This is a genomic window from Streptomyces sp. NPDC028368 (assembly GCF_055565615.1).
The window spans coordinates 284,120-398,588 of record NZ_JBVHTY010000002.1 but is presented as its reverse complement, the minus strand read 5'-3'; the positions used below and the strand labels follow the sequence as shown (position 1 = coordinate 398,588).

91 protein-coding genes and 2 pseudogenes (2 of these 93 cut by a window edge) are annotated in these 114,469 nt (G+C 71.8%); 49 read left to right on the top strand and 44 right to left on the bottom strand.

What is annotated here, in order from left to right; translation table 11 throughout:
- Together ACZ4S3_RS05295 and erpA are read right to left on the bottom strand one after the other, a co-directional pair.
- Positions 1–560: the 5' portion of a MepB family protein gene (locus ACZ4S3_RS05295; RefSeq protein ID WP_467925986.1), read on the bottom strand. 28 nt of this gene lie to the left of the window's left edge; the window shows 560 of its 588 coding nt (coding positions 1–560); the start codon lies at positions 558–560; its stop codon lies beyond the left edge, outside the window.
- 123 nt (positions 561–683) lie between these two features.
- Complete coding sequence (erpA, locus tag ACZ4S3_RS05290) at positions 684–1,040, bottom strand: iron-sulfur cluster insertion protein ErpA (protein WP_467925981.1); 357 nt, start codon at positions 1,038–1,040, stop codon at positions 684–686.
- Positions 1,041–1,297: 257 nt separating this feature from the next.
- On the opposite strand from erpA, the gene nadA reads away from it, so the two are divergent.
- Positions 1,298–2,485 carry a quinolinate synthase NadA gene (gene nadA / locus ACZ4S3_RS05285; RefSeq protein WP_467925977.1) on the top strand — a complete coding sequence of 396 codons (1,188 nt, stop codon included), beginning with the start codon at positions 1,298–1,300 and terminating at the stop codon, positions 2,483–2,485.
- A gap of 72 nt (positions 2,486–2,557) precedes the next feature.
- On the opposite strand, the gene ACZ4S3_RS05280 is transcribed toward nadA, so the two are convergent.
- The 9 genes from ACZ4S3_RS05280 to ACZ4S3_RS05240 form a co-directional block, all read right to left on the bottom strand.
- Positions 2,558–3,043 carry a hypothetical protein gene (locus tag ACZ4S3_RS05280; protein ID WP_467925973.1) on the bottom strand — a complete coding sequence of 162 codons (486 nt, stop codon included), beginning with the start codon at positions 3,041–3,043 and terminating at the stop codon, positions 2,558–2,560.
- Positions 3,040–3,288, bottom strand: a complete 249-nt coding sequence (locus tag ACZ4S3_RS05275) for a hypothetical protein (RefSeq protein ID WP_467925970.1) — start codon at positions 3,286–3,288, stop codon at positions 3,040–3,042. Before ACZ4S3_RS05275 ends, ACZ4S3_RS05280 begins: the two co-directional genes overlap by 4 nt.
- The gene (locus ACZ4S3_RS05270; RefSeq protein WP_467925967.1) at positions 3,288–3,509 is read right to left on the bottom strand and encodes a hypothetical protein; all 222 of its coding nucleotides are present in this window, start codon (positions 3,507–3,509) and stop codon (positions 3,288–3,290) included. Before ACZ4S3_RS05270 ends, ACZ4S3_RS05275 begins: the two co-directional genes overlap by 1 nt.
- A gap of 70 nt (positions 3,510–3,579) precedes the next feature.
- The gene (locus ACZ4S3_RS05265; RefSeq protein WP_467925964.1) at positions 3,580–4,125 is read right to left on the bottom strand and encodes a hypothetical protein; all 546 of its coding nucleotides are present in this window, start codon (positions 4,123–4,125) and stop codon (positions 3,580–3,582) included.
- Positions 4,126–4,432: 307 nt separating this feature from the next.
- Positions 4,433–7,627: an efflux RND transporter permease subunit gene (locus ACZ4S3_RS05260; protein WP_467925962.1), complete on the bottom strand. Its 3,195-nt coding sequence runs from the start codon at positions 7,625–7,627 to the stop codon at positions 4,433–4,435.
- A gap of 158 nt (positions 7,628–7,785) precedes the next feature.
- The gene (locus ACZ4S3_RS05255) at positions 7,786–8,472 is read right to left on the bottom strand and encodes a response regulator (protein ID WP_467925958.1); all 687 of its coding nucleotides are present in this window, start codon (positions 8,470–8,472) and stop codon (positions 7,786–7,788) included.
- 149 nt (positions 8,473–8,621) lie between these two features.
- Positions 8,622–9,899: a sensor histidine kinase gene (locus ACZ4S3_RS05250; RefSeq protein WP_467925954.1), complete on the bottom strand. Its 1,278-nt coding sequence runs from the start codon at positions 9,897–9,899 to the stop codon at positions 8,622–8,624.
- Between the two features lie 97 nt (positions 9,900–9,996).
- Positions 9,997–10,275 carry a PspA-associated protein PspAA gene (pspAA, locus tag ACZ4S3_RS05245; protein ID WP_467925950.1) on the bottom strand — a complete coding sequence of 93 codons (279 nt, stop codon included), beginning with the start codon at positions 10,273–10,275 and terminating at the stop codon, positions 9,997–9,999.
- 92 nt (positions 10,276–10,367) lie between these two features.
- Positions 10,368–11,165, bottom strand: coding sequence for a PspA/IM30 family protein (locus tag ACZ4S3_RS05240; protein WP_467925946.1), 798 nt, complete (start codon positions 11,163–11,165; stop codon positions 10,368–10,370).
- Between the two features lie 257 nt (positions 11,166–11,422).
- Here ACZ4S3_RS05240 and ACZ4S3_RS05235 point away from each other — a divergent pair, with 257 nt between their 5' ends.
- The gene (locus ACZ4S3_RS05235) at positions 11,423–12,019 is read left to right on the top strand and encodes a DUF3043 domain-containing protein (protein ID WP_467925942.1); all 597 of its coding nucleotides are present in this window, start codon (positions 11,423–11,425) and stop codon (positions 12,017–12,019) included.
- Between the two features lie 56 nt (positions 12,020–12,075).
- Here ACZ4S3_RS05235 and ACZ4S3_RS05230 read toward each other — a convergent pair whose 3' ends face one another.
- Entirely contained in the window at positions 12,076–12,285 is a 210-nt protein-coding gene (locus tag ACZ4S3_RS05230) for a hypothetical protein (RefSeq protein ID WP_467925938.1), read from the bottom strand.
- A gap of 239 nt (positions 12,286–12,524) precedes the next feature.
- Between ACZ4S3_RS05230 and ACZ4S3_RS05225 the strand changes: the two genes are divergently transcribed.
- The 4 genes from ACZ4S3_RS05225 to ACZ4S3_RS05210 all read left to right on the top strand — a co-directional run bounded on the left by ACZ4S3_RS05225 (position 12,525) and on the right by ACZ4S3_RS05210 (position 16,699).
- The gene (locus tag ACZ4S3_RS05225) at positions 12,525–13,796 is read left to right on the top strand and encodes a bifunctional adenosylcobinamide kinase/adenosylcobinamide-phosphate guanylyltransferase (protein WP_467925933.1); all 1,272 of its coding nucleotides are present in this window, start codon (positions 12,525–12,527) and stop codon (positions 13,794–13,796) included.
- A gap of 77 nt (positions 13,797–13,873) precedes the next feature.
- The gene (locus ACZ4S3_RS05220; RefSeq protein WP_467925929.1) at positions 13,874–14,539 is read left to right on the top strand and encodes a class I SAM-dependent methyltransferase; all 666 of its coding nucleotides are present in this window, start codon (positions 13,874–13,876) and stop codon (positions 14,537–14,539) included.
- Positions 14,540–14,592: 53 nt separating this feature from the next.
- Positions 14,593–15,639, top strand: a complete 1,047-nt coding sequence (gene cobT, locus ACZ4S3_RS05215) for a nicotinate-nucleotide--dimethylbenzimidazole phosphoribosyltransferase (protein ID WP_467925925.1) — start codon at positions 14,593–14,595, stop codon at positions 15,637–15,639.
- A gap of 355 nt (positions 15,640–15,994) precedes the next feature.
- Positions 15,995–16,699, top strand: coding sequence for a hypothetical protein (locus ACZ4S3_RS05210; RefSeq protein WP_467925921.1), 705 nt, complete (start codon positions 15,995–15,997; stop codon positions 16,697–16,699).
- Here ACZ4S3_RS05210 and ACZ4S3_RS05205 read toward each other — a convergent pair.
- Positions 16,674–17,411, bottom strand: coding sequence for a hypothetical protein (locus ACZ4S3_RS05205; protein WP_467925917.1), 738 nt, complete (start codon positions 17,409–17,411; stop codon positions 16,674–16,676). The genes ACZ4S3_RS05210 and ACZ4S3_RS05205 overlap by 26 nt on opposite strands.
- Before the next feature lie 85 nt (positions 17,412–17,496).
- On the opposite strand from ACZ4S3_RS05205, the gene ACZ4S3_RS05200 reads away from it, so the two are divergent.
- From ACZ4S3_RS05200 to ACZ4S3_RS05170, 7 genes are all read left to right on the top strand, one after another.
- Entirely contained in the window at positions 17,497–18,291 is a 795-nt protein-coding gene (locus ACZ4S3_RS05200; protein WP_467925913.1) for an adenosylcobinamide-GDP ribazoletransferase, read from the top strand.
- Positions 18,292–18,485: 194 nt separating this feature from the next.
- Positions 18,486–20,021 carry a leucyl aminopeptidase gene (locus ACZ4S3_RS05195; protein ID WP_467925909.1) on the top strand — a complete coding sequence of 512 codons (1,536 nt, stop codon included), beginning with the start codon at positions 18,486–18,488 and terminating at the stop codon, positions 20,019–20,021.
- Positions 20,022–20,363: 342 nt separating this feature from the next.
- The gene (gene lpdA, locus ACZ4S3_RS05190) at positions 20,364–21,752 is read left to right on the top strand and encodes a dihydrolipoyl dehydrogenase (RefSeq protein ID WP_467925906.1); all 1,389 of its coding nucleotides are present in this window, start codon (positions 20,364–20,366) and stop codon (positions 21,750–21,752) included.
- 53 nt (positions 21,753–21,805) lie between these two features.
- The gene (gene sucB / locus ACZ4S3_RS05185; protein ID WP_467925902.1) at positions 21,806–23,542 is read left to right on the top strand and encodes a 2-oxoglutarate dehydrogenase, E2 component, dihydrolipoamide succinyltransferase; all 1,737 of its coding nucleotides are present in this window, start codon (positions 21,806–21,808) and stop codon (positions 23,540–23,542) included.
- A 162-nt stretch (positions 23,543–23,704) separates the two neighbouring features.
- Positions 23,705–24,328, top strand: a complete 624-nt coding sequence (locus tag ACZ4S3_RS05180; RefSeq protein WP_467925898.1) for a GntR family transcriptional regulator — start codon at positions 23,705–23,707, stop codon at positions 24,326–24,328.
- Positions 24,329–24,569: 241 nt separating this feature from the next.
- Entirely contained in the window at positions 24,570–27,248 is a 2,679-nt protein-coding gene (aceE, locus tag ACZ4S3_RS05175) for a pyruvate dehydrogenase (acetyl-transferring), homodimeric type (protein ID WP_467925894.1), read from the top strand.
- A gap of 375 nt (positions 27,249–27,623) precedes the next feature.
- Positions 27,624–28,598, top strand: coding sequence for a helix-turn-helix transcriptional regulator (locus ACZ4S3_RS05170; RefSeq protein ID WP_467925890.1), 975 nt, complete (start codon positions 27,624–27,626; stop codon positions 28,596–28,598).
- A 6-nt stretch (positions 28,599–28,604) separates the two neighbouring features.
- On the opposite strand, the gene ACZ4S3_RS05165 is transcribed toward ACZ4S3_RS05170, so the two are convergent.
- Positions 28,605–29,528, bottom strand: coding sequence for an SDR family oxidoreductase (locus ACZ4S3_RS05165; RefSeq protein ID WP_467927309.1), 924 nt, complete (start codon positions 29,526–29,528; stop codon positions 28,605–28,607).
- Between the two features lie 171 nt (positions 29,529–29,699).
- On the opposite strand from ACZ4S3_RS05165, the gene ACZ4S3_RS05160 reads away from it, so the two are divergent.
- Positions 29,700–29,882 carry a hypothetical protein gene (locus tag ACZ4S3_RS05160; RefSeq protein WP_467925886.1) on the top strand — a complete coding sequence of 61 codons (183 nt, stop codon included), beginning with the start codon at positions 29,700–29,702 and terminating at the stop codon, positions 29,880–29,882.
- A 12-nt stretch (positions 29,883–29,894) separates the two neighbouring features.
- On the opposite strand, the gene ACZ4S3_RS05155 is transcribed toward ACZ4S3_RS05160, so the two are convergent.
- A complete protein-coding gene (locus ACZ4S3_RS05155) occupies positions 29,895–31,790 on the bottom strand; it encodes a hypothetical protein (protein ID WP_467925883.1) in 1,896 nt (631 codons plus the stop codon).
- A gap of 240 nt (positions 31,791–32,030) precedes the next feature.
- Between ACZ4S3_RS05155 and ACZ4S3_RS05150 the strand changes: the two genes are divergently transcribed.
- From ACZ4S3_RS05150 to ACZ4S3_RS05140, 3 genes are all read left to right on the top strand, one after another.
- Entirely contained in the window at positions 32,031–32,549 is a 519-nt protein-coding gene (locus ACZ4S3_RS05150; protein WP_467925878.1) for a DUF4240 domain-containing protein, read from the top strand.
- Positions 32,550–32,631: 82 nt separating this feature from the next.
- The gene (locus ACZ4S3_RS05145) at positions 32,632–33,516 is read left to right on the top strand and encodes a TIGR01777 family oxidoreductase (protein ID WP_467925874.1); all 885 of its coding nucleotides are present in this window, start codon (positions 32,632–32,634) and stop codon (positions 33,514–33,516) included.
- Positions 33,517–33,779: 263 nt separating this feature from the next.
- Complete coding sequence (locus tag ACZ4S3_RS05140; RefSeq protein ID WP_467925870.1) at positions 33,780–35,093, top strand: FAD-dependent oxidoreductase; 1,314 nt, start codon at positions 33,780–33,782, stop codon at positions 35,091–35,093.
- 37 nt (positions 35,094–35,130) lie between these two features.
- Here the strand turns inward: ACZ4S3_RS05140 and ACZ4S3_RS05135 are convergent, their stop codons facing one another.
- Positions 35,131–36,588, bottom strand: a complete 1,458-nt coding sequence (locus tag ACZ4S3_RS05135; protein WP_467925868.1) for a regulator — start codon at positions 36,586–36,588, stop codon at positions 35,131–35,133.
- Between the two features lie 306 nt (positions 36,589–36,894).
- On the opposite strand from ACZ4S3_RS05135, the gene lipB reads away from it, so the two are divergent.
- The 4 genes from lipB (at position 36,895) to ACZ4S3_RS05115 (ending at position 39,963) form a co-directional block, all read left to right on the top strand.
- On the top strand, positions 36,895–37,710 hold the full coding sequence (lipB, locus tag ACZ4S3_RS05130; protein WP_467925866.1) for a lipoyl(octanoyl) transferase LipB: 816 nt from the start codon (positions 36,895–36,897) through the stop codon (positions 37,708–37,710).
- Between the two features lie 157 nt (positions 37,711–37,867).
- Positions 37,868–38,818 (top strand): lipoyl synthase, encoded by a 951-nt coding sequence (gene lipA, locus ACZ4S3_RS05125; RefSeq protein WP_467925862.1) that lies wholly within the window; start codon positions 37,868–37,870, stop codon positions 38,816–38,818.
- A gap of 208 nt (positions 38,819–39,026) precedes the next feature.
- Entirely contained in the window at positions 39,027–39,242 is a 216-nt protein-coding gene (locus ACZ4S3_RS05120) for an SCO2195 family GlnR-regulated protein (RefSeq protein WP_467925858.1), read from the top strand.
- 10 nt (positions 39,243–39,252) lie between these two features.
- Positions 39,253–39,963, top strand: a complete 711-nt coding sequence (locus ACZ4S3_RS05115; protein WP_467925855.1) for a DUF4191 domain-containing protein — start codon at positions 39,253–39,255, stop codon at positions 39,961–39,963.
- Positions 39,964–40,233: 270 nt separating this feature from the next.
- Here the strand turns inward: ACZ4S3_RS05115 and ACZ4S3_RS05110 are convergent, their stop codons facing one another.
- On the bottom strand, positions 40,234–40,701 hold the full coding sequence (locus ACZ4S3_RS05110) for an RDD family protein (RefSeq protein ID WP_467925851.1): 468 nt from the start codon (positions 40,699–40,701) through the stop codon (positions 40,234–40,236).
- A 291-nt stretch (positions 40,702–40,992) separates the two neighbouring features.
- On the opposite strand from ACZ4S3_RS05110, the gene glnA (ACZ4S3_RS05105) reads away from it, so the two are divergent.
- On the top strand, positions 40,993–42,402 hold the full coding sequence (gene glnA / locus ACZ4S3_RS05105) for a type I glutamate--ammonia ligase (RefSeq protein ID WP_467925848.1): 1,410 nt from the start codon (positions 40,993–40,995) through the stop codon (positions 42,400–42,402).
- A gap of 266 nt (positions 42,403–42,668) precedes the next feature.
- Here the strand turns inward: glnA (ACZ4S3_RS05105) and ACZ4S3_RS05100 are convergent, their stop codons facing one another.
- From ACZ4S3_RS05100 to ACZ4S3_RS05090, 3 genes are read right to left on the bottom strand one after another with little or no spacing between them, the layout of a single operon-like run.
- Positions 42,669–43,106 carry an NUDIX hydrolase gene (locus ACZ4S3_RS05100; protein ID WP_467925845.1) on the bottom strand — a complete coding sequence of 146 codons (438 nt, stop codon included), beginning with the start codon at positions 43,104–43,106 and terminating at the stop codon, positions 42,669–42,671.
- Complete coding sequence (locus ACZ4S3_RS05095; protein ID WP_467925843.1) at positions 43,103–44,356, bottom strand: DegT/DnrJ/EryC1/StrS family aminotransferase; 1,254 nt, start codon at positions 44,354–44,356, stop codon at positions 43,103–43,105. Before ACZ4S3_RS05095 ends, ACZ4S3_RS05100 begins: the two co-directional genes overlap by 4 nt.
- Positions 44,353–45,342 (bottom strand): Gfo/Idh/MocA family protein, encoded by a 990-nt coding sequence (locus ACZ4S3_RS05090; RefSeq protein WP_467925838.1) that lies wholly within the window; start codon positions 45,340–45,342, stop codon positions 44,353–44,355. Before ACZ4S3_RS05090 ends, ACZ4S3_RS05095 begins: the two co-directional genes overlap by 4 nt.
- A 155-nt stretch (positions 45,343–45,497) precedes the next feature.
- On the opposite strand from ACZ4S3_RS05090, the gene ACZ4S3_RS05085 reads away from it, so the two are divergent.
- Positions 45,498–46,823: a helix-turn-helix transcriptional regulator gene (locus tag ACZ4S3_RS05085; protein WP_467925836.1), complete on the top strand. Its 1,326-nt coding sequence runs from the start codon at positions 45,498–45,500 to the stop codon at positions 46,821–46,823.
- Positions 46,824–47,073: 250 nt separating this feature from the next.
- Positions 47,074–47,484, top strand: a complete 411-nt coding sequence (locus tag ACZ4S3_RS05080; protein ID WP_467925833.1) for a tyrosine-type recombinase/integrase — start codon at positions 47,074–47,076, stop codon at positions 47,482–47,484.
- A 98-nt stretch (positions 47,485–47,582) separates the two neighbouring features.
- Here the strand turns inward: ACZ4S3_RS05080 and ACZ4S3_RS05075 are convergent, their stop codons facing one another.
- From ACZ4S3_RS05075 to ACZ4S3_RS05065, 3 genes are all read right to left on the bottom strand, one after another.
- Positions 47,583–47,882 (bottom strand): hypothetical protein, encoded by a 300-nt coding sequence (locus ACZ4S3_RS05075; RefSeq protein ID WP_467925831.1) that lies wholly within the window; start codon positions 47,880–47,882, stop codon positions 47,583–47,585.
- A 164-nt stretch (positions 47,883–48,046) separates the two neighbouring features.
- On the bottom strand, positions 48,047–49,570 hold the full coding sequence (locus ACZ4S3_RS05070) for a serine/threonine-protein kinase (RefSeq protein ID WP_467925828.1): 1,524 nt from the start codon (positions 49,568–49,570) through the stop codon (positions 48,047–48,049).
- Positions 49,571–50,223: 653 nt separating this feature from the next.
- The gene (locus ACZ4S3_RS05065) at positions 50,224–50,640 is read right to left on the bottom strand and encodes a Fur family transcriptional regulator (RefSeq protein ID WP_467925823.1); all 417 of its coding nucleotides are present in this window, start codon (positions 50,638–50,640) and stop codon (positions 50,224–50,226) included.
- Between the two features lie 184 nt (positions 50,641–50,824).
- Between ACZ4S3_RS05065 and ACZ4S3_RS05060 the strand changes: the two are divergent.
- Positions 50,825–50,957, top strand: a pseudogene (locus ACZ4S3_RS05060) (transcriptional repressor); the annotation flags it as partial.
- A 33-nt stretch (positions 50,958–50,990) separates the two neighbouring features.
- The gene (katG, locus tag ACZ4S3_RS05055) at positions 50,991–53,219 is read left to right on the top strand and encodes a catalase/peroxidase HPI (RefSeq protein WP_467925818.1); all 2,229 of its coding nucleotides are present in this window, start codon (positions 50,991–50,993) and stop codon (positions 53,217–53,219) included.
- Between the two features lie 77 nt (positions 53,220–53,296).
- On the opposite strand, the gene ACZ4S3_RS05050 is transcribed toward katG, so the two are convergent.
- Positions 53,297–55,927: an MDR family MFS transporter gene (locus ACZ4S3_RS05050; protein WP_467925815.1), complete on the bottom strand. Its 2,631-nt coding sequence runs from the start codon at positions 55,925–55,927 to the stop codon at positions 53,297–53,299.
- Between the two features lie 155 nt (positions 55,928–56,082).
- Between ACZ4S3_RS05050 and ACZ4S3_RS05045 the strand changes: the two genes are divergently transcribed.
- A complete protein-coding gene (locus tag ACZ4S3_RS05045; RefSeq protein ID WP_467925811.1) occupies positions 56,083–58,098 on the top strand; it encodes an NADPH-dependent 2,4-dienoyl-CoA reductase in 2,016 nt (671 codons plus the stop codon).
- Between the two features lie 28 nt (positions 58,099–58,126).
- A complete protein-coding gene (locus ACZ4S3_RS05040) occupies positions 58,127–58,708 on the top strand; it encodes a PadR family transcriptional regulator (RefSeq protein WP_467925808.1) in 582 nt (193 codons plus the stop codon).
- A 56-nt stretch (positions 58,709–58,764) separates the two neighbouring features.
- Here the strand turns inward: ACZ4S3_RS05040 and ACZ4S3_RS05035 are convergent, their stop codons facing one another.
- From ACZ4S3_RS05035 to ACZ4S3_RS05025, 3 genes are all read right to left on the bottom strand, one after another.
- Positions 58,765–59,037: a hypothetical protein gene (locus ACZ4S3_RS05035; RefSeq protein ID WP_467925804.1), complete on the bottom strand. Its 273-nt coding sequence runs from the start codon at positions 59,035–59,037 to the stop codon at positions 58,765–58,767.
- A 137-nt stretch (positions 59,038–59,174) separates the two neighbouring features.
- On the bottom strand, positions 59,175–60,824 hold the full coding sequence (locus tag ACZ4S3_RS05030) for an AMP-binding protein (RefSeq protein ID WP_467925802.1): 1,650 nt from the start codon (positions 60,822–60,824) through the stop codon (positions 59,175–59,177).
- Positions 60,825–61,393: 569 nt separating this feature from the next.
- Positions 61,394–62,308: a Gfo/Idh/MocA family protein gene (locus ACZ4S3_RS05025; protein WP_467925798.1), complete on the bottom strand. Its 915-nt coding sequence runs from the start codon at positions 62,306–62,308 to the stop codon at positions 61,394–61,396.
- 194 nt (positions 62,309–62,502) lie between these two features.
- On the opposite strand from ACZ4S3_RS05025, the gene ACZ4S3_RS05020 reads away from it, so the two are divergent.
- From ACZ4S3_RS05020 to glnII, 3 genes are all read left to right on the top strand, one after another.
- On the top strand, positions 62,503–63,996 hold the full coding sequence (locus ACZ4S3_RS05020; RefSeq protein ID WP_467925794.1) for a hypothetical protein: 1,494 nt from the start codon (positions 62,503–62,505) through the stop codon (positions 63,994–63,996).
- Positions 63,993–65,135 (top strand): ARPP-2 domain-containing protein, encoded by a 1,143-nt coding sequence (locus ACZ4S3_RS05015; protein WP_467925791.1) that lies wholly within the window; start codon positions 63,993–63,995, stop codon positions 65,133–65,135. The genes ACZ4S3_RS05020 and ACZ4S3_RS05015 overlap by 4 nt, the downstream gene beginning before the upstream one ends.
- Positions 65,136–65,317: 182 nt before the next feature.
- The gene (glnII, locus tag ACZ4S3_RS05010; RefSeq protein WP_467925788.1) at positions 65,318–66,340 is read left to right on the top strand and encodes a glutamine synthetase; all 1,023 of its coding nucleotides are present in this window, start codon (positions 65,318–65,320) and stop codon (positions 66,338–66,340) included.
- A 165-nt stretch (positions 66,341–66,505) separates the two neighbouring features.
- Here the strand turns inward: glnII and ACZ4S3_RS05005 are convergent, their stop codons facing one another.
- Positions 66,506–66,712, bottom strand: coding sequence for a hypothetical protein (locus ACZ4S3_RS05005; RefSeq protein ID WP_467925786.1), 207 nt, complete (start codon positions 66,710–66,712; stop codon positions 66,506–66,508).
- Between the two features lie 300 nt (positions 66,713–67,012).
- On the opposite strand from ACZ4S3_RS05005, the gene ACZ4S3_RS05000 reads away from it, so the two are divergent.
- From ACZ4S3_RS05000 to ACZ4S3_RS04990, 3 genes are all read left to right on the top strand, one after another.
- Entirely contained in the window at positions 67,013–67,921 is a 909-nt protein-coding gene (locus ACZ4S3_RS05000) for a DUF6891 domain-containing protein (protein WP_467925784.1), read from the top strand.
- A 25-nt stretch (positions 67,922–67,946) separates the two neighbouring features.
- Positions 67,947–68,561: a rhomboid-like protein gene (locus ACZ4S3_RS04995; protein ID WP_467925782.1), complete on the top strand. Its 615-nt coding sequence runs from the start codon at positions 67,947–67,949 to the stop codon at positions 68,559–68,561.
- A 308-nt stretch (positions 68,562–68,869) separates the two neighbouring features.
- Positions 68,870–69,493: a winged helix-turn-helix domain-containing protein gene (locus ACZ4S3_RS04990; RefSeq protein WP_467925780.1), complete on the top strand. Its 624-nt coding sequence runs from the start codon at positions 68,870–68,872 to the stop codon at positions 69,491–69,493.
- Positions 69,494–69,530: 37 nt separating this feature from the next.
- On the opposite strand, the gene ACZ4S3_RS04985 is transcribed toward ACZ4S3_RS04990, so the two are convergent.
- From ACZ4S3_RS04985 to ACZ4S3_RS04975, 3 genes are read right to left on the bottom strand one after another with little or no spacing between them, the layout of a single operon-like run.
- Complete coding sequence (locus tag ACZ4S3_RS04985; protein ID WP_467925778.1) at positions 69,531–70,181, bottom strand: DedA family protein; 651 nt, start codon at positions 70,179–70,181, stop codon at positions 69,531–69,533.
- Positions 70,174–71,139, bottom strand: coding sequence for a lysophospholipid acyltransferase family protein (locus tag ACZ4S3_RS04980; protein ID WP_467925775.1), 966 nt, complete (start codon positions 71,137–71,139; stop codon positions 70,174–70,176). Before ACZ4S3_RS04980 ends, ACZ4S3_RS04985 begins: the two co-directional genes overlap by 8 nt.
- The gene (locus ACZ4S3_RS04975) at positions 71,136–71,948 is read right to left on the bottom strand and encodes a GNAT family N-acetyltransferase (protein WP_467925770.1); all 813 of its coding nucleotides are present in this window, start codon (positions 71,946–71,948) and stop codon (positions 71,136–71,138) included. The genes ACZ4S3_RS04980 and ACZ4S3_RS04975 overlap by 4 nt, the downstream gene beginning before the upstream one ends.
- A 133-nt stretch (positions 71,949–72,081) precedes the next feature.
- Here ACZ4S3_RS04975 and ACZ4S3_RS04970 point away from each other — a divergent pair, with 133 nt between their 5' ends.
- The 8 genes from ACZ4S3_RS04970 (at position 72,082) to ACZ4S3_RS04935 (ending at position 82,409) form a co-directional block, all read left to right on the top strand.
- Positions 72,082–73,347 (top strand): sensor histidine kinase, encoded by a 1,266-nt coding sequence (locus ACZ4S3_RS04970; RefSeq protein WP_467925767.1) that lies wholly within the window; start codon positions 72,082–72,084, stop codon positions 73,345–73,347.
- On the top strand, positions 73,338–73,985 hold the full coding sequence (locus tag ACZ4S3_RS04965; protein ID WP_467925765.1) for a LuxR C-terminal-related transcriptional regulator: 648 nt from the start codon (positions 73,338–73,340) through the stop codon (positions 73,983–73,985). The genes ACZ4S3_RS04970 and ACZ4S3_RS04965 overlap by 10 nt, the downstream gene beginning before the upstream one ends.
- A 60-nt stretch (positions 73,986–74,045) precedes the next feature.
- Positions 74,046–77,180 (top strand): alpha-N-acetylglucosaminidase, encoded by a 3,135-nt coding sequence (locus ACZ4S3_RS04960; RefSeq protein ID WP_467925762.1) that lies wholly within the window; start codon positions 74,046–74,048, stop codon positions 77,178–77,180.
- A 48-nt stretch (positions 77,181–77,228) separates the two neighbouring features.
- Positions 77,229–77,456 carry a DUF397 domain-containing protein gene (locus ACZ4S3_RS04955; RefSeq protein ID WP_467925761.1) on the top strand — a complete coding sequence of 76 codons (228 nt, stop codon included), beginning with the start codon at positions 77,229–77,231 and terminating at the stop codon, positions 77,454–77,456.
- A gap of 83 nt (positions 77,457–77,539) precedes the next feature.
- The gene (locus ACZ4S3_RS04950; RefSeq protein WP_467925759.1) at positions 77,540–79,501 is read left to right on the top strand and encodes a hypothetical protein; all 1,962 of its coding nucleotides are present in this window, start codon (positions 77,540–77,542) and stop codon (positions 79,499–79,501) included.
- Between the two features lie 81 nt (positions 79,502–79,582).
- The gene (locus tag ACZ4S3_RS04945) at positions 79,583–80,497 is read left to right on the top strand and encodes a metal-dependent hydrolase (RefSeq protein WP_467925756.1); all 915 of its coding nucleotides are present in this window, start codon (positions 79,583–79,585) and stop codon (positions 80,495–80,497) included.
- Between the two features lies 1 nt (position 80,498).
- Positions 80,499–81,599: a PDR/VanB family oxidoreductase gene (locus ACZ4S3_RS04940; protein WP_467925752.1), complete on the top strand. Its 1,101-nt coding sequence runs from the start codon at positions 80,499–80,501 to the stop codon at positions 81,597–81,599.
- 510 nt (positions 81,600–82,109) lie between these two features.
- Entirely contained in the window at positions 82,110–82,409 is a 300-nt protein-coding gene (locus tag ACZ4S3_RS04935) for a GNAT family N-acetyltransferase (RefSeq protein WP_467925748.1), read from the top strand.
- A gap of 167 nt (positions 82,410–82,576) precedes the next feature.
- Here the strand turns inward: ACZ4S3_RS04935 and pulA are convergent, their stop codons facing one another.
- Complete coding sequence (gene pulA / locus ACZ4S3_RS04930) at positions 82,577–85,324, bottom strand: pullulanase-type alpha-1,6-glucosidase (protein WP_467925745.1); 2,748 nt, start codon at positions 85,322–85,324, stop codon at positions 82,577–82,579.
- Between the two features lie 470 nt (positions 85,325–85,794).
- Here pulA and ACZ4S3_RS04925 point away from each other — a divergent pair, with 470 nt between their 5' ends.
- Entirely contained in the window at positions 85,795–88,026 is a 2,232-nt protein-coding gene (locus tag ACZ4S3_RS04925) for a protein kinase domain-containing protein (protein WP_467925742.1), read from the top strand.
- Between the two features lie 103 nt (positions 88,027–88,129).
- Here the strand turns inward: ACZ4S3_RS04925 and ACZ4S3_RS04920 are convergent, their stop codons facing one another.
- The 6 genes from ACZ4S3_RS04920 to ACZ4S3_RS04895 all read right to left on the bottom strand — a co-directional run bounded on the left by ACZ4S3_RS04920 (position 88,130) and on the right by ACZ4S3_RS04895 (position 96,764).
- The gene (locus ACZ4S3_RS04920) at positions 88,130–90,568 is read right to left on the bottom strand and encodes a hypothetical protein (protein WP_467925737.1); all 2,439 of its coding nucleotides are present in this window, start codon (positions 90,566–90,568) and stop codon (positions 88,130–88,132) included.
- Between the two features lie 410 nt (positions 90,569–90,978).
- The gene (locus tag ACZ4S3_RS04915; protein ID WP_467925734.1) at positions 90,979–92,022 is read right to left on the bottom strand and encodes a LacI family DNA-binding transcriptional regulator; all 1,044 of its coding nucleotides are present in this window, start codon (positions 92,020–92,022) and stop codon (positions 90,979–90,981) included.
- Positions 92,019–93,635, bottom strand: a complete 1,617-nt coding sequence (locus ACZ4S3_RS04910; RefSeq protein WP_467925730.1) for a glycoside hydrolase family 13 protein — start codon at positions 93,633–93,635, stop codon at positions 92,019–92,021. The genes ACZ4S3_RS04915 and ACZ4S3_RS04910 overlap by 4 nt, the downstream gene beginning before the upstream one ends.
- Positions 93,632–94,483: a sugar ABC transporter permease gene (locus ACZ4S3_RS04905; protein WP_467927307.1), complete on the bottom strand. Its 852-nt coding sequence runs from the start codon at positions 94,481–94,483 to the stop codon at positions 93,632–93,634. The genes ACZ4S3_RS04910 and ACZ4S3_RS04905 overlap by 4 nt, the downstream gene beginning before the upstream one ends.
- Positions 94,484–94,530: 47 nt before the next feature.
- Positions 94,531–95,409, bottom strand: a complete 879-nt coding sequence (locus ACZ4S3_RS04900; protein ID WP_467927303.1) for a carbohydrate ABC transporter permease — start codon at positions 95,407–95,409, stop codon at positions 94,531–94,533.
- Positions 95,410–95,486: 77 nt separating this feature from the next.
- Positions 95,487–96,764: an extracellular solute-binding protein gene (locus ACZ4S3_RS04895; RefSeq protein ID WP_467925728.1), complete on the bottom strand. Its 1,278-nt coding sequence runs from the start codon at positions 96,762–96,764 to the stop codon at positions 95,487–95,489.
- A 224-nt stretch (positions 96,765–96,988) separates the two neighbouring features.
- Here ACZ4S3_RS04895 and ACZ4S3_RS04890 point away from each other — a divergent pair, with 224 nt between their 5' ends.
- The 3 genes from ACZ4S3_RS04890 to ACZ4S3_RS04880 all read left to right on the top strand — a co-directional run bounded on the left by ACZ4S3_RS04890 (position 96,989) and on the right by ACZ4S3_RS04880 (position 100,666).
- Complete coding sequence (locus tag ACZ4S3_RS04890) at positions 96,989–98,593, top strand: glycoside hydrolase family 13 protein (RefSeq protein WP_467925726.1); 1,605 nt, start codon at positions 96,989–96,991, stop codon at positions 98,591–98,593.
- 25 nt (positions 98,594–98,618) lie between these two features.
- Entirely contained in the window at positions 98,619–99,668 is a 1,050-nt protein-coding gene (locus ACZ4S3_RS04885) for a LacI family DNA-binding transcriptional regulator (RefSeq protein WP_467925723.1), read from the top strand.
- Positions 99,669–99,805: 137 nt separating this feature from the next.
- Positions 99,806–100,666 carry a phosphatase PAP2 family protein gene (locus tag ACZ4S3_RS04880; RefSeq protein ID WP_467925721.1) on the top strand — a complete coding sequence of 287 codons (861 nt, stop codon included), beginning with the start codon at positions 99,806–99,808 and terminating at the stop codon, positions 100,664–100,666.
- A gap of 101 nt (positions 100,667–100,767) precedes the next feature.
- Here ACZ4S3_RS04880 and ACZ4S3_RS04875 read toward each other — a convergent pair whose 3' ends face one another.
- Positions 100,768–102,411 (bottom strand): amidohydrolase, encoded by a 1,644-nt coding sequence (locus tag ACZ4S3_RS04875; protein ID WP_467925719.1) that lies wholly within the window; start codon positions 102,409–102,411, stop codon positions 100,768–100,770.
- 63 nt (positions 102,412–102,474) lie between these two features.
- Positions 102,475–104,094 (bottom strand): APC family permease, encoded by a 1,620-nt coding sequence (locus tag ACZ4S3_RS04870; protein ID WP_467925716.1) that lies wholly within the window; start codon positions 104,092–104,094, stop codon positions 102,475–102,477.
- A gap of 180 nt (positions 104,095–104,274) precedes the next feature.
- Between ACZ4S3_RS04870 and ACZ4S3_RS04865 the strand changes: the two genes are divergently transcribed.
- Positions 104,275–104,913 carry a TetR/AcrR family transcriptional regulator gene (locus ACZ4S3_RS04865; RefSeq protein WP_467925714.1) on the top strand — a complete coding sequence of 213 codons (639 nt, stop codon included), beginning with the start codon at positions 104,275–104,277 and terminating at the stop codon, positions 104,911–104,913.
- A 181-nt stretch (positions 104,914–105,094) separates the two neighbouring features.
- On the opposite strand, the gene ACZ4S3_RS04860 is transcribed toward ACZ4S3_RS04865, so the two are convergent.
- From ACZ4S3_RS04860 to ACZ4S3_RS04845, 4 genes and pseudogenes are all read right to left on the bottom strand, one after another.
- A complete protein-coding gene (locus ACZ4S3_RS04860) occupies positions 105,095–108,118 on the bottom strand; it encodes a bifunctional [glutamine synthetase] adenylyltransferase/[glutamine synthetase]-adenylyl-L-tyrosine phosphorylase (RefSeq protein ID WP_467925711.1) in 3,024 nt (1,007 codons plus the stop codon).
- 26 nt (positions 108,119–108,144) lie between these two features.
- Positions 108,145–109,506 (bottom strand): type I glutamate--ammonia ligase, encoded by a 1,362-nt coding sequence (gene glnA, locus ACZ4S3_RS04855; protein WP_467925709.1) that lies wholly within the window; start codon positions 109,504–109,506, stop codon positions 108,145–108,147.
- Positions 109,507–109,896: 390 nt separating this feature from the next.
- Positions 109,897–110,787, bottom strand: coding sequence for an alpha/beta fold hydrolase (locus ACZ4S3_RS04850; RefSeq protein WP_467925706.1), 891 nt, complete (start codon positions 110,785–110,787; stop codon positions 109,897–109,899).
- Positions 110,788–110,861: 74 nt separating this feature from the next.
- Positions 110,862–111,287: pseudogene (locus tag ACZ4S3_RS04845) on the bottom strand (DUF998 domain-containing protein); the annotation flags it as partial.
- Positions 111,288–111,834: 547 nt separating this feature from the next.
- Here ACZ4S3_RS04845 and ACZ4S3_RS04840 point away from each other — a divergent pair.
- Positions 111,835–113,505, top strand: a complete 1,671-nt coding sequence (locus ACZ4S3_RS04840; protein ID WP_467925704.1) for a multicopper oxidase family protein — start codon at positions 111,835–111,837, stop codon at positions 113,503–113,505.
- Between the two features lie 114 nt (positions 113,506–113,619).
- Positions 113,620–114,469, top strand: partial view of an NAD+ synthase gene (locus ACZ4S3_RS04835; protein WP_467925701.1) — the 5' end (the start) only. 905 nt of this gene lie beyond the right edge of the window; only the first 850 of its 1,755 coding nucleotides appear in the window; it begins with the start codon at positions 113,620–113,622; its stop codon lies off the right edge, out of view.

The following is a 114,469-nucleotide window of genomic DNA, read 5'->3' as shown; positions in this document are numbered from 1 at the left end:
GCGGCGTCGACGGCCCCGTCCGCACCGGTCTCCTCGGCCGCACCGATCTCCAGGAAATGGTTCAGCTGCCACTTCTGCGTGCTGCGGGCCTGGCGGCTGACCGTGGTCGCCCAGGGCGGGTAGACGCGGAAGGCCCGTTTTCCGCCGGAGCCGTTCCTTGCGACGATGTCCCGTTCGCAGAGCACGTCCCGCGGAAAGACGAACTGTCCGAAGTGGCCGGCGTCCCGGGTGCTGATGACGAAGAGGTCGATGGGGTCGGTGGAGTCGAAGGGCTGAATCGGCCCGTCCGCCGACCTCTTCCACACCGTGACGAACTGGCCGGTCTTCGTCGGGGTGATCTTGGCGGCGCGGAACCGGACGGACAGGCCGTCCAGGGTGAAGGTGTACGCCGCGTATTCGGCGCTCTCGGCCTCGGGCACGGGGGCGGAGCAGGTGAACCCGCTCGGGTCGTACACCAGCTCCTTCGCCGCGAGAAGGTCACCGTGCACCGGTCCCCCGCCCGGCCAGGACCCGGCATCGGCGGCGTCGGCCGCCACGGCATTCTCGCGCTGCGTCGTCATGGCGCCATCCTGGCATTCCCCGGCGACCGGCCACCCGGCGGGCGGCGACCCAGGCACCACGAAAGGCGGCGCGCCCCCGGCCGGGGGCGCGCCGCCTTTCGTGCCCTTAGCTCCTCCTGCTGCTCAGCTGAAGGAGTCGCCGCAGGCGCAGGAGCCCGTGGCGTTCGGGTTGTCGATCGTGAAGCCCTGCTTCTCGATGGTGTCGACGAAGTCGATGGAGGCGCCGCCCAGGTAGGGGGCGCTCATCCGGTCGGTGACGACCTTGACGCCGTCGAAGTCCTTGACCACATCGCCGTCGAGCGAGCGCTCGTCGAAGAAGAGCTGGTACCGCAGTCCGGAGCAGCCGCCGGGCTGGACCGCCACCCGCAGCGCGAGATCTTCGCGGCCCTCCTGCTCCAGCAGGCTCTTGACCTTCGACGCGGCCGCGTCGGACAGGATGATGCCGTCGCTGACGGTGGTCTGCTCGTCCTGCACGCTCATCTACATCTCTCCCGGGTTGTACGGACCGCTTGCCGTCGGCTGCAACCGACGGGACCCCGGATTAATTCCGGCTGCCGCAATTCTCTCTTCATGCTCGCACACCGGCGGCCGGGAGCCGGTGGCCGAGCACACATCACGGAGTGCTGGTGCGTCACATCGACACTATGGCCATCGTCAAAGTGACGTGAACCGGTTATGATAGATAGCGTCAAATAGACGAAAAGGCTGCGTAAAGAGCCGTCTGCAGAAAAGAGAGGGTGCGTGTCGTGACCACCGCCCAGCCCCTGGACGTCCAGCCGAGCCCGCTGGCGCTGCTCCTCCTCGGCCGCGAGGCCGACCCGAAGAGCGAGCGCGGCGTGGAGTGCCCCGGCGACCTGCCGGCCCCGTCCGACCCCGACCTCGTCGAGCGCGCCCGCGCGGCCAAGGCGAAGCTCGGCGACAAGGTCTTCGTCCTCGGGCACCACTACCAGCGCGACGAGGTCATCGAGTTCGCCGATGTGACCGGCGACTCCTTCAAGCTCGCGCGGGACGCGGCCGCCCGGCCGGACGCGGAGTACATCGTCTTCTGCGGCGTCCACTTCATGGCCGAGTCGGCCGACATCCTCACCGGCGACGACCAGCGGGTGATCCTCCCCGACCTGGCCGCCGGCTGCTCGATGGCCGATATGGCGACGGCGGAGCAGGTCGCCGAGTGCTGGGACGTACTGACCGAGGCCGGCGTCGCCGACCAGGTGGTACCCGTCTCGTACATGAACTCCTCCGCCGACATCAAGGCCTTCACCGGCAAGCACGGCGGCACGATCTGCACCTCCTCCAACGCCAAGCGCGCGCTGGACTGGGCCTTCGAGCAGGGCGAGAAGGTTCTCTTCCTCCCCGACCAGCACCTGGGCCGCAACACCGCCGTACGCGACATGGGCATGTCCCTCGACGACTGCGTCCTCTACAACCCCCACAAGCCGAACGGCGGCCTGACCGCCGAGCAGCTGCGCGCCGCCAAGATGATCCTCTGGCGCGGCCACTGCTCCGTCCACGGCCGCTTCTCCCTCGACTCGGTCAATGACGTCCGCGCCCGCATCCCCGGCGTCAACGTCCTCGTCCACCCCGAGTGCAAGCACGAGGTCGTGGCCGCGGCGGACTACGTCGGCTCGACGGAATACATCATCAAGGCCCTGGAGGCCGCCCCCCGCGGCTCGAAGTGGGCCATCGGTACGGAGCTGAACCTCGTCCGCCGCCTGGCCAACCGCTTCGCCGCCGAGGACAAGGAGATCGTCTTCCTCGACAAGACGGTCTGCTTCTGCTCGACCATGAACCGCATCGACCTCCCCCACCTGGTGTGGACCCTGGAGTCGCTGGCGGCCGGCAAGGTCGTCAACCGGATTCAGGTCGACAAGGAGACCGAGAGCTTCGCGAAGCTGGCGCTGGAGCGGATGCTGGCGCTGCCGTAGACGGGCCGGCAGACGTTTTCGGGGCGCCCCTTCTCCGGGAGGGGCGCCCCGCTCCGCGTGTGCCGGGCCCGGTCAGGAGTCCGCCCGGTCGCCGTTGGTCCACGCGTACACCTGGTGCCCCTTGACCACCACCCGGAACTGGTAGTCGTCGGAGCAGTCCACCCGCCCGTCGCTCTCCCCCACGCCGTCCGGCCACCAGCTCGCGTCCAGGGCCGGCTCCCCGTTAAAGGCACCCCCCGCGCACCTCTTCGCCCCGCTCAGCTTCAGCGGGGCCGAGCCGAGGGTGAAGCGCATCAGCTTGGCGTTGCCGGTCGTCTGCACCTTCTCCGTGATGTGCGTGGCGTCCTCGGGAACCCAGCCGGGGAGGGCGAACAGCAGGTCACCCTCGCCCGGCTTCGGGACGTCGCTCGCGGTCGCGTAGGTCTTGATGCGCTCGTGGAGGAGGTGGTCGTTGACCACGTCCGGCAGGTTGTCGTCGTACTTCTTCAGCAACGGCGCCGCGGCGGCAACGCAGACGGCCACACAGACAGCGGCGATGAGCAGCACCTTTTTCTTCATGCGCTCATTGTCATGCTCAGAGATAGATCGGCTGACGGCAGGCCCGGCAAACAGGTCTTGCCGTCGCCCCGCTCCTCGGTCTCGCCGTGGTCACACGGATCGGGCAGCCGGGCGCCGCGGCTCAGGGCGATACGCAGGACGTCCCGCAGTGCCTTGTGCAGTGCGGCGATCATGCGACACAGCTCCCCCTCCGGCGTGGTCCAGGGGAGTAGGCGCAGCGGCGTGCCGTCACCGTCGTACGCCATCACGCCGCCGCCTTTGACGTCGCACGGAGGAAGCGGTGGCGCCCGCGCCCCGGTACGAGCGCTCCCAGCGCCAACTCGGCGATCCGCGCCGTATGTTGGAACATGTCGGCCTGCCCTTTCTCTCTTCGGGTGGAGTTCGGATCCTCACCGCACTTACGGTCCGTACCGAGCGAGTCGCCCTGCGGGACATGGCCCTGGACGGCGTTCGTCGCGTCCCTCAAGCCCCGGGCCTGACAGGCGAATCGGCTCGTCCCCGTCACCCTCCTGGGACGAGCCGGTCCTCAGCGGTCCTCAGTAATCCGCCACATAGCGCCGCATCCAGGCATCGAACGCCCCGCCCAGCTCGTCGTGGGCCGCGTCGATGACCGCGTCGGGATCGGCCACCGGGTCCAGGCCGAACTCCTCCTTCAGCCACGCCGCGTATTCCTCGCGCCGCTCGCTGGGCTCCTCCTCGTCATCGGGGTAGAAGTAGGCGCTCTCGATCGTGGCCCACATCCAGGCATCGCAGGTGAGCAGCTGGAACAGCTCACGCAGGTTCCGGGCGACGACGTGGACACCGCCTTCGTCCCCGAACACCACGACCGGCAGTGCGGCCGGATCGGCGCGGTCGTCGGCCCGCCAGAGGGCGTAGATCGACCCGGTCGCGTTGGCGGTGGCGAAGGCGATGAAGCCCCGGAGGAACTCCGGGTCGTCCGACCACGTATCGATTCCGGTGGTGCCGCCGTAAGCGGCGGGATGATGCAACTCAAAGCCGTTTGCGTACTCTCCCGGATGGCGCTCCTCGAACTTCCGGAGCAGCTCCAGCTCGGGTATGGGCAGGGGTGTGGGGTCGTTCAACGGTGTCTCCGCACAGGACCATGGCAGGGCAGGGCGAGGGGCGCCCTCGTCGCGCGCCAGGCTATCCACCGGCCTGCGGAGATGTGCTCACATCCCGCTTGTGCGAGGGATGTTGGCGGGGTCGACGTGAGCCCCGCCTGGACCGCCTTCCTCGACGCTCTCCAGGGAGAAAGCCAAAACCCCAGGTCAGTCCGTCCCGGCCGGCGCCGGGACGGGCCGTCTCCTGCCATGCCGCTGACGCAAAACCCCCCGCAGCCAGGGAAACGGCTGCGGGGGGCTCGCTTGAGGGTGGGTCACCGGACAGGGATCACACCCCTGCCGGCTCCGGGGTCCGCTCGGAACCGGTCTCCTCGGCCGGTGTGCCCGCCTTCTTGGCGCGCTTGGCCGCCTTCTTCTTCGTCCGGCGTTCCTTGCGGAGTTCGATGATCGCGTAGAGCGTCGGGACGAGGAGGAGGGTGAGGAGGGTGGAGGTGATCAGGCCGCCGATCACGACCACGGCGAGCGGCTGGGATATGAAGCCGCTGTTGCCGGTGAGGGACAGGGCCATCGGGAGCAGCGCCATGATCGTGGCCAGGGCCGTCATCAGGATGGGGCGGAGGCGGTGGCGGCCGCCCTCGATGACGGCTTCGACGACTCCGTAGCCCTGGGCGCGGTACTGGTTGATCAGGTCGATCAGCACGATGGCGTTGGTGACCACGATGCCGATCAGCATCAGCATGCCGATCATCGCCGGGACGCCCAGCGGGGTGCCGGTGGCGACCAGCAGGCCGATCGCGCCGGTTGCCGCGAAGGGGATGGAGATGAGGAGGATCAGGGGCTGGACGATGGACTTGAAGGTGCCCACCAGGAGCATGAAGACGATGGCGATCGCCGCCAGCATGGCCAGGCCGAGGGAGGAGAACGCGTCGGACTGGTCCGAGGAGACGCCGCCGATGGTCGCCGTGGCGCCGTCCGGCAGCTTCAGGTCGTTGATCTTGGCCTGGAGCTTGGTGCTGACCGCGCCGGTGTTGTCGCCGGTGGGCTTGGCGCTGACGGTCGCCGAGCGGGCGCCGTCGATACGGGTCATCTGGACCGGGCCCGGGACCGTCTTGACGGTGGCGAGGGTGGAGAGCTTGACCGGGCCCGACGGGGTCGGGATGGCCAGGTTCTTCAGCTGGGCCTCGGTGGTGGCCGGGTGGGCCGACTTGATCACGACATCGCGCTCGGTGTCGTCCAGGATGGCCTTGCTGTTGCTGGTGGTGCCCCGGACGGCCTGGGCGACCGCGCCGCCGAGGGCGGCCTGGTTGTAGCCGGCCGCCGCCGCCTTGGCGTTGGGCGTGACCGAGATCCGCGGCACGCTCTGGGCGAGGTCGCTCTGGACGTCGGTGACGTTGTCGAGGGAGGCCACGGCCTTACGGACCTGCTCCGAGGCCTTGTCGAGGACGTCGGCGTCGCCGGCCTTGACGACCACGCTCAGGTCCTGGTTGCCGAAGCCGCCGCCGCCCGCGGTGACGGTGGTGTCGCCGATGGACGTGCCGAGCTTGTCCAGGCCGGCCCGCAGCTCGTCGGTGACCTTGCCGGAGTCCTTGGAATTCTTCAGCTTGACCTGGTACGAGGCCTGGTTGGCGCCGCTGCCGCCGCCGAAGGCCGCCATGAAGCCGGAGGAGCCGACGGTGACCTGGTAGTCCGCGATGAGGTCGTTGCCGGCGAGGAGCTTTTCGACCTTCTTGGCCTGGGCGTCGGATGCGCCCAGGCTCGTACCGGGCTTGAGCTCCTGCTTGATGCTGAGGGTGTCCTGGTCGCCCTGGTCGAAGAAGTTGGTCTTCAGCAGCGGGCCCATGCCGAACGTGCCGATGAGGATGACGGCGGCGATGAGCAGGCTGGTCAGCCGGCGGCGGGTGGCGAAGCGGAGGACGGGGACGTAGAGGCGCTGGAGGGGGCTCTTGGTCTCCTTCTCCTCGGCCTGGCGGCGGAGTTCGTCGAGGGTGGTGCCGGCCGGGATCTTGGGGGCGCGCAGGAACCAGTAGGACAGGACCGGGACGACCGTGAGCGAGACGAGCAGGGACGAGAGCAGGGCGACGGTCACCGTGATCGAGAAGGAGCCGAAGAGGGCGCCGACCATGCCGCCGACCACGCCGATCGGGAGGAAGACCGCGACGGTGGTGAGGGTGGAGGAGGTGATCGCTCCGGAGACCTCCTTGACGGCGGTGAGGATGGCCTCGCGGCGCTCCTCGCCGTAGCCCAGGTGCCGCTTGATGTTCTCCAGAACCACGATCGAGTCGTCGACGACGCGGCCGATCGCGATGGTCAGCGCGCCGAGGGTGAGCATGTTCAGGGAGAGGTCGCCGGTCCACAGCACGATCAGGGTGATGACGACCGAGAGCGGGATGGAGACCGCGGTGACCAGGGTCGAGCGGAGGCTCAGGAGGAAGAGCAGGATGACGATGACCGCCATGATCAGGCCGAGCAGGCCCTCGGTGGTCAGCGAGTCGATGGACTTGGAGACGGCCGGGCCCTGGTCGGAGGCGACCGTGACCTCGGCGCCCTTGCCGAGGTCCTGACGGATATCCGGCAGCTTGTCCTTGACCGCGTCGGAGATGGCGACCGCGCTGCCGTCCTGGTCCATCGTCATGGTGATGGCGAGGCTGGGCTTGCCGTTGGTGCGGGTCAGGGAGGCCGGGGCGGCCGACTCCTCCTTGACGGTGGCGACGTCACCGAGGCGGACGGGCTTGGCGGACTGCCCGCCGGGGGCACCCGCCCCCGCACCGCCCGCGCCCGCGGCCGGCGCGATGCTCAGGTCCCGGATCTGCTGGACGGAGGTGTATCCGGCGCCGACCTGGACGGTCTTGCTCTTGCCGTTCTCCGGGAACGAGCCGGCCGGCACCGACGTGCCGCCCGCGTCCAGCGCCTGGCCGAGCGCGGAGGCGTTCAGTCCAGCGGCGGCGAGCTTCTTGTCGTCGGGGGTGACCGCGACGATCCGGTCCGTGACGCCGCTGACGGAGACCTGGCCGACGCCGTCGATGTTCTTCAGGCCCGGGACGACGCTGCGGTTCAGCTGGTCGGCGAGCGTCTGCTGGTCCTTGGTGGAGGAGGAGACCGCGAGGACGACGGTGGGCAGGTCGTCCGTACCGCCGGCCACCACCTGCGGGTCGACGTCCTTGGGCAGCTTCGCGCGGGCGCGGTTCACCGCCTGCTGGACGTCGGCGACCAGGGTCTTGGAGTCATTGCCGTAGTCGAACTGCGCCATGACGATGCCCGAGCCCTCGCTCGACGTCGACGTGACGCTCTTGATGCCGTCGACCGCCTGGATGCCGTTCTCGAGCGGCTCGATCACCTGCTTCTCGATGACATCGGGCGAGGCACCCTGATAGGGCGCCATCACGGACACCATCGGAAGGTCTATGGAGGGCAGGAGCTGCTGCTTGAGCTGCGGGATCGCGATGGCGCCGAAGGCGATCGCGACGATCGACATCAGCGCTATCAGGCCCCGTTGTACGAGGCTGAGTCGGGACAGCCAGGACATGGGTGGGGTCTCTCTTCTGTTCAGAAAAGTCGGGAAGGCCGGCGGGAGCCACTCGGGCCCACCTACACCTTCCGCCATGCCGTGGCCGGTTTTCCTCGCTCGCAGGTCGGTTTCGGGTCACCGGCCGTACCGCGTTCGGAGTACGGGGAACTACACCCTCACTGCACCCGTGGGCGTACGAGTCCCGATTCGTAGGCGATGACCACCAGCTGGGCCCGGTCGCGGGCGCCGAGCTTGGCCATCGCGCGGTTGACGTGCGTCTTGACGGTGAGCGGGCTGACCGCCAGCTGCTCGGCGATCTCGTCGTTGGAGAGGCCGCCGGCCACCAGGATCAGCACCTCGCGCTCACGGCCGGTGAGCGTGGCCAGCCGTTCGGCGCCCCGGGCGGCCGGCCCGTTGTCGTCCGAACTGCCGCCCTGCGCAAGGAACTTGGCGATCAGCCCCTTGGTCGCGACGGGTGAGAGCAGCGCCTCCCCGGCGGCCGCGATACGGATCGCATTGAGCATGTCGTCCGGTTCCGCGCCCTTGCCCAGGAAGCCGCTGGCGCCCGCCCGCAGCGACTGCACCACGTAGTCATCGACCTCGAACGTCGTCAGGATGACCACCTTGACGGCGGCCAGCTCCGGGTCCTGGCTGATCATGCGGGTGGCGGCGAGGCCGTCCACGCCGGGCATCCGGATGTCCATCAGGACGACATCGGCGCCGCTGGTGCGGGTCAGCTCGTAGGCCTGGGCGCCGTCGGAGGCCTCCGCGACCACCTGCATATCGGGCTCGGAGTCGACCAGGATCCGGAACGCGCTGCGCAGCAGCATCTGGTCGTCGGCGAGCAGCACCTTGATGGTCATGCGGTCTCCCCGGTCATGTCGTCTGTCTCGTCATGTCGTCTGTCGCGTCATGGTGTCTGTGGCGCCTTGGTGTCTGTGGCGTCACGGTGTCTGTGGCGTCACGGTGTCTGTGGCGTCACCGTGTCGCCCGCGTCGTGCCGGCTCCCGCGTCACGCCGTCTCTTCCGTACGGGCGGGGTGCAGCGGGAGGGTGACCCGCACCTGGAAGCCGCCGGTCGCGCGGGGGCCCGTCACGACCGTGCCGCGCAGCGCGAAGACCCGCTCGCGCATGCCGATCAGGCCGTGGCCGCCGCCGGTGTCCTCGTCCCGCTGCCGGGGCACCCCGTCCGCGCCGTCGTCCTGGACGGTCACCGTCAGCGCGGCCTCGGAGCGGATGATCCGTACCGTGGCGCGGGCCCCGTCGCCGGCGTGCTTGTGCACGTTGGTCAGCGCCTCCTGGACCACGCGGTAGGCCGTGAGGTCGATGGCGGCGGGCAGGGACTGAGGCGCGGGCGGCATCTCGAGGTCGATGGGCAGGCCGGCGCGGACGAAGCCGTCGACGAGCTGGTCCAGGACGCCGAGGCCGGGGGCCGGTTCGGTGGGCGCCTTGGGGTCGTCGGACTGACGCAGCAGGCCGACGGTGGCGCGGAGTTCGTCCAGCGCGGAACGGGACGCCTCGCGGACGTGGGCGAGGGCCTGCTTGGCCTGGTCGGGGCGGTTGTCCATGACGTGCGAGGCGACCCCGGCCTGGACGTTGACCAGCGCGATGTGGTGCGCGACGACATCGTGCAGCTCGCGGGCGATGCGCATGCGCTCCTCGGCGACGCGGCGCCGGGCCTCCTCCTCGCGGGTGCGCTCGGCGCGTTCGGCGCGCTCACGGATGGCGTCGATATAGGCCCGGCGGCTGCGTACGGCGTCACCCGCGGCCGCGGCCATGCCCGTCCAGGCGAAGATCGCCAGGTTCTGCTGGGCGTACCAGGGGTGTTCGCCGAAGAGCATCGCGGCGGCGGTGAGCACGACCACGGTCAGCGCGCCGACGCGCCAGGTGGTGGGCCGGTCCGTACGGGAGGCCACGGTGAACAGCGCGAGGACGGCGGAGAAGGCGACCGGGGCGCGGGGGTCGCCGGAGCGGGCGATCAGCTCGACGACGGTCAGCGAGCCGGTGGCGGCGAGAACCGTACGGGGGAACCGGCGGCGCGCGACGAGGGCGGTGCAGGCGAGCCCGGCCAGGACCACGGTGGTCACGGACAGCTCGCGGACGCCGAACCGGGGGCCGTGCGGGCCGTGCGGATCGGCGACCGCTCCGCACAGGGTCGCGACGAAAAAGACCGCGGCCAGGGCGGCGTCGAACGCGAGCGGATGCGCCCGGTGCCACTGGAAGCGGCCGGCCGGGCGGGCGTCCGGTACGGCATCCGGCGCTGCGTCGGGGCCGGCGTCGAGGGAGGTCACAAGAGCAAACGGTAACGCCCCGGTCCCACCGGGGACCGGGGCGCCATCCGTTGTGCGCTGGAGTGAAGGTGCCCGGCGAGGTGCCCGGCGCGGGCCGTCAGCCCGGGATCAGGCCGTCGTCGCTGAGCATTTCGCGGACGTCGTCGAGGGTCGCGTCCGGGGCCGGCAGGATCAGTTCGGACGGCTCCAGGGATTCGTCCGGAAGCGGCTCGCCGAGGCGGCGCACCGCGTCCAGCAGGGCCGAGAGGGTCCGCCGGAAGCCGTCGTTGTCGCCGCTCTCCATCTCGGCGAGCAGCTCGTCGTCCAGTTTGTTGAGCTCGGTGAAGTGGGCATCGTCCAGCTTCACCTGGCCCTCCCCCATGATCCGTACGATCACGACGGTCTCCCTTGGTCCGGTCCGGCTGTCCTGCGGCGGCGGCTGCCTGGACCCTGGCTGCGGGTCCCTGCGAGGCTAACCGCCGCCGGCCGTCACTGCTTGTCGAAACGCGGCTGGTCCTGCGGCGGGCCCTGCTGGGCCGCACCGCTCTGACCGCCCTCGATGGCCTGCTTGCCGGCCGACGGACCGCCCGCCAGCTCGGCCTTCATCCGCTGCAGCTCCAGCTCGACATCGGTGCCGCCGGACAGCCGGTCCAGCTCGGCGGTGATGTCGTCCTTGGCCATGCCGGACGGGTCGTCCAGCGCGCCGGACGCCATCAGCTCGTCGATGGCACCGGCCCTGGCCTGCAGCTGCGCGGTCTTGTCCTCCGCGCGCTGGATGGCCATGCCGACGTCGCCCATCTCCTCGGAGATGCCGGAGAAGGCCTCGCCGATCCGGGTCTGGGCCTGGGCGGCGGTGTAGGTGGCCTTGATGGTCTCCTTCTTCGTACGGAAGGCATCGACCTTGGCCTGCAGCCGCTGCGAGGCGAGGGTGAGCTTCTCCTCCTCACCCTGCAGCGTCTGGTGCTGCGTCTCCAGGTCGGTGACCTGCTGCTGCAGCGCGGCACGGCGGGAGAGCGCCTCGCGGGCGAGGTCCTCACGGCCGAGCGCGAGCGCCTTGCGGCCCTGGTCCTCCAGCTTGGAGGACTGGCCCTGGAGCTGGTTGAGCTGCAGCTCCAGGCGTTTGCGGGAGGTCGCCACGTCGGCGACACCGCGGCGCACCTTCTGCAGCAGTTCCAGCTGCTTCTGGTACGAGTAATCGAGGGTCTCGCGCGGATCCTCGGCCCGGTCCAGGGCCTTGTTGGCCTTCGCGCGGAAGATCATCCCCATCCGCTTCATGACACCGCTCATGGGCCTCGCGCGCCCCCTTCTGACCGAGTTACATCGGGCATTGGCTCCAGCACATCTACAGACCCCACAGTACGGGCCTTGGTTCCATTACCGCACTGTTCGGGCCCGGATACGCTCCTCCTGCAGGACGATCAGGGAGTCCGGCGTCTCCCGCCCAGGGAGTAGGGAGGGCCCGGACGGGCCGTCCGACGGTGCCGTTGCCGGATCGTTCCCCTTCCGGCCATGGCCCACACCCGGCCAGCACGTACCCTGGCACTGTGTTCCGAAGCCGTTCGAAGGATGAGCAGGCCGCGACCGCCAAGGTGACCGCGGACCAGCCCCAGCAGCCCCGCGACCCGCAGGCCCCCAAGGGCCGCCCGACACCCAAGCGCAGCGACGCCCAGTCGCAGCGCCGGTCCCGCGCGCATACGCCCACCAACCGCAAGGACGCGGCGAAGGCGCAGCGTGAGGCCCGGCGCGCGGACATGGCCCGCCAGCGCGAGGCCATGGCCGGCGGTGATGAGCGCTATCTGCCGGTGCGTGACAAGGGACCGGTGCGCCGGTTCGCCCGTGACTACATCGACTCGCGCTGGTGCGTCGCGGAGTTCTTCCTGCCGATGGCGGTGATCATCCTGGTGCTCACCATGATCCGGGTGCCGCAGATCCAGAACATCGCGCTGCTGCTCTGGCTCGTGATCATCGTGCTGATCGTGCTGGACTCGGTGTTCATCTGGTTCCGCCTGGGCAAGCAGCTGCAGGAGCGCTTCCCCGGCGAGAACCTCAAGGGCGTCAAGGCGTACGCAATCATGCGCACCCTGCAGATGCGGCGGCTGCGGCTGCCCAAGCCGCAGGTCAAGCGCGGCCGGCGGCCGTAACGGTCATCCGGACCGTGGTGCCCGCCGCCGGCGGGCACCACGGTGCCGCGTGCGGCTCAGCCCTCGGCGGCGGCCGCCAGGCTCATCTGATAGATCTCGGTGCCGTCCTCGAAGAGCGTGACCCGGTCCGCCCCGCCGTCGAGCAGTTCCTTCCACACCTCGCCGATCCAGGACTCCGCGTCCCCCTGCGTGGTGAACTCCTCCGGTTCCACGGCGGGCGCCGTCTCCGTACCGTCCGCCTTCTCGAACCGCCACGTCCACACCATGTGCGCCTCCTGGATCCCACCGGGTACGTGTCTGTGCCACGGCGGAACGCCCCTGGGCACGCCCCGCCGCACCGTGCTCGCGTGCTGCTCCGCAGCCTATAGCGGCGCCGGGAGCATGCCCCCGACAACCAGGGGAAACCACCAACGGCTCGTGCCCCGGCCCACCCCTCCGCACGGGAATGGCCGTGTCGAGAGGCCCCCCGCGCGCTGAGCGCGCCCGAACGCGAGAAAATCGCCGGGTGGAACTCACTCTCCTCGGTACCGGCGCCCCTCAGGGGCTGCCGCGCCCCGACTGCCCGTGTGCCGTGTGCGCGGCCTCCGTCGGCGACGCGACCCGGGCGGCCACCGCGCTGCTCATCGACGGCGCGCTGCTCATCGACCTGACGCCGGGCCCCGCCTTCGCGGCCGCCCGCGCGGGCACCTCCCTGGCCGGCGTGCGCCAGGTGCTGCTCTCGCATCCGCACGACGGGCCCACGCTGGAGGTGCCGGCCGGGCTGCCGACGCCGGGCCGGGTCGCGGACGGGCGGGAGCTGGCGCTGCTGGACGGCCACCGGGTGAAGGCCATCGCCGTGGACATCCCGGGTACGGGGTACGAGATCACCGGCACCGAGGGCGAGCGGCTGCTGTATCTGCCGCCGGGGGCGTCACCGGCCGGGCTGGACAACGGCAACGGTTCCGGCGGCGGCCCGTTCGACCTGGTGCTGCTCGACGTACTGCAGCGGCCGGACGCTCTGGCGCGGCTGCGGGCGAGCGGTGCGGTGGACGCAGCGACCGATGTGGTCGCCGTGCACATCGACCACGATGCGCCGCCGGGGCCCGAGCTGCACCGCAGGCTCGCGGCGGCGGGCGCGCGCACCGTGCCGGACGGTTCCTCGCTGGTGGTCGGCGAGTATCACGCGGTACCGGATCTGCCGCGCCGCACGCTGGTGCTGGGCGGGGCGCGGAGCGGGAAGTCGGCGGAGGCGGAGCGGCGGCTGGCCTCGTTCCCGGACGTGGTGTACGTGGCGACCGGGGGGACGCGGGAGGGCGATACGGAGTGGGCGGAGCGGATCTCGCTGCACCGTGAGCGGCGCCCGGCGGGCTGGCGGACCGTGGAGACCTGCGATCTGGTGCCGCTGCTCGAGGCGGGGAGGCCGGGCACGGCAGAGGGCGGGGCCGGTGCGGATCCCGGTGCCCGGCGGGGTGCCGAGGCCTCGCCGCTGCTCATCGACTGTCTGGCGCTGTGGCTGACGCATGCCATGGACGAGGTCGGGGCGTGGGACGACGAGGCGTGGGAGGCGAGCGGCCGGCGGAAGCTGCGGGAGCGGACCGATGCGCTGGTCGCGGCGGTGCGGGCGACGCGTCGGCCGGTGGTGGCGGTCAGCAACGAGGTCGGCTCCGGGGTCGTGCCGGCGAGTGCGGCGGGACGCCGGTTCCGCGATGAACTCGGGCGGCTGAACGCCGCGTTCGGGGCCGAGTGCGAGCAGGTGCTGCTGGTCGTCGCGGGGCAGGCGCTTGCGCTGCGCGGATGACGCGGGCGCCGCCCGGCCCGTGTCCGCTTGCCCGGGGGCGCGGCGGCGGGTGCTCTTGGGACGTGACCTCTTGGGGCGTGAACGGATCCGGGCCGGGCGAAGGCGGCGTGCGGGGCGCCTTCGACGCGGTCGTACGGGCCTATCTGCGCGAGCACCCGCAGGCGACGGTGGTCGCGCTGGGCGAGGGGCTGGGGACCGGGTTCTGGCGGCTGGACAACGGGCGGCTGAACTGGCTGACGGTGCAGCCCCCGGAGATCGCGGCGGTGCGCCGGATGCTGCTCCCGGACGGTCCCCGGCGGCGTACGGTCGCCCGCGCCGCCGCGGACCACGGCTGGCTGGACGCGGTACGGGATCCGGATCTGGGGGTCGTCGTCATGGCGCCCGGGGTGCTGATGCGGCTGTCGCCGGAGGCGGTGCGCGCCCTGCTGGGGGCCTGCGCGGAGCGGTTCCCCGACGGGGCGCTGGTCTTTGACGCGCTGTCGCGGCGGGTGACCGCGCTGGCCCGGTGGGGCGCCGCGCACGCGGCCGGCCGGCCGCCCGGTCCGCCGCGCTGGGGGCTGGACCGTACGCAGCTGCCCCAAGTGGCGAGCGCGCACCCGTCGATCGCGGCGGTACGGGAGGTCCCGGTGTGCCGGGCGCGGGTTCTGGGGCTGCGGGGGCTGGCGCCATTGGTGTGCGAGGTGCGGTTCGCGGCGCGCGGGCGGCGGGCCGCCGTGGGCGTGCGCTCCGCCCGGGGGGCTTGAGGACGCCCGTAACCCCGGCACACGCCGAACGCATTGCCGGTAATCTGCGCCCAATGAGCGCCCTGAACCTCGATGACTTCGCCCACTTGATCGAGCGCCCGGACGGCGGTGCGCGCCGTGACGCCGAGGAGCGGCGGGCGCGCCTGGCCGTGCCGCCGGGTGCGCTGGGCCGGCTCGACGAGCTGGGCGAGTGGCTGGCCGCCGTGCAGCAGCAGGTGCCGGTGCGGCCTCTGGAGCAGCCGCGGGTGCTGTTGTTCGCGGGCGACCACGGGGTGGCGGAACTGGGCGTCTCGGCCCGGCCGGCCGGTGGCACCAGGGATCTCGTACGGGATGTGCTGGACGGGGCGAGCCCGGCCGCCGTGCTGGCGCGGGCCGCCGGTGCGCAGCTGCGGGTCGTCGACATGGCGGTGGACTGCGATGCAGGTGAGCTGCCGGCGGAGGTCACCCGGCACCGGGTGCGGCGCGGCAGCGGCCGGATCGACGTCGAGGACGCGCTCAGTGCCGAGGAGGCCGAGGCGGCGTTCCGGGCCGGGATGGCCGTCGCGGACGAAGAGGCGGACGGCGGCTGTGACGTGGTGGTGCTGGGCGATCTGAGCGTCGGCGGCACGACGGCCGCGAGCACGCTGATCGCGGCGCTGTGCGGCACGGACGCCTCGGTGGTCACCGGGCGCGGCGGCGCCGGTATCGACGATCTGGCGTGGATGCGCAAATGCGGCGCGGTCCGGGATGCGCTGCGGCGGGCCCGGCCGGTGCTCGGCGACCAGCTGGAGCTTCTGGCGGCGGTCGGCGGCGCGGATCTGACGGCGATGACCGGTTTTCTGCTGCAGAGTGCGGTGCGCCGGACGCCGGTGATCCTGGACGGGGTGGTGTCGGCGGCCTGTGCGCTGGTGGCGCAGCGGGTGGCGTTCCGGGCGCCGGACTGGTGGATCGCCGGGCAGGCGAGCGGTGAGCCGGCGCAGGCGAAGGCGCTGGACCGGATCGCGCTCAACCCCCTGCTCGATCACGGCGTCACAGCGGGTGAGGGGACCGGGGCGCTGCTCGCCCTGCCATTGGTGCAGGCGGCCGCGGCCCTGGCGGCGGAACTGCCCGTACGCGACTGAACGGCGCCGGCCGACGGCGGCCGGCCGGTGGCGCTCCCCTTGGGCATCATGCTTCATACGTTTTATCGGGGGATGTCGCTTGAGTACGGACGAAGGCCGCCTTGCGCCGCCGAGTGACCAAAGAGGCGAAGATCACTCACCTCGCGCCGAACGTCGCGAGGTGCCGCGCCGTCTTCGGGCGTGGCATGCGGCCCGGCTCGCTCGCGCGCGCTCGGGCGAAATACCGCCCTATAGGCGAACTGCGGTACATGCTCAACGACAAGAGCATGGATGTGCTGCGCATCCACCTCACACCCGGCGGCCGCGCACCCGGCCCGCCGGACCGGCGCAGCCGCAAGCACCTGGAGAACAGCAGATGACCGAGCCGGCCCTGCGCCGCGTGGCGCGTGCCGAGTGGGGTCCGCTCCTGCGGACGGGGTGGTCCGCGCTGGCCGCGAAGAAACTGCGGGCGATTCCGATGACGGTCACCGCGGTGTGCCTGACGCTGGCCGTGCAGGTCGTACAGAACCAGCCCTGGGGCTACCGACCGGTCCAGAACATCGGGTCCGTGCAGGCCTATGAGCATCTCTGGCTGGCGCTGCTGCGTACTCCCCTGTCGCTGTTCGTGCCCGCCCTGGACCTGCCGGTGTGGGGCGCGCTGGCGCAGATACTGGTCGTCTTCGGGCTCGCCGAGATCTGTGTGGGCTGGCGGCAGATGTTCGCGGTCGCCTATCTGGCCACGCTCGCCGGGACGATGTACGCGCGGATCGGGCTCTGGATCGGCCCCGGCTCCCCCATCGGGCTGCCGGACGCGGACAAGTACGTCGTCGACACCGGCCCGTCGGCGGCGGTGGTGGGCCTGGCGATCTTTGTGTGCTGGCGCTACCGGGCGTGGTTCACCTGCGCGGTGGTGGTGGCGGCGATGGTCTACGAGGTGGTGTTCATCAAGAGCAACCTGGCGGGCAAGGAGCACATCGCGGCGGTGCTGGCGGTGCTGATGCTGTGCGGGGTGTGGGAGATGTGGCGGCCGGGCAAACCGCTGGGCGCGCAGCGCGTCAGCGGCTGGGAGCACCCCCGATGAGGTGCTCGGCCTTGCGGCGCAGGGCCGACCAGCGCCGGTCGTGGCGGTAGGCGCGGACCGTGGCGCGGGCCCGCGCCTTGGGGCGGTTGCGGTAAAACCGCCTGGCCCAGGGCGAGTTGGGGCGGGCCAGCCGGACGGCGCCGAAGAGCGCGACGAACGGCACGAACACCCCGAGGACCGCGATCCTGCCCTTGCCCTTGACGAGGGCGATCAGGGCGAAGAGGAAGTTGAGGCCCACGGTCCGTACGACCTGGAAGCGGTCCTGGGTCTCGGCGGGGCTCAGTTCGTTGACGCCGAACGGCAGGAAGCCGCCGAGGATCAGGGCGACCAGGGCGACGGTCAGGAGGACGATCTCGACGCTCTTGGCGCCCTCCTCGCTCCAGTACACGTCGTCGAGGTGGAGGATCAGCGCGAACTCGTCCAGGACCAGGCCGACTCCCATACCGAAGAGCACCGCGGCGACGCCGGAGCCGAAGCCGCGGTGGCCGCCCGCGAGGGCGATGAAGCCGCCGATGACCATCAGGACGACGCCGGGCACGACGTGGTGGACATGCACCCCGCCGGACGCGATGTTGCGGAACGGGCCCTTGCCCGCGCGGATGAGCCGGGTGATGGCGCGGGTCACCACGAAGGTCAGCACGAAGGAGGCGAGGGCGAGCAGCAGTGGCAGCTTTCCCGGTTCGACGATGTTGCGGTACCACCAGTGACCCATCCCACGCTCCCCTTTGTCCCGTAAGGGCAATTTAAGGCTATTGGCGGGGAATTCGGCGTCGGAGGGCGCGGGATAGCCTGCCGCGATGAGCGACGCCCCCGGCCGCCCCGCCCCCTCCGACGCCCTGCGGTTCGCGTTCGGGACGCTGACCGTGCTCCCGGTACGCGTCACCCGCTGGGACCGGGAGACGGCCCACGGCGGCATGCTCTGCGCACCGCTGGCCGGGCTGGTCACCGGAGTGTTCGCGGCCGCACTCGGCGGGGCGCTGCTGCTGCTCGGCGGCGGCCCGCTGCTCGCCGCGGCCGGCACCGCCGCCGTCCCCGCGGTCCTCACCCGCGGCCTGCATCTGGACGGGCTCGCCGACACCGCCGACGGCCTGGGCAGCGGCAAACCGGCCGAGGACGCGCTGCGCATCATGAAGCAGTCGGACATCGGCCCGTTCGGGGTCATCACGCTGGTGTTCACCCTGCTGGCCCAAGTGGCGGCGCTGTACGAGCTGTACGGGCAGGGCTGGGCGCGGGGCGTGGTGGCGGCGGCCGTCGCGGGGGTCACCGCCCGGTGTGCGCTGACCCTGGCCTCCCGTACGGGCGTGCCGGCGGCCCGGCCGGAGGGGCTGGGCGCGGCGGTCGCGGGCACCGTTCCGGGGCGGGCCGCGCTGCTGTGCGCCGCGCTGGTCACCGCCCTGTGCGCGGGTGCGGGTGGCGTGTTCGGCGGGTACGGCGCGCTGCACGCCGCGCTCGCGGCGCTGCTCGGGCTCGGGACCGGCGAACTGCTGCTGCGGCACTGCCGGCGGCGGCTGGGCGGGGTGACCGGCGATGTGTTCGGCGCCCTCGCCGAGAGCGCCGGGCTCGCGGCGCTGGTGGTCCTCGCGCTGGGCTGAACGGGCGGGAGCGACGGCGGGCCAACTCTCCCGTGCCGGGCGCCGGTTCACCGGAAGTACCGGCCAGGTGCCGACGCACCGTCACCGGCCGGTGCGGCAACACCCGGGTCTCGTGGCGTCGCCGAGCGTAGGCTCGGCCGCAGCAGCGCCCAGAGCGCACAAGGATTCCCGGACGGAACAGGACTCTCATCACCGTGACTGCACTGACCCTCAGTACTTCTTCCGCCGCAACGGTGCGTGCGGATGCCGTCGTCGTCGGCGTGGCCAAGGGCGCCAAGGGCGTCGTTGTCGCCCCCGGCGCCGAGGCCGTGGACAAGGCCTTCGGCGGCAAGCTCGCCGCCGTGCTGGAGACCCTCGGCGCGAGTGGTGCCGAGGGCGAGGTGACCAAACTGCCCGCAGCGGACGGCCTCAAGGCACCGGTCGTGCTGGCGGTCGGCCTGGGCGAGGCCCCGGCCAAGGGCGACGGCTACGGCAACGAGGCGCTGCGGCGCGCCGCGGGCAGCGCCGCCCGCGCGCTGACCGGCACCAAGAAGGCCGGTTTCGCGCTGCCCGTCGAGGACGCCGAGGCGGCCGCCGCGGTCTCCGAGGGCGCGCTGCTCGGCGCCTACACCTTCACCGCGTTCCGCAGCAACGGCAACGGCAAGAGCGCGAAGAAGAACGACGCCAGGTCGACGCCGCTCGGTGAGGCCGCGATCCTCGGCGCCAAGCCCCGCGACAAGGAGTTCAAGGCCGCCGCCGAGCGCGCGCAGGCACTGGCCGCGGAGATCAACCGCGCCCGCGACCTGATCAACACCCCCTCCAACGCCCTCGACCCGAAGTCCTTCGCGGCCGAGGCGCAGGCCGCCGCCAAGGAGTTCGGCCTCAAGGTCGAGGTGCTGGACGAGAAGGCGCTCAAGAAGGGCGGCTTCGGCGGGCTCATGGGCGTCGGCCAGGGCTCGGAGGCCCCGCCGCGCCTGGTGCGGATCGCGCACACGCACGCCAAGGCGACCAAGACCCTCGCGCTGGTCGGCAAGGGCATCACGTACGACTCGGGCGGCATCTCGCTCAAGCCGGCCGGCCACAACGAGACCATGAAGTGCGACATGAGCGGCGCGGCCGCCGTCTTCGCCGCGGTCGTCACCGCCGCCCGGCTGGGCCTGGAGGTCAATGTCACCGGCTGGCTGGCGCTCGCCGAGAACATGCCCTCCGGCTCCGCCACCCGCCCCGGTGACGTGCTGACCATGTACAGCGGCAAGACCGTCGAGGTGCTCAACACCGACGCCGAGGGCCGCCTGGTCCTGGCCGATGCGCTGACCCGCGCCTCGGAGGAGAACCCGGACGCGATCGTGGACGTCGCCACCCTCACCGGCGCGATGGTGCTGGCGCTGGGCCACCGCCACTTCGGGATCATGGCCAACGACGACGCCTTCCGCACCTCGATCCACGAGATCGCGGAGGAGGTCGGCGAGCAGTCCTGGCCCATGCCGATGCCCGGCCACCTGCGCAAGGGCATGGACTCGCCGGTCGCCGACATCGCCAACATGGGCGAGCGGATGGGCGGCGGCCTGGTCGCCGGGCTCTTCCTGAAGGAGTTCGTCGGCGAGGGCATCACCTGGGCCCACCTGGACATCGCGGGCCCGGCCTTCCACGAGGGCGCGCCCTGGGGGTACACCCCCAAGGGCGGTACGGGTTCCGCGGTGCGCACCCTGGTGCGGCTGGCGGAGCGGACGGCCGCGGGCGACCTCGGCTGAGCGGCCCGCCGCCCCGTCTTGCCCGTTTATGTCCGTACGGCCCCGGGCTCACCGCCCGGGGCCGTAGGTGTGCGATTTCTCTCTCCCGTCCCCACCCCGCGCGGATCCGTTCGCCCTCAACGAAATCCGTACGTCCGTACGCCCCGGTAACCCCCTTGAGGCGCCCCCTCGGCAGTCCCCGGGCCCGGCCCGCCGTCCCGTCCGTGTTCAACAAGTGCGAAGATGGGTTCTCGGCAGGACAGGGCCCCCCTTACCCAGGGCCGAAATCAAAGCGGCCGAACCACAGCCGCCGTCCGGTCATTGGAGACCGGCTCCGGCGTACCCATGCATGGAGGACGTGACGTGGCGAACGACGCCAGCACCGTTTTCGACCTAGTGATCCTCGGAGGCGGTAGCGGTGGTTACGCCGCTGCCCTGCGCGGGGCTCAGCTGGGCCTGGACGTCGCCCTGATCGAGAAGGGCAAGGTCGGCGGTACCTGCCTGCACAACGGCTGCATCCCCACGAAGGCTCTGCTGCACGCCGGTGAGATCGCCGACCAGGCTCGCGAGAGTGAGCAGTTCGGTGTCAAGGCCACCTTCGAGGGCATCGACATCGAGGCGGTCCACAAGTACAAGGACGAGGTCATCTCGGGCCTGTACAAGGGCCTGCAGGGTCTGATCGCCTCCCGCAAGGTGACCTACATCGAGGGTGAGGGCCGGCTGTCCTCCCCGACCTCCGTCGATGTGAACGGCCAGCGCATCCAGGGCCGCCACGTGCTGCTGGCGACCGGCTCCGTGCCGAAGTCGCTGCCGGGCCTGGAGATCGACGGCAACCGCATCATCTCCTCGGACCACGCGCTGAAGCTGGACCGCGTGCCGAAGTCCGCCATCGTCCTGGGCGGCGGCGTCATCGGCGTCGAGTTCGCCTCGGCGTGGAAGTCCTTCGGCACCGACGTGACCATCGTCGAGGGCCTCAAGCACCTCGTCCCGGTCGAGGACGAGAACAGCTCCAAGCTGCTGGAGCGGGCCTTCCGCAAGCGCGGCATCAAGTTCAACCTCGGCACCTTCTTCGACAAGGCCGAGTACACCGCCGACGGCGTCAAGGTCACCCTCGCCGACGGCAAGACCTTCGAGGCCGAGCTGCTCCTGGTCGCGATCGGCCGCGGGCCGGTCTCGGCGGGCCTGGGCTACGAGGAGCAGGGCGTCGCGATGGACCGCGGCTACGTCCTGGTCGACGAGTACATGCAGACCAACGTGCCGACCATCTCGGCCGTCGGTGACCTCGTTCCCACCCTCCAGCTCGCGCACGTCGGCTTCGCCGAGGGCATGCTGGTGGCCGAGCGGGTGGCCGGTCTGAAGACCGTGCCGATCGACTACGACGGCGTGCCGCGCGTGACGTACTGCCACCCCGAGGTCGCTTCGGTGGGCATCACCGAAGCCAAGGCCAAGGAGCTGTACGGCGCCGACAAGGTCGTCGCTCTCAAGTACAACCTCGCGGGCAACGGCAAGAGCAAGATCCTCAAGACCACGGGCGAGATCAAGCTCGTCCAGGTCAAGGACGGTGCCGTGGTCGGCGTCCACATGGTCGGTGACCGTATGGGCGAGCAGGTCGGTGAGGCCCAGCTGGTCTACAACTGGGAGGCCCTGCCGGCCGAGGTTGCGCAGCTCGTACACGCGCACCCGACGCAGAACGAAGCTCTCGGCGAGGCCCACCTGGCCCTGGCCGGAAAGCCTCTCCACTCCCACGACTGACCCCAGTCCCGGGCGCGACCACATCCGCACATTCGATAGGAGCAACCGAAACCATGGCGGTTTCCGTAACCCTGCCGGCGCTCGGCGAGAGCGTCACCGAGGGCACCGTCACCCGCTGGCTGAAGGCCGAGGGTGAGCGCGTAGAGGCCGACGAGCCGCTGCTCGAGGTGTCGACCGACAAGGTCGACACCGAGATCCCGGCACCGGTCGCCGGCATCCTGGCCTCCATCAAGGTGGCCGAGGACGAGACGGTGGAGGTCGGCGCCGAGCTGGCCCTCATCGACGACGGCACCGGTGCGCCGGCTGCCGCCCCGGCCCCGGCCGCTGTCGAGGCCCCCGCGGCCCAGCCGCAGCCCGAGCCCACCCCGGCCCCCGTGGCCGAGGCCCCGGCCCCCGCTGCCGCCCCCGCGGGCGGCGCCGAGGGTACTGACGTCGTCCTTCCGGCGCTCGGCGAGAGCGTCACCGAGGGCACCGTCACCCGCTGGCTGAAGGAGGTCGGCGAGGAGGTCCAGGCCGACGAGCCGCTGCTGGAGGTCTCCACGGACAAGGTCGACACCGAGATCCCGGCGCCGGCCTCCGGCACGCTGCTGGAGATCGTTGTCGGCGAGGACGAGACCGCCGAGGTCGGCGCCAAGCTCGCCGTGATCGGCGCCAAGGGTGCGGCTCCGGCCGCCGCCCCGGCCCCGGCCGCCCCGGCCCCGGCTCCGGCCGCGCCGGCCCCCGTCGCTGCCCCGGCTCCGGCTCCGGCCGCTGCTGCTCCGGCGCCCGCCCCGGCCGCTCCGGCCCCGGCTCCCGCGCCCGCTCCGGCCCCCGCGCCGGCTCCGGTCGCCGCCGCCCCGGTCGCCCCGGCTCCGGCCGCGGGTGAGGAGGCCGCGTACGTCACCCCGCTGGTGCGCAAGCTCGCCGCGGAGACCGGCGTGAACCTCGCCACGGTCAAGGGCACCGGCGTCGGTGGCCGGGTCCGCAAGCAGGACGTCATCGCCGCCGCGGAGGCCCTCAAGGCCGCCGCCCCGGCCGCTGCCGCTCCGGCCGCCGCCTCCAAGGCTCCGGCCCTCGAGGTGTCGCCGCTGCGCGGTCAGACCGTCAAGATGCCGCGGATGCGCAAGGTCATCGGCGACAACATGATGAAGGCCCTGCACGGCCAGGCGCAGCTGACCTCCGTGGTCGAGGTGGACATCACCAAGATCATGCGGATGCGCAACAAGGCCAAGGACGCCTTCGCGGCGCGTGAGGGCGTCAAGCTCTCCCCGATGCCGTTCTTCGTCAAGGCCGCTGTCCAGGCGCTGAAGGCCCACCCGGTCGTCAACGCCCGGATCAACGAGGACGAGGGCACCATCACCTACTTCGACACCGAGAACGTCGGTATCGCGGTGGATGCGGAGAAGGGCCTGATGACCCCGGTCATCAAGGGTGCGGGCGACCTCAACATCGCCGGTATCGCCCGCAAGACGGCGGAGCTGGCGGGCAAGGTCCGCAGCAACAAGATCACCCCGGACGAGCTGTCCGGTGCGACCTTCACCATCTCCAACACCGGCTCGCGCGGTGCGCTGTTCGACACGGTCATCGTGCCCCCGAACCAGGTCGGCATCCTGGGCATCGGCGCCACCGTCAAGCGCCCGGTGGTCATCAACCACCCGGAGCTCGGCGAGACCATCGCGGTGCGCGACATGACCTACCTCGCGCTCTCCTACGACCACCGTCTGGTGGACGGCGCGGACGCCGCCCGCTACCTGACCACGGTCAAGCAGATCCTGGAGGCCGCCGAGTTCGAGACCGAGATCGGTCTCTGATTCCGGCGGGCAATCCGTAGGTGTGCCAGGGGGTCGGCCCCGGTTCGTACGAGCCGGGGCCGGCCCTTTTGCGCGTTCCCGACCCCTTTGCCTTCTGCCGGATCCCCTCCCGTCTGCCGGATAATGGCCCCTTGTCACCACCCCGCTCTGAAGGAGCACGTCATGACCCCGCCCGTCGTCCATTCGCTGCGCGAGCAGATCCGCGAGCACATCCTCGAGGGGATCGTCAGCGGCCGCTGGCAGCCGGGCGAACGGATCGTGGAGCGCAGGATCGCGGTGGAGCTGGAGGTCAGCCAGACGCCCGTACGGGAGGCGCTGCGGGAGCTGGAGTCGCTGCAGCTGATCGAGTCGGCGCCGAACAAGGGCGTGCGGGTACGGAATCTGACCGCGGACGACCTCAAGGAGAGCTACCCGGTGCGGGCCGGGCTGGAGCAGGTGGCCGCCGAGCTGGCCGCGGGGCGGCTGGCGGACGACACGGCGGCCCTGGAGCGCGAGGTGGCGGCGCTGCGGGAGGCGGACCGGGCGGGTGACGGGGAGGCGCAGGTACGGCACACGGTGGCCTTCCACCGGGAGATCGTGCGGGCGGCCGGGAACGCCGTCCTGCTGCACACCTGGGAGTCGCTGGGCATCGAGGTCTGGACGACGCTGTCGATCCGCTGGTTCAGCCCCGAGCCGCGCTCGCACGCCCAGGACCATCAGGAGATCGTGGACGCGTTCCGGCGGCGCGACCCGAAGATCGGCACCTTGCTCAAGGCGCATGTGCTGAGCTGCGCTCCGCGGGTCTGACGGGGGCCGAGGGGGCCTGAGGGCCAGGTGGGAGGGGGTTCCGCGGGGGCGCGGAACCCCTCTTTTTTGCTGGCACCGCGTGCCGAAATGTGCGGCACCCCGTGCCGACCTGCGGTTATTCCCTCGCGGAGCGTTGATCGATCATCGATCAGGGGCGTATCGTCGTCTGTCGGGGCGCGACACCCCTGCCTGCCAAGCACCCACTCGCACTCCCGACCCACCGTCCGGAAAGGGGCCACCCATGCCCGATCCCGTACGCCTGCCGTACAGCCAGCTCGACCAGCTCCCGGACCGGGATCCCGAGGAGACCGCCGAGTGGCGTGAGTCCCTTGACGCCGTCACCAAGGCCGCGGGCCCGCACCGCGCCGCGTATCTGATGCGCCGCGCGCTGGAGCACAACGGTGCTCCCGGGCTCGCGCCCCTGGAGACGGACTACGTCAACACCATCCCGACCTCCGCCGAGCCCGCCTTCCCCGGCGACGAGGCGCTCGAGGCGCGGATCACCGCCTGGAACCGCTGGAACGCCGCCGCCATGGTGACGCGCGGCTCGCGGTTCGGCGTCGGCGGCCACATCGCGACCTTCGCGTCCGCGGCCTGGCTGTACGAGACCGGCTTCCAGCACTTCTTCCGCGGCAAGGAGGGCGACGGCAGCGGCGACCAGCTCTACATCCAGGGCCACGCCTCCCCTGGCATCTACGCCCGCGCCTTCCTCGACGGCCGCCTCACCGAGGAGCACCTCGACCTCTTCCGCCAGGAGTCCGGCGGCAAGGGCCTGCCCTCCTACCCGCACCCGCGGCGCCTGCCGTGGCTGTGGGAATTCCCGACCGTCTCCATGGGCCTCGGCCCGCTGTCGGCGATCTACCAGGCCCGCTTCAACCGCTACCTGCAGGGCCGCGGCATCAAGGACACCGCCAACTCGCACGTCTGGGCGTTCCTGGGCGACGGCGAGATGGACGAGCCCGAGTCGACCGCCGCCCTCGCGCTGGCCGGCCGCGAGGGCCTGGACAACCTGACCTTCGTCATCAACTGCAACCTGCAGCGCCTCGACGGTCCGGTGCGCGCCAACTTCAAGATCGTTCAGGAGCTGGAGGCGCAGTTTCGCGCCGCCGGCTGGAACGTCGTCAAGTCGCTGTGGGGCTCCGCCTGGGACGAGCTCTTCCAGCTCGACACCGCCGGCGCGCTGGTCCGCCGTCTGCGCCAGGTGCCGGACGCGCAGTTCCAGACGTACGCCACCCGCGACGTCGCCTACATCCGCGAGCACTTCTTCGGCGCCGAGCCGGCCCTCGTCGAGATGGCGAAGGTGCTGACCGACGCGAAGATCGCCGAGTGCTTCCACACCTCCCGCGGCGGCCACGAGGCCCGCAAGGTGTACGCGGCGTACAAGGCGGCCGTCGAATTCAAGGGCGCGCCGACCGTGATCCTCGCCCAGACCGTCAAGGGCTACACCCTCGGCCCGGGCTTCGAGTCCAAGAACGCCAACCACCAGATGAAGAAGCTCTCGGGCAAGGAGTTCCGCGCGATGCGCGACCTGCTCGACCTTCCGATCCCGGACGCCAAGCTGGACGAGGACCTGGTCCCCTACGGCCACCCGGGTGCCGACTCCCCCGAGATCCGTTACCTCCAGGAGCGCCGCGCCGCCCTCGGCGGTCCGGCACCGGCCCGCCGCCTCCACGCATCGGCCGCGCTGCCGCAGCCCGAGGAGCGCGCCTTCAAGGCGCTGTACAAGGGCTCCGGCAAGCAGGAGATGGCCACCACCATGGCCTTCGTCCGCCTGATCAAGGACCTGATGCGGGACAAGGAGACCGGCCGGCGCTGGGTACCGATCGTCCCCGACGAGGCCCGCACCTTCGGTATGGAGTCGCTGTTCCCGTCGGCCGGTATCTACTCGCCGAAGGGCCAGACGTACGAGCCGGTCGACCGCGACCAGCTGATGTACTACAAGGAGGCCACCGACGGCCAGATCCTCAACGAGGGGATCACCGAGGCCGGCGCCATGGCCGACTTCATCGCCGCCGCCACGTCGTACGCGACACACGGCGAGCCGATGATCCCGTTCTACATCTTCTACTCGATGTTCGGCTGGCAGCGCACCGCGGACCAGATGTGGCAGCTCGCCGACCAGCTCGGCAAGGGCTTCATCGTCGGCGCCACCGCGGGCCGTACGACCCTGACCGGTGAGGGCCTGCAGCACGCCGACGGCCACTCGCACCTGATCGCGTCCACGAACCCGGCGTCGCTCAACTACGACCCGGCCTTCGCGTACGAGATCGCGGTGATCGTCAAGGACGGTCTGCGCCGGATGTACGGCGAGACGGCTGAATTCCCCACCGGCGAGAACGTCTTCTACTACCTCACCGTCTACAACGAGCCCAAGCAGCAGCCGGCCATGCCCGAAGGTGTCGAAGAGGGCATCATCAAGGGCCTCTACCGCTTCAAGGAGGCCGCCAATGCGACCTCCGAAACCCCGCGCACCCAGCTGCTGGCCTCCGGCACCGCGATCCACTGGGCCCTGGAGGCGCAGGAGTTGCTGGCCGCCGACTGGGACGTGGCCGCCGACGTATGGTCCGCGACCTCCTGGGGCGAGCTGCGCCGCGACGCCCTGGAGTGCGACGCCGCCCGTCTGGAGGGCGAGGACCGGATCCCGTACGTCACCCGTGCGCTGGCCGGCGCCCCCGGCCCGGTCGTCGCGGTCAGCGACTGGATGCGGGCCGTCCCGGACCAGATCGCGCCGTGGGTCGAGCAGGACTGGACCTCCATCGGCACCGACGGCTTCGGCCTCTCCGACACCCGTGACGCGGCCCGCCGGCACTTCGGCGTCGACCCGCAGTCGGTGGTCGTCCAAACGCTGGCCGCGCTGGCCCGCCGGGGCGAGGTCAAGCCGGAGACGGTCAAGGAGGCCCGGCAGCGCTACGGGCTGTGAGACCCGCGGGCCGCGCCATGGCCCGCAGCCTGTGAGACGTGGGCGGCCCCGGCCGACACCGGGAGCCGCCCGCCCCTGAGAGCCCTTCACCGGGCTCCCCCAACTCCCGTGCGGAGGCCACCTTCCCGCGCCCGGGGCCTTCGCACGGGAACCCACCGGCCCGGCCGGCCAATGCCCTGACTCGGCCGGGCCGGTTTTTCGCCGGGCAGTTTCTGCCGGGCGCTTTCTTTTTTCCCCGCCGCCCACCCCCCTTTGGGGGGTGGGCGGGTCTGGTCGTTCGGCTTCCCCTAGGGGTATCCCGAGGTTCCCCGGAGGTCCGGCGGGGCCCGGCCGTTGTCCCGGTCCGTTGTCAGTGGTGCCCGGCATGATGGGGACATGCGCGCTGCCCGGCTGATCAAGATGGTGTTGCTGCTCCAGTCGCGGCCGTCGATGACGGCCGGCGAGCTGGCGCGTGAGCTGGAGGTGTCCGAGCGCACGGTCGCCCGGGACGTCCTCTCGCTCTCCGAGGCCGGGGTGCCCGTGTACGCCGACCGCGGCCGGGCCGGCGGCTACCGCCTGATCGGCGGTTACCGGACCCGTCTCACCGGCCTCGGCCGCAGCGAGGCGGAGGCGCTCTTCCTGTCCGGAGTGCCCTCCGCGCTGCGCGAAATGGGCCTCGCGGACGCCGCCTCCGCCGCCCGCCTCAAGGTCTCCGCCGCCCTGCTGCCCGAGCTGCGGGACGCCGCGTCGGGCGCCGCCCAGCGCTTCCATCTCGACGCGCCCGCCTGGTATCAGGAGCCCCGGACCCCCGCCCTGCTGCCCGCCATCGCCGACGCGGTCTGGGACGACCGCCGGATCACCGCGCGCTACCTCCGCAAGGGCACCGAGGTGGAGCGGGAGCTGGAGCCGTACGGCCTCGTACTGAAAGCGGGGGTCTGGTATCTGGCGGCACGGGTGGAGGACAGCTTCCGGGTGTACCGCGTGGAGCGCTTCGCCGCCGTCGAGGCGGGCGAGGAGCGCTTCGACCGGGACGAGGAGTTCGATCTCCCGGCGTTCTGGGCCGAGCGGGCAGCGGAGTTCGCGCGCTCGCTCCTGCGGGAGGAGGTGGTGTTGCGGCTGTCCGCCCGCGGTGTGCAGCAGCTGCCGTACGTCACCGAACCGGCGGCGGCCCGGGAGGCGATAGCCACGGCCCGGGCGGCGGGCGGGCCCGACGCGGACGGGCACCTGACCGTCACCCTGGCCGTGGAGTCCGCCGAGGTCGCCTACGCCCAGCTGCCGGCGCTCGGCCCGGAGGGCGAGGTGCTGGCGCCCCCCGGGCTGCGCGAGCGGTTCGCGGCGGCCGCCCGCCGGACGGCCGCGCTGTATCCGTAGGGCCTGCTACCGGTAGTCCGCCGCGGTCGCCCGCTTCCCGCCGAAGACCACGTCCTCGAAGTAGCCGAAGGCGTCGGGCCGGGAGCCGTCGGTGTCGGTGACGTCGTAGTCCTTCGCCAACTGACCGCTGGAGAGCGACTGTCCGCTCCAGCGGTCCTTGTCCGGGTCGGCGGCCAGCGCCCGTACGGCGCGGGCGATCAGGGCGGGCGACTCGGCGATCGCGAAGTGCGGATCCTTGGCCACCGCATCGCGCCAGGTCTCCTCCGTCACCCCGAAGTGGTCCAGCATCTCCTCGGACCGCAGGAACCCGGGGGTGAGCGAGACGGCCGTGCCGCCGTGCTCCTTCAGCTCCTTGGCCAGGCCGAAGGCGATGCGGTGCGGGGCGTTCTTGGTGAGGTCGAAGCAGAGGTTGTCGCGGTAGGTGCGGTTGAAGGAGGCGGTGCCGTCGGTGATCTCGACCACCAGGCCGCCGGGCCGCCGGATCATCAGCGGCAGCGCGTAATGGCTGGTGATGACGTGGCTGTCGATGCCGAGGCGGAACATCCGCAGCCCCTTCTCCAGATCCAGGTCCCAGAGTGTGGCGCCGAACTCGATCAGATGGTCGCCGCCCCAGAGGCTGTTGACCAGGACGTCCAGCCGCCCCTGCTCCCGGTCGATGCGCTCGGTCAGCGCCTTGACCTGTGAGGGCTCCAGATGATCCGTCGGTACGGCGATCCCCGTGCCTCCCGCCGCGGTCACCAGCTCCGCGGTCTCCTCGATGGTCTCCGTGGGCCGCCCGACCTCGCTGACCCGTTCCCTGGTCGTCCGCCCCGTCACATACACCAGGGCGCCCGCCCGGCCCAGCTCCACCGCCATCGCCCGCCCGGCGCCCCGGGTCGCCCCGGCGACCAGCGCCACCTTGCCGGTCAGTTCTTTGTTCACCGTGTCCATCGCGTTCACCGTCACGTTGCCGCTCCCAGCTGCCGGACGCCTCCCGGCGCCTCGCTTCGTACCTCTGCGTACATCGCGACCCTGACAGCGAATCCCGACACCGTGTGTCGGGATTCCGGGCCGGCCTCACATAATCTGCCGGGACCATGCTTCGGGGGACGGGGTACGGCATTGGCCGCGTTCGGCATTTTCTTCATCACGCTGCCGGTCCTCGGCACCAGCTGCTTCACCGGTTCCGCCGCCTGCCGGGCGCAGCGGCACCGGGCAGTCAAAATCCTCGGCTCTATGCTCCTGGCTCTGGGACTGGTGGTCGTCCTGACGCCCGTCGGGCTGGCGGTGTGGGTGTTCTGGTAGCGGCCGCACCGCTCATGACCCCACCGCCCGCACGCTCCCCCCGTCCGGCAGCCGCCCCGACACCTCGGCCGGTGCGCCCGGTGGTGCCGGGACGGCGAGCGTGGTTTCCTTGCCGCCGGCCCGTACCCCGCCCGTGATGTCGATCCCGCCGGTCCCCCCGCTGGCCGCCGCGAGCAGATACCACTTCCCGGACTTCGCCTGCCAGTGGACGTCGCCGACCACCGGGCGCCCGAAGTGGCTGCAGGCGGCGGTGTTGACGGCCCGTCCGGCGATCCGCCCGGGGTCCGCCGGGCGCGCGGCGGGCGGCTGGAAGTGCACGGTGACCTGCCCGGGGCCGCGCCAGGTGTCGGCCCGGGTGCACACCCACGTGGCGGTGCCGCCCCCGCTCTCCGGGAGGCGCTGCTCGGCGTACGCCCAGTTGTTGACGGACCGTACGCCCGCGCCGCGCAGCGGCCGCAGCGAACAGGCGGTGCGGGCCCAGCTGCGCAGCGCCGGGGCGTCGGCCACCTCGCCGGGCCCGCCGGCGCCGGGCGCCGCGGGCAGATACGTCAGATGGACGGGCGCGAGATCGCCGAGGTCGGTCAGCAGGAAGGCCCGGTTGTCGGCGATCCGCGACGAGGTCTGCAACCGGGCCGCCGGCCAGCTCCCGCAGTCACCACCCCCCTCGGGCGGTGTGGGGATCCGGTCGGTGACGCCGTCCGGGGCGACATGCAGCCCGCGCGCCGGGGCGGCGGGCGCGAGCAGGTCCCGGACGGTGATGCCGGAGATCCAGGGGGCGATCAGATAGCGCATCCAGCCGTTGCCGCGGCCGATCACCAGTGCGCCGCCGGTCGTCAGGTCCGCGTCGTCGGCCCGCGCGAAGTGCAGGGTGGGCGTGGCGTCCGCCGGTTCGGCGTAGCGCACCAGCCGGTCACCGTCGTGAAAGACCGCCACCATGACGTTGTCGATCAGGCCCGCGTACAGGAGCCTTGGCGGCTGGTCCGGCGGCCTGGTGGACGTCCCGGCGGAGGCGGTGATCCGGGTGCCGGCGGGCGGCGCCGCCCAGACCCGCAGCGCCCGCCCCAGCAACTCCCGGTCGCCGGCCTGGCGGCCGCGGGGCGGCCAGGCGGTGAAGTCCACCCGGGAGGTGTCGGCCCATTGGTCGTTGGGGGTGCGCAGCAGCCGGGCCGGGTCCAGCGCCTGCTGGGCGGCGGTCTCGTGCCGCGGCGGGGCGTCGTCGCCGCCGGCCACGCCCGCCACCGCCCCGCCGACGGCCAGTACGGCCAGCACGGCGACCGACGCCCGTACCCGCTGGCGGCGGCGCAGCAGGTCGGTCGGTCGGGTCAGGACCGTGCAGGGGTCGAACTCCGGCGAGTTCAGCAGCGCCGCGGCGCCCGCTCCGGCGGCCCGGTCCAGCTGCCCGGCCGCCCGCTGTGCCGCGTCCGCGTCCCCGACGCCGGCGGCCGCCAGGACGGCGCGGGCCGCGTCCTTGTCCAGCCCCTCCAGGTGCCACAGCCCGACGGCGGCCCGTACGGGGGCGGGGACGGCGGACAGCGCCTGGTCCAGGGCGAGTTCATCGGCGCCGCCGGCCCGGGGGAAGAGCCGCAGCCCCCAGACGAAGGGCACGGCGGGCAGCGGCCGGGCGGGCCGGTCCTCGTACGCCAGCGCCAGCCGCAGGGTGCGCAGCCGCACCAGGTCGTAGCCGGATCCGGCCTCCGGGCCGCGCTGGGCCGGCAGCGCGCGGCCGCGCGGACGGCGCCGGCCGGCGCGGGGCAGCGCCCGCTGGACCAGACCGTGGGCGGCCAGGACCCGGCGGTGACGGCCCATCGACGGGGGCAGTACGAGGTAGCCGAGGCGCACCAGTCGCGGATAGTGCTCGACGATGGCCGCCTCTGCCCGCTCGACATCGGCCCGAGTTCTTGCGTCCATGGGCATGGCCTGAAACAGCCCTTCGCGTATGGGGGGAAATGCCGCGGATGGTCGTTGCATGCCTTCCAACGAGTGATTCTTGGGACGGTCACACGACGGATCGCCGGGCCGCCGGAGCGCTCACCCGGCCCGTGCCCCGGCGCCGGGCCGGCCGCCCGTCACCGGTCCGGATAACGACCGCGTCGCATCTGGGGGACTCCGCGTGCGGCGCGCGGCGGCAGGGCCGATGCTGGAGCGGTGATGGACGAGACGGAGTTCTGGGAGCTCATCGACGCCTCCCGCGAGGCCGCCGGGGGCGACCCCGAGGAGCAGGCCGACGCCCTGGTCGAGCGGCTGCTCGGGCTGGACCCGGACGCCGTCACGGACTTCGCCCGCCACTTCGAGTCCCGCTACAACCGGGCCTACGCCTGGGAGCTGTGGGCCGCGGCCGCGGTGATGCTGGACGGCGCCAGCGACGACGCCTTCGACTACTTCCGCTGCTGGCTGATCGGCCAGGGCCGGGAGGTCTTCGAGGGTGCGCTGCACGACCCGGACCAGCTCGCCGAGCTGCTGGACGATTTCGACGAGGAGGTGGACGGCGACGCGGAGGAGCTGGGGTATGCGGCCGACGAGGCGTACGAGCGGCTGACCGGCATCGTGATGCCCGACCTCGGCCTGCCCGCGCCGCCCCGCGAACCGCTCGGCTCGTACCTCGACTTCGACGATGACGAGACCCTGGCGGAGCGCTTCCCCCGGCTCTGGGACCGCTTCAGGCCATAGGAGGCCGGTCCGGGAAACGCCGTTGCGCCCGCGCCCCGGCCGGCTGCCGCCCGTAGCGCGCCCCGGCGGGCAGTATGTGCCCATGCGGATCGCGATCACCGGCTCGACCGGTCTCATCGGCACGGAACTCGTTCGCTCGCTGCGGGCGGACGGACACGACGTCGTCCGGCTCGTGCGGCGCCCGCCCGCGGCCGCCGACGAGGTGCGCTGGGATCCCCGTCGCCAGGAGGTCGATACGGCCGGGCTCGCGGGCTGCGAGGCGATGGTCCATCTCGCGGGCGCGGGCGTCGGCGACCACCGCTGGACGGCGGCGTACAAGCGCGAGATCCGCGACAGCCGGGTCCAGGGCACCGAGGCCATCGCCACCGCCCTCGCCTCGATGGACACCCCGCCGAAGGTCTTCGTCTGCGGCAGCGCGATCGGCTACTACGGCGACACCGGCGACCGGCGTACGGACGAGACCGGGGCGCCCGGCAGGGGTTTCCTGCCGGATGTCTGCGTTGCCTGGGAGGACGCCGCCACACCCGCCCGGGAGGCGGGCATCCGTACGGTCTTCGCCCGCACCGGACTGGTCGTGGCGCGTACGGGCGGCGCCTGGGGGCAGCTCTTCCCGGTCTTCCGGCTGGGCCTGGGCGGCCGGCTCGGCGACGGCAGCCAGTACTGGAGCTTCATCTCCCTGCACGACCACATCGCGGCGCTGCGCCACCTCATCGACACCGACGGCCTCGGCGGCCCGGTCAACCTCACCGCCCCGGAACCCGTCACCAACCGGGAAGCAACAGCGGTCATGGGCAAGTACCTGAACCGCCCCACGCTCTTCACGGTCCCCGCGCCCGTCCTGCGTATCGCCCTGGGTGAGTTCGCCGGCGACGTACTGTCCAGCCAGCGCATCATCCCCCAGCGCCTCCTGGATTCCGGCTTCACCTTCACCCACCCCCGCATCATGGACGCCGTACGAGCCGCGTAACCACAACGAACCCCGGTCCCGCCGCCGGGCGGGCCCGGAAAGCAGCACAAGCACGGCGGCCCACGCAACATCGTGGGATGCGGCGTCACGGGCGCAACGACGTGAGAAGCGGCGCTACGGGCGCAACGACGCGCCCCCCGGTGCCCCTGTCGCGGCCCCGGCCCCCCTCCCTACCGTCCTCGCACAGACCACTCGGCATCCCTGCGGCGGTACTGGGCATGACAACCACGCGCCATCGCTGGGTCCGACCTCGGGAGGGGCACGTGCTGCGCACCGCATCGACCGTGGACGTCGTCATCGTGGGAGCCGGTCCGGCCGGTCTCGCGGCGGCCCGTCATCTGACCGGCGCCGGAGTGTCGGTCAGCGTGCTGGAGGCCGCGCCGGAGATCGGTGGCCGGGCCGCCACCGAGGAACTGGACGGCTTCCGGCTGGACCACAGCGGCCGCCCGCTGGCGGTCTCCATCGCCGAGCTGCGCCGCACGCCCGGCCTCGGGGCGCTGGCGCTGCGGCCGTTCGCGCCCGGCCTGTGCCTCCACAACGGCCGGCGGGCGCAGCGCATCAGCTCGCCCCGGAGCACAAGGGGCGCACTGAGCGCGGCGCGCGCCCTCGCGCGCGCCGACCGCCGTACGGATCGCCGCGCCGACCGCCGTACGGACCGCGGCGAGGACCGTACCGCCCCGTCAGCTCCCGCCGACCGACCGGTGATTGACACCCTGGCAGGCCGCCCCGGCTTCCCGGCGCGCCCCCAGGACGCGTTCCTGCGGCCGCTGCTCGCCGCGCTGCTGTGCGACCCCCATCTGCGCGGTTCCAGCCGCGGCGCCGCGCGGGTCCTGCGGGACTTCGCCGAGGGCCGGCTGTGCCTGCCGGCCGGCGGCGCCCGCGCAGTCCCCGAACTCCTCGCCGCCGCTCTGCCCCCGGGCACGGTCCGTACATCCGTCCGCGCCACCTCCGTCTCGGCCAACGGCGTCAGCACCGCCGCGCACGGGCCCATTCCCTGCCGTGCGGTCCTGGTGGCGACCGGTGCGCGCGATGCGGCCGAACTGCTGCCGGGCCTGCGGGTGCCCGGCTTCCACCCGATGACCGTGCTGCACCACACGACGGGCACCGCCCCGGGCCCGCGCAACGGCCTCGCCCCCTCCCGCGACACGGCGCTGATCCTCCCGACCGACGGCCCGGTGGCCCACACCTACGCCGCCGGGGCCATCGACCCGTCCCGTACGCCGCCGGGCCACTCCCTGATCACCACGACCGTGCTCGGCGCCGCCGCCTCGCTGCCGTTGTCCGTGCTGGACAAGACCGTCCGCCCCCAGCTGGAGAAGCTCTACGGCGCGGCGACCGACGACTGGCGGCTGCTGAGTGCCCATCACGACCCGTACGCGGTTCCCGCGATGCCCGCGCCGCACGATCCGCAGCGGCCGGTGCGGGTGCTGGCGGGGCTGTATGTGTGCGGCGACCACCGGGACACCGGCACCCTCCAGGGGGCGCTGCACTCGGGCCGCCGGGCCGCCCGCGCCCTGCTGCGGGACTTCGGCCTGCCGGCCCTCGTCGAGCCCCGCACGCTGCGCCCGGTGGCCTGAGCCGCGCCGCCGGGCGGCGTCTCACCGCCCGGCGGCGTCACCCCAGCGCGGCCACCCGGTCGCGGTACCCGCGCACCGCCGCCGCATCGCGGTACGGCTCCAGACGGCGCTCGAAGTCCCGGACGTACTCATGGGCGCGTACGGACCGCATCTCGGACGCCTGCAGCGCCGCCTCCGCGCCGAGCGTGCAGGCCTGTTCCAGCTCGCCCAGGCCCAGCCGGGCGGTCGCCAGCACCACCCGGCAGAACAGCCGGCTGCGGGCGAAGCCGGCCGCCCGCAGCTGGAGCGAGCGCTCGGCGTGCTGGGAGGCCGCGCGGTACTGCTGGAGATCTCGGTGGCAGTGCGCCAGCTCGTCGGCCAGCTGGGCCTCGTCGAAGAACCGCGCCCAGTACGGGGTCTCGTCACCGGGCCGGGCGGCCTCCAGCGCCCGCTCCGCCCGGGACAGCGCGGCTGTACAGGCCCGGACCTCGCCCATCAGGCCGTGCCCGCGCGCCTCCGCGGAGTGCATCAGCGCCTGGACGGCCGGCGGCGCGCTGCTGCCGACGCCCTGCTGGGCGACCCGTGCCAGCTGGACGGCCTCCCTGCCGTGGCCCAGATAGACCGCCTGCCGGCTCATCGTCACCAGGACGTAGGACCCGTACGCCCGGTCGCCGGCCGCCTGGGCCAGCCGCAGCGCCTGGACGAAGTACCGCTGGGCCAGGCCGTGCGCGGCGATGTCGTACGACGTCCAGCCGGCCAGCCGGGTCAGATCGGCGGCGGCCGCGAACAGCCGGCGGCCGGTGGCCTCGCCGTAGGTGCCGCGCAGCATCGGTTCGGCCTCGTGTTCCAGATAGCGCACGAGGGCCTGCCGGGCGTGGCCGCCGCCGTAGGCGTGGTCCAGCGCCCGGAACAGTTCGCCGACCGAGCGCAGCGCCGCGATGTCGCCGGAGGTGACCCGGGCGCCCGGGGTGCGGTCCACGCGGTCGGTACGGCGCTGGCGCGGCACGGCCGGCCGGGCGCCCTGGAGCGGCACCCGGCCGCTTCCGTCGGCGCCGGTCTCGCCGCGGGCGACCCGTTCGTCGGCGCGGCCGATCAGCCAGTCCCGGCTGGGCACCACGAGCCCGGCCGGGGTGAAGGCGATCTTGCGGAGTTCGGCATGGCTGCCGGAGTCCTTGCGCCACAGGCCGCTGACGATGTCCACCGCCTCGGTGGGGCTCGCGGCGAATTCGAGCCCGGCGTACACCGGCGCGCAGGCGTCCAGGCCGAGATCCTGGGCCGAGAGCCGGCGCCCCAGCCGGCGGGTGAACACCTCCGCGATCAGCGCGGGGGTGGTGCCTCTGGGCTGCTGGCCGCGCAGCCAGCGCGTCACCGAAGTCTTGTCGTAGCGCAGGTCGAGGCCGTGCTCGATGCCGAGCTGATCGACCCGTCTGGCCAGCCCTGCGTTGGAGAACCCGGCCTCGGCGATGAGCGCGGCGAGTTGGCGGTTGGGCGTGTGTTGCGGGGGTCGTTCCGTCATCAGCTTTACCGGTCTCCTGCCTTCCGGGCCTGGCCGCCGGGCTCGGCTCACCCTGTCCGGCACGCTCCTCGCCCTTGTGGGACGGCGTGAATGTAACGGTCTGCGGAGCCTTTCTGACCGTCTGTGACCCGCGTTCATCCGATCGTGTGAGCAGGGAACCTCCGGTCCGGAGCGCCGGGCGTCCGTGGGCCGGAACCGGCCGCCTGCAGCGCGCGAGGCGGCCGGTCGTACAGTGGCAGGGGCGCGAAACAGCTCTCCGGTTGCCGCACAGTGCAACGGGAGACAGAAGTGCGAAGAGGAGCTGCCGTGACTGCGATCTCTCGGGGGGAGACCCCCGCACCCGAGGGGCTGCGCTTTGTGCATCTGGGCTTCGGTGCGGACGCCGTGGACTACGAGAGGGCGTGGCAGGAGCAGCGCCGGGTGCACGCCGCCCGGTTCGCCGACGAAGTGCCCGACACCTGCCTGCTGCTGGAGCACCCGCCCGTATACACCGCCGGGCGGCGCACGTCCGACGACGAGCGCCCTTTGGACGGCACCCCGGTCATCGACGTGGACCGTGGCGGCAAGATCACCTGGCACGGCCCCGGCCAGCTGGTCGGCTACCCCATCCAGAAACTGCCGCGCCCGGTGGACGTCGTCGCCCATGTCCGCCGCATCGAGGACGCCCTGATCCGGGTCTGCGCCGAGTTCGGCGTGGAGGGCACCCGCGTCGAGGGCCGCAGCGGTGTGTGGGTGCTGGGCGACCCGGTCGAGGAGCGGGCGGCCCTGGGCGGCCTGAATCTGGACTTCGACCCGCGGCTGGCGGACGAGCTGTTCGACCCGCGGCTGAACGGCCCCGAGTACGCCCCCTCCAACGCCGGCCAGCGCCGCGAGGACCGCAAGCTGGCCGCGATCGGCATCCGCGTCGCCAAGGGCGTCACGATGCACGGCTTCGCGCTGAACGTGAACCCGGACAACACCTCGTTCGACAAGATCGTGCCGTGCGGCATCCGTGACGCCGGCGTCGCCTCGCTCGCCAACGAGCTGGGCCGTGAGATCACCATCGCCGAGGTGCTGCCCGTCGTGGAAAAGCATCTGCGCGACGTCCTGGAGGGCGCCGAGCTCCTGCCCCGCGCGGTCTGACCTTCCGGGCCGCGGGAATGCGACCCCGCTGTGCGGGGTTGCCCTGCACGTAACGCCATGACGTCCTGCGGTGACGCAAGGGCATGACGTAAAAACGTGCGAATTTACGGGCGTACCCTGGTGGACGCCGAAGAATCGAAGTCGTAGGGAGCCGGACGTGTCCGCTGTCGCACCCGACGGACGCAAGATGCTGCGCCTGGAGGTCCGGAACAGCCAGACCCCCATCGAGCGCAAGCCCGAGTGGATCAAGACCCGGGCGAAAATGGGTCCCGAGTACAACCACCTGCAGAGCCTGGTCAAGAGCGAGGGGCTGCACACGGTCTGCCAGGAGGCGGGCTGTCCCAACATCTATGAGTGCTGGGAGGACCGCGAGGCGACGTTCCTCATCGGTGGTGACCAGTGCACCCGCCGCTGCGACTTCTGCCAGATCGACACCGGCAAGCCGCAGGAGCTGGACCGCGACGAGCCCCGCCGGGTCGCCGAGTCCGTCCAGACGATGGGCCTGAAGTACGCCACGATCACCGGCGTCGCGCGCGACGACCTGGAGGACGGCGGCGCCTGGCTGTACGCCGAGACCGTGCGGCAGATCCACGCGGCGATGCCGGAGACCGGCGTCGAGCTGCTCATCCCGGACTTCAACGCGGTCCCCGAGCAGCTGGCCGAGGTCTTCTCCTCGCGCCCCGAGGTCCTGGCCCACAACGTCGAGACCGTCCCGCGGATCTTCAAGCGCATCCGCCCCGGCTTCCGCTACGAGCGGTCGCTGGAGGTCATCACCAAGGCCCGCGAGGCCGGTCTGGTGACCAAGTCCAACCTGATCCTGGGCATGGGCGAGGAGCGCGAGGAGATCAGCCAGGCGCTGCAGGACCTGTACGACGCGGGCTGTGAGCTGATCACGATCACTCAGTACCTGCGCCCCTCCGTGCGGCACCACCCCATCGAGCGCTGGGTCAAGCCCGCCGAGTTCGTGGAGCTCAAGGAGGAGGCCGACGAGATCGGCTACGCGGGCGTCATGTCCGGCCCGCTGGTCCGCTCCTCCTACCGCGCCGGCCGCCTTTACCAGCAGGCGATCGAGCGGCGCGAGGTCGAGGCGTCCAGTCAGGCGGTTTGATCCGCCCGGCGTGCCGTCTTGTGAATCGTGGCACATGCTGATGGAACGCGGCCCGCACTCCCCCAGGCCGGGGGCGTGCGGGCCGCGTCAACGTTTCATCGGTGTTTGACCAGCAGGTCATCCGTTGGTAACACCGTTCCGTGACGATGGATGCACGCACCGCTCCCGCAGCCATCGCTCCTCCGACCTCCCCGAGGGAGTCCACAAAATGCAGGCCGCGCCGCTCCGCGCCACCGCCCGTCCTCTTCCGTCCGTCGCCGGTGCCCTGCGTGCCGTCGAGGCCGTTTTGATGCGTGGCGGGCAGCGCACCGCCCGCCGCAACGCGTGGACATCGGTCCTGGAGGACCGCCGCCGCGCCAACGACCGACGCGAGGCTCAGTTCGTACTGGAGGCCGCGGCGACCCGACGGCCGCAGGCCACGTAAACTTCGCTGTATGGCGAGGAAGGCAAACTCAGACGGCGCTGCCGGCGCTGAGAACTCCGGGCGACTGAAGCAGATCGCCCAGACCTACAAGATGACCCGTCGGGTCGACTCCAAGGTCGGTCTTGTCGTCGCTGGCGTAGGCATCGTCGTATTCGGCGTTCTCCTTGCCATCGGCTTCGCGATCGGCCACCCCATCTACGCGGGCATTCTGGGCTTCGTACTGGCCTTCCTCGCGATGGCGATCGTCTTCGGACGGCGCGCCGAGCGGGCTGCCTTCGGGCAGATGGAAGGCCAGCCGGGAGCCGCGGCGGCCGTGCTGGACAACGTCGGCCGCGGCTGGACGACCACCCCCGCGGTGGCGATGAACCGCAGCCAGGACGTGGTGCACCGCGCCGTCGGCAAGGCCGGCATCGTGCTGGTGGGCGAGGGCAACCCGAACCGTCTGCGCGGTCTGCTGGCCGCCGAGAAGAAGCGGATGGCACGCACCGTCGCCGACGCCCCGGTTCACGACATCGTCGTGGGCGACGGCGAAGGCCAGGTCCCCCTGAAGAAGCTCCGTACGACACTCCTGAAGCTGCCGCGCGTCCTGCCCGGCCCCCAGGTGACGGCCGTCAACGACCGCCTGCGCGCGCTCGGCGACCTGATGAGCAACATGCCGGTGCCCAAGGGCCCGATGCCCAAGGGCATGCGGATGCCGAAGGGCGGCGGCAAGGGACGCTGAGCCCGACCGATCACGACGAACGCCCCGGGGCCGTCGGCTCCGGGGCGTTCGGTGTTCCGGCGTCCGGTGCTCTTCGGGCGGGTCTCGTTCGCTGTCTGCGAGCCGCTGTCTGTGAGCGGGGCTGCGGGCGGCTTCCCGGCGGCCTGTATACGAGGGCCGGGCGGCGCCGCGCCGACGAGGACGCGGGCCGGCGGGTCGGGCGCGGAGCCCGTACCGCCCGGCTACCGCCCCGACGTGGAACACACGGGCGGAGCCATTACCACCCCAACATCAGATCCGCACCTGCACGGAACGGGCGAGCCGGTCGTGCAGCCCCCGGCCGTCCCGGTCCCAGACCACCGCCGGAATGACGACCACCAGCAGGACCGTACGCAGCAGCACCCGCGGCAGCGAGATCCGCCCGCCGCCTTCCGCGATCACCCGCAGGCCCAGCAGCCGCTTGCCCGGCGTGAAGCCGACCGTGCCGACCGTCAGCAGGCTGAGCACCGCGAAGACCGCCAGCGCCCAGTTGCTCGCCGACTGCGCCCGGCCGCCGCTGAGCAGCCCGTACGCGATGAGCAGGCACAGCGCCCAGTCGATGAAGAGCGCGGCGAGGCGGCGCCCGAACCGCGCGATCGAGCCCGGCCCCTCCTGGGGCAGTCCGAGCCGCTCGCCGCGGTATCCGAACTCGACACCCATGTCCTCGGCCATCGCGCGAGGCCCGGAGATCCACGATCCGATTGCTTGCCTGTTGTCCACCCGACCACGGTACTGCGACCGGATACGTTCCTTTCGCGGAGGTCCGCCACGGGCGGGACGGCCGGTGCCGCGGGCGCCGGGCGGGGGCGTCCCGCAATCCGCCTCATTGGCGCACACTGGGGGGCAAAGGCGACCGCGCGGCGGTTAACCTCGGCGAAACAAATGGGTCATGCTTGGGAAATCCCGCCTGCCTAAGGTCGGGCGAGCGCGCCACCGCACATGGACGCGCTCCGAGTAGCAACCCCGGCAACCCCGCGTCCGCCGACCGGTGACCGGGCTAGGAGGAGTGGGATGTTCCAGAACGCCGACGAGGCCAAGAAGTTCATCGCGGACGAGGACGTCAAATTCGTCGACGTACGGTTCTGCGACCTGCCTGGTGTGATGCAGCACTTCACCATCCCGGCGACGGCCTTCGACCCGACCGAGGAGCTGGCCTTCGACGGCTCCTCGATCCGTGGCTTCCAGGCCATCCACGAGTCCGACATGGCCCTGCGCGCCGACCTGTCGACGGCTCGCGTGGACCCGTTCCGCCGCGACAAGACCGTCAACATCAACTTCTTCATCCACGACCCGATCACCGGCGAGCAGTACAGCCGTGACCCGCGCAACATCGCCAAGAAGGCCGAGGCCTACCTCGCCTCCACCGGCATCGCGGACACCGCGTACTTCGGTCCGGAGGCGGAGTTCTACGTCTTCGACAACGTCCGCTTCGAGACGTCGGCGAACCAGTCGTTTTACCACATCGACTCCGAGGCCGGCGCCTGGAACACCGGGTCGACGGAGAACAACCGCGGCTACAAGGTGCGCTACAAGGGCGGCTACTTCCCGGCCCCGCCGGTCGACCACTTCGCCGACCTGCGCGCCGAGATCTCCCTCGAGCTGGACGCGGCCGGCCTGCAGGTCGAGCGCCAGCACCACGAGGTCGGCACGGCCGGCCAGGCGGAGATCAACTACAAGTTCAACACCCTGCTCGCCGCCGCCGACGACCTGATGCTGTTCAAGTACATCGTCAAGAACGTCGCCTGGCGCAACGGCAAGACCGCGACCTTCATGCCCAAGCCGATCTTCGGTGACAACGGCTCCGGCATGCACGTCCACCAGTCCCTGTGGCAGGGCGGCACCCCCCTCTTCTACGACGAGCAGGGCTACGCGGGCCTCTCGGACACCGCCCGCTACTACATCGGCGGCATCCTCAAGCACGCCCCCTCGCTGCTCGCCTTCACCAACCCGACGGTGAACTCCTACCACCGCCTGGTCCCCGGCTTCGAGGCCCCGGTCAACATGGTCTACTCGCAGCGCAACCGCTCCGCGGCCATGCGCATCCCGATCACGGGCTCCAACCCGAAGGCCAAGCGCGTCGAGTTCCGCGCCCCGGACCCGTCCTCGAACCCGTACCTGGCCTTCTCCGCCCTCCTCCTGGCGGGCCTGGACGGCGTCAAGAACAAGATCGAGCCGGCCGAGCCGATCGACAAGGACCTCTACGAGCTCGCCCCCGAGGAGCACGCGGGCGTCCCCCAGGTCCCCACGTCCCTCCCGGCCGTCCTCGACGCCCTCGAGGACGACAACGAGTACCTCCAGCAGGGCGGCGTCTTCACCTCCGACCTGATCGAGACCTGGATCGACTACAAGCGCACGAACGAGATCGCCCCGATCCAGCTGCGGCCGCACCCGCACGAGTTCGAGCTGTACTTCGACATCTAAGAACCGGCGCCCGGCGACCTGGGCGCAAGTCTGGAAAACCAGCTGTGACCTGCGGAAACTCTTCTCGTGAGTTCTCGTGGGTCACAGCTGTTTTCCGCCCCCTTGTGCACCGCGTGTGCACCGCCTGGCCAGTTTCCTGACTTGATGTCAGAAACGATACGAGGGCCGCCACCCCATATCCGGGGTAGCGGCCCTCGTGGCTTGGCCAGCCTCCTGTGGCGACACCCACCGCCTGGCCCTGGTTCGGGCGACACCCATCGTTGGTCCTACGCGCAGGCCAGAACCTCCCGTACGCCGTCGGTGACGCCCGGCAGATCGCCGGCGAGGGCGGCCCACTGGTGCAGGTCGTGTTCGGTCAGGATGACCGGCCCGGTCTCGGAGACGGTGACGGCGAAGTTGAACTGGCGGGTGGTGGTGCCGCGGCTGTTCTCGTAGTCGAAGTGCCCGAGGTAGCGGTCCACGGAGGCGACGGTCAGGCCGGTCTCCTCCCGCGTCTCGCGGCGGGCCGCGTCCAGGATGCTTTCTCCGGCGTCCACATGACCGGAGGGGATCTCCCACAGGCCGCCCATGTAGTCGTCCGGCTTGCGGCGGACCAGGAGGACGAGGTCGGCGTCGGTGACTACGGCCGCGGCCACGAAGGTGGTGATGCCTTCGGCTTCGGCCTCCTCTGCCAAGGTTCGGGCGAGGTCGGGGGTCACGGTCACAGGAGCTCCTTGTGGTGTTCGCTGGCCTTCCTGGCCGCGCTGACGTACTGCTCGGCCAGTTTCAGATCCTGTTCACGGTGCCAGACGGGCAGCTTGATCGTGTGCGTGTGCGCCTTCTCAGCGACGGGGAAGTCACCCTCCCGGTATCGGCTGCGGATGTTCGGGTAGCCGGGGAAGAGAGGGGAGGGATGCTGGTAGAGCGGGAGTTGGTTCAGGGGGCGGGTGGAGCCGGGCCGGTCGAACTCGGTCGCGCCCTCCGCGACGAGGGCCGCGTGGAAGCGTTCAAGGGGCAGGCCGCCGAGTTGGTCGGGCCGGTAGGTGGCCGTCAACGCGTACCAGGATGACTTCACTCCCTCCGGCATCGGGCTCACCTCCAGCCCGGGTATCTGCCCGAGCTCTCGGATCAGGTAGGCGGCGATCTCCTCGCGGCCGGCGAGGTAGGCATCCAGGCGGGAGAGCTGGTCGTGGGCGAGGGCGGCGGCCAGGGGGTGGATGCGGAGCTTGAGCCCGGCCCCGGTGACCGCGTACCGCGCGAGCGGATGGCCTTCCGGAATCTCGTTCCTGGCCCGCTTGTTGTAGTGCGCGAACGTGAGCACGCGGTAGTAGGTGTCATCGTCGTCGGTGAGGACGAAGCCGCCCTCACCCCCGGACAGGGGCTTGGGACCGTTGAGGGAGAAGGCACCGGCCAGGCCGAACGTGCCGACCTTCTGGCCACCGTGGCTGGCCCCGTGAGCGTGTGAGCCGTCCTCCAGCAGGACCAGGTCGCGGTCCCTGGCCAGCGTGGTGAGGTCGGTCATCTCGGCGGGCTTGCCCCACAGGTGCGTGACCGTGATCGCACGGGTTCGAGGGGTGATCAGCTCGGCCACCCGGCCGGGGTCGATGTTGCCGTCCGGGAGCGTCTCGCAGAGGACCGGGACCGCGCCGAGCTGGAACAGGGGTGAGGCGGTGGCGTGGAAGGTCAAGGCAGGGACGATCACCTCGTTGCCGGGCTTGATGCGGGCGGCCCAGTAGGCGGCGTGCAGGGCGGCGGTGCCGGAGCTGGTGGTGATCGCGTGCCGCACGTCGAAGTAGTCCTGGAGGGCGTCTTCCAGGTCCGCGACGATCCCGGACCGGCCGGGGACGGAGACGGCCGAATCCAGCTGGGAGACGACCTTCAGGCGGGTGATGTCGTCGATCGGTGGCCAGGTGAAGTGGGGGTTGGCCTCGGTCACGGCCGGGATGCCGCCGAGGAGGGCGAGCGGGCTGGTCACAGCATCTCCTTCGGGTCGATATAGCGGCCTGCGGTCTTGGACCGGTAGCAGGACGCGATGAACGCGGCGTGGGAGAGGTGCTGGTCGGGGCCGGAGACGTTGGGCCGTTCTCCGTCCAGGACCCGGCAGAAGTAGTCGATCTGTGCGGTGGCGACGCTGGGGGCGTGCGGTCGGGTCAGCTCCTCCACCACCGTTCCGTCCAGGGCGAGCCGCTGCACCGCTCCCTTCGTCAGCACCACCGAGCCGGCCGTCCCCACGACCCGCATGAACTCCGTCTTCGGCGCCATCCACCGCGACAGGACCAGCGATCCGTACAAGCCGGAGTCGTAGCCGAGTTGGACGACGGCGGTGTCCTCCGCGTCGTAACCGCCTTCGGGCAGGGCCGTGGTGGAGAACTCCGCGATGACCCTGCTGGGCAGACCGAAGTACCACAGGAGCAGGTCGATCAGGTGGTAGCCCATGTCGAGAATGCAGCCGCCACCGGCCTGCTTGAGGTTCCCGCGCCAGCCGGCGCCGGGGTTGGGCGTGTGGAACGAGTAGTGCCCGCCGACGAGAAACGGGGTGCCGATCTGGTCCAGCATCCCGGCCACGCTGCTGTAGATCGGGTTGAACCGGCGCTGGAGCGTCACCATCAGTTCCACGCGGCCCTCGTGGCAGATCCCGGCCAGCTCACGGGCCTCCTCGAAAGAGGTGGCGAACGGCTTCTCCTTGAGGACATGGACGCCCCGGGCGGCGCACTCCTCGGTCACCGCGCGCCCGGCATGATGCGGGACGGCGACGATCACGAAGTCCGGGGCGGTCTCGTCCAGTAGGTCACCGGCCCGGCTGAACCCGGGCACTCCAAGGGTGTCCGCTCGCTGGTGCAAGATGTCCGGGTTGTTGTCGCACACCGCGACGAGTTCGGCCCGGCTGGAGCCGAGCAGGCCGGGCAGGTGATCCTCGGCGGCCTGGTGGCCAAGGCCGATGATCGCAGCACGTCGTTTCATGCGCGTTCTCCTTCCGCTTCACGGAGGAATGTGTCGGTGACGACGAGTACAGCGCCAACTCCGGCGCAGGTCCTAGGTGTTAGCTGTAGTCCCGGGGTTGTCCCGTCCATACGCGCAGTAGCCTGACCGTCACCGTCGATGATGGGATTGCTCCCGTGGACGACCCGATCAGGCATCCCCTCGCCTACGCCCGCCTCTTACGCGGCTGGTCCCAGAACGACCTTGTCGCGCGCCTGCACCGCGCTGCCGCGATGCGGCCCGAGGGTCTCCGCTCCGGCACCGACAAGGCGGCCGTCAGCAAGTGGGAGAACGGCCGCAAAACGCCGAACATCGAATCCCAGCTCCTGATCGCGGACGCCTTCGACGTGCCGATCTCCGACCTGGAGCGGTACTCCTGGCCCCACTGGCTCCCGGGCCGGGACGACCCGGCGCCGCTCGGGGCGGCGTACACCGTCCAAGCACTTCGAGATGCACAAAGGGCCGCGATGAACCGCGAACGTCGTACCTTCCTGACCTACAGCGCACTCGCCCTGGCCGGGCTGGCCTCCCAGTGGGCCGCGCTGGAACCCGACCGCCTGACAACCGCGCTCGGCGGGCGCCGCGTCGATAACGAACTGGTGGACTGGCTGGAGGACACCAGCACCAAGCTGACCGCCCTGCCGACCGAGCAACGCCAGCACACCATCAAGCTGATGGACGCCCACCTCACCACTGTGACCGACCTTCTCGAAGGCGCCCGGTACAGCGAGGCCACCGGCCGCCGCCTGCATCACCTGGCGGCCTCCCTCTCCAGCACCTGCGGCTGGTACCGCTTCGATCAGGGTCAGCACTACGCGGCCGGCAAACTGTGGAACGCCGCTCTCACCAACGCGCACACTGCCCGGGACCGGGATCTCGGGGCCGGGGTCCTGTCCGACTTCGCCTACCAGTCGATCTGGCTCGGCCATCCCGGGTCCGCCGTGGAACCCTTGAGCCAGGCCCTGATCCATACGTCCCACCCCACCGCCCGCTCGCTGCTGCACCTGCGCAGGGCCCGAGCCCACGCCGCCCTGGGGGCCGCCGCCGACTGCCACCGCGACCTCGCCGCCGCTGAGACCGCCCTGCTGACCGACGCGGCCGACCCCGCCCCCGGCTGGTGCCGATGGATGAGCACAGCGGATCTGGCCGTGGACTCCGGCCAGTGTCTCCTCGACCTCGGCCGTACCGACGAGGCCCGCGCCCGCATTGACGAGGGCCTGACCCTGCTTCCACGGGCCCGGGACAAGACGCGCGGGGTCTTCCGCACCTACGAAGCCCGAAGCCTCGTCCAGGCCCGCGAGGTCGAACAAGCCCTCGTCGTCAGCACCGAATCACTCGACCTCGCCACCCGCATCGGCGCCGACCGCTGCGTCACCCTGGTCCGCGAACTCGCCCCCGCTTTCAAGCCCTACCAACAGGTGGACGGCGTACCCGAGTTCCTCGAACGACTCCGGACCGCCTGAGAGACCGCCCTGGCGGCCACCTCCCAGGTGGGCTGTTCTCCATCCCCGCTGCGATCAGCCCCCGGTCGCTGCCTCCACGTCCGGTGCCCCCTGGTGCCGGGCTTCCCCGCCCCTCCCGGGCGGGGTATGGCAGATCACGCATCACCGGGGCACGCTGCTCTTCGCACCGCCGAAGGGCGGCACCAAGGACGACCCTAAGGACCGGTATGTCCCTCTCGACGGGGATCTGGCGACGCTCTTGCGCGATCACATGCGGGAGTTTCCGCCGGTCGAAGTCATGCTCCCGTGGCTGGAGAAGGGTGGCGAGGTCGTCACCGTCCGCCTGATGTTCACCACGCGCGAGCGCAAGGCACTCAACAAGAACTACTTCAACTACCTCTGGAAGGCGGCCCTTGAGGCCACCCGCGTCATCGCGGCGGTGCACGACAAGCCCATTGGCAAGGGCCGCAAGTGGGAGGAGTGCCGCGACAAGATGATGCACTCCCTACGGCACCTGTTCGCTTCCGAGGCGATCAACGAGGGCGTCGACGTCTATAGCCTTGCCGATCTGCTCGGGCACGAGGATCCCGCCCTCACGCTGCGCCGCTATGTGCACCGAGTGACGGGCGCGGTCGAGGAGGCCCGGAAGGCGATCGGCAAGCGATATCGAGCCGCTGCATAGCGCTCTTCTCCGTCTGATTCCGTTCCTCGGCAAGGCGGTTGGGTAAAAGTAGCCCCCTCTGGCCGGACATGCCGCGCGGACGGTGACGACGGCGGCCCTCATCGCGAACCCGTCCCGTCCGGCCTGGGGCGTCGCTTGCCGCCCAGGTGGTCTATCGCATAGCCGTGCTCTTCCGGATAGCGGGCCAGGCGGGCCATCTTCCAGGCGGTGCGGGCGTCCATGCCCGGCCCGAACCCGGCGGCCAGACGGCCGGCCCGCCACGTTGTGCGCGGGGCGAGCAACCAGTGGACAAGGGGGAACCGCACCCGGCCGCCGACCGGGTCCTCCCCATCGGAACGGACTTCTCTCTTGCCGCCCGGGTCCGGGCGGTCCGAGGCATTTGACGTTGCGTCGACCACGCCGCGAGTATCCGGCGCCCCTGGGCGGATACGCAGACGATCAGCTGGTGACTACCGGAACGAGTGGACATGTGTCGCACTCCTCAGCGGGGCTCGCTCGGGTGCTGGGGACCGCCCTGGCCTTCGGCGAGGGCGAGGCTCTCCCCGAAGGCCTTCGACAGGGGTCAGGACGGTGACTGGGTACCCATTCTGTGGCAGGCGCCGACCATGGCCATGCCGCTGGAGGCGCGTTCCAACAGGATCTTGTTGAAGCTCTCCTCGTCACCGGAACGGTAGGCCTTGAGGGCCCTGGTGGCGCCGGTCAGGTCCTTCTGCAGCCCCGCTTTGACCGCCGGTGCCGTCGCCTTGGCGAGGTTTGCCTTATCCAGGTCCTGTATCTCCCGGAGCAGGTCCTCGACCGGTGCCTGGCCGTTGCCGTAGCGGTTGGACGTGACAATCCTGTCCCACTTCCCGATGATCTCGGACTGGTTCTCGCAACCGGCCTCGGTGGTGATGCCGCCGCTGCCGCCAGGTGGGGTTCCCGGCTCGTCACCCCCTCCGGCCCGGTCCGGGGCTGAGGAACTCGGTGGGGTGCGGCTCGCGCCGGTGTCGGGGACGTCGCCGTTGCCGATTGCCGTGATGGCGATGATGCCCCCGATGACGGCCGCGACGGCGACAGCGGCGCCCGCGATGGCGAGCGCGCGAGGGCGGCGCGGGCTCGGCTCCGGCGGCGGGAGGAGAGGGAGGGTGGGTGCCGCTGGGGGGACGGGGCGAGTGGGTGCTTCGGAGGCCACCGGGGAAACCGGTGGCTCCTGGGGCTCCTCAGACCCCCCGGGATCCGCCGCCTCCCCACGCTCCGCGGGTTCCCCGGGGCGCTCCCCAGGCGACGGGGCCCCGTCGATCACGGCCTGGGCCTGCGCGACGGTTGGCCGGTTGGCGGGGTTCTTGTCCAGCAGCCATGTGATCAACGGGCCCAGGCGCCCTGCGCGTTGAGGGGCGGGCGTCTGTCCGAGTACCACGGCGGTCAGGGTCTCCGTGGGCGTGTCGCGGTGGAACGGGGACACCCCCTCCAGCGCCTGGTACAGCGTCACCCCCAGGGAGTACAGATCTCCCGCGCCACCGGAGTCGACGCCGTCGAACCGCTCCGGCGCCATGTATTCCAGCGAGCCGATCAGCCCTCCGGTCGTGGTGACGGCCGTATCGCCCTTGTGGACGGCGATACCGAAGTCGGCGAGCAGAGCCCGGCCGTCGCGGGTGAGCATCACATTGGTGGGCTTCACATCCCTGTGAACGATTCCCGCCTTGTGTGCGGCTCCGAGGCCTTCCAGCAGTTCGCCGGCGACCCGTGCGACGTCCGCCACCGGCATCGGCCCGTTCTCGGCGAGCCTGTCGGCCAGGTTGGCGCCTTCGACGAGTTCCATGACGATCCACGGCGCCCCCTCCTCGATGACCACGTCGTGGACGGCGACGACATGGGGGTGGGAGCGCAGCTTGGCGGCGTTGCGGGCCTCCCGCTCCGCACGTACCAGTCGTTGCGCGTGCTCCGTCTCGGATGCCGCCGGGGGGAGCCAGACCTCTTTGACGGCGACGTCGACGTCGAGCGTCTGGTCATGGGCCCTCCAGACACGGCCGAACCCTCCGCCGCCCAGGGCCTCCTCCAGACGGTAGCGCCCACCGACCAAGCGGCCCGGTCGTGTCTGCTCGGCCACTGCTCCCCCTATGTGTCTGCGATGTTCCTCAACTGCTCTTGTTCATATGCGAATTGACTTCAGTGGGCTACCCGTTTCCGGGTACCCCCGCACGCCCTCTCCCACCCCACGGGCACAAGCACCACTATGGCGTACGGCACTCGCTCTCGCGGGCGGACCAGCGGAAGACGCCCGCGATGTGGAGGTGCCGGGCCAAGAGACGGGCCGTGGGATCGAGGAGGGCAGTGCGCAGGGGAGATCGCACCCGGCCGAGACGCGCACGCCGTCGGAGGTCTGCCGCTGAACACGGTCATTGGCCTGCGGCTCGTGGCTCGTGGCTCGTGACGTCATCGACGGCGGCACGGTCAAGACGCTCTGACGCGATGGCTCAGTGGCCGGGTGGGCCGTCTCCGGGCCGTCGAAGGACCGCCGAAGGACCGCCGAAGGACCGCCGAAGGACCGCCGAGAGCAACTGACAATGACCAACGTCGACCGCTCCCCCGCCGGCGAGCGCATCTGTGGAAGCGAACGCCCCAGGCCGGCGGTTCCGGACATCAGTTCTTCGGCATCCAGGAAGTAAAGCTCCAGCTCAGCGCGCAAGAGCCGAGAAGCCTTGAGTGGTTGTTTCCGTCCGGCATCGACGGAAACAACCACTCTGTGCGTTTTCCCAGCAGTCAGGCGCGGGCGCAGGCGGGGCACAGGCCCCGGTAGGTCACCTCGGCCTCGCGGACGGTGAAGCCGAATCGCTCGGAGGCGGGCAGGTCGGCCAACGGGTCGCCGCCGGGGTGGACGTCACGGATGGCGCCGCAGCGCGAGCACACCAAGTGGTGGTGTGGGCGGTGGGCGTTCGGGTCGTAGCGCTTGGCGCGGCCGTTGGTGGCCACCTCGATCACCTCGCCGAGCGAGACGAGTTCGCCGAGAGTGTTGTAGACGGTCGCGCGAGAGATCTCCGGCAGCCGGGCGGTGGCTCGCGCGAGCACCTCGTCCGCGGTGAGGTGAACATGCTCGCCGTCGAGTACCTCGGCGACCACCCGGCGCTGTGCGGTCATCCGCCAGCCACGTCCGCGAAGCCGTTCCAGCAGGTCACTCATGCCCACCAGCCTAACTGTGCATCGCCTGTCAAAGAATCCGTACGGCCCTGGTTGTCGTATTGACTTGGATTGAGTCCATCGTAGGATCGGCTCCGGCGAGAGCCAAGGGACAGGACAACAGCGGGAAAGAGCACGTGACGGTTCAGGAGACGCATCCGCTCGGGTTCGACGGACGCGTCGTGGCGTCGCTGACGTCGACTGCGCGGTCGGCGAGGCCCCTGCCCGAGCGCATCGACGACCCCGGCTTCCCGAACGACGAGGCCGAGGTCATCTTCTGGAGCCTGTGTCCCGACCGTTCCACCGCCCGCAGTTCCTGAGCACCGTGATCCGCCTGGCCCGGAAGGATTCCCATGCCTGAGAACCATGATGCAGCCGCCGTTGACGCAAAGACAGAGGGCGGAGGTGGCTGCCCGGTCGCGCACGGGCGCGCCGCGCACCCGACCCAAGGCGGCGGAAACCGCCAGTGGTGGCCGGATCGGCTCAACCTGAAGATCCTTGCCAAGAACCCGGCGGTGGCGAACCCGCTGGGTGCGGAGTTCGACTACGCCGAGGCGTTCGGCTCCCTCGACCTCGCGGCCGTGAAACGGGACATCGCGGAGGTGCTGACCACCTCGCAGGACTGGTGGCCGGCCGACTTCGGCAACTACGGCCCGCTCATGATCCGTATGGCCTGGCACAGCGCCGGTACGTACCGGATCAGCGACGGCCGCGGTGGCGCCGGTGCCGGTCAGCAGCGCTTCGCGCCGCTCAACAGCTGGCCGGACAACGCCAGCCTCGACAAGGCCCGCCGTCTGCTGTGGCCGGTCAAGAAGAAGTACGGCCAGAACATCTCCTGGGCCGACCTCCTGATCCTCACCGGCAACGTCGCGCTGGAGACGATGGGCTTCAAGACCTTCGGCTTCGCCGGCGGTCGCGAGGACGTATGGGAGCCCGAGGAGGACGTGTACTGGGGTCCGGAGGCCGAGTGGCTCGGCGACGCGCGCTACACCGGCGACCGCGAGCTGGAGAACCCGCTCGGCGCGGTGCAGATGGGCCTCATCTACGTCAACCCCGAGGGCCCCAACGGCACCCCGGACCCGATCGCCGCGGCCCGCGACATCCGTGAGACGTTCCGCCGCATGGCGATGAACGACGAGGAGACCGTCGCCCTCATCGCCGGTGGCCACACCTTCGGCAAGACCCACGGCGCGGGCCTGGCGGACCACGTCGGCGCCGACCCCGAGGCCGCCCCGATGGAACAGCTGGGCCTGGGCTGGAAGAGCACGCACGGCACGGGTGTGGGCGCCGACGCCATCACCAGTGGTCTCGAGGTGACCTGGACCAGCACGCCGACGCAGTGGAGCAACGGGTTCTTCCAGAACCTGTTCGGCTACGAGTGGGAGCTCACCAAGAGCCCGGCCGGCGCCCACCAGTGGGTGGCCAAGGACGGTACGGGCGCGGGCACCATCCCCGACGCGCACGACCCGTCGAAGAGCCATGCGCCGACGATGCTCACCACCGACCTCGCGCTGCGCCTCGACCCGGTCTACGAGCCGATCTCGCGGCGCTTCTACGAGAACCCCGAGGAGTTCGCGGACGCCTTCGCCCGCGCCTGGTTCAAGCTGACGCACCGTGACATGGGCCCGGTCGTGCGCTACCTCGGCCCGGAGGTCCCGTCCGAGAAGCTGCTGTGGCAGGACCCGCTGCCGGAGCGCACGTACGAGCTGATCGACGCCGCGGACATCGCCTCCCTCAAGGAGAGGATCCTCGGCTCGGACCTCACGGTCGCGCAGCTCGTGTCCGCGGCCTGGGCGTCGGCCTCCTCCTTCCGCGGCAGCGACAAGCGCGGCGGCGCCAACGGTGCCCGCATCCGCCTGGAGCCGCAGCGCAACTGGGAGGTCAACAACCCGGACGACCTCGCGCAGGTGCTGCGTACGCTCGAAGGCATCCGGGAGTCCTTCAACTCCGCGGGGACCGGCGGCAAGCAGGTCTCGCTGGCCGACCTGATCGTGCTCGCGGGCAGCGCGGCCGTCGAGAAGGCGGCCAAGGACGCCGGCCTCGCGATCGAGGTGCCCTTCACGCCGGGCCGGGTGGACGCCGCACAGGAGCAGACGGACGTGGAGTCGTTCGCCGCGCTGGAGCCGGCCGCCGACGGCTTCCGCAACTACGTCGGCAAGGGCAACCGCCTGCCGGCCGAGTACCTGCTGCTCGACAAGGCGAACCTGCTGACCCTGAGCGCGCCCGAGCTGACGGTCCTCGTCGGCGGCCTGCGCGTCCTGGGCGCAGGCCACGCCCAGGCGAAGCACGGCGTCCTCACCGACAAGCCGGGCACGCTGACGAACGACTTCTTCGTCAACCTGCTCGACCTGGGCACGACGTGGAAGTCGACGTCCGAGGCGCAGGACGAGTTCGAGGGCCGCGACGCCTCCGGGTCGGTCAAGTGGACCGGCACCCGTGCCGACCTCGTCTTCGGCTCGAACTCCGAGCTGCGCGCGCTCGCGGAGGTCTACGCGAGCGACGACGCGAAGGAGAAGTTCGTGAACGACTTCGTCGCGGCATGGGACAAGGTGATGAACCTGGACCGGTTCGACGTCGCCTGATCATGACGTCTCGGGGCCGTCGGCCGTGTTCTTCCCGCTTCGGAAGGCACGGCCGACGGCCCTTTCCGTGGTGCGGCCTAGATTTTCGGCCCGGTGAGCTGGGGGCTCGCCGGGCCGGTGGGCCTGATCAGCAGAGCCGCGACCAGACCCGCGAGCAGTGTGATGCCGACCGACCACCACAGGGTGTCGGTGAGGCCGGCCACCGTCGCCTTGTTGATCACATCCGCCAGCGGCGGCGGAGCCCCTTGCGCGCCGATGACTCGGCCGCTCCGGGCCGCATTGGCCAACATCGGCGGAAGCTCGCGTACAGCCTCCATTCGGGCGGCGATGGCCGAGGCGAGGACGCTGCTGAACAGCGCTGCGCCGAGCGCCCCACCCACCTGGTTGGCCGAGCTGGTCACCGCCGCGCCCCCGCCGGAGTCCGGCGCCGCGATGCCGGCCGTCGCGAGGGAGAGGAGCGGCATCATGGCCATGCCGAGGCCGAAGCCGGCGAGGAGCATGCCGGGCAGGACCAGGGCGGCGTACTCGCTGTCGGGCTTGAGGAAGGTCAGCAGCAGCAGGCCGAGCGCGGTGACCAGCAGGCCCGGCACGATCAGGTTGCGCGGTGCTACGCGGTGCAGCAGGCGGGCGGAGACCTGGGTGGAGCCGATGACGATCGCGGCGGCCGTGGGCAGCATGGCCGTGGTGGCGGCGATCGGCGCATAGCCGCGGGCGTTCTCCAGGTACGCCGTCAGGGTCGGGAAAAGGGCGAGCGTGCCGGCGCCGGCCAGGAACAAGGTGAGGAAGGAGCCGATGCGATTGCGGTCCTGGGTGAGGTACGGCGGCAGGAGCGGGTCGGCTGCCCTGATCTGCCACTGTACGAAGGCCAGGAGCAGGAGGATGCCGACCGTGAACAGGGCCAGTACCAGGGGGTCGGTCCAGCCGCGCGGGCCCGCCTGATGGAAGCCGTGGACAAGGGCGGCGATCCCGCCGCAGCCGAGCAGCAGGCCTGGCACGTCGAGGCGGGAGCCGCTGCGAACCGGGCGGTCGTGCACCAGGGTGGCCGCACCGATCACGGCGATCACAGCGAGGGGAACGTCGGCGTACAGGCACCAGCGCCAGCCCAGGTTCTCGAGCAGCCATCCGCCGGTGAGCAGGCCCACCGTCGAGCCGCCGGCGGCGATGGCGGCGTAGACCCCGAACGCCCTGCCGCGTGCCTTCGACTCGGGGAAGTTGGCCGCCACCAGGGCCAGTGCGGCCGGCGACAGCAGTGCGGCGAAGGCGCCCTGCAGGGCGCGGGCCACGACCAGCGCGCCGGAAGTGGGGGCCGAACCGCCGATCGCGGCGGCCACCGCGAAGCCGGCCAGCCCGATGATCAGCATCCTTTTGCGGCCCACCAGGTCCGCGAGATGCCCGCCGAGCAGCAGCAGCCCGCAGAAAGCCAGTTCATACGCGGTGAAGATCGCGCTCAGGCCGTCGGAGGGTAGGTGCAGGTCGGCCATGACGGACGGCATCGCCACGTGCAGGGACGCAGCGTCGAGCAGCACGAACAGCTGCACAAGAGCGACCGCCGCCAGGCCCCACCAGCGCCGGGGGTGCGGGGGCGGAGTGTCCTGGGGGTGGGGCGGGGAAGGGGGTGTGGGCCAGGCGTGGGGGGCCATGCCCGGGGGCGGTCCGAACCCCTGTGGGGGGACGGCGTCCGCCGGGGCCGTGGGCGAGTAGGCGGGCGGCGGGGGCGCCGACGGCTGCGGCGTCCCGGACGGGCTGCGCGGGTCCGCGAGGGGCACCGGCGCCTCGGCGGGCGCGGCACCGGGCGCGGCGACGGTCGTCTCAGGGGCGTAGTCCAGCAGCTTGGCCGCATGACGGCCGAGTTGGGCCAGCACCGGGCCCGGCAGCCATTCCCCCTCCGTGTCGGTCGCGGTGCGGGCGGCGACCTGCTGGAGGGTGGGCCGCTTGGCCGGGTCCTTGTCGAGGCACTCGCGTACGAGATCGAGCAGCGGCTCCGGTATGCCGGCCAGGTCCGCTTCCTCCTCGGCGATCCGGAAGAGGTGGGCGTTGAGCCCGGTGTCCGTGGCGCCGAAGAGGAGGCGTCCGGTGGCGGCGTAGACGAGGACGGCGCCCAGGCAGAACACGTCGCTGGCGGGGGTGAGTTCGAGGCCGCGTACCTGTTCGGGTGACATGAAGCCGGGGGAGCCGATCAGCATGCCGGTGCGGGTGTGCAGGCTGTCGCCGGCGAGGGTGTCCATGGCCCGCGCGATTCCGAAGTCGATCACGCGCGGTCCGTCCACCGTCACCAGCACGTTGGACGGTTTGAGGTCCCGGTGGATCAGGCCCGCCTCGTGCACCGCCTGCAGGGCGAGGGCGAGGCGGTTGGCCAGCACCCGCACGGAGTTCTCGGGCAGCGGCCCGAAGTCGTTCGCCACCACGGTGGTCAGGTCGGGCCCCGGGATGTACTGGGTCGCCACCCAGGGCACCGCGGCCTCGGTGTCGGCGTCCAGCACGTCCGCCGTCCAGGAGCCGCCCACCCGCCGGGCGGCCGCCACCTCACGGGCGAAGCGCCTGCGGAACTCCGGGTGCTGCGCGTGCTCGTCCTGGACGACCTTGACCGCGACGGTCCGCCCGGCCTCGGAACGGCCCAGATAGACCAGACCCATGCCACCGGCGCCCAGGCGGGCGATCAGGCGGTACGGGCCTATGTGCGACGGGTCTGAGGGGATCAACTGGTCCACGGGGGAAAGGTAGTCCACGGTACGGGCCCCGGTACCGGATTCCGCACTTCCTTACTTCCGGGGTTCCGTTGCGCAGGTCACTTATGCAACTTGTTGCATAAGGTCGCCCGGGTGGTCTACAACGTCTGTGACGACCCCTGCCCAAGGAGGCCCCCATGACCCCGTACCCGCATCTGATGAGCCCGCTCGACCTCGGGTTCACCACGCTGCCCAACCGGGTGCTGATGGGGTCGATGCACATCGGCCTGGAGGAGGCGGAGAACGGGTTCGAGCGGATGGCCGCGTTCTATGCCGCCCGTGCGCGGGGTGGCGTCGGCCTGATGGTGACCGGCGGGATCGCACCGAACGAGGCGGGGCGGCCGTACGAGGGCGGGGCCAAGCTGACCACCGAGGAGGAGGCGGCGCAGCACCGGGTGGTGACCGAGGCGGTGCATGCGGCGGGCGGGCGGATCGCGATGCAGATCCTGCACTTCGGGCGGTATGCGTATCACGGTGATCTGGTCGCCCCCAGCGCGCTTCAGGCGCCGATCAGTCCGTTCACGCCGCATGCGCTGACCGATGACGAGATCGAGCGGACCGTCGAGGACTATGTGCGGGCGGCGGAGCTGGCCCGGTCCGCCGGGTACGACGGCGTGGAGATCATGGGCTCGGAAGGGTATTTGATCAACGAGTTCATCGCGGGGGCCACCAATCACCGCACCGACCGGTGGGGCGGCTCGTACGAGAACCGGGTGCGGTTTCCGCTGGAGATCGTGCGGCGTACGCGGGAGCGGGTCGGGCCGGACTTCATTGTGATCTACCGGCTGTCGATGCTGGATCTGGTGCCGGGCGGGTCGACGCTGGAGGAGGTCGTCGCGCTGGCCAAGGAGATCGAGGCCGCGGGTGCGACGATCATCAATACGGGCATCGGCTGGCACGAGGCACGTATTCCGACCATTGCGACGTCGGTGCCGCGCGGGGCGTACACCTGGGTGACGAAGCGGCTGATGGGGTCGGTGTCCGTTCCGCTGGTGACCAGCAATCGCATCAACACCCCTGAGGTGGCCGAGGAGTTGCTGGCCGACGGGCGGGCGGACATGGTGTCGATGGCACGGCCGTTCCTCGCCGATCCGGATTTCGTGAGCAAGGCGGGCGCGGGGCGGGCCGAGGAGATCAATACCTGCATCGGGTGCAATCAGGCCTGCCTCGACCACACCTTCAGCGGGAAGATCACCTCGTGCCTGGTCAATCCGCGGGCCTGTCACGAGACCGAGCTGGTGCTCTCGCCCACCCGGCTGCGCAAGCGGCTGGCGGTGGTCGGCGCCGGTCCGGCCGGGCTGGCGTGTGCGGTGGCGGCGGCCGAGCGGGGGCACGAGGTGACGCTGTTCGATGCGGCGGCGGAGATCGGCGGGCAGCTGAACATCGCCAAGCGGGTGCCGGGCAAGGAGGAGTTCGAGGAGACGCTGCGGTACTTCCGTACGCAGCTCGCCCTGCACGGGGTGGAGGTACGGCTGAACTCCCCCGTCACGGCCGGTGACCTCGATGCCTACGACGAGATCGTGGTCGCTACGGGCGTCACGCCGCGCATCCCGGAGATCGAGGGCATCGACCATCCGAGCGTGGTCAGCTACCTCGATGTGCTGCGTGGCGGCGCGGAGGCCGGCGAGCGGGTGGCGGTCATCGGGGCGGGGGGTATCGGGTTCGATGTCGCGGAGTTCCTGACGGATTCCGGGGACGGGGCGAACCAGGATCCTGAGGCGTACTTCCGCGGCTGGGGTGTGGACACGACGTACGGCGAGCGGGGCGGTCTGCGGGCGCCCGAGCGGCCCCGGCCCCCGCGCCAGGTGCATCTGCTGCAGCGCAAGACGTCGAAGGTCGGCGCCGGTCTGGGCAAGACCACCGGCTGGATCCACCGTACGGAGCTGCGGCACCGGGGCGTCACGATGGTCGCGGGGGCGACGTACGAGCGGATCGATGATGCGGGTCTGCATGTGACGGTCGACGGGCAGCGGCAGGTCATCGAGGTGGACACGGTCGTGCTGTGCACGGGGCAGGAGCCGCGGCGGGAGCTGCACGAGGAGCTGCGGGCGGCCGGGCGCGGCGTCCATCTCATCGGTGGTGCGGATGTCGCCGCCGAGCTGGATGCCAAGCGGGCCATCAAGCAGGGGACGGAGCTTGCCGCGGCCCTGTGACGGGAGCCGCCGTGCCTAGGATCTCCCCATGTCCCTTCCGCATGCGATTCTCACCGCCCTGCTCGAAAAGCCGTCGTCGGGGCTGGAGCTGACGCGCAGGTTCGACCGGTCGATCGGGTACTTCTGGTCGGCCACGCATCAGCAGATCTATCGCGAGCTGGGGAAGCTGGAGCAGGCCGGGTTCATTCGCGCACTGCCCTGCGAGCGGCCGGCGCGTGGACAGAAGAAGGAGTTCGAGGTGCTGCCCGCGGGCCGGGCGGAGCTGACGCGCTGGGCGTCGGGCGAGCAGGACCCCAAGCCCATCCGGGACGCGCTGCTGCTGCGGCTTCGGGCGGCCGCGGTGGTGGGGCGCGAGGGGCTCGATGACGAGCTGCGGCGGCATCTCGCCCTGCATCAGCGGCAGCTGGCCGAATACGCGGAGATCGAGCGGCGGGATTTCGGGGCGGCCGCGACGGCCGAGGAGGACCGGCTGCGGCGGCTGGTGCTGCGGGCCGGGATCGGGCTGGAGACCTTCTGGGTGCAGTGGCTCGAGGAGGCCCTGGGCGAGGTGGCCGGGATGGAGCCGTCGGGCGGCGCTTCGCCCGGCCCGCCCGCAGGCGGTCCCCGGTAAGGGTGCCGGCCGTCACCGGGGGAAGTCCCGGGGACGGCCGGTCTGTTGGCGGCTCGTCAGCAGTTGTCGTAGATGAGGGCGCGGACCAGACGGCAGGTCGTGTCGGAGGGTGCGTGCACGCCGATGGCGGCCGCGGTGGTGCGGATCCGGCGGTTGTGGGCCTGCTCGGGGCGGTAGACGCCGGTGTCGAGCAGGGCTATGGCCAGGCGCATGGCCTTCAGGCGGCGGTTGTGGGATTCATACCGCTCGCGCGGCCATCCGGCGGGCAGTGGCTTCTTGGGCAGCGGGTGGGTCGGGAGAGGCTTCGTCATGAGTGCGGCAGCGGCCATCGGCGACCTCCTGGAGTGCTGGGCGATCCCTGTGATCCCTCACTTACTGGTTCCCATTCTACCGTTGCCCACTGACAAAAGCCCCTGGCCAGCGGTGATTTGGGAGCCGAGGGCCGGACCGGGTGGGGCCCTTTTCGTCAGGCCGTTGCGGCGGCCCGCAGGCCGGTCTTGTCGGGCTTGCCGGCCGGGGTCAGCGGGATGACGTCGAGCACGCGGACGACGGTCGGGACATAGAGGGCGCCTTTGTGGGCTTCCACAAAAGCGCGGACCTCGGCGGGGGTGATGTCATGGCCCGTGGCGGGGACGATCGCGGCGTGTACTTCCTCGGTCTCGTCCGCGGTGCGCACCCCGTAGACGGCGCAGTGGGCGATGGCCGGATGGCTGTGCAGGAGGTCCTCGACCTCCGCCGGGTGGACATGCCCGCCGACGACGATGATCAGGTCCTTGCTGCGGTCGACGAGGAAGAGGTAGCCGTCCTCGTCCAGGCACCCGATGTCACCGGTGCGCAGCCAGCCGTCGCGCAGTACCTGCGCGGTGAGTTCGGGCTGCTTCCAGTAGCCGGACATCACACCGGCGGAGCGTACGTAAATCTCGCCCTGCTCCCCCGGTGGCAGCGGCCGGCCCGCCGCGTCCCGGATGACCAGCTCGACGCCGGGCATCGGGCGGCCGACGGTGATCTTGCCGCCGGGGCCGGTGACGGCGTGGTCGGCCGGGCCCGCCTCGGTGAGGGACATCGCCTCGGACTGGCCGTACCAGCAGTAAAGGATCGGGCCGAAGGCGTCGAGGGCCTGCCGCAGCCGGGAGGGTGAGGCGGTGCAGCCGCCGTAGCTGATGCGGGTCAGGGAGCTGAGGTCGGTGGCGGGGAGGGCGGGGTGGTCCAGGAGGCGGTAGAGGAGCGGAGGCAGCAGCCAGAGGTGGGTGATGCGGTCGCGGGCGATGGCGGCCAGCACGGCGGCGGGGTCGAAGGTGCGCTGGAGTACGACCGTTCCGCCGGCGGCGAGCGTGGCGTCGGACACGATTCCCGCGAGGTGCGCCAGCGAGGTGCAGACGAGCAGACGGGGCCGGTCGCCGACGGCCTCCATACGGAGGGAGAGCATCCGGGCGAAGGGGGCATGGGCCATCCGGACTCCCTTGGGGATGCCGGTCGTTCCGCCGGTGTGGCGGATGCACCAGTCGTCCTCGGGGCGGGCGGCGCACCGGATGTCAGGGGTGTGCGGGAGGGCGGCGCAGGCGGCCACGAGGTCGGGGACCGGGCCGGCGGCGTCCGGGGACGCGTCCCGTACGGGGGCGGGCACCGGGCCGAGGGTCATGACCTCGGGGGCCGGGCCCCGGAGGTGGCCGAGCAGCGCCCGCGCGGTGTCGTGCAGGTCGGGGTCGACGAGGAGCAGGGCGGTGTCCACGCTCTCCGCGATCCGGGCCAGGGTCTCGGCGGCCATACCGACGTAGAGGAAGACCACGCGGGCGCCGAGGAGGTTGGCGGCGTAGCGGGCGGCGAGCACCTCGTGGCGGTTGCCGCTCAGGAGGGAGACGGTCCGGCCGCGGCCGATGCCCCGTCCGGCGAGTACGGCCGCCATGCGGTGCACGGTGGCGTGCAGTGTGCCGGCGGTGACCTCGGCGCCGTCCGCGCTGATCACGGCGGTGCGGGAGGGATCCCGGTCGAAGACGGTGAGGAGGGTTTCCACATAGCTGACGGGGGCGGCGGCTTCGACGGGGGCGGCGGCTTCGACGGGGGCGGCGGCTTCGACGGGGGCGGGCCGGGAGGCGTGGGGCTCGGCGGGGTGTGTCATCGGGTGCGGTCCCTCGGGTCGGTGGGGGTGGGAGTCGTCGGGTCGTCCGGTCGTCCGGTCGTCGGGTCCGGTGTCCGGTCTCCGGTGTCCGGTCTCCCGTCGTTCATGACGCTAGGGCGGTTCGCTCATGCCTTCCACGACCAAATGCGCCATGTAGTCATGGCGGACGAGGCATAAGCGGTGCAGCGGAGGCCGCGCTGCGGGGGCGGTGTGCTCTCGTCCTTTCGGCCAGGGGATCGGGGCCGCTTTGCCGAGGGAATGCGGGCGGCACGCTGCCTGGCGTGGGTGGCCGTACGGGTCGGACAACGGAACGCACGCAGTCGGCCGGGCACCGCCGGGCGTCCTGGGCCGTCGGCTGTGGGACGAATGGCCGCTGGTGGGTGCGTGTGTTACGGGCGGCGCGGGGCCGCCCGGATCGGAGCGGCCGACCTGACGCCGGGGCTGGTGATCGCGGGCGCCGACGCGGTGATCAAGTAGCCGGGCGAGGAGCCGTACGGGCCGCCGCAGGCCATGCCGTACGGGGCGCCGCAGGCCATGCCGTACGGGGCGCCGCCGGGGCAGCCGTCCGCTCACCCCAGCCCCTCCTCCGCGCTCGCCAGAATCTCGGTCACCCGGACGCCGAAGCGGATGTCGCAAGGATGCGGCAGGCCCGTACGGGCGGCGGCGAGCAGTGCATCGACGGCCCGGTGGAAGGCCGGTTCCGGGCCGGTCGTGCGGCGGGGCAGGGTGGTGACGCCGGCGGCGCCGCGCAGGGTGACCGCGACGCCGGACGCGGCCGCGGGGGCGGTCAGGCTGAGCGTCGCCGAGCTGGCCGCGCCGCCTGCATGACGGATCGTCAGCAGTGTCGTGTCGGCCGGGCCGCGGGTGGCGGTGACCGTTTCCGCGTCGCCCAGGACCGCGAGGAGTACGGACAGCGCGTGCGGGCCGACGTCCCACAGGGCGCCCTTTTCGCGGCGCCAGGGCGAGTCGGCGTACGGGCTGTCTCCCCCGTCCTCGGCGAACACCGAGCCGAGCCAGTCGGCATGGGCGGTGAACCAGCCGCCGGCCGCGGCCTGGGCGGCGATCCACTCGCCCTCCCGTACCCCGAAGCGCGCGGTGAAGAACACGACGGAGGCGCGGCCCGCGCGCTCGGCGGCGCCGGCTACGGCGCGGGCCTCGGCCACCGTGGTCGCGACCGGCTTGTCCAGGAGGAGGTGGCAGCCGGCCTCGGCGGCCCGCACCGCCAACGGGGCCTGGACGGAGGGCGGGAGCGCAAAGGAGACGGCGTCGCAGTCGGCGAACAGATCCTCGGGGCGGGCGTACACACGGGTGCCATGGGCCCGCGCCGGCTCGGCGGCGGCCGGAGGTCTGCGCCCCCAGATGCCGGCGAGGTCGACGCCTGGATGGGCGGCGAGGACGGGGGCGTGTACGCGCCGCGCCCAGGGGCCGGTGCCCAGGAGCCCGATGCGCCGAATCGGGTTCTGCTTCACGTCCGCAGTCGTCATACGGCAAGTGTCCCGCGCGCCACTGACAACGGCCCGCGGCCGGAAAACCTCGGGCCCGGACCGCACCCCGGATGTTAGGTTTCCCGGGCCGGCCGCGGGACTCCGGTGCGACTTCCGGACCTGCTCTGCTAAGCAACGATTCGCTGTTCGTGCCCCCATTCCCCGGCCGGCTTCACGCTACGGGGGAGGACGACATGGCGACGCGCGCCGAGCCGGCGACGGCGCACGCGGATCTGGTGGCGGCCGAGGACGTGCTGCTGTTCGTGAATGCCGCGATCACCTCCACCGGGCAGCGCGAATTCCACTCCGATGAGCACGCGCAGCACATGTCGCTGGGCTTTCTGCACGAATACGTACGGGTCAACTACCGCTCCCTGTATGCCGCTTCGCTCGCGCTGGACATCAATGACCACAACGCGGCGCTGATCGTGCGGCGGCTGCTGGAGACGGCGGGCGAGGCGGGTCCCGAGGAGCGGCGGGCGGAGGGGCGGCTGATCGCGGCCCGGCTGGCGCGGCTGCCGGCGCCGCGGGTGTACCGGCTCTTCCGCGCGCTGCGCGCCGCCAGGGTGAACAACCGCCGCACCCGCGCGATCATGCGCGACTGGCTCGCCGCGCGCCCCGACCCCGCCCTGGATGCCGTGAAGTACCGCACGGGCCTCAAGTGCGCCGCGCGCCACGCCCATCTGCCGCTGGACGACACCCGCCACGGCGGCGCCGGCGAGCTGGGTGACTTCCTCTTCGCGCCCGGCCGCCGCAAGCACTTCACCACCCCGCTGCTGGACGCCTGGCAGCGGGCGCACTACGAGCAAAGCGCCCTGTACGAGCTGCCGTTCACCGTCGCCGAGGGGTTAGCGGCCAGGCGCGGCATCGACCGCCGTGTCTTCCTGGAGCGCATCGCCCCCAGGATGACGCGGCTGGAGCGACTGCGGATGCAGGAGTCGGCCCGTACGCACCGTGCCGATGTGGGTGCGGATCTCACCGGTATGCCGCTGACCCGGCTCGCCTCGTACGTCCTGGGGCTGTCCCTCGACGACCGGGTGGCGCGGCGCGCCGAGCTGACCGGTGCGCTGCGGGACGCGGCGCGGCGGGCGGCGGGCGCGCAGGCGGGGACGTGGGGCCGGGTGGCGGCCGTGCTGGACGACAGCTTCTCGGCCACCGGTTCGCGACAGAAGCGACAGCGCCCGCTGGCGGTCGCGCTGGCCTGCCATTTTCTGCTGGAGGCGCTGTCCGGGACGTATCTGCCCCGGTGGACGTCGGGGCGGCAGGACGCGCTGCTGGTCTACCCCTACGGGGCGACGCCGCTCGGTATGCGGGTGCTGGACGCGCTGGAGTCCGCGCCGGAACGCCTGGTGATCGTCTCGGACGGGTGGGACAACGCGCCGCCGGGGCTGGCCGGTGAGGTGCTGCGCGCGTGGCGGACCTCTGTCGATCCTCAGGGCCGTACGTCCGTCGTCCACCTCAACCCGGTGTACGACGCGGAGGACTTCGACGTACGGCGGCTGTCGGCCTCGGTGCCGACGGCGGGGGTGCGCAACGCCGAGGATCTGCCGGCGCTGGTGCAGCTCGCGCGGTTCGCGGAGGGGCGTACGGGGGCGGCGGAGCTGCGGGCCCATATGGAGGACCGGGTGCGGCAGTTCCTGGAGGAAGCGGCGGGCGGCAGGGATCGCAAGCGGGGTGAGACGGTATGAGCAGGCTGGATCTGGACGGGCTGAGTGCGCGTCCGGCGCAGGTGTGGGGCGCCGTCCGGCTGGTCCCGCTGGTGCGGGCGGAGCCGATCGCCGATCTGCGGCTGCACCGCGAGGTCTACGAGGGCTGCTCCGAGGGCGCGGCAACGGTGGCGGCCGACCGGCGCACCTCGTACACCTCGTACATTCCGCACGGTTTCGTGGCGAACTGGACGGGCGACGGCACCCCGGCCGCCTCGTACGGCTCGCAGTTCGGCGATCAGCGCGGCCCGGTGGAGTGTGCGCCGCTGCATCTGCCGCGCAGGCTCGTCCAGCGGCAGCCCAGGGCCCGCCGGGCCGGCGGCGGTCCGGCGGGGCTGCGTTTCCTGCCGCTCCATCTGGCGCTCGACGGCTATCTGGCGCTGCACTTCGGCGGCCCGTCCGTCGTATGGGAGGAGTGGACCCGGCGCGCGGTACGCGACGGGCTGTCGCCGCGTGCGGAGACGGCGTACCGGGGCGGGGTGGTGCGCGGGCTCGGTGATGCGCTGCGGATCTTCGAGATCCATCCGGGCCAGTGCGGGGTGATGGTATACGTCGCCGACGCCCTGGCGGCCGCGTTCGTGGTGCCGCATCCGGACGACTACCGGGCGCTGCACCCCTCGCTCGTGCACGACCTGTACGGCGAGCTGATCTATCAGTACGGCCGGTACGGCCCCAGGTCGATGCCGGACTTCACCGTGCGGATCGCGCCGGAGTACATCACGTCGGTGGCGGATCTGCGGTCGGCGGCGGCGCGGCGCCTGCGGGAGTGGGAGGAGCAGCATCACGACCTGATGGCGGGCGATCTGCTGGACGAGTCGTACTCCGTACGCCAGGTGTACCGAATGGGGCGGTTCCGGCTGTCCCGGTTCCTGCCGCCGTTCGCGCTCCACCGCTCCCAGCACATCGGCGAGATGATCACCGACGGGAAGGGGCGCGTCGCCTACCTCAAGACGTTCCGGCTCTCCGACAAGCAGGTCCGGCGCGGGCATGTGCTGGACCGGCTGGCGGCGCACGACTGGCACATCGGCGACACGGCGGCGGCGATGGGGGTCAGCACCCAGGAACTGGTCCGGCGGATCCACCATCTGGGATTCGAGGGACTACTCAAGGGCAATGTCTGAGATTTTCCGGGCCCGCAAGCATGTAAAGCAAGGCGAGACACCGGGATTCGCACCACAATCGAAGGATGTCCGATTGAGTAACCTGTGGTTCACATACGGGCAACGGACGGGAAACGGCTGGTTGCGAGAGTGCAGCGGTACGCCCGCACGCGTACCCGCACCTACCCGTATATGAGGACCCCGTGACCATCAAGGCCGAGTACATCTGGATCGACGGCACCCAGCCGACCGCCCAGCTCCGTTCCAAGACCAGGATCCTTGCGGACGGCGCGAAGCTGCCTCGGTGGGGCTTCGACGGGTCCAGCACCAACCAGGCCGAAGGCCACTCCTCGGACCTCGTCCTGGAGCCGGTGTTCAGCTGCCCCGACCCGATCCGCGGCGGCAACCACCTCCTGGTGCTGTGCGAGGTCCTCAACACCGACCTCACCCCGCACTCCTCCAACACCCGCGCCCTGCTGCGCCCGGTGGCGGAGAAGTTCGCGGGGCAGGAGCCGATCTTCGGCATCGAGCAGGAGTACACCTTCCTCAAGGGCGACCGGCCGCTCGGCTTCCCCGAGGGCGGCGGCTTCCCGGCCCCGCAGGCCGACTACTACTGCGGCGTGGGCGCCGGCGCGATCTTCGGCCGGGAGATCGTCGAGAAGCACCTCGACCTGTGCCTGGCCGCCGGGCTCGGCCTGTCCGGCATCAACGCCGAGGTCATGCCCGGCCAGTGGGAGTTCCAGGTCGGCGCGCTGGCACCGCTGGAGGTCTCGGACCACATGTGGGTGGCGCGCTGGCTGCTGCACCGCACGGCTGAGGAGTTCGGCGTCACCGCGTCGCTGGAGGCCAAGCCCGCCAAGGGCGACTGGAACGGCGCGGGCGCACACTGCAACTTCTCCACCCGGGCGATGCGCGAGGGCTACGACGCGATCATCACCGCCTGCGAGGCGCTCGGTGAGGGCGACAAGCCGCTGGAGCACGTGCGCCAGTACGGCACCGGCATCGAGGACCGCCTGACCGGCGCCCACGAGACCGCCCCGTGGGACGCGTACTCCTACGGCGCCTCCGACCGCGGTGCCTCGGTGCGCATCCCCTGGCAGGTCGAGGTCGAGAAGAAGGGCTACATCGAGGACCGGCGGCCGAACGCCAACGTCGACCCGTACGTGGTCACCCGCCTGATGGTGGACACCTGCTGCACGGAGCTGGCGCGGCGCGAGCAGGTCTGAGGCACATAAGCCGCAGCCATCGTCGGCCACCCCATACGACAACGTCGGCCTTCAAGACCACAACCAGGTCTTGAAGGCCGACGTCACACAGGCCCCTGAATTACCCCACAACGACCCGGGGTGGTTCCGGGGCCCGATGGCTGAGCACCGTGCCAAAGCTGTATCTCAGCCGATCGGGCCCAGGGGGATGTCCGAGACGGTGAGGCTGAGGGACTTCACGGAGCCGCCGGTCAGGACAGGCACGCCATTGGGGCCCGGGGCGAACTTGGCGGTCAGGCCTTCCACGGTGCCACTGACGGAGAGGCCACCCGCGACGCTGTCGAGGTCGGCGTCGTCTATCTCGCGGGTCTCAATGCGGGAGGTGTTGCTCATGATGATGAGCGTCCTTCTTCTCTAGTGGTGTGTCGCAGTGCGTGGCGCACTGCGGCGGGAACCCCTTGAATGACTCCCGCCATGCGCCAGATTGCCCGCTCGCGTGGGGCGTGGTGAATCAAACGACCCACCCTTCACGCGCTGTACACACCAGGTCTTGAAGCGGAACGCCGACCTCAGACAGGACCCCGAACCAACCAACAGCATCCGGTGTGGTCCGGGCCCCTTCGCGCGCCGGACCGCGGGCCTCCTGCCGCCGGTTCCGGGCCGGTTGTCAGTGGCACCTGGCACGCTGTAGGCATGCTTGCGATCACCGTGAAGACCGAGACCGGGCCGGACCTCACTCGTCCGGCCGAGGCCGAACTGGCCGCCCTGCTGCGGCGGATCGGCGCCGACGACGACCATTTCGCGATCGTCGAGCGGATCCCCGAAGAGGGCCACGTATTCCTGCAGACCTGGCGGGACGGCGACGGGCCGTTCCGCGTGGAGTACCGCGACGGCGGACCGGACCGGCACTTCGGCGCGGAGAGCGCCGACGTCGATCAGGTCGTAGCGGTGTTCCTGGACTGGTCGCGCGGCGGGGAGTCCTGGCATACGGCGCTGGACTGGCAGTTGGACGACCTGGTGTCGACACCCGGCCTGACGCCGGAGCTCCGCGCGGACGCCGAGGAGCAGGCGCGCAAAGTCCTGCGGTCCGGTTTCTGGACCTTCCGGGAGGTCGCGCAGAACATCTGTGACGTCTTCGACGACCCCGGGGAGACCTCGATCTCCCTGGAGGAGGCGGCGCGGATCGTCACCGGCCTGTGGGAGGAGCGGCTCGCCGAGCAGGACCGGTGGCCCGAGGTGACCGACGCGGACCGGGTGGCGGGAGTGTTCGCCGCGCTAGGGCAGCGGGGACTGACGGCGCGGATGAACTTCAGCTGCTGCAGCGGCTGCGGGCTGGCCGAGATCGGGGGCGAGCGCGCCGAGGCCGACCACGGCTTTGTCTTCTTCCACTACCAGGACACCGAATCGGCCGCCGCGGGCCATGGCCTCTCGGTCCGGTACGGCGCCTACGAGGATTCCGGGCGGGACCGGGCGGAGGTCGGCCGGACGGTGATGGCCGCGTTCACCGAGGCCGGGCTGCCGGCGGAGTGGGACGGCGATCCGGACAAGGTCATCGAGGTCGCCCCTCTGGACTGGCGCAAGCGGCTGCCGGCGGGGGTCTGAAATGGGCAGGGTCCGGAGGCGGCCGGTGGTGCCGTGGGCCGCGCCGCTGTATGTCGCGGGCGTCCAGCTCGGTGCGTACGCCACCGCGCGGCTGCCCCGGGGGCGGCGCGCGGAGGTGCTGCGTGCGCACTCCACCAATGTCGCCAATCTGCGGGCCGGGCGGTGGCGGATGCTGGTCACCAGCGCGGCGTTCGTCGAGGAGCCGCTGCCGGTGGCGTACGGCGCCGCGCTGCTGGCCACGCTCGGTACGGCCGAGGCCCGGTGGGGCGCCGGACGCGCGGCCGGGGTGTTCGCGGCCGGGCACATCGGGGCCAGCCTGCTGGTGTACGCCGGGCTGCGCGGCCGGGTCCGGGCCGCCCCGCCCGACGAGACCGCGCGGGCCATCGACGTCGGAGCCAGCTACGGCTTCAACGCCACGCTCGGCGCCCTGGCCGCCGCCGTCCCGCACCGGGGCGCGCGGGCCGCGGCCACGGCCGGGCTGCTGGCGCTGGGAATCCGGCCGGTGCTGCGCCGGGAGCGGACGTTCACCGACGCCGGCCATCTGACGGCGCTCGCGCTCGGGGTGGTCCTGGGCACGGGGATACGCACGACCGGGATCGCGCGGACCGCGATACCGGAGACCGGGATACCGAGGAGGTGACGCCGCCGCCGGCGGTGCGGCGGTCCGCGATGCGGGATGGGGCCGTGACGTCGGTCAACTCCGTTCCCCATCTCCCCGACCGTCTGGTTCAATAGGGCCATGGCCAGCCTTCCTCACACCGCGACGGGTCGCAGCGACCTCGAGCCTTTCTGGCCGTCCCGGCAGGCGCACGCTTTCGATCGTCTGTGTTGCCGCGCGCACTGAGCGCGGGCCCGCACACGCCTCACCGACGCCGCTGACCGGCGTCCCCAGCCCTGCCCGCGCGCATGACGTCCCCGACGCCCCACTGCGCGAAAGAGCTGATCTCGATGACGAACATCCGTACCCTGTCTGCCACTTCCGCGACGGCCCCCCAGTCCTCCCCGACCGCCCCGCACCGGCACCGATTGCGTGCCGTGGCGCCCGACGAAGCCCTCCCGTCTCCCTCCGCCACCCCCGGCGGCGGCTCTTCGCGCCATGGCATCCAATCGGTCGCCGAGCTGTTGAACGCCGGCGCGACCTGGCTTCCGGCGCCCCAGCACAGCCTGCCCGTCCTGCCCGGCCGGCCGCCGATGGTCGGCTACCTCGTCCTGGTACCGGCCGAAGAGGCCGGCGCCGCCGGCCCCACCGCCGAACCGCCCGCCCCGGCAAAAGCCACGACCGGCGACGCGATCGTACGGATCGACCCCGAGCAGCGCACCGTACAGGTCCAGGGCCGGCAGCTGGATCTGACGTACCTGGAGTTCGAGCTGCTGGCCCACCTGGTGGCGTATCCGCACCGGGTGCACACCCGCGACCAGCTGGTGACCACGGTGTGGGGGTACGGCCATGTCGGCGACGGCCGCACCGTCGATGTCCATGTCGCCCGGCTGCGCCGCAAGTTGGGCACCGACCACCGGTCGTCGATCGTGACGGTACGGCGGGTCGGCTACAAGTACGTGCCGAGCGTGTAGGGGTGCGCAGACGGGGCGGGGCGGACCGGGACGCGGTTCAGGCCCCGTCCCGTACTCCCCGGCACGGGCCCGGCCGGACGGGAGCCGCGCCCCCGCCCCGCCGACGCAGATACGCCACACCCCCCGCCACCAGCAGCCCCATTCCCGTCGCCATCAGCAGCCCCTTCACCGGGGAGTCGGTGAGCGCCGCGCCGCCCAGCCCACCGACGGCCGTGCTGAACAGCGCCCAGAGGGTCGCACCCACCGCGTCCAGCAGGACGAAGCGGCGCAGCGGGAAGCGGACGCTGCCGGTGGAGAGACCGGCGACCACCCGCCCGCCGGGCAGGAAGCGGCCGGCGATGACGAGCGTGGCGGCATGGCGTTCGACCGTGGTGCGGGCCCGCCGCATCCGGGCCCGGCCGCGTTCGCCGCGCAGCAGCCAGGCGGTGGCGCGCGGGCCGGCGTAGCGGCCGACGGCGTAGCCGAGGCAGTCGCCCGCCAGCGCGCCGGCCGCCGCGACGGCGGCCAGCAGCGCGAGCAGCGGCGGCCGGGGGCCGATCAGCACGGCGACGAGCACCACGGTGGTCTCGCTCGGCATGAACGGCAGCAGCGCATCGAGGCCGGACACCAGCAGGACGACCAGCCACAGCCAGGGCGAGCCCAGCATGTCCCGGAGCGGCTCGGTGAGCTGGTCCAGCTGGTCAAACATGGTGCCGGGCCGCCGGCTTCGGGGCCGGCCGCGGGGCGGGCACGGCGGGCACACCCTCGACGGATCCGGTCCGCACCCGCCCGCCCAGTACGGCCCGCTCCGCCAGGGCCGCCAGCTCCCGCCGGCCGAGCCCCTCTCCCGCCGGCGCCGGATGAGCCGTGACCCGGATGGCCAGCGCGCGGGCCGCGAGCACCCGCCGCAGCGAGGCGGCGAAGGTGTCCTCGCCGCAGAACGCGGCCACCGTGCTGGGGTGGCCGCCCTGGGTGTAGCCGACCGTCACCGGCCGGACCGGGGCGCCCGCGTCCAGGGCGGCCTGGAAGGTGGCCCGGCGGAAGGTGCCGTGGCCGATGGTGCACCAGGTGGTGGCCTGGGGGAAGACCGCGACCGACCGACCGGAGGCGAGGAGTTCGGTCAATTCGCTGATGGTGTGCGGGAGTTGGCGGGGGCTGGTGCGGTCGATGAAGTGCGTACCGGCGCGCCGGGCGAGGCCGCCGACGACCGGCCAGCCGCCGACCTCGCGCTTGGCGAGCAGGGTGACCGGTTCGACGGCGAGCAGCGCGGGGATGTCGAGCCAGGAGATGTGGTTGACGACGATGAGGGTGCCGGGGCCGCCGGCGGGGCCGGGCACGGTGAGACGCTCCCCCACGGCCGTGCGGCCCGTGGCGTCCGGAGAGCCCGTGGCGTCCGTGCAGCCGGTCCCTTCCAGGCGTATCCCGAGCGCGGCGATCAGCGCACGGGCGTGGGTGCGCAGCCGTACCGGGTCGGCCATCCGCTCGCCGTCCGTCAGGGCGCGGCGCACCGCATGCGCGAACGCGGTCAGGCGCCGGGCGGTCCGGGTGGCCGGTACCCGGGGCAGGACGTGTGTGGCGCAGTCCGGGGTGCAGTCGGACCAGACGTCCCAAGGGCCGTACACCGCCCGCCCGTTGACCGCCGGCGCGTTCACCGCTGCCCGGGTCACCGCTCCCCCAGGAAGAAGCGCCGGTAGCGGTCGCCGAGGCGTTCCATGTCCAGGACGACGAAGAAGTCGGCGACATCGAACTCGGGGTCGTGGGCGGGCGCGCCGCAGATGACGGCGCCGATGCGCAGATAGCCGCGGAGCAGCGGGGGGAGCTGGGCGGCGCTGGGGCGGTCGGGGGCGGGGACGGTGGGGTGCCAGGGGTGGTGCGGGGTGACCTGGAGCTCGGGCGGGGCGGCGTAGCGGGTGCGCCCCAGTTCCTGGGCGTGGGCGGCCGCGGTGCCGCCGTCGGCGAGCGGGACGGAGGCGCAGCCGGCGAGATAGCGGTGGCCGGAGAGCAGGGTGTAGCGGGCGAGGGCGGCCCACATCTGGTTGATCACCGCGCCGCCCCGGTGGCCGGGGTGGACGCAGGAGCGGCCCGCCTCGATGAGGGAGGGGCGCAGCGCGTCCAGCGCGGTGAGGTCGAACTCGCCGTCGGAGTAGAGCCGGGGGCTGCGGTCGGGCGGCAGCAGCCGGTAGGTGCCGACCACTTCGCCGGTCGCGGTGTGCGTGACGACCAGGTGGTCGGCGACATCGTCGACGGCGTCGATGTCGTGACCGGCCAGCGGGGAGTGCAGGGTGGCGCCCATCTCCTCGCCGAAGACCTGGTGGCGCAGGCGTTGGGCGGCGCGGATCTGCTCCTGGGTGTCGGCGATCACGGCGGTGTAGCCGGGGGCGGCGGCCGGGTCGGTGACGGGAGCTGCGGCCGGGGTGGGAGAGGCGGGTGTGGCGGGGGTCGGGGTGGCGGCGGACGCGGGGGGCGCCATACGCATGACAGGCCTCCTCGAGGTGGTGGTGGGTACACCACCGAGATGGTGGTGCGTACCCCAATGACCTGGCCTTCTCTACGCGGGAGACTGTTCCCGTGCCCGACAGCCGGGCGCGTGAAGCCCAGGGAGCGTACGGATGAGGGTCCGCAGAACACTGGTCGCCGCGGCCCGGGGACTGGGGCTCGCGCTGGTCGCCGAGGTGGGTTCGGTCGTGCTGTTCGTGCTGACCGTGGTGTCCATGGTGCTGATGGTGATCGGGGTGGGGGTGCTGACCACTCCGCTCGTGGTCGCGGCGGCCCGGACGTTCGCCCAGCGGCGCCGGGTGTGGGGGCAGGACCTCGCCGGGCTGCGCATCCCCGCGGCGTACCGCCCTTTTCCGCCGGGGCTGGGCCGCGGCCCGGCCGGCCGGGCACGGCGCTGCGCGGTGCTGCTGCGGGACCCGGCGACCTGGCGTGAGCTGCTGTGGCTCGCGGTGGATGCGACGGCAGGGTGCGCGCTGGCGCTGCTGCCGCCCTCGCTGGTCGCCTACGGCCTGGCGTTCGTCCTGCTGCCGCTCTTCCAGTGGGTGACGGGCCTGGGCACCCAGGCGCTGGGGTTCGGCCCGCTGACCACCGACCGGCCGGTGCTGCTGTTCGCGTCGCCGCCGCTGGGCCTGGCTCTGCTGGCGCTCGCCGCGTGGGCAGGTCCGGCGCTGCTGCGGGCCCATTTCCAGCTCGCGGCGGTGTTCCTGACGCCGGCAAGGGCCGATCTGGCGGCGCGGGTGGCTCGGCTGACCGAGACCCGGCATGACGCGGCGGACGCCTCGGCGGCCGAACTGCGGCGGATCGAGCGCGATCTGCACGACGGGGCGCAGGCCCGGCTGGTGGCGATGGGCATGAGCCTGGGCGCGATCGAGGCCCTGGTGGAGAAGGATCCGGCGCGGGCCAAGGAAATGCTGGGCCGGGCCCGGCAGTCGTCGGCCGAGGCGCTGGCCGAGCTGCGGGACCTGGTCCGGGGCATCCATCCGCCGGTGCTGGCCGAGCGCGGTCTGGGCGATGCCGTACGGGCGCTGGCGCTGCGGATGGAGCTGCCGGTCGAGGTGAGCGTGGCGCTGGAGCGGCGGGTGGGGGCGCCGGTGGAGTCGGCCGCGTACTTCGCGGTGAGCGAGGTGCTGACGAACGCCGCGAAGCACTCGGGCGCGGACCGCATACGGGTGGACATCGCGGACACCGGGGGCAGGCTGCGCATCGCGGTCACGGACAACGGGCGGGGCGGCGCCGCGCTGCCCCGGGGCGATGCGGCGCCGGGGAGCTCCGGGCTGCGCGGCATCGAACGCCGGCTCGGTACATTCGACGGCACCCTCGCCGTCAGCTCCCCCGCCGGCGGCCCGACCCTGGTCACGATGGAGATTCCGTGCGCGTAGTGCTCGCCGAAGACCTCTTCCTGCTGCGCGACGGGCTGACCCGGATGCTGGAGGCCTACGACTTCGAGATCGTCGCGGCGGTGGAGAGCGGGCCCGAGCTGGCGCGGGCGCTGGCGGAACTGGAGCCGGATGTGGCGGTGGTCGATGTGCGGCTGCCGCCGTCGTTCACGGACGAGGGGCTGCAGTGCGCCCTTGCGGCCCGGCGCGCCCGGCCCGCCCTGCCCGTGCTGGTGCTCTCCCAGCATGTGGAGCAGCTGTACGCGCGCGAGCTGCTGGCCGACGGCAGCGGCGGGGTGGGCTATCTGCTCAAGGACCGGGTGTTCGACGCCGAGCAGTTCATCGACGCGGTGCGCCGGGTGGCGGGCGGCGGTACGGCGATGGATCCGCAGGTCATCTCGCAGCTGCTGGCGCGGCGTTCGCGGACGGGGCCGGTAGCGAGGCTCACGCCGCGCGAGGTGGAAGTGATGGAGCTGATGGCCGAGGGCCGCTCGAACGCGGCCATCGCGAAGGCGCTGGTCATCACCGAGCGGGCGATCGCCAAACACACCTCCAACATCTTCGGCAAGCTGCAGCTGCCGCCGTCGGACGACGACAACCGACGCGTCCTGGCGGTCCTGGCCTACTTGGACCACGGCTGACCGACCGTTAGCGTGCCCCACGCACGGGTCCGTTGTAACTGCCGAGCAGTGGGGGCACACGTGAGCCAACCGTCACGACGCGCGCTGTTGGGAACCGCCGGAGCGATCGGCGCGAGGGCGGCGTTCGGCGCCGCGGCCCCCGCCACCGCCTCCGCGCCCCTGGCCCCCCGGCCGGAGCGGGCGGCCGCGTTCGACACCGCCCCGGCGCGGGCGGCCCTCCAGCGGCTGCTGCCCGGCCACGCCGACCAGTTCCACCTCGTACGGCTCGCCGCGGACGAGAGCACCGACCGCTTCCGGGTCGAGGGCACCAGGGGCCGGATCACGGTCGCGGGCACCACCCCCGCCACGCTCCTGACCGGTGTCCACTGGTATCTGAAGTACACCTGCGGGGCCCACCTCTCCTGGGCCGGCGACCAGCCGGCCCTGCCCGACCGGCTGCCCGCCCCCGCCGCGCCGCTCGAGCGCACCACCTCTCTGCCACACCGCTTCGCCCTCAACGACACCCACGACGGCTACACCGCCCCGTACGCCGGCTGGGCGCGCTGGGAGCGGCTGATCGACGTCCTCGCGCTGCACGGCGTGAACGAGGTGCTGGTCACGCCCGGCGCCGAGGCCGTCTACCACCGGATGCTGACCGGTTTCGGCTACTCCGACGCCGAGGCCCGCAGCTGGCTCCCGGCGCCTTCGCACCAGCCGTGGTGGCTGCTGCAGAACATGAGCGGGTACGGCGGCCCCATCAGCCCCGAACTGCTCGCCAAACGGGCCGAGTTGGGCCGCCGGATCGCCGACCGGCTGCGCTCCCTGGGCATGCATCCCGTCCTGCCCGGCTACTTCGGCACCGTCCCGGAGGGCTTCGCCGCCCGCAACCCCGGGGCCAGGACCGTCCCCCAGGGCACGTGGTCGGGCCTGCGGCGCCCGGACTGGCTCGACCCGCGGACCGAGGTCTTCGCGGAGGTCGCCGCCGCCTTCTACCGCCATCAGCACCAGCTCCTCGGCCCCGCCGGCCACTTCAAGATGGATCTGCTGCACGAGGGCGGCGACCCGGGCGACGTACCGGTCCCGGACGCCGCCCGCGCCGTGGAGAAGGCGCTGCGCACCGCCCGCCCCGGCGCGGTCTGGGTCATTCTCGGCTGGCAGGAGAACCCGCGGCGCGATCTGCTGGACGCCGTCGACCACGACCGGATGCTGATCGTGGACGGCCTCAGCGATCTCGACAAGGTCACCGACCGGGAGCGGGACTGGGGCGGGGTGCCGTACGCCTTCGGCACCATCCCCAACTTCGGCGGCCGGACCACCATCGGCGCCAAGACCCATATGTGGGCGCAGCGTTTCACCGTATGGCGCGACAAGGGAGGCAGCCGGCTCGCCGGCACCGCCTACATGCCGGAGGCCGCCGAACGCGACCCCGCCGCCTTCGAGCTGTTCAGCGAACTGGCCTGGCGGGAGCGCCCGGTGGACCGCACCGCGTGGTTCGAGCGGTACGCCGACTTCCGCTACGGCGCCCGCGACGACCACGCCCGCGCCGCGTTCGCCGCGCTGTGCACCAGCGCGTACGCGATCGACAGCAAGGACGGCCGCCCGCACGACTCGGTCTTCGCCGCCCGCCCCAGCCTCGCCGCCCGCTCCGGCACGGTCTACGCCACCCACACCCCCGCCTTCGACCCGGCCGCCTTCGACGCCGCGTTCGCCGCGCTGCTGAAGGTCCGCCCGGCGCTGCGCGAGAGCGACGCCTACCGCCACGATCTGACCGACGCCGCCCGGCAGGCCCTCGCCAACCGTTCCTGGCAGCTGATCGGGCAGCTCCAGGACGCCTACCGGAGCAAGGACCGGCCGACGTTCCGCGCGCTGGCACGGCTGTGGCTGGATCTGATGCGGCTGAGCGAGGAGGTCACGGGCGCGCACCGGCAGTTCCTGCTCGGGCCGTGGCTGGCGGACGCCAGGGCGATGGCGTCCGGCGGCGCGGAGGAGGCGCGGCTGGAACACAGCGCCCGCGCGCTGATCACCACCTGGGCGGACCGGCCCACCGCCGACGGCGGCGCGCTCGCCAACTACGCCAACCGCGACTGGCACGGCCTGATCGGCGATGTCCATCTCCCGCAGTGGCAGGCGTACCTGGGCGAACTGGAGGACGCGCTGGCGGCCGACAGGGCGCCGAAGCCCTTCGACTGGTATGCCATGGAGGAGCCCTGGACCCACCGGCGCAACGACTACCCGCTGCGCCCCACCGCCAACCCCTACCGCACCGCGCGCCGCGTCCACAGCACCCTCGCCGCCGCCCCCTACCAGGGCACCGTCACGGTCACCGCGGACCCGCACACGATGCCGCCGGGCGGCCACGCCACGGTCACCGCGGCCCTGCGCAACGTCAACGGCCTGCGCGCCACCGGCCGTATCGACTTCGCCCTGTCCGGCCTGGAGGCCACCGCCGACGGGCCCGTCTCCCTCCCCTCCGTCCCGCCCGGCGGCACCGGAGAGGCCCGCTGGCGGGTGGCCGCCCCCGCCGGGCCGCCGCGGGATCCGCTGCGCCCGCTGCCGTACGGCCTCACGGTCGAGTACGGGCCCAGGGGCGAGCCGCGGGTCCGCGCGGCCCGTCCCGGCACCCTCTTCGTGGCCGGCCCACTGGACGACGGCCTCGGGACCGTCACCACCAATGCGGCGGTTTTCGGCCAGTTGGACGGCCGTTTCGCGATCAACGGGGCGGGGTCCGACCTGTGGAAGGGGACGGCGGAGTTCGGCGCCGTCTACCGGGCGGGCGCGCTCCGGGCGGGCACAGAGCTGACGGTGGAAGTGACCCGCCAGGACCCCACCGGCCCCTGGGCCCGCGCGGGCCTCATCGTCCGCAACCGCCTGTCCAACCCCGCCTCCCCCGGCTTCCTGAACCTCTCCGTGACGCCCGCCAACGGGGTCGTGCTCTCCTGGGACTCCACCGGCGACGGCACCCTGGACACCTACCGGCGCCTGACCGGCATCGCCGCCCCGGTCCGGCTGCGCCTGACCCGCGGGCCCGACGGCGGGCGCTCGGGTACGTACACCGGTGCCTGCTCCACCGACGACGGCGCCACCTGGCGCGAGATCGCCACCGTCACCGTGCCCGGAGCCGCCGCCGCACAGGACGCCGGTCTGCACCAGTGCGCCGCCAACTCGGGTACCGGGGACCGCGGGACGGCGGAATTCAGCCGCTGGAGGGTCGCCTGACCACCGCGTACGCTGGCCGGAACGGATCACGAGCGAGGGGACAACGGCATGGGTACCGCAGCTGACAAGGAGTGGCTCTACGGCCTCGACATCTCCGACGCCGTCTGGCAGCGCCCGCCCGGTGACGCCGAGGAGGCCGTCGAGATCGCCTTCCTGGAGCGCGGCGCGGTGGCGATGCGCAATTCCACGGATCCCGACGTGGTCCTGCGCTACACCGAGGCGGAGTGGCGGGCCTTTGTGCTCGGCGCGCGGGACGGCGAGTTCGACCTGGCGTGACGCCGCCCGGCGGTCCGGTCACCCGTGAGGGCGAGCACGCGGCCCGCGGGTGACCATCACAGGATTCACTCGTTTCACCGAACGTGGAGCAGCAGCAGGCGACATCCCCGCGTCCGGACCGCACCTCCTCCGGCGATTTCGCCGACGTCGGCGAGGTCATCGACGTCGACGAGGCCGAGGCGGCGCTGGTCGAGCACTACCCCCGGCTGGTACGGCTGGCGTATCTCGTCCTGCCGCCCGGCGCCGGCCGCGGGCGGCGGGTGCTGACCGCCCATGCGGTGGTACAGCGGGCTCTGCCGCGCGGGCGCACGTCCACCCGCGGCCTCGATCTGCCCGCCCCGCGCGGCGACACCGGCGCGGCCACCGATCCCGGTTACGTCTTCCTGCGGCAGCGCGTGCTCAGGTCCGCGCTCGCCGCCGCACGGTCCCGGTGGCGGCAGCTGCCGCTGTTCCCCCAGGTCTGGGGCCTGCGGCTCTTCCCGCGCTCCGGCGGCGCCGATGAACTCGCCCTGGACCAGGCGCTGTCGGCGCTGTCCGGGCCCGGCCGGGCGTCCTTCGTCCTGCGCGATCTGGAGGGTCTGACCGCGCCGGAGGCGGCCCGGGTCCTGGAGGCCGCCGGGGTGGCCGACGCCCAGGAAGCGCTGGACGAGGCCGATGAGGCCGCGGTCCCGGCGGGCAGCCGGGACCGGTCGCTGCTGGAGTCGGTGGAGTTCGACCCGTGCGCGCTGCAGGCCCGGCCGACGGATCTGATCCGGCGGCGCCAGCACCTGCGGGCGGTGCTCGCGGCGGGCGCGGCGGTGGTGGTGTGCGGGGCGCTGCTGGGGCTGCCCGGTGACGGCTGGGGCCCGGACGGCGCCGCCGCTCCCCCGTACGCACCGAACGCCGCCGCCGAAGCGGCCCTGGATCCCGGCAAGTTGACGGTGGCCTCCGCGACCGCCTGGCAGAGCGCGGCGCGCCAGGACTTCTCGGCGTGGCCCGCCCGCGGCGACCGCACCGGCGACCGGGCGCTGCTGCGCCGGGCGCTGGCGGTGTGGGCCAGGCCCGGGGCCGGGGTGCACGTCTCGGCGACCCCGGGCACCCCGACGGGGCCCGCGGCCGGGCCGCCGCAGCTGCTGTTCGCGGGCGTCGTCGACCACTCCGTGGTGGTGCTCTTCCACGACGGGCTGCGGGTGGTGCGCTACGCCGAGGCGGCGGACGGCGCGGGCCAGGGCGACGGCACCGGCGCGGCGCTCGACTTCGCCCGCACGGAGGGCGCGGACGCGGCCTCGGCGGCCGCCCTGGTGGTGGGCCGTACGGAGGGCAACGTCCGCTATCTGACGGCCCCTTGGGTGACGTCCGCGCAGTTGGTCGACCTGCTCACACCGAATGCGGCGGGGCAGAAGACGGCCATCGGCGCGAGCGGCCTCACCGCCCCCGTGCCGTCCCCCCGACCCGACCGGAAGTGCACCACCTGGCCCGCGCTGCGGATGGGCGGCCATCTGCTGACCGACCTGGGCGAGCTGACCCCGGCCCGGCTGACGTACGGCACCCCGCGCAAGCCGGGCGAGGTGAGCACCCCGCAGGCCCGTACGGCATGGGCGCGCGGCGGCTGCTCCCTGGCGGCGGTGCGCGGGCAGGGCGTACGGAGCGTGAATTCGTGGGAGTTCGCACGGCAGCCGCTGCCCGGGGGCGCGGGCAGCGCGGCGTGGGTGTGCACCCGGGCGGAGACCTGGCGCGGACCGGGCAGCCGGACGCTGGCGCAGTTCCTGGCCCCGGCGCCGAGCGGGCAGCCGTACGCGCCGGGAGCGGTGGCGGCCCGCGCCGAGGGCGGTACGGGCTGCGGGCCGCGGGCGCCGCGGGTGCTGGCCGGGGTGCTGTGGAAGGCCACGAGCGGCCAGTGGTGGCTGCTGGCCGCGGGCAGCAAAGAGGTCACGTCCGTCACCGCCGCCGGCGGCGTGCACGACCGGGCGGCCGGGCGGCTGATGGCGGTGAAGACGACGGCTGGCGCACGGGCGGATCTGGCAGGGCGACTGGCGGACGGGGGCACGGTGCAGGCGCTGCGCTGAGGCCTGCACGGTCGGTACCCCTCGGCGAAAAGGCGTGTCCGAGGGGTACCGACGTTCCTTACTCGTCAGTACATTGACGCCATGTCTAATACGGCCTCGCTGCGGCCCCAGCCGGTCGCGTCCGAGCACATCCCGCTGAAAGCCCGCAACGTCGCCTTCGACTGGGCGGACACCCCTCTGCACTGGATACCCGGCGACCCCTCCACCGCCCACACCATCAACGTCCTGCACCTCCTCCTGCCCGCCGGCGAACGCTGGTTCGTGCACGTCTACAAGCAGGTGCTGCCGTATATCCGCGATCCCCGGCTGCGCGAGGACGTGATCGGGTTCATCGGCCAGGAGGCGATGCACTCCCAGGCGCACGACGACGTCCTGCCGCACCTCAAGGCGCAGGGCCTGGACCCCACCCCGTACACCGCGCAGGTCGACTGGCTCTTCGAGAAGCTGCTCGGCGACCGGACGCTGCCGCCGGGCCGGGCCCGTAAGTGGTGGCTGCTGGAACGGGTCGCCACCATCGCCGCGATCGAGCACTACACCGCCTTCCTGGGCGACTGGGTGCTCAACGCCGATGCGCTGGACGCCAGGGGCGCCGATCCGACGATGCTCGATCTGCTGCGCTGGCACGGCGCGGAGGAGGTCGAGCACCGGTCGGTGGCCTTCGACCTCTTCGTCCATCTGGACGGCGGCTACCGGCGGCGGGTGCGGACGTGGGCAACCGCATTCACCGCGCTGGTGTTTCTCTGGCAGAGAGGCACCCGCTTCTTCATGGAGAACGACCCCACCCTGATCGACGGCAAGGCCGGCTTCCGGGAGTTCTTCCGCGCCGGACGACAGGGCGTGCTGCCGACCGCCGGGGCCATGGCCCGCTCCATCCCGCAGTATCTGAGCCGCACCTACCACCCCTCCCAGCACGGCAGCACCGAGCAGGCCGTCGCCTATCTCGCCGGATCCCCCGCCGCGACCGCGGCCGAGGCCCGTACGGCCGGAGGTGCCTGAGATGCCCCGTAGCCCCCGTATCCGTACCGTCGTCGTGGTGGCCGCGGCCGCGCTGGTCGCCCGGCGGGCGCTGCGCCGCCGCATCAAGGAGTCCCCCCTCTGGCCGATGCCCGCCCTCGAAACCCCCGTCTCGGGCCAAGGCCGTAAGTCACGTGTCACTGCACGGCAGTTGACGGTCGTGGAACGCACGGAGGAGGCCGAGGGCGTGGTACGGCTGCGCCTGGAAGGCGACGACCTCCCGGCCTGGGAGCCCGGGGCACACATCGACCTCGTGCTGCCGTCGGGAACGGTCCGCCAGTATTCGCTCTGCGGGGATCCCGCGACGCCCGGCTCCTACACCATCGCCACCCGGCTGATCGAGGACGGCCGCGGCGGCTCGCGCGAGGTCCACGAGCAGCTGCACGAAGGGACGGCCGTGGAGGTCCGCGGCCCGCGCAACCGCTTCCGCCTCGAGGAGTGCCACGCCTATGTCTTCATCGCGGGCGGTATCGGCATCACCCCGATGCTGCCGATGGTGCGGCAGGCCGAGCGGGAGGGCGTGGCGTGGCGGCTGCTGTACGCCGGGCGGTCGCGGGCCTCGATGCCGTTCCTGGAGGAGATCGAGAAGCTGGCGGGGGCCGGGGCGGACCGGGTGACCGTGGTCGCGGAGGACGAGAACGGACGGCCCGACCTGGCGGCCGCCCTCGCCGACGCGCCGCCGCACGCCGCCGTCTACTGCTGCGGGCCCGAGCCCCTGATGGACGCGGTCGCGGCCCTGCTGCCTGCCGTCACCGAGGGAGCGGCCCTGCACACCGAACGCTTCACGCCCGCCGCCCCCGCACCGGCCGGCGAAAACGCACCGTTCGAGGTGGAACTGCGCCGCACCGGCCGTACGGTCACCGTGCCCGCCGACACCAGCGTGCTGCGGGCGATCCGCGACCAGGCGCTGCCGGACCTCCCGTACTCCTGCGAACAGGGCTTCTGCGGCACCTGCCAACAGCGGGTGCTGGCGGGCGAGGTGGAGCACCGCGACGAACTGCTCACGGACGCGGAACGCGATGACTCGCTACTGATCTGCGTCTCACGGACGCGGGAGGGCGGACGACTCGTCCTCGACCTCTGAGTGTCTGCCCCACGTTTTTGTCTGTCCCGCCGTGGTGGTGTTTCGCCGTTGCGCCTGCGGCCCGTCCGCTGCGCTTTGCCGGGGCCCCACGCTGTCGGCTGCGGCGCCGCGCCACCTCTCGCCGTTGCGCCTGCGGCGGGCGGTGCCGCTGCGCCCGTCCGCTGCGCTTGGCAGCCCTCCCACGTTGTCGGCCGTCCCGCCGTGGGGGTTTGTCGCCGTTGCGCCTGCGGCCCCTCCGCTGCGCTTGGCAGCCCTCCCACGTTGTCGGCCGTCCCGCCGTGGGGGTTGTTCGCCGTGGCGCCTGCGGCGGGCGGTGCCGCTGCGCGGGGCTGTTCGGCAGCGGGACCGGACCTACACGGCTCCGCCGCTACGGCCCGCCCCCTCCCCGTGGAGGGTGGGAAAAAGAAAGGCCGGTGGGCATGCACGTAAGCGGTCAGCCGCACGCTGTGGATCAGAGGTGCAGCTGACCCGAAACACACGCCCCCACCGGCCCCTCTTTGGTGGCCGGACGTGCCCGCGTGGGGCGAGCAGCCGCCGGTCGCCGGGTATGTGCACCGGCTGATGGTGGACCGTGCTCACGCCCCGGTCGGGACCGGGCGGGCAATGCTGGGGCAGGCCGAGTGGCGGATCGCGGAGGTCGGCAGGGAATGGTGCCGGCTGGACTGCGTGGCGAGCAATCCTCGGCTTCGTAGGTATTACGAGAGCGCGGGGTACACCGTCGTCGGGGAGCAGCCGTTCAAGGAGGGTACGGAGGGCAGCAGGTACGCCGTCACCCTGCTCGAGCGGCGGTTGGTCGCGGCGGACTTCTAGCCGGTTTCTTCGGGGCGGACAGGAGCTCGGCCCCGGTGGCCCTGGTCGGCGATGTGCCCGGCCCACCACATGCAGCGGCACCGGGGCACGAGGGTGCGGGTGGGCGGGGCCGTGGCGTCCCCGCCTGGTGACATGTCGCATGTTTCCCATTCGGCGATGGTGCCGTGCTAGCGGGTGGCGCCCCGGGTGAAGACGGCCACCGTGCGCGCCGGGACGGTGAAGGTGCCCGAACTGCCTGCGTAGGACGAGGACTTGACGACGGGGTCGGAGCCATGGGCCTGGACAGGGTGGAGGGTGTACGGCGTGCCGGTGAGGGAGGGGATGCGCTGGGTCTGACGCTGCGGGGTGGCGTTGAAGATCACGACGAGGTGGCCGAGGCGCAGGGTGATGACGCCGGGGGTCTCGTCCGTGCCGGAGAGGGGGAAGGAGAGGGCGGACTGGACGTCGGCGGTGGTGGGGAGGGCGAAGGCCGGTTCGGTGGCGTGGATACGGAGGAGGTCGCGGTAGGCGGCGGAGGTGGCGGCCATCGTGGCGCAGGTGGGGCGGAGGGCCGGGTCTGCCAGGAGGGGCTTGGCGTAGGGCCACTTGTCCTTGTTGTCGGCGGAGGGGGGCAGGCCGCGTCCGAAGCCGTTGCCCGTGCCGGTGCCGGTGCCGGTGCCGGTGCCGGTGCCGGTGCCGGTCGGATTGCTTTTGCCGTCGGCGCAGTTCCAGTGGAGGGCGTTGAACCAGTCGCCGCTGTTGAAGGAGTTGCGGTCGAGGGATTTGGACCGGAGGAGGTCGGTGCCTGCCTGGGAGAGGGCCGGGCCTTGCGAGAGCCCGGTGGTGGCCAGGGCGAGGACCTGCATACGGGCGCGGTCGGCGGGCGCGGTTGCGGGCGGGAGCTTGTAGGCGAGGGCGTCGTAGAGGGTTTCGTTGTCGTGGGCGTCGGCGTAGGCCAGGGCGTCGCCGGGGGCGGCGGCGTACCCGGCGGGAGCGCCGTTGTAGTCGACCTCGGAGCCCTTGACCTGGTGGCCGGTGGTGTCGGTGAAGGTGTAGTCGGCCAGGTTGCCGGTCAAGCCGAGTTTGATGAGGTCCTGGTAGTGGAGGAGACGGGCGCGTTGGGCGGACGGATCCCCGTTGGCGGGCGATGAGTTGGGGTCCGTGTAGAGGCCGGAGGCGAAGCCTTGGGTGCGGGGGTCGGCGTCGAAGGGGCCGCCGCCGCGGAGCGCGTCGCGGGCGCGGTCACTGAAGGTGGCGATGCCGGTGCCGGCCATGTTGCGCTGGGTGGCCTGGACGAACCGGGCGTCGTTGGCCGCCTCGCCGAAGTTCCAGCCCTCGCCGTAGAGCACGATCGTCTTGCCGTCCACGCCGTCGCGGGCCGGTGTCAGGGCGTCGAGGGCCTTGCGTACGGCCAGGATGTTGGCCTTGGGGTGGTGGCCCATGAGGTCGAAGCGGAAGCCGTCGATCTTGTACTGCTTGGCCCAGGTGACGAGGGAGTCCACCACCAGCTTGCCCATCATGGTGTGCTCGGGCGCGGTGTTGGAGCAGCAGGTGGAGGTGGCGATGCTGCCGTCGTCGAGAAGGCGTTGGTAGTAGCCCGGCACGATGCGGTCCAGGATGGATTTCGGGTCCTGTCCGCCGGCCGCGGTGTGGTTGTAGACGACGTCCATGACGGTGCGCAGGCCGGCCCCGTTCAGGCCCTGCACCATGCGACGGAATTCGGTGGTCCGGCGCGGCCCGTTCGGGTCGGAGGCGTAGGAGCCTTCGGGGACGGTGTAGTGGAGGGGGTCGTAGCCCCAGTTGAACGCGTCGCGGGCGGCCGTCTTACCGACGCATTCCTGCTGGCGGTCGGAGTCGGCGGGCATTGCAGCAAGGTTGCAGTCGGGTTGTTGCGAAGGATCTTGCTGGTCGGTGCGGCGTTCGGGGACGGTGGCGAAGTCGAAAGCCGGCAGCAAGTGGACGTAAGACGTGCCGGCCTGTGCAAGGGATTTCAGGTGCCGCATGCCGTCCGAGCGGCTGTCGGTGAAGGCGAGGTACTGGCCGGGGTGGTGGGAGGTGCGGTCCGCGACGGAGAAGTCGCGGATGTGCAGTTCCTGGATGCGGGCCTTGCGCAAGGGGACGGCAAGGGGTTTCTTCAGCTGCGACCAGCCCTTGGGGGCCAGACGGGGGTCGGCGAGGTCGACGACGAGACTGCGGGCCGAGTCCGCGGTCAGAGCCGTGGAGTAGGGGTCGGTGACCTTGTTGGTGACGAACTTGCGGACGGTGGGAGCCCAGACCCGTACGACGTAGCGATATGGCTTTCCGGCCCAGGACGGTTCGCCTTGCGCCCGCCAGACGCCGGTCGTGTCGTCGCGGTGCATCGGGACCCTGCGGCCGTCCAGTTCGAGCGCGACGGTGCGGGCGGTGGGCGCCCAGACGGAGAGGGTGGGGCGACCGGTGGCGTCGAACGTAGGGCCCAGGCGGGCGTGTTGGGCGGCGCGTCCGTACAGGTCGTCCAGGACGCCGGGTATCTGGACGCCGGTGGTGGCGGGGGACGCGGTCGCGCCCGAGGAGCGTTGCTGGGTGGCGATGAGGCGGTTGCGCAAGGCGTTGCGGGCCAGGTTCAGGTCGCGCGGGTCGACGGTGAAGGCGGGAAAATCTTTCAGGTGGGGGTAGGCGGTCCGCTCGGCGGGGGTGAGGGGGCCCGGGGTGAGGCGGATGCGGTGCGCCGGCCCGCCGTCGCCGAACTCCAGCTGTGCGGCGGAGCTTTCGGCGCCCTTCCAGACCACGGTGTCGCGGTCGATCCACTGCGCCTCGGCCTTGACCGGGTCGGTCGGGGATGCGTGCGCCTGCTGCCGTGGGGCCGTGGCGAGCAGGGCCGCCGCGCTGAGGGCGAGGACGGCGGCCAGGCGCCTGCGGGGCCGGTACCGGTGTTCCGTGGAGGACTTGGAGGACATGGGTCCCGGTTGTATCCGCGTTACTTGATGACTGCAAGACCTTACGCAAGATATTGCAAGGGTGTTAAGTTCGCGCAGTAACCGGTCCGGCCGGCCGGAGGCCCATCACCTTGGGCCCCACGCGCCCGGCCGGTCGGACCGGCCCACAAAGGAGCAGTCCGGCGACAACGCGCCCGGATTCACTGTCGGACGGCGGGAGTTCGACCGTTCCGGGAGCGGGCGGACGCAGCTCGGTACGGATGTCGGCGACCGCGATCCGCAAGATGCCCGGACGGGCCGAGCCCGGCAGCCGGGTGAGCCGCAGCTCGAAATCGCCCCCTGCCCCGCCACCATCCACATCCGCGACCCCAAGGACGAGACGGGTCCGCAGCTCGCAATGCCGTAGCTGTTGTCGTGCGCCCGCCAGGGATTACGGAACAGCCCTTAGGCTGACCCTCCATCGCGCGAACACGCGCGCGAGGAACGGGGGGATGGTTGCCATGCAGCCGTTGCAGCCGGACGATCCGCAGAGCCTGGGGGACTACCGTCTCGTGGCCCGGCTCGGGGCGGGCGGGATGGGCCGCGTCTATCTGGCGCGCTCATCCGGCGGACGCACCGTTGCCGTCAAGGTGGTACGGCCCGAGCTCGCCGAAGACGCCGGCTTCCGGCGCCGCTTCGGGCACGAGGTGAGCATCGCCCGCGCGGTGTCCGGGCCGTACTCCGCCGCGGTCGTGGACGCCGACACGGAGGCCGCGCTCCCCTGGCTGGCCACCGCCTATGTGCTCGGCCCCGCCCTCGACGACCTGATCGACCGGCACGGACCGCTGCCCGAGAAGTCCGTGCGGGCTCTGGGTGCCGGCCTTGCGGCGGCGCTCAGCGGGATCCACGCCGCGGGGCTGGTGCACCGCGACCTCAAGCCGTCGAATGTGCTGCTGGCCGCCGACAGGCCGCGCGTCATCGATTTCGGCATCGCGCGCGCGGTCGACGGCGAGCGGCTGACGAGCACGGGAGTCGTGGTCGGCTCCCCGGGATTCATTCCTCCGGAACAGGCCACCGGACAGGTGGCCGGACCGCAGGGCGACGTGTTCTCGCTCGGGGTCGTGCTGGCGTACGCCGTGAGCGGCCGCCAGCCCTTCGGTACGGGGTCGGTCGCCGGCCTGCTGTACCAGGTGGTGCACAGCGAACCGGACTTGTCGGCCGTACCGGAAGGCTTGCGGCCGCTCGTCCAGCGGTGCCTGGCCAAGGAACCGGAGGCGCGGCCCACCCCCGAGCGGCTCGTCGCCGAACTCGCCCCCGACGGCGTACCGGCTGCGCTGGAGGACTGGCTGCCGGGGTCGGTCGCCTCGGCCATCGCCCAGCATGCCGCACGCATCCTGGACCTGGACACGCCGATCCGCGACGGTCACGCAGCGGCTGTCCGCACTCCCACGGCGCTCGACCAGGCAGGACAGACGGGGGGCTCCGCCAACGAGCCGACCCGTCCGGCGGCCGTGGAACGGGAGGAGCGCACCACGTCGCGTCGCAAGTTCCTCGCGCTGGGGGCCGGGACCGCGGTGATCGCCGCCGGCGGCGCAGCGGCCTGGGCGTGGCAGGGGCTCGGCGGCGAGCCGGCCCACCACAAGCGGCGCCAGGACAAGCAACACCAGGACGATCCGATCGACCCCGAGGACTTCACCACCCCGCCCGCCGGCACGAGCCCGAAGTCCCTGTGGGCGGCGCAGGCGAAGCATCTCAGCCTGAACTATCAGATCCGGCCGCTGGCGATCGGCGATCTGATGGTGGTCAGCGGTGACCCGCTCATCGCCCACGACGTGGCGACCGGGCGCCAGAAGTGGTCGGTGGCCGGTGTGACGACCCCCGGCGCTCCGCTGATTCACGCTGCTGGGCTGCTGTTCTTCGCCAGCGGCAAGTACGACGGCGACTTCGTCGGCCTCGACCCGGCGACGGGCAAGGAGGCGTGGCGCAGCAGGCTGGGCGGCAAGTACGACGACCCGCGCCTGATCGCGGCCGACGGACGGAGGGTCTTCGTCATCGCCAAGGTCGTCACCAGTGACCCGGGGAAGACTCCCACCGTGATCGCCGCGGTGGATATCAAGACCCGCCAGGTGCTGTGGAAGAAGCCACGCGGGAAGGGATCCGGTGAGTGGGACGTCGCGGCGACCACCGACGGCCGGCATGTCGTCTACACCGACGACCTCTACAACCTCACGGTCCGCGACGCCGGGAGCGGCGAGCAGCTGTGGACGAAACCGGTGGGTGAGGACACGGCGGCGCAGCCCACGGTGTACCGCGACAAGGTCATCATCGGTGGTGACACGATGCGCGCGTTCGATCTGAAGACGGGCGCTCCGCGCTGGTCACTGCCCAGCCATCACAGCAATCCGTTCCAGGCTCCGCTGTCGCTCGTGGGCACAACCGTTTACGCGTCGGTCTACAACGGCGGTGTGTGGGCGGTCGATGCGCCCACCGGTAAGAAGCTGTGGAAGTCGGACGACCTCGGCCAGCGGCCCGCCCCCGTCGAATTCGTGCAGGTCGGGGACACCGTCTACGGCGCAACCTACTTCGATACCGGCGGCATCTACGCCTTCGAAGCCCGTACGGGCAAGCTCCGCTGGGCGTACAACGACGGTGTCCACGACGACGGGCAATGGCATATCGCGGCGGCGGGGCGTCGGCTGCTTGTGGCGCACTCGGACCGGTTCTACGGGCTCCCCGCAGTCTGACGATGCCGAGGTGGGCGAGAAGCACGGTTCCGGCCAAGTCCTGGGCGGCGTCCGTCACGTACGCCGCCCGGAAAAGGCGTGAGCAAGGCTGATCGTGACCTGTTCAGCCGGCGACGGCTCCTGCCGTAGCGAGGAGCTCGGGGACGGTCCCGTGGAACTCCGGCAGCAGGCGCAGAGCCACGGCCCAGGCCTCGACGTTCGAGCCGAGGTGTTCCCGGGCCAGCTTCCGGGCCTCGGCACGGGCTTGGGTCCAGGCACTTTTGTCGAGCCGCACGTAGGGATTGGCGGGGTAGGCGGCAACGGTCGCGGCTGGATGGGCGCACTCCAGCAGGTCCTCGGGAGTAAGTGGCCCCCGCCTGAGGCCACACCGGACCCACCACGCATAGTCGGTCAGGCGCACATCGGCCAGGCAGGCCCGGAACAGGGCTCGAGGGCAGTCGCTCTCGTCCACGAGCGCGAGCAGGAGGTCCGTCGGGAGAGGATCCTTGGCGTGGGCCCGTATCAGCTCGTCCCAGGGGAACTCGGTGCCCTCGGAGACGACCCTGCGGATGCGTGCGGCGTATGCGGCGCTCTCATCGGCGTTGCGGACGTTGCGCAGGAATGCCACCACCCGGGCCGGGTCCTCCTCTGCGGCGAGCCGCTCGCGCAGGCCGTTCATGCCGCCGGGGGCGTCCAGGGCCTCGAGGACCGCCCGCTGGGCGCGGACGGGCCAGGAGCGCTTGTCCTGGTGGAAACGGGCCTGCGTCAGGAGCTCGCGGACGGCGTCCGGCCCCTGCCGCTCCCACAGCGCGATCACCAGGCGCAGCCGACCGGCGTCCGTGTACAGCCTGAGCCGGTCCAGTACGACCTCGAGCACCTTGGAGTCACCGGACGTGATACCTGCCGTGAGCCACTGGCGGTACCCGCTGAGGGGGAGGTTCCTGAGATACGAGAGCAGCCTGTCGTGCACGGGGACCGCTCCGCCACCCCGCCCTGTGCCCGCCAGAATCCGTATCCGCTCCTTCCGATCGAGTCGGTAATCCTCGAACAGCTGAGCGTTGATGAGCGGGTCATCGCGGTCGAGGAGCCCCTCGATCACGTCCTTGGCCAGGACAACGCGGGATACGTGGGCCGCCAGCTCCGAGCCGTGGACGGCGACGATCTCGGCGCAGACGCGCGGAGACGGCTTGCCGACGGCGAACAGGTGCTGGACGGCCCGCATGTCCAGATGCGGTATGAGTGCGAGCTGCGCCTCCTCCGGCGCGCAGCCGAAAAGCTCCAGAAAGACCCGGCGGGGACCCACGGGTTCGTGCTTCCCCGGATCACCGGGCCCCAGCGGATCGGGCCACGCGGTGACGCGCTGGGTCGAAGCACACACCCTGGCGATCAGTTCGGTGGCGGAGCCCTCGAAGCGGCGCAGGCGCTGGTAGAAGGTCAGCCATGCGGTGGGGTCGTCCCCGAGCGGAGCGATCAGCTCGGCGATGGCCTTACGGGTCGGCTCGTGGTCGTACTCCACAGCGGCCAGGACCTTGCGGGCGGGCGCCGCCTCGGCCAGGACGCGATCGAGGGGCAGCCACCCTGCGGAGACACCGCGGCGGATGAGGGCGCCGACGTCGAAGCGCCGATCGCGGGCCTCGGCACCGGACAGCACCTCCACCGGCAACCGCGCCGCGGACTGCGCCGCCCCCCGGGGGTTGCTTCGGAAAATCTCCAGGGCCACGTCCTCGGGGCAGTCGGGCCATCCGCTCAGGGCCATCAGCCCTATGGTGCGGAACGGCCTCCGCTCGTGCTCGCGCCGTACCAGATCCCATTCCAGGGGGACATGGACCGGCATGCGGCCCATGTCCCCGCTGTCTCGGCGCATCCGCAGCAGTACGGACACCGCCGCCAGGTCGGTCCACTCCCCCGGCGCGCGCCGGCTGCGGAGCGGCGCGGCCGGGTCGGGTGCGGTGGCGGCCTCATGCAGCAGCGCCAGGAGTCCGGGATGGGCGGGCCGCTCGAGGGTGTCGGCCAGGTCCGCGAGCGCCTGCGGGCCGCCGTGCGCGAGCAGGACATCGCAGGCGTCCAGCACCACCGGCAGCGGCAGGTCCGACACGAGCAGCCGCACGGCGTGCGCGACGACTTCCGGGAACGGGCCCTTCAGGGCGAGCGCGAGCATGCTCTTCCCCTCCGCCCCGAGCAGCATCTCGACGAGCCCGCCCGGCGCGTACCAACCGGGGTCGGCGGGGTCGGCGGCAGCGAGGACAGCGGCCTGGACACCAGGCTCCGCCCGCACATGCCCGGTCCGGTACAGGTCACGTCCGAACTCGGGGGCGCCGAGTTCGGCGAGCCGCAGCAGGGTCGCCGTATCGCACACGTCCGGATGGGAGTTGCCCACCAGGGTGGCGCACAGCTCCCGGTCGCCGGATGCGACAACGGCCTCCACCAGCTGGGACGGCAGCTCGTTGTCCTTGCTCAGCAACGAGAGGGTCTCGGCCCGGAATCGAGTGAGCAGCGGACCGATAAGGGACGGATCGGCCAGCCGAAAGGCCGTCTCGAGCGCTGTCTTCTCGTGGAAATTCATGTGCGGCGCCTCGGTTCAACGGGGTTACGTGACAGACATGTTGGCAGGGGGGTCTGACAATCCCGGTCGGCGCAGGGCGGAGGTCCTTCGGCGGTGGCGACGGCCGGGATTCAGCGTCCGCCTTCCTGCTAGTCGACGCTCATCTCCCCGGTGCCGGACGGGTTCGTGTCCACGCAGTCCCGGCAGGCGAGGAGTGATCGGAGACGTCTCAGTAGCGGATCGACACCGGCTATCACCCCGTTGACCTGGAACTTCTGGAACTTGCCGAGGCCGCCCGGAGGCGGGTCCGGTGGGTCCGGTGGGTCCGACGGGCCCGGCAACAGGCGAGGCGGTCGGTGGAAGTATCACCGGCCGCCTGTCGCGCCCGTCAGTGCGCCTCCGGAGCCCGAAAACCGCGCCGGCCGGCGAACTCAGTGCGGCACGCGGGCCGGACCCGTGGAACCCCGTACGACCAGCTCCGGCTGGAAGACGAACTCGGTGCGCTGGACGGGATTTCCCTGGATTTCCTCGATCAGCGCGCCCACCGCGGCGGTCGCCATCGCCTGCACCGGCTGGCGCACCGTGGTCAGCGGTGGGTCGGTGAAGGCGATGAGCTGCGAGTCGTCGAAGCCGACGACGGAGAGGTGGCCGGGGACGTCCAGGCCGCGTTGGCGGGCCGCGCGGACGACGCCGAGTGCCATCAGGTCGCTGCCGCAGACGACGCCCGTACAGCCGTCGTCCAGGAGGGCGGCGGCGGCCGCGTGGCCGCCCTCGACGCTGAACAGGGTGTGCCGGATGCGCCGTTCGGCCTGCCCCCTCGACAGGCCGAACGACTCCTCCAGCGCCGCCGCGAAACCCTCGGCCTTGCGGCGGGAGGGGACGTAGCGGGCGGGTCCTACGGCGAGGCCGATCCGTTCGTGGCCCAGCTCGGTCAGGTGGCGTACGGCCATCCGGGCCGCGGCGCCGTCGTCGGGTGAGACGAAGGGCGCGTCGATGCGGTCGTTGTAGCCGTTGATCAGGACGTACGGGACGCCTCGCGAGGTCAGGCGGGCGTAGCGGGACGGGTCGGCGGCGGTGTCGGCGTGCAGGCCGGAGAGGAAGACGATGCCGGTGACGCCGCGCTCCTCAAGCTGCTCGACGAGTTCGTCCTCCGTCGCACCGCCGGGCATCTGGGTGCACAGGACCGGGGTGTAGCCGTGGCCCGCCAGGGACTGCTCGATGATCTGGGCGAAGGCCGGGAAGATCGGGTTGGTGAGCTCGGGGATGACGAGGCCGACCAGGCCCGCACTGCGGCGCTTCAGCCGTACGGGGCGTTCGTAGCCGAGGACGTCGAGGGCGGCGAGCACGCGTTGCCGGGTGCCCGCCGCGACGCCTGCCTTGCCGTTCAGGACCCGGCTGGCGGTGGCCTCGCTGACCCGCGCCTGGGCCGCGATGTCGGCCAGGCGCGGGGTGGGGCGGGGTGTCGGCAGGGTCACTCCTCCCACCAGACCGTGGTGTCGGCTGCAACCACACAGTCACTCTCGGTGTTCAACAAGTGAGAAGAGGAGGGGAGAGAGGGGGAAAGGGATGAGAGGAGTACGCGGCCGGGTCGCTCGGGCAGCGTCACCGCCGCCTCGGTGGTGTTGACCGTGCAGATCAGGCCGCCCGGCCGCCGGAAGGCCAGTACACCCTCGGGTGCGTCCAGCCACTCGATCGCGTCGCCCGCGCCCAGGCCGGGGTGGGTGCGCCGCAGGTCGAGGGCGGTGCGGTAGAGCTCCAGGGTGGAGGCGGGATCGCCGGTCTGCGCCTGGACGGTGAGGGTGGCCCAGTCGGCGGGCTGGGGCAGCCATGGGGTGCCGTCGCCGAAGGCGTACGGGGGTTCCGTACCGCTCCACGGGAGGGGGACGCGGCAGCCGTCGCGAAGGCCGTCCTGGCCGTTGGCGCGGAAGAAGGAGGGGTCCTGGCGGGCGTCGTCGGGGAGGTCGGTGACTTCGGGGAGGCCGAGTTCCTCGCCTTGGTAGATGTAGGCGGAGCCGGGGAGGGCGAGCATGAGGAGGGCGGCGGCGCGGGCGCGGTCGAGGCTGCCGCCGAGGCGGGTGCGGTGGCGTACGACGTCGTGGTTGGACAGGACCCAGGTGGCGGGGGCGCCGACGGGGCGCATCGCCTCGAGAGACTCGTCGATGACCGCGCGGAGCGAGGCCGCGTCCCAACCCGTGTTCAGGTAATGGAAGTTGAAAGCCTGGTGCAGCTCGTCCGGGCGGACATAGAGGGCGGTGCGTCCGGCGGTGGGGGCCCAGGCCTCGGCGACGGCGATGCGGTCGCCGGCGTACTCCTCCAGGACCGTGCGCCAGGTGCGGTAGATGTCGTGCACACCGTCCTGGTCGAAGAAGGGAAGGACATGGTTGCCGAGGAGTTTGAGCTGTTCGCCGTGGCCCATGTCGGGCAGACCGGCCGCCTTGACGAGGCCGTGAGCCACGTCCACCCGGAAGCCGTCGACGCCCAGGTCCAGCCAGAAACGGAGGATGGAGCGGAACTCATCCTGGACGGCGGGGTGTTCCCAGTTGAAGTCGGGCTGTTCGGGGGCGAAGAGGTGGAGGTACCACTCGCCGTCCGGGAGGCGGGTCCAGGCGGGGCCGCCGAAGATGGACTCCCAGTCGTTGGGCGGCAGTTCGCCGCTCTGGCCGCGTCCCTTACGGAAGTGGAAACGCTCGCGCAGGACCGATCCCGGGCCCTCGGCCAGCCCGCGCCGGAACCATTCGTGCTGGTCGGAGCAGTGGTTGGGCACGATGTCGACGATGACGCGCAGGCCCAGGTCATGGGCGTCACCGATGACGGCCTCGGCATCGGGCAGGGTGCCGAACATCGGGTCGATGGCGCGGTAGTCGGCGACGTCGTAGCCGCCGTCGGCCTGCGGGGAGGCATAGAACGGGCTGAGCCAGACGGCGTCCACGCCCAGGTCCTTGAGGTACGGCAGACGGCTGCGGATGCCTGCCAGGTCCCCCATTCCGTCGCCGTTGCCGTCGGCGAAGCTGCGCGGATAGACCTGGTAGATCACCGCGTCGCGCCACCAGTCGGTGCGCTTGCTCGCGTGCTGCTGGGTCACTGTCATCCCTTGGTGGTGCCGGCGGTCAGACCGGAGACGAGGTGGCGCTGGGCGAAGGCGAAGACGAGCGCGGCCGGTACGGCAATGATCACGGCGGCGGCGGTCATAGAACCCCAGTCGTTGGTGTACTGGTTGACGAAGGTCTGCAGGCCCCCGGCGAGCGTCAGGTTCTCCTCGCCGGTCATGAAGGCGGAGGCGTAGGCGACCTCGGCCCAGGCGGTGACGAAGGTGTAGAAGCCGGTGACGGCCAGACCCGGCCTGGCCAGCGGGAGGACCAGGCGCCAGAAGGTGCCGAAGGGGTTGAGACCGTCGACCCGGCCGGATTCGTCGATCTCCACCGGGATGGTGTCGAAGAAGCCCTTCATCATCCAGGCGCAGAACGGCACGGCGATGGTCAGGTAGGTGAGGACCAGACCGGCGGGCTGGTTGAGCAGCCCCAGGGTCGCCATCAGGTTGTAGAGCGGCACGATCAGTACGGCCACCGGGAACATCTGGGTGATCAGCAGCAGCCACATCAGCGGACGCATACCGGGGAAGCGGAAGCGGCTGACGGCGTAGCCGGTGGTGGCGGCGATGAAAACGCCGAGGACGGTGGTCAGCCCGACGATGATCACCGAATTCCTGAACCAGGTCAGGAATTCCGTATCGGCGACCACATGGGTGTAGTTGGCGAGGGTGAAGTGGGTGATGAGGGAGGTGGAGAAGGCGTCGTTCCTGGGTTTGAACGACGTGACGAGCAGCCACAGGGGCGGGAAGACGGCGAGGACGGCCGCCACGGCGAGGACGGCATGCAGTCCCGCGGAAGCCAGCGGGTGCCGTTGGTTGCGCTTGCGCGTTACGGGCTTGCGGGTCACGGGCTTGCGGGTCACGGGCTTGCGGGTCACGGGCTTGCGGGTCACGGTCACCACACCTCTCCCTGCTTGCGCAGCGCCCGCCGGTAGACGACCGCGACGACCGAGAGCAGCACGAGGATCAGGACGCCCCAGGCCGCGGACCCGGAGAAGTTGCGGGGGCTGTCGACGAAGGAGAGCCGGTAGGCGTAGGTCACCAGGATTTCGGTGGCGTCGCCGGGGCCGCCCCTGGTGAGCAGGAAGATCACCGGGAACATGTTGAAGGTCCAGATGGTGGAGAGCAGGATCACCGTGCTGCTGACCGCGCGCAGGCCCGGGACGGTGATGTTCCGAAAGCGCTGCCAGGGCCCGGCGCCGTCCATTTCGGCGGCCTCGTACAGCTCGCCGGGTATGGACTGCAGGCCGCCGAGCAGCGTGACGAGCATGAACGGCACGCCCAGCCAGACATTGACGGCGATGACCGAGAGTTTCGCCCAGGTCGGGTCATTGAGCCACGGGACGGCGTCGATGCCCCCGCCGGCCAGCAGCTTGTTGAGGATGCCGTTCTGCTCGTTGTAGAGCATCCGCCAGGTGAAGACGGAGATGAAGGCGGGAATGGCCCAGGGCAGGATCAGCGCGAGGCGGTAGAAGGTGCGGCCGCGCAGCGTGCGGTTGAGCATATTGGCCAGGATGAGGCCGAGCAGGAAGGTGAGCGAGACGCAGGCCACGGTCCACAGGACGGTCCAGCCGAGGCGGTCCCAGAAGACGCCGTCGGAAAGCACCGCCTTGTAGTTGTCGAGGCCGACGAACTTGTAGGTGGCGGGGATGTGGTTGACGCCGATGTCGCGCTGGACGTTGGCCTCGTTGGCGTCGGTGAGCGAGAGATAGGTGCCGCGTACCAGCGGGAAGCCGATGATGACCCCGACGACGAGTACCACCGGGGCGACCATCGTCCATGCGTACCAGTGTGTGCCGAGCGCGCGGCGCGCCCGTACGCGCAGCCGTGGGCGTGGCCGTACAGCGAAGGTCACTTGTAGTCCTTGAGCAGCTTTCGGTAGGCGTCGCCGGTCGCCTTGGCGGCCTGCTCGGGCGTGGCGGTGCCGGTGAGCACCTTGTTCATCTGGACCTTGATCGGCTCGAAGAGGGAGTTGCCCTCGGCGATCCAGGGACGCTGTACCGCGCCGTCGACGGCGGGCCGGAAGAACTTCACCATCTCGTTCTTCTTGACGGCCGGAACCTCGTACACCGACTTGCGGGTGGGCAGCAGGCTGAGCTGGTCCGTGGTTTCCTGCTGCACCTTCGCGGAACTCATGTACTGCACGAAGGCGTAAGAGGCTTGCAGGTTCTTGCTGCCGGCGTATACGGAAAGGTTCCAGCCGCCTTGCGGGGAGCCCTGGGCGGCGCTGCCGCCGGGTACGGGGGCGACGCCGAGGTTCTCCTTGTCCTTGAAGGCCTGGCCGGCGCGGGCGCCTTCGATGTCCCAGGGGCCGTCGATCGCCATCGCGACCTTGCCGTCCTTGAGGGCCGTCAGCTGGTTCTCCTGGCCGTCGGTGGCATCAGTGACCGCCGCCTTGGAGTCGACCAGGTCCTTGATGGTCCTGAAGGCCTTGACGCCCGCGCCGTCGTCGATCTCCACGATCTTGGAGCGGGCATCGACCATGTTGCCGCCCTCTCCGTAGAGGTAGGGCAGGAACCAGTAGGGGTCGTCGCCGCGCAGGTAGAGGGCGGTGGCGCCGGTCTTGTTCTTGATCTTCTTGGCGGCGCCGGCCAGCTCGGCGAAGGTCTTGGGCACGCCCACGCCCGCGTCCTTGAGGAGCTTCTTGTTGTAGAAGAGGCCGAGGGTGTCGATGACCTGGGGCGCGGCGTAGGTCTTGCCCTTGAACTTGGTGGAGCCGACGGCCTGCGGGAGGTAGTCGTCGCTCTTGTTCAGTGCGGGGGTGCCGTCCAGCGGCGCGAGGTAGCCGAGGTTGGCGAAGTCGGCGACCCAGGCGACCTCGGTACGCATCACGTCGGGGGCGCCGGAGTTGCCGCCCGCGGCGTTCTTGAACTTGGCGTTGGCGTCACCGAACGGGACGTTCACATATTTGACGTGGACCTTCGGGTGTTCCTTCTGGAACCCTTCGGCAAGCTTGCGGTAGGTCGCCTTCTCGGCGTCGTTGGAGGTGTCCCAGAAGGTAACGGTTCCGGACAGTTCACCGCCGCTGCCGGTACTGCCGTTGTCGTCACCCCCGCCGCACCCGCTCGCCGCCAGTGCCAGGCCCGCTACCAGCGCGGTGGCGGTGATGCCACGTATGCCACGTCGCATGTGAACTCCTTAGGGAAGCGCCTCAGATGGCGGTCAGGAACGTAACAGCGCTGCAAAGAAACCGAAAGACCTTGCGGGAAATTACTGCAAGCCTGCTGGAAGAAATTGCAACGTTATGGCCGGAACAGCACCCTCGGGGCCCCCTCACCACCGTCACCCCACGCCCGCCCGTGCGTTGACTGCGTGAAGGCACCAAGGCCTCTTCATCTCGACAGGGACGGCAGATGACCCAGGAGCTCACTTCCCCCAGCCCCGCCCCCCAGGCCCCCGCACCACGCCGAGGTTCCGGATGGTGGCGGGACGCCGTCATCTACCAGGTCTATGTGCGCTCGTTCGCCGACAGCGACGGCGACGGAATCGGCGATCTGCGCGGTGTGTGCGGAAAGGTGCCGTATCTCAAGGCGCTGGGCGTGGACGCCGTCTGGCTCACGCCGTTCTACGCCTCACCGCAGGCCGACGGCGGATACGACGTCGCCGACTACCGCGCCGTCGACCCGCTCTTCGGCCGTCTCGACGACGCCCGGGACCTGATCAGCGCGGCCCATGACGCGGGCCTGCGGGTGATCGTCGACATCGTCCCCAACCACACCTCCGACCGCCACCCGTGGTTCCAGGACCCCGAACTCGCCCGACAGCGCTATGTGTTCCGCCCCGGCAAGGGCGAGCACGGCGAGCTTCCGCCCAACGACTGGGAGTCGGTCTTCGGCGGACCGGCCTGGACCCGTACCGGCCGGGGCGACTGGTACCTCCACCTCTTCGCCCCCGAACAGCCCGACCTCGACTGGGACAACCCCGACGTACACGCCGAATTCGAGGCCATCATGCGCTTCTGGCTGGACCTGGGCGTCGACGGCTTCCGGGTCGATGTCGCACACGGCATGGTCAAGGCGCCCGGCCTGCCGGACATCGGCCGCGGCGAGCAGGCCAAGCTCATCGGCAGCCAGGTGCTCCCCTTCTTCGACCAGGACGGCGTGCACGCCATCCACCGGTCCTGGCGCCGGCTGCTGGACGGATACGGCGACGCCTGCGGCAAGGAGGTGATCGGCGTCGCCGAGGCCTGGGCCCCCAGCGCCGAGCGGCTGGCGCTCTACGTCCGCCCGGATGAGCTGCACCAGGCTTTCAACTTCCATTACCTGAACACGGGTTGGGACGCGGCCTCGCTCCGCGCGGTCATCGACGAGTCCCTCGAGGCGATGCGCCCCGTCGGCGCTCCCGCCACCTGGGTCCTGTCCAACCACGACGTCGTACGCCACCGCACCCGCCTCGGCGGCAGCCTCGACCGCGCCCGCGCCGCCGCCCTCCTCATGCTCGCCCTCCCCGGCTCCGCCTACATCTACCAAGGCGAGGAACTCGGCCTCCCCGAAGTCACCGACCTCCCCGACGACGCCCGCCAGGACCCCTCCTTCTTCCGCGCCAACGGCCAGGACGGCTTCCGCGACGGCTGCCGCGTCCCCCTCCCCTGGTCCGGCGATCTGCCCCCGTACGGCTTCGGGTCCGGCGACAGCTGGCTGCCGCAGCCCGCCGACTGGCACCGGCTGACCGTCGAGACCCAGACCGGCGACCCGTCCGCCACCCTGGAGCTCTACCGCACCGCACTCGACCTGCGCCGCCGCCTGCCGGGCCTGGGCGACGGGGAGATGAGCTGGCAGCCGGCCCCCGAAGGGCTGCTCGCCTTCCGCCGCCCCGGTGTGCTGTGTACGGTCAACACCCTCGGCCGCGCGGCCGAAATCCCGCTGCCCGGACAGCCGCTGCTCTCCAGTGCCCCGGTGACCGTGGACGGCGCCTCGGCCGTGCTCCCCGGGGACAGCTGCACCTGGTGGGCAATCTGACATGCGCCCGGTACAGTCCCATCCCATGACCGCCCGGCTCTCCGATATCGCAGCACAGGCGGGTGTCAGCGAGGCCACCGTCAGCCGGGTTCTCAACGGAAAACCCGGTGTCTCCGCCACCACCCGCCAGTTGGTGCTGGCCGCCCTCGACGTGCTGGGCTACGAACGCCCGGTGCGGCTGCGGCAGCGCAGCGCGGGCCTGGTCGGGCTGATCACGCCCGAGCTCGAGAACCCCATCTTCCCCGCCTTCGCCCAGGTGATCGGGCAGGCGCTGACCCGCCAGGGCTACACACCGGTCCTCGCGACACAGACGCCGGGCGGCTCCACGGAGGACGAGCTGACCGAGATGCTGGTGGACCGCGGCGTCGCCGGCATCATCTTCGTCTCCGGGCTGCACGCCGACACCTCCGCCGATATGCAGCGCTATGCGCAGCTGCGCGGCCGGGGCGTGCCGTTCGTCCTGATCAACGGCTTCTCCGACAAGGTGCAGGCGCCGTTCATCTCCCCCGACGACCGGGCCGCCGTGGACCTGGCGGTGACCCACCTCAGCGCGCTCGGCCACCAGCGGATCGGGCTGGCGCTCGGGCCCGAGCGGTTCGTGCCCGTACAGCGCAAGATCGAGGGGTTCGTGCGCAGCATGCAGGACCGGCTGAACCTCGGTCCGGCCGAGGTGGGGCCGTTCATCCAGCACTCCCTCTACACACTGGAGGGCGGTCAGGCCGCGGCCGGCGCGCTGATCGACCGCGGGGCCACGGCCATCGTCTGCGCCAGCGACATGATGGCGCTCGGCGCGATCCGCGCGGCGCGGCAGCGGCGCCTGGACGTACCGGGCGAGGTGTCCGTCGTCGGCTTCGACGACTCCCCGCTGATCGCCTTCACCGATCCCCCGCTGACCACGATCCGGCAGCCGGTTACGGCGATGGGGCAGGCGGCGGTCCGGGCGCTGCTGGAGGAGATCGGCGGCACCCCCGCCCCGCACAGTGAGTTCGTCTTCCATCCCGAGCTGGTGGTCCGCGGTTCCACCGCTTCGGCCCCGAAGACGGCGCGGATCCCCCGGCCTGTCCGTACACCCTGAGACGGGTACCGGGGATTCGCCGGAAATTCCCTAAGGATTGCGGGGGTCGGTTGTCCCTCCGGAGAGGGATACAGATCTTCGAATACCCGACCGAAGGATGATCGGCGACACGCCCGTTTCTGGCAGACTGTCTGCCTATGGGTGATGCGAATGTGAGGACTTTGGACGGTCGGCCAACCACCCCGCCACCCCACGGGGGAAGCGCGGACCGCCCGTCGGGCGGCCGCCGATGGGGCCGGCTGCGCACACCTCGCGCACCTCGCCTCTGGTTCGAGATCCTGCTGATCGCGGTCAGCTACTGGACGTACTCGCTCATTCGCAATGCCGTACCCGAACAGAAGGCGAAGGCGCTCAAGAACGCCGGCTGGATCTGGCAGGCGGAGCACTCCCTGGGAATCGCCGTGGAGCACACCGTCAATCACGCGGTGAACTCCGTGACGTGGCTGATCGTCTCGATGAACTACTACTACGCGACCCTGCACTTCATCGTGACGATCGGCGTGCTGATCTGGCTCTACCACTGGCATCCGGGCCGCTATGCCGCGGCCCGGATGGCGCTCTTCGCGACCACCGGCGTGGCCCTGCTGGGCTACTACTTCTACCCGTTGGCGCCGCCGCGGCTGATGTCCGGCGGCGGCTTTGTCGACACCGTGGTCCAGCACGACACCTGGGGCTCGATGGCGTCCGGCAATCTCGCGTCGATGTCCAACCAGTACGCCGCGATGCCGTCGATGCACATCGGGTGGTCGCTGTGGTGCGGCCTGACCATCGCCATGCTGGCCAAGCCGCTGTGGGCCCGGATCCTGGGCCTGCTCTACCCCACCGTGACGCTGCTGGTCATCGTCTCCACCGCCAACCACTTCTGGCTGGACGCGGTCGGCGGGATCCTCTGCCTGACCTTCGGTTTCACGGTGGCGCTGGGCTGGTACGGCAGGCTGCCGCACCGGCTGGCACGGTATGTGGCGGCCCCGGATGTGAATCTGCTCCAGGCGGGCTGAGGAGCTTCCGGGCGGGCCGGTGCGACGGACCGCCCAGCGCCTCACCCGCCAGGCACGGCATCACCCGAACGGCCCAGCGCCGGCCGCATACGTATCCGCCGTCAGCCCACCCCGCGATGGGTGATCTGCCCGCCTGTCATCGTCAGCCGTACGGGCGCGGAGCCGAGCTCGTCGGCCGGGGCGGTCACCGGGTCCACGGCGAGCGCCGTGAGGTCGGCGCGGAAGCCGGGGGCGATGCGGCCCGCCTCCGACTCCTCGCCCACCGCGAGGGCGGCGTGTGAGGTGCAGCCCTCCAGGGCCATCAGACCGGTCAGGGCCTGTTCGGGCGTGACGGGCGTGATGTCGCACTCGCCCGCGGGGCGGCGCAGCCGGGCGGTGGCCAGGACCTGGCGGGGGTCGTGGTGGGCGATCGGCCAGTCGGAGCCGAGGACCAGGACCGCGCCGGCATCGCGCAGATCGCGGCAGCGCCAGGCGCGGGCGGCGCGTTCCTCGCCGACCCGCCGGGACCAGGCGTCGGTGTGGTCGGCGCGGGTGTAGGCGGTGTGGGTGGGCTGCATGGAGGCGGCGACGCCGAGGCGGGCGAAGCGGGCGAGCTGTTCGTCGGGCACGGTCTCGATGTGCTCGATGCGGTGGCGGTAGCGGGCGCCGATCCGGTCGTCGCCGAGGAGTTCGACGGTGTCCAGGACGTGTCGTACGGCGGCGTCGCCGATGGCGTGGGTGGCGGTACGCACGCCGGCCCGCGCGAGGTGGTGCACGGCGTGGGTGTAGGCCGCCGGGTCCGGCCAGAAGGCGTCGGTGCCCTGGCCGTGGCAGTCGGCGTGCTCGAGCCAGGCCGTACCGCCCTCGACGGTGCCGTCCATGAAGAACTTCACGCCGCCGACCCGCCAGCGGCGGCCGGCCAGGCGCTGCAACTCGACGAGGTGGTCGAGGCCTTCGGTGCCGATGCCGGGCATGCACCAGGGGGCGAGGCGGAGGCGGACGGGGAGTTCGCCGCCCGCCTCGATGCCGGACAGCAGCTCGGGGACGTCGTCGTTCTCCATGTCCATGACGTGGGCGCCGGTGAGGCCGTTCGCGGCCATTGCGTCCAGGAGGCCGAGGAGCCGGGTGCGGCGGTCGGCGGAGGTAGGACGTGGGACGTGGGATGACACCAGGTTCATCGCGGCGTGTTCGACGAGGTGGCCGGTGGGGCGCCCGTCCGGGTCGCAGACGACGCTGGCGCGCTGGGCGAACTCGCGCGGTCCTGTGATGCCCGCCGTCTGCAGGGCGCGGCCGCTGACCAGCGCCGAGTGACCGTCGTAGAGGCGGATGAAGGCGGGGACGCCGCCGAGCGCGTCCTCGATCAGGTCGCGGTGGACGGGGGCGCCGGCGAAAACGTTGTGGTCCAGGCCCCAGGCGGTGAGCCAGGACCCGAGGCGCAGGGCGCGGGCGGCCGTGGCCAGCGCGGTGCGCAGGCCCTCGAGGTCGCGGCAGTCGGAGAGGTCCACTCCGGTGGCCATTTCGACGCCCCAGACCGGATGGCTGTGGCCGTCGACCAGGCCGGGGGTGAGCGTGGCCCCGGCCAGGTCGATGATCTCGGTCGCCGCGCCGCGCCAGTCCCTTACGTCCCGCTCCTCGCCGACCGCGAGGATCCGCCCGTCCTTGACGGCGACGGCCTCGGCCGTGGGGTGTGCGGGGTCGAGGGTGCGTACCCGGGCGCCGGTGAGGATGGTGTCGGCGGTGGTGCGGGACGCGGGGGCGGAGGACATGTCGGCTCCTTGGGTGGTGCGGAGTGGGGTGGGGGCGGTGCGGCCGCGGCCGGGTGAGGCGGGTCAGCGGGCCTCTGCGCTGCGTTGACGGTGCCTTTCGGCGGGTTCGGGGGCCGCGTCGCCGCGTTCACGGGCCGCGTCGCCGGGTTCGCCGATTTCGCCGGGTTCATCGGGTCCGTCGGCCTCGTCCTCCTCCGCCTCCTCCGCCGCCGGCTCCGCCGCGAAGCCCGCGTAGACCTCCGGGCGGCTGCGGCGTACCCGCCAGGCGAGCAGCAGGCCCAGGGCGAAGGCGAGCGGGACGGTGAGGACCAGGGCGGCGTTGGTGGCGAAGGGGGCGCCCGTCATCAGGTCGATCTTGGCGATGACCAGCCAGAGGGCGCCGATCATGAGCACGGTGGCGGCGATGGGGGTGACGACCGTGCGCATCGCCCCTTCCTGGTGGGTGAAGCGGCGGAAGTAGCAGGGCACGGCGGCCGCGGTGATCGCCTGGAGGGCCAGCAGGCCCAGCATCCCCGGGGTGTTCATCCACAGGAGGAGCTGCTGGTACGGGTCCATGCCGGCGACCGCGAAGCCGATGACGACGGCGGCCGCGAGGACGCTCTGGGCGGCTCCGGCCAGGTACGGGGAGCGGTGGCGCGGGTGGACCCTGCCGAGCGGACCGGGCAGTACGCCTTCCTGGGCCATGGCCAGGCCGTAGCGGTTGATCGCGTTGTGGAAGGCCAGTTGGGAGGCGAGGATGCTGGTGATGATGAAGAGGTGCATCAGGTCGGCGGCCCAGGTGCCGACGTACTTCGTGGTGGCGGTGAAGAACAGGCCCGCCGGATCGTGCAGGGCGGCCGCGACGATCTTGTCGCTGCCGAAGGCCTGGATGATGATCCAGATGGTGAAGGCGTAGAAGAGGCCGAGGAAGGCGACCGCGATGTAGGTGGCGCGCGGGATGGTGCGGGCCGGGTTGCGGGCCTCGCGGCGGTAGATGGCGGTGGATTCGAAGCCGGTGAAGGCGGCGAAGGCGAAGGCGAGGACCACGCCGGTGCCGGGCACCAGGACGTTGCCGGCGGTGAAGGAGTCCACCGCGAGGCCGTGTGCCCCGCCGTGCAGCAGCACTCCCGAGGCGAGCAGGACGAGGATGCCGGTCTCGGCGACGAGCAGGACGCCCAGCACCTTGGCGCCGAAGTCGATGCTGCGGTAGCCGAGGTACCAGATGACCAGGACGCCCGCGACGGCGATCGGCGGCCAGGGGGCGTGGAGGCCCCAGAACGCCTCGAGGGCGTCCTGGGTGGCGGTGGCGAGCAGTCCGTAGACGCCGATCTGCATGCCGTTGTACGCGAGCAGGGCCACCGTGGCGGCACCGAAGCCGGCCGGGCGGCCGAGGCCGCGGGTGATGAAGGCGTAGAAGCCGCCGCCGTTGCGGACATGGCGCGCCATGGTGGTGAAGCCGACGGCGAAGAGGGCGAGGGTGGCGCCGGCCAGGACATAGCCGACGGGGGCTCCGATGCCGCCGGCACCGATGGCGAGCGGGGAGGTGCCCGCCATGACGGTGAGCGGCGCGGCGGCGGAGATGACGAAGAAGGCGATGTCGGCGACGCCGAGTGTGCCCCGGCGGAGCGAGGAGGCACCGTCGGCGGCGGGTGGTGCTGCGGTCTGCTGCGATGTCCCGTCACGGGACTCGGACTCTACGGCCATGGCTCGGCGCCCTTCTGCGGGGACGGAGAGGGGAAGAGTGGCGGCGGTTGGGCCCGTACGGGGATGGTGACGGCAGCTTGACCGCTCAGAAAAAACCTAAAGCCTTTCGGTTTGTGGAAGGTACCCCCCGCCGTACGATTCGGGAAGACCCTGCGGCGGGGTCGGCCGGGAGGGGGCACCATGGGGCGGCCGCGCAAGGCCCTGCTGGACAAGGAACGCATCGGGGCGACCGCGCTCGAACTCGTCGACGAGAAGGGCGACTTCAGCGTCCCGGAGGTGGCCCGCAGACTCGGTGTGCAGACCGCCTCGGTGTATCACCATGTGGACGGCCGGGCGGGGGTCGTCGAACTGCTGCGGGAACGGATCACCGACGCGATCGACCCGGGCACCTTGGGTGCCGCCCGCTGGGACCTCGCGCTGGAGGCCTGGGCGCGCTCCTACCGCGCCGCGTTCGCCGCCCACCCGCACGCGATCCCCATGCTGATGACGTCACCGGTCCGCGCCCCGAAGGTGCTCGCCCAGTACGAGCAGGTGGCCGGGCTGCTGCTGGACGCGGGCTTCGCCCCGGCCGCCGTGATGCCCGTCATCTCCGGGCTGGACAACATCGTGCTGGGCTCGGCGCTGGACATGTCGGCGCCGGAGCCCATGTGGGAGGTGTCCGAGGACGTCAGCGCGCCGCGGCTGTCCGCGGCACAGGCAGCGGCCGGCCCGGCCCGCGCCGACGAGGCCTTCGATCTGACGCTGGCCGGGTTCCTCGCGCACTGCCGGGGGCTGCTGGCGGGCTCGCTCCCCCAGGGGGCGGGCGAACAGATCCCTTAGGGGTTGCACACGCCCCCTGCGGAGCCACAACGACGCGGTGGCAGGGGGCATTCCCGCGGCACACCACGTGTCGGCACGACGCTACCCAGGGCCGCACCCGGCCCCTTGAGACCGCGCCCCACCCCCGAAGACCGCTCCCCGAAGACCGCCCCCGGAGCCCCCGCTCGCCCCGTGGCCCCGCTCAGCCCGCGTAGAAGAGCTCCTCCACGACGCCCCGCGCCCGCCGGGTGATCCGGCGGTAGTCGTCGAGCATCTCCCCGACGTGGCCCTCCTCGTAGCCGAGATAGCGGCCCACCGCCGCCAGCTCCCGGCCGTCCGCCGGGAAGGTGTCGCCGGGGCGGCCGCGGACCAGCATCACGGCGTTGCGCACCCGCGCCGCCAGCACCCAGGCCTCGTCCAGGGTCTGCGCGTCCTCGGTGTCGATCAGCTTGGCCGCATGGGCCGCCGCCAGCGCCTCGCGGGTACGGGTCGTGCGCAGCCCGGGGATCTCCCAGCCGTACTGCATCTGCATCAGCTGTACGGTCCACTCGACATCGCTCAGGCCGCCGCGCCCCAGCTTGGCGTGGGTGGTCGGGTCGGCGCCGCGTGGCAGCCGCTCGGACTCCATCCGGGCCTTGAGCCGCCGGATCTCGCGCACCGCGTCCTCGCCCAGGCCCTCGGCCGGATAGCGCAGCGGATCGATCAGATCGGTGAAGCGCCGCCCCAGCTCGGCGTCGCCCGCGACCGGTTCGGCCCGCAGCAACGCCTGCGCCTCCCACACCAGCGACCAGCGCCGGTAGTAGGCCGCGTAGGAGGCGAGGGTGCGCACCAGCGGGCCCGAGCGGCCCTCCGGGCGCAGATCCGCGTCGATGAGCAACGGCGGGTCGGAGGAGGGGAGTTGGAGCAGCCGGCGCATTTCGTTGGCGATGGCCTGGGCGGCCTTGGCGGCCTCCTGCTCGTCGGCGCCCTCGCGGGGTTCATGGACGAACAGGACGTCGGCGTCGGAGCCGTAGCTCATCTCACGGCCGCCGAACCGGCCCATGCCGATGACGGTGAAGCGGGTGGGCAGGGTGTCGCCCCACTGTTCGCGGACCGCGGCGCGCAGCGCGCCGGCGAGGGTGGCGGCGTTGAGGTCGGAGACCGCGGAGCCGACGGCGTCGATGGCCTTGCCGTGGTCCTCCGCGGCGGGGTTGCCGTCCGTGCCGTACGCACCGATCACATCGGCGGCGGCGGTACGGAACAGCTCCCGGCGGCGCACCCCGCGGGCCACCGCGACCGCCGCCTCGGCGCCGTCGGCGCGGCCGACCGCGGCCAGCACCTCCTGCTCCAGGGCGGCCCGGCCGCGGGGCCTCAGGCCGTCGGCGGCGCCCAGCAGGGCGACCGCCTCGGGGGCGCGCAGCAGCAGATCGGGGGCGAGCCGCCCGGCGGACAGCACCCGGGCGAGGTTCTCGGCGGCCGCGCCCTCGTCGCGCAGCAGCCGCAGGTACCACGGCGTCTTGCCCAACGCGTCCGAAACCTTGCGGAAGTTGAGCAGTCCGGCGTCCGGATCGGCGGAGTCCGCGAACCAGGCGAGCAGCACCGGCAGCAGCGTCCGCTGGATCGCGGCCTTACGGGTCACACCGGACGCCAGCGCCTCCAGGTGGCGCAGCGCGGCGACCGGATCGGCGTACCCGAGGGCTTCCAGGCGATGGCCCGCGGCCTTCGCGGACAATCTCGTCTCACCGGGCTCCAGATGGGCGACGGCATCGAGCAGGGGACGGTAGAAGAGCTTCTCATGCAGGCGGCGCACTTCTCTGGCGTGCCACTTCCACTCCTTGCGGAGGGTGTCAACGGGCTCCGTGAAGAAGCCCAATGAGCGGGCCAGGCGCCGCAGATCCGTTTCTTCCTCGGGCATCAGATGCGTACGGCGCATCCGGAAGAGCTGGATGCGGTGCTCCAGCGCACGCAGGAAGCGGTACGCGGTGTCCAGTGCGGCGGCGTCCTGGCGCCCGACATAGCCGCCGGCCGCCAGCGCGGCCAGCGCGTCCAGGGTGCTGGCGCTGCGCAGCGTGGGATCGCTGCGGCCGTGCACCAACTGCAGCAGCTGCACGGCGAATTCGACATCGCGCAGCCCGCCGGGGCCGAGCTTCAGCTCGCGGTCGACGCGGTCGGCGGGGATGTTGGCGATCACCCGGCGGCGCATCTGGCGGACGTCGGCGACGAAGTTCTCCCGCTCGGAGACGTGCCAGACCATCGGCGCCAGCGCCTCGACGTAGGCTTGCCCCAGCTCGAGGTCGCCGGCCATCGGGCGGGCCTTGAGCAGCGCCTGGAACTCCCAGGTCTTGGCCCAGCGCTGGTAGTAGGCGAGGTGGCTGCTGAGCGTCCGTACGAGGGGGCCGTTGCGGCCCTCGGGGCGGAGGTTGGCGTCCACCGGCCAGATGGTGCCCTCGGCGGTGACGTCCGAGCAGAGCCGCATCGTCCGCGAGGCGAGCCGGGTGGCGGCCTGCAGCGCCTCGGCCTCCGCCACGCCCTCCTTGGCCTCGGCGACGAAGATGACATCGACGTCGGAGACGTAGTTCAGCTCCCGGCCGCCGCATTTGCCCATGGCGATGACGGCCAGCCGGCTGACCGCCGCGTCGCCGGGGGCCTCCTCGTAAGCGATCTGCAGGGCGGCCCGTACGGTGGCGGTGGCCAGGTCCGCCAGCTCCGCCGCGGCCTCGGCGACGTCGGTCGTACCGCACACATCGCGGGCCACGATGCCCAGCAGGCTCCGTCGGTAGGCGACCCGCAGCGCGTCCGCGCGCGAGCGGCCCGCGCCGCGCTCGCCCCAGATGCCCTCCGCGAGCGCCTGCTCGAACTCGGGGGTGGTGGGGTGCAGATCGACGGACTCGTAGGTGACCAGCGAGCGCCAGTCGTCCGGATGCCGGGCGAGGTGGTCGGCGAGTGCCTCGGAGGCACCCATCACGCCCAGCAGCCGGTCGCGCAGCGGTTTGGCCGCCACCACCGTGCTCAGCAGCTCCTGGCGCTCGTCCGGTCCCAGGGTCTCCACCAGGCGGGCCAGGCCGAGCAGCGCGAGATCGGGATCGGCGGTGGCGCCGAGCGCCTCGAGGAGCACCGAGTCCTCGCGTACGGAGGAGAATTCGGGGGTTTCGAGCAGCCGCCCGGCCGCCGAGGGGTCGGTGAAACCGTGCCTCAGCAGCCGGGTGAAGGTGCTGCTCCGCCGTCCCTGCGGAGCGGGAAGTGCCATGGTCCGGCCTCTCGGTGGGCGGTGGCTCAGAGCACGGGCAGCATCTTGCGCAGCTCGAAGGCGGTGACCTCGGAGCGGTACTCCTCCCACTCCTGCTTCTTGTTGCGCAGGAAGAAGTCGTAGACATGCTCGCCGAGGGTCTCGGCGACCAGCTCGCTGCGCTCCATCAGCTCGATGGCCTCGCCGAGGTTCTGCGGCAGCGGCGCGATGCCCATCGCCCGGCGCTCGGCGTCCGACAGCGCCCAGACGTCGTCGTCGGCGCCGGCCGGGAGCTCATAGCCCTCCTCGATGCCCTTGAGGCCCGCGGCGAGCAGTACCGCGTACGTCAGGTACGGGTTGGCGCCGGAGTCGATCGAGCGGACCTCGACCCGGGTCGAGCCCATCTTGCCGGGCTTGTACATCGGGACGCGGATCAGTGCGGAGCGGTTGTTGTGGCCCCAGCAGATGTAGGAGGGGGCCTCGCCGCCGGCGCCCGCGGTGCGGTTGGCGCCGCCCCAGATGCGCTTGTAGGAGTTGACCCACTGGTTGGTGACCGCGGAGATCTCGCCCGCGTGCCGCAGCAGGCCGGCGATGAAGGAACGTCCCACCTTGGAGAGTTGGTACTCCGAGCCCGACTCGTGGAAGGCGTTGCGGTCGCCCTCGAAGAGGGAGAGGTGGGTGTGCATGCCCGAGCCCGGGTACTCGGAGAACGGCTTGGGCATGAAGGTGGCCTGGACGCCCTGCTCCAGCGCCACCTGCTTCATGACCAGCCGGAACGTCATGATGTTGTCGGCGGTGGAGAGCGCGTCGGCGTATCGCAGATCGATCTCCTGCTGGCCGGGGGCGCCCTCGTGGTGGCTGAACTCCACCGAGATGCCCATCGACTCCAGCATCGTGATCGCCTGGCGGCGGAAGTCCATGCCGACGTTCTGGGGGGTGTGGTCGAAGTAGCCGGAGGAGTCCCCGGGGGTGGGCCGCTGGCCGTCGACGGGCTTGTCCTTGAGCAGGAAGAACTCGATCTCGGGGTGGGTGTAGAAGGTGAAGCCGAGGTCGGAGGTCTTGGCCAGGATGCGCTTGAGGACGTAGCGCGGGTCGGCGTACGAGGGCGATCCGTCCGGCATCAGGATGTCGCAGAACATCCGGGCGGTGCCGGGGGCCTCGGCTCGCCAGGGCAGGATCTGGAAGGTGCCCGGGTCCGGCTTGGCGATCATGTCGGATTCGTACACCCGGGCGAATCCTTCGATGGCGGAGCCGTCGAAGCCGATGCCCTCGTCGAAGGCCTGCTCCAGCTCCGCCGGAGCCACCGCCACCGACTTCAAGAACCCCAGCACGTCGGTGAACCACAGGCGGACGAAGCGAATGTCGCGCTCTTCCAGAGTCCGGAGCACAAACTCCTGCTGCTTGTCCATGGCACACCAATCCTTGCAGGTCAATCGGCCTGTCCGCCCGCGTGGGATAACGCGGCGTGGCACACCAGTATCACGTGAGGGGGTTACCGTCACATTACGCACCCTTGGCCTGAAGCAGAACCGCTGGGCCGTGACCCTCGCCCCGATCCTTCCCGCAGTACGTAGAGTCAGCGCGGCCAAGGGCGGCAATCGGGGGCTTTGGCGCAGTCTTGGACCGTCACTGGTGATTCATTGACCGGGAATTGAGGGGGCCGTTTCATCGCGTTCCTACGCCGAGGCGGGCTGCCGGCCGCAGCCCGGATTCACGGGGGGACGACGCATGGGGCAGGGCTTCCGGGTCACCCCGGACGCGGTGCACGCCACCCCTCTCGCCCCGGGAGCCGCCGCTCCTCACCGGCCTCTTGGACCGGGGTTGATGGGGGCGAGGTCCAGTACGGCGCGGGCGACCGCTTCGGGGGCGTCGGCCATGACCAGATGGCCGGCCGGGGCGGCGACCGCGAAGCGGGCGCCCAGCTCGGCGGCGAGCGCCCGCTGACGCTCCAGCCAGCGCAGGTCACGGGCCGTCTCGCCGCCGTCGTATGCCGCCAGGACCATGACCGGCAGGGCGGGCAGCGGGTGGCCGGGGCGCAGGGCGACGAGTTCGGCGGCCTGGTAGGAGTAGGTGGCGTTCTCCAGGACGCAGGCGCGCAGCACCCGGCTGGTGCGGTATCCGGCGCGCTCCCACGGGTGCGGCGGGTGGCTGCCGACGGTGGTGGCGCGGCCGATCAGGCGGCGGGCGGCGGGGCCGAGGGCGCGCGGCACCCCGGCGGCGGACAGCGTGGCGGCGAGGCCGCCGGCCCAGGCCGTACGGACCGCGCGGGGCAGCAGCGGGCGCGGGTCCTCCTCGATGCTGGCGTCGACCAGGACGAGGCCGGCGCAGCGGCGGGGATGCAGACGGGCGAACGCCTCGGCGTGGAAGCCGGCGAGAGAGTGGCCGACGACGGTGGCCGGGCCGTGGTGGCCGAGGGCGTCCAGGACGTGGGCGATGCGGTCCGCCTCGGCGACGAGCGCGGGCGGCGCGGGCGACGGGGCGCTCAGCCCCAGGCCGGGGCGGTCGAAACGGACGACGGTGCGGTACGGGGCGAGCAGCGCGGCGACCCGGTCCCAGTCGAACCATGCCATGCCGAGGCCGCCGCTGAGGACGCAGACGGGGCCGCTGCCCTCGGCGAGGAGGTGCAGGGGGATGCCGTCGACGGTGCGGATGCAGCCGGGGGCGCGTATGGGACGTCGGGTCATGGGCATTCCTCCGGCTTCGGTCTCCTGGGTTCGTTATGCCCGGCCGGGCGGCCCACGCACCCGGCCGGCACCACCGGGTAGAGGGAGCCGCTGAGGGCGTGCGCGGTGTGGGTGGCCGGCACCAGGCCCGCGGTTCCCCGGGCCGCGCACTCCGGGTCGCCGGTCGGCGCGCAGCTCAGCGGGAGCCGGGAGTCGAGGGCGATGGCGGCGCCGAAGAGGGCGAGCGCGGCCCGGCCCGCCGTCGTCCAGGGCCTGCGCTCGAGGGCCGTCAGCGCGGCCGACGCACCGGCGAGCACCGGCAGCCCGGCCACCAGGTCGGTGGCGCGGAAGAGCGCGCCCAGCGGCTGATCGGCGGCCGCCGGCTCACTGACGTACGCCTGTACGGGGTCGGTCCCGGTGGCGAGCACGACCTCCAGGACCCAGGCCGTGCAGGCGACGGCCCCGAGCAGCAGCAAGGCGGCGGCCACCCGGCGAACGGGCAGAGGGCGGGTCGGGGTCACAGACATCCTGGTGATCGGATCGGGTGGAACCCGGCCGGTCGGACGGAGCGCCGGGCACGCGGGCGGCGTGGGAAGGCCAAGGATAGGCGGATGACCTACGGCAATGCGGTGATACCGGCGCATAGCGCTACGGGCGGACGGGCTCGTCGGCGACCGGCGGGCCGCCACCAGGGATCGATACCCAGGAGGGGTACCGCGCGGCGAGTCTGACGTCCCGTCGGACGCTCGCCGCGGCGGCCCGCCCGGCAGTGCGGCCGGCGGCGGGGCCGACGGGCCGGCTCGGACCGATGGCGGCGCACCCCGCGACCGGTCCCGGGCCCTGCGCGCCGTACACCGGCCCACCGGCCACGGCGGCGCCGTCGCCCCGCCCGTCTGCCGCGCGGCCTGCGGCCGGTCCCGGCACCGCCCCGCCGCAGACTCCTCGCCCAACTGTCGGTGCTGCACGTGGAGGAGCGCGTCCGGACGCCGACGCCTGCTCGCGTTCGCGCCCCGCTCCCCTTCACCGAACTCATCACTTCGACATCACTGCGACACCGACACGAGGTGCTCACCCATGCGCACGCATTCCCCCCAGCCCCCGTCCCGCTCCCGCCGTGCCGTGCTCGGCGCCGGTGCCGCCGTCGCGGGCGGCAGCCTGCTCGCCGCCTGCTCGGGCGGCGGCTCCGGCCCGCACGAGGGCGCGGACGGCACGGACGGTATGGACGGTATGGACGGCCTGGCCGGCAGGGCCGGTACGGACGACGGCAAGAACGGCATGCGCCACGACGGCGACCCGGGCGGCTATGTCAGCCCCGACGGCCCGGAGGTCGCCGAGGCCGAGAAGAGGCGCGGCACGGGCGGCACCGTACGGAAGTTCAAGCTCACCGCGACCGCCACCGAGCTGGACCTGGGCGGCCACACCGTCCGCTCCTGGGCGTACGGCGACGAACTGCCCGGCAAGATCATCCGGGTCACCGCGGGCGACATCCTCCAGCTGAAGCTCGCCAACCACCTCCCGAAGACCACCACCAGCGTGCACTTTCACGGGCTGACGCTGCGCAACGACATGGACGGCGTCCCCGGTGTGACGCAGCGCCCCATCAAGTCCGGCGCGTCCTTCACCTACAGGTTCGCCACCTCGAAGCCCGGCACGTACTGGCTGCATCCGCACACCGGCGTGCAGATCGACCGCGGGCTGTACGCGCCGGTGATCGTCGACGACCCCAGGGAGCCGCTCAGTTACGACAAGGAGTGGATCGTGATGGTGGACGACTGGGTCGACGGGGTGGACGGCAGCACCCCGGACGCGGTGCTGGCCCAGTTCCACAAGGGCCGGGGCCGATCCTCCGGCCACGGCATGAACATGGGCGACGAGGGTACGGGCGACGACCGGACCGATCCCGGCACCGGCGGGCCCGTGCGCATCGGCCTCAAAGCCCACAGCGACCTGCTGCGCGGCCACGTCGGCGATGTGGCCTACCCGTACCACCTCATCAACGGCCGCACCCCCCAGGACCCGCGGACCTTCCGCGCCAAGCCCGGCGACCGGATCCGGATCCGCCTCATCAACGCGGGCGGCGAAACCGCCTACCGCGTCGCGCTGGGCGGCCACACCATGACCATCACGCACACCGACGGCTACGCCGTCCAGCACGCCGAGACCGACGCCCTGCTGATCGGCATGGGCGAGCGCTACGACGTCCTGGTCACCGCCAAGGACGGCGCCTTCCCGCTGACCGCGCTCGCCGAGGGCAAGAACCGCACCGCGCTCGCCATTCTGCGCACCGGCGGCGGCGCGGCGCCCGGCCCCGCCACCCGCCCCGAGAACCTGAACGGCAAGCTGCTGAGCCCGTACACGCTGAAGGCCGCGGAGTCCGTACGGACGGAGAACCGGAGCATCGACCGCACCCTCGAGTTCGATCTCACCGGGTCGATGAAGCGGTACGACTGGGCGCTCAACAGGAAGCCGTACACGCCGTCCCAGCGCTACCCGGTCGCCGCCGGTGAGCGGGTGCGGCTCACCTTCCACAACCGCAGCAGGATGTGGCACCCGATGCATCTGCACGGGCACACCTTCGCGCTGCCCGACGGCGGTGCCCGCAAGGACACCGCGATCGTGCTGCCCGGCAACCGGGTGAACGTCGACCTCGACGCCGACAATCCGGGGCTGTGGATGCTGCACTGCCACAACATCTACCACTCGGAGTCCGGGATGATGACGATCCTGGGCTACCGCAAGAAGTAGGCCGCAGACAGCGGACCGGGAACGGGGGCGGGAGGTAGGACGTCCCACCTCCCACCCCCTTCCCCAGCCCCCCTTTACGTCACAAGGACGATTAACCTCACCTACACTGATTCCGTGGCCCAACTTCGTCTCGCCCTCAATCAGATCGACTCCTGCGTCGGTGATATCGCCGGGAACGCCGAGACGATCGTGCACTGGACGCGGCACGCCGCCGACCAGGGCGCGCACCTCGTCGCCTTCCCCGAAATGGCGCTGACCGGCTACCCCGTCGAGGACCTCGCGCTGCGCTCGTCCTTCGTCGAGGCGAGCCGCACGGCGCTGCGCACACTGGCCGGCCGGCTGGCCGCCGAGGGACTGGGGGAACTCCCGGTGCTCGTCGGCTATCTCGACCGCTGCGCGCAGGACGAGAAGCGCTACGGCCGGCCGGCCGGCGCCCCGCAGAACGCCGCCGCCGTACTGCACCGCGGCGAGGTCGCCCTGACCTTCGCCAAACACCACCTGCCCAACTACGGCGTCTTCGACGAGTTCCGGTACTTCGTCCCCGGCGACACGCTGCCCGTCGTACGGGTGCACGGCGTCGATGTCGCGCTCGCCATCTGCGAGGACCTGTGGCAGGAGGGCGGCCGGGTCCCGGCGGCCCGCAGCGCGGGTGCCGGCCTGCTGCTCTCCGTCAACGCCTCGCCGTACGAGCGGGACAAGGACGACACCCGGCTGGAACTGGTGCGCAAGCGGGCCCAGGAGGCCGGCTGCACCACCGCCTATCTGGCGATGATCGGCGGGCAGGACGAGCTGGTCTTCGACGGCGACTCCATCGTGGTCGACAGGGACGGCGGGGTCATCGCACGGGCGCCGCAGTTCGCGGAGGGCTGTGTGCTGGTCGACCTCGAACTGCCGGACGCGGCGCCCGAGGCGCCCTCCGGCGTCCTGGACGACGGACTGCGCGTCGACCATGTCGTCCTGACCC

Excerpts from the sequence above, each read along its gene's own strand:
- erpA (WP_467925981.1), bottom strand. The coding sequence starts at position 1,040 with ATGAGCGTGCAGGACGAGCAGACCACCGTCAGCGACGGCATCATCCTG.
- ACZ4S3_RS05280 (WP_467925973.1), bottom strand. The coding sequence starts at position 3,043 with ATGAAGAAAAAGGTGCTGCTCATCGCCGCTGTCTGTGTGGCCGTCTGC.
- ACZ4S3_RS05275 (WP_467925970.1), bottom strand. The coding sequence starts at position 3,288 with ATGGCGTACGACGGTGACGGCACGCCGCTGCGCCTACTCCCCTGGACC.
- ACZ4S3_RS05260 (WP_467925962.1), bottom strand. The coding sequence starts at position 7,627 with ATGTCCTGGCTGTCCCGACTCAGCCTCGTACAACGGGGCCTGATAGCG.
- ACZ4S3_RS05255 (WP_467925958.1), bottom strand. The coding sequence starts at position 8,472 with ATGACCATCAAGGTGCTGCTCGCCGACGACCAGATGCTGCTGCGCAGC.
- ACZ4S3_RS05240 (WP_467925946.1), bottom strand. The coding sequence starts at position 11,165 with ATGAGCGGTGTCATGAAGCGGATGGGGATGATCTTCCGCGCGAAGGCC.
- ACZ4S3_RS05230 (WP_467925938.1), bottom strand. The coding sequence starts at position 12,285 with ATGGTGTGGACGTGGCGGTTCGAGAAGGCGGACGGTACGGAGACGGCG.
- cobT (WP_467925925.1), top strand. The coding sequence starts at position 14,593 with ATGAGCGCCCTGAACCTCGATGACTTCGCCCACTTGATCGAGCGCCCG.
- ACZ4S3_RS05210 (WP_467925921.1), top strand. The coding sequence starts at position 15,995 with ATGACCGAGCCGGCCCTGCGCCGCGTGGCGCGTGCCGAGTGGGGTCCG.
- ACZ4S3_RS05205 (WP_467925917.1), bottom strand. The coding sequence starts at position 17,411 with ATGGGTCACTGGTGGTACCGCAACATCGTCGAACCGGGAAAGCTGCCA.
- ACZ4S3_RS05200 (WP_467925913.1), top strand. The coding sequence starts at position 17,497 with ATGAGCGACGCCCCCGGCCGCCCCGCCCCCTCCGACGCCCTGCGGTTC.
- sucB (WP_467925902.1), top strand. The coding sequence starts at position 21,806 with ATGGCGGTTTCCGTAACCCTGCCGGCGCTCGGCGAGAGCGTCACCGAG.
- ACZ4S3_RS05180 (WP_467925898.1), top strand. The coding sequence starts at position 23,705 with ATGACCCCGCCCGTCGTCCATTCGCTGCGCGAGCAGATCCGCGAGCAC.
- aceE (WP_467925894.1), top strand. The coding sequence starts at position 24,570 with ATGCCCGATCCCGTACGCCTGCCGTACAGCCAGCTCGACCAGCTCCCG.
- ACZ4S3_RS05170 (WP_467925890.1), top strand. The coding sequence starts at position 27,624 with ATGCGCGCTGCCCGGCTGATCAAGATGGTGTTGCTGCTCCAGTCGCGG.
- ACZ4S3_RS05165 (WP_467927309.1), bottom strand. The coding sequence starts at position 29,528 with ATGGACACGGTGAACAAAGAACTGACCGGCAAGGTGGCGCTGGTCGCC.
- ACZ4S3_RS05155 (WP_467925883.1), bottom strand. The coding sequence starts at position 31,790 with ATGGACGCAAGAACTCGGGCCGATGTCGAGCGGGCAGAGGCGGCCATC.
- ACZ4S3_RS05150 (WP_467925878.1), top strand. The coding sequence starts at position 32,031 with ATGGACGAGACGGAGTTCTGGGAGCTCATCGACGCCTCCCGCGAGGCC.
- ACZ4S3_RS05145 (WP_467925874.1), top strand. The coding sequence starts at position 32,632 with ATGCGGATCGCGATCACCGGCTCGACCGGTCTCATCGGCACGGAACTC.
- ACZ4S3_RS05135 (WP_467925868.1), bottom strand. The coding sequence starts at position 36,588 with ATGACGGAACGACCCCCGCAACACACGCCCAACCGCCAACTCGCCGCG.
- ACZ4S3_RS05120 (WP_467925858.1), top strand. The coding sequence starts at position 39,027 with ATGCAGGCCGCGCCGCTCCGCGCCACCGCCCGTCCTCTTCCGTCCGTC.
- ACZ4S3_RS05115 (WP_467925855.1), top strand. The coding sequence starts at position 39,253 with ATGGCGAGGAAGGCAAACTCAGACGGCGCTGCCGGCGCTGAGAACTCC.
- glnA (WP_467925848.1), top strand. The coding sequence starts at position 40,993 with ATGTTCCAGAACGCCGACGAGGCCAAGAAGTTCATCGCGGACGAGGAC.
- ACZ4S3_RS05090 (WP_467925838.1), bottom strand. The coding sequence starts at position 45,342 with ATGAAACGACGTGCTGCGATCATCGGCCTTGGCCACCAGGCCGCCGAG.
- ACZ4S3_RS05080 (WP_467925833.1), top strand. The coding sequence starts at position 47,074 with ATGCGGGAGTTTCCGCCGGTCGAAGTCATGCTCCCGTGGCTGGAGAAG.
- ACZ4S3_RS05065 (WP_467925823.1), bottom strand. The coding sequence starts at position 50,640 with ATGAGTGACCTGCTGGAACGGCTTCGCGGACGTGGCTGGCGGATGACC.
- katG (WP_467925818.1), top strand. The coding sequence starts at position 50,991 with ATGCCTGAGAACCATGATGCAGCCGCCGTTGACGCAAAGACAGAGGGC.
- ACZ4S3_RS05045 (WP_467925811.1), top strand. The coding sequence starts at position 56,083 with ATGACCCCGTACCCGCATCTGATGAGCCCGCTCGACCTCGGGTTCACC.
- ACZ4S3_RS05040 (WP_467925808.1), top strand. The coding sequence starts at position 58,127 with ATGTCCCTTCCGCATGCGATTCTCACCGCCCTGCTCGAAAAGCCGTCG.
- ACZ4S3_RS05035 (WP_467925804.1), bottom strand. The coding sequence starts at position 59,037 with ATGGCCGCTGCCGCACTCATGACGAAGCCTCTCCCGACCCACCCGCTG.
- ACZ4S3_RS05030 (WP_467925802.1), bottom strand. The coding sequence starts at position 60,824 with ATGACACACCCCGCCGAGCCCCACGCCTCCCGGCCCGCCCCCGTCGAA.
- ACZ4S3_RS05025 (WP_467925798.1), bottom strand. The coding sequence starts at position 62,308 with ATGACGACTGCGGACGTGAAGCAGAACCCGATTCGGCGCATCGGGCTC.
- ACZ4S3_RS05020 (WP_467925794.1), top strand. The coding sequence starts at position 62,503 with ATGGCGACGCGCGCCGAGCCGGCGACGGCGCACGCGGATCTGGTGGCG.
- ACZ4S3_RS05015 (WP_467925791.1), top strand. The coding sequence starts at position 63,993 with ATGAGCAGGCTGGATCTGGACGGGCTGAGTGCGCGTCCGGCGCAGGTG.
- ACZ4S3_RS05005 (WP_467925786.1), bottom strand. The coding sequence starts at position 66,712 with ATGAGCAACACCTCCCGCATTGAGACCCGCGAGATAGACGACGCCGAC.
- ACZ4S3_RS05000 (WP_467925784.1), top strand. The coding sequence starts at position 67,013 with ATGCTTGCGATCACCGTGAAGACCGAGACCGGGCCGGACCTCACTCGT.
- ACZ4S3_RS04990 (WP_467925780.1), top strand. The coding sequence starts at position 68,870 with ATGACGAACATCCGTACCCTGTCTGCCACTTCCGCGACGGCCCCCCAG.
- ACZ4S3_RS04985 (WP_467925778.1), bottom strand. The coding sequence starts at position 70,181 with ATGTTTGACCAGCTGGACCAGCTCACCGAGCCGCTCCGGGACATGCTG.
- ACZ4S3_RS04975 (WP_467925770.1), bottom strand. The coding sequence starts at position 71,948 with ATGCGTATGGCGCCCCCCGCGTCCGCCGCCACCCCGACCCCCGCCACA.
- ACZ4S3_RS04970 (WP_467925767.1), top strand. The coding sequence starts at position 72,082 with ATGAGGGTCCGCAGAACACTGGTCGCCGCGGCCCGGGGACTGGGGCTC.
- ACZ4S3_RS04955 (WP_467925761.1), top strand. The coding sequence starts at position 77,229 with ATGGGTACCGCAGCTGACAAGGAGTGGCTCTACGGCCTCGACATCTCC.
- ACZ4S3_RS04945 (WP_467925756.1), top strand. The coding sequence starts at position 79,583 with ATGTCTAATACGGCCTCGCTGCGGCCCCAGCCGGTCGCGTCCGAGCAC.
- ACZ4S3_RS04940 (WP_467925752.1), top strand. The coding sequence starts at position 80,499 with ATGCCCCGTAGCCCCCGTATCCGTACCGTCGTCGTGGTGGCCGCGGCC.
- pulA (WP_467925745.1), bottom strand. The coding sequence starts at position 85,324 with ATGTCCTCCAAGTCCTCCACGGAACACCGGTACCGGCCCCGCAGGCGC.
- ACZ4S3_RS04925 (WP_467925742.1), top strand. The coding sequence starts at position 85,795 with ATGGTTGCCATGCAGCCGTTGCAGCCGGACGATCCGCAGAGCCTGGGG.
- ACZ4S3_RS04920 (WP_467925737.1), bottom strand. The coding sequence starts at position 90,568 with ATGAATTTCCACGAGAAGACAGCGCTCGAGACGGCCTTTCGGCTGGCC.
- ACZ4S3_RS04910 (WP_467925730.1), bottom strand. The coding sequence starts at position 93,635 with ATGACAGTGACCCAGCAGCACGCGAGCAAGCGCACCGACTGGTGGCGC.
- ACZ4S3_RS04900 (WP_467927303.1), bottom strand. The coding sequence starts at position 95,409 with ATGGTCGCCCCGGTGGTACTCGTCGTCGGGGTCATCATCGGCTTCCCG.
- ACZ4S3_RS04895 (WP_467925728.1), bottom strand. The coding sequence starts at position 96,764 with ATGCGACGTGGCATACGTGGCATCACCGCCACCGCGCTGGTAGCGGGC.
- ACZ4S3_RS04890 (WP_467925726.1), top strand. The coding sequence starts at position 96,989 with ATGACCCAGGAGCTCACTTCCCCCAGCCCCGCCCCCCAGGCCCCCGCA.
- ACZ4S3_RS04885 (WP_467925723.1), top strand. The coding sequence starts at position 98,619 with ATGACCGCCCGGCTCTCCGATATCGCAGCACAGGCGGGTGTCAGCGAG.
- ACZ4S3_RS04880 (WP_467925721.1), top strand. The coding sequence starts at position 99,806 with ATGGGTGATGCGAATGTGAGGACTTTGGACGGTCGGCCAACCACCCCG.
- ACZ4S3_RS04875 (WP_467925719.1), bottom strand. The coding sequence starts at position 102,411 with ATGTCCTCCGCCCCCGCGTCCCGCACCACCGCCGACACCATCCTCACC.
- ACZ4S3_RS04870 (WP_467925716.1), bottom strand. The coding sequence starts at position 104,094 with ATGGCCGTAGAGTCCGAGTCCCGTGACGGGACATCGCAGCAGACCGCA.
- ACZ4S3_RS04865 (WP_467925714.1), top strand. The coding sequence starts at position 104,275 with ATGGGGCGGCCGCGCAAGGCCCTGCTGGACAAGGAACGCATCGGGGCG.
- ACZ4S3_RS04860 (WP_467925711.1), bottom strand. The coding sequence starts at position 108,118 with ATGGCACTTCCCGCTCCGCAGGGACGGCGGAGCAGCACCTTCACCCGG.
- glnA (WP_467925709.1), bottom strand. The coding sequence starts at position 109,506 with ATGGACAAGCAGCAGGAGTTTGTGCTCCGGACTCTGGAAGAGCGCGAC.
- ACZ4S3_RS04850 (WP_467925706.1), bottom strand. The coding sequence starts at position 110,787 with ATGCCCATGACCCGACGTCCCATACGCGCCCCCGGCTGCATCCGCACC.
- ACZ4S3_RS04840 (WP_467925704.1), top strand. The coding sequence starts at position 111,835 with ATGCGCACGCATTCCCCCCAGCCCCCGTCCCGCTCCCGCCGTGCCGTG.